The 115,343-nt window shown below is 72.1% G+C and carries 91 protein-coding genes (1 of these 91 running past the window's edge); 41 read left to right on the forward strand and 50 right to left on the reverse strand.

Annotated features, from left to right (window positions below; genetic code table 11):
* The 4 genes from Aut01nite_RS16300 to Aut01nite_RS16315 form a co-directional block, all read right to left on the reverse strand.
* The coding region (locus Aut01nite_RS16300) for a molybdopterin oxidoreductase family protein (protein WP_204037560.1) at positions 1–2,261 on the reverse strand (2,261 nt) is incomplete at its 3' end.
* A gap of 208 nt (positions 2,262–2,469) precedes the next feature.
* Positions 2,470–3,525: a cell envelope lipid trafficking protein PgfA gene (gene pgfA / locus Aut01nite_RS16305; RefSeq protein WP_043521755.1), complete on the reverse strand. Its 1,056-nt coding sequence runs from the start codon at positions 3,523–3,525 to the stop codon at positions 2,470–2,472.
* Positions 3,526–3,590: 65 nt separating this feature from the next.
* Positions 3,591–8,561 (reverse strand): alpha-(1->3)-arabinofuranosyltransferase domain-containing protein, encoded by a 4,971-nt coding sequence (locus tag Aut01nite_RS16310; protein ID WP_043521865.1) that lies wholly within the window; start codon positions 8,559–8,561, stop codon positions 3,591–3,593.
* Positions 8,558–10,294 carry a substrate-binding domain-containing protein gene (locus Aut01nite_RS16315; RefSeq protein WP_083998442.1) on the reverse strand — a complete coding sequence of 579 codons (1,737 nt, stop codon included), beginning with the start codon at positions 10,292–10,294 and terminating at the stop codon, positions 8,558–8,560. The genes Aut01nite_RS16310 and Aut01nite_RS16315 overlap by 4 nt, the downstream gene beginning before the upstream one ends.
* Before the next feature lie 104 nt (positions 10,295–10,398).
* Between Aut01nite_RS16315 and Aut01nite_RS16320 the strand changes: the two genes are divergently transcribed.
* A complete protein-coding gene (locus Aut01nite_RS16320; protein ID WP_043521754.1) occupies positions 10,399–11,583 on the forward strand; it encodes a glycosyltransferase family 4 protein in 1,185 nt (394 codons plus the stop codon).
* Positions 11,584–11,721: 138 nt separating this feature from the next.
* On the opposite strand, the gene Aut01nite_RS16325 is transcribed toward Aut01nite_RS16320, so the two are convergent.
* The 3 genes from Aut01nite_RS16325 to Aut01nite_RS16335 are packed head-to-tail and all read right to left on the reverse strand — an operon-like array spanning position 11,722 to position 16,135.
* Positions 11,722–13,518, reverse strand: coding sequence for an MmpA family trehalose lipid delivery protein (locus Aut01nite_RS16325; protein ID WP_201775415.1), 1,797 nt, complete (start codon positions 13,516–13,518; stop codon positions 11,722–11,724).
* Positions 13,518–15,380 (reverse strand): glycosyltransferase family protein, encoded by a 1,863-nt coding sequence (locus Aut01nite_RS16330; RefSeq protein ID WP_052163101.1) that lies wholly within the window; start codon positions 15,378–15,380, stop codon positions 13,518–13,520. The genes Aut01nite_RS16325 and Aut01nite_RS16330 overlap by 1 nt, the downstream gene beginning before the upstream one ends.
* The gene (locus Aut01nite_RS16335; RefSeq protein ID WP_052163100.1) at positions 15,377–16,135 is read right to left on the reverse strand and encodes an FkbM family methyltransferase; all 759 of its coding nucleotides are present in this window, start codon (positions 16,133–16,135) and stop codon (positions 15,377–15,379) included. The genes Aut01nite_RS16330 and Aut01nite_RS16335 overlap by 4 nt, the downstream gene beginning before the upstream one ends.
* A gap of 101 nt (positions 16,136–16,236) precedes the next feature.
* Between Aut01nite_RS16335 and Aut01nite_RS16340 the strand changes: the two genes are divergently transcribed.
* The 7 genes from Aut01nite_RS16340 to Aut01nite_RS16370 all read left to right on the forward strand — a co-directional run bounded on the left by Aut01nite_RS16340 (position 16,237) and on the right by Aut01nite_RS16370 (position 25,097).
* Positions 16,237–17,442, forward strand: a complete 1,206-nt coding sequence (locus tag Aut01nite_RS16340; RefSeq protein WP_043521753.1) for a nucleotide sugar dehydrogenase — start codon at positions 16,237–16,239, stop codon at positions 17,440–17,442.
* Complete coding sequence (locus tag Aut01nite_RS16345) at positions 17,439–18,227, forward strand: glycosyltransferase family 2 protein (RefSeq protein WP_052163099.1); 789 nt, start codon at positions 17,439–17,441, stop codon at positions 18,225–18,227. The genes Aut01nite_RS16340 and Aut01nite_RS16345 overlap by 4 nt, the downstream gene beginning before the upstream one ends.
* A gap of 85 nt (positions 18,228–18,312) precedes the next feature.
* Entirely contained in the window at positions 18,313–19,335 is a 1,023-nt protein-coding gene (locus Aut01nite_RS16350; RefSeq protein ID WP_043521752.1) for an NAD-dependent epimerase/dehydratase family protein, read from the forward strand.
* A complete protein-coding gene (locus Aut01nite_RS16355; protein WP_043521751.1) occupies positions 19,299–20,564 on the forward strand; it encodes a lipopolysaccharide biosynthesis protein in 1,266 nt (421 codons plus the stop codon). The genes Aut01nite_RS16350 and Aut01nite_RS16355 overlap by 37 nt, the downstream gene beginning before the upstream one ends.
* Before the next feature lie 75 nt (positions 20,565–20,639).
* Positions 20,640–22,163, forward strand: a complete 1,524-nt coding sequence (locus tag Aut01nite_RS16360) for a peroxidase family protein (protein ID WP_052163098.1) — start codon at positions 20,640–20,642, stop codon at positions 22,161–22,163.
* A gap of 297 nt (positions 22,164–22,460) precedes the next feature.
* Positions 22,461–23,660 (forward strand): AI-2E family transporter, encoded by a 1,200-nt coding sequence (locus tag Aut01nite_RS16365; protein WP_236642476.1) that lies wholly within the window; start codon positions 22,461–22,463, stop codon positions 23,658–23,660.
* Positions 23,661–24,341: 681 nt separating this feature from the next.
* Positions 24,342–25,097, forward strand: a complete 756-nt coding sequence (locus tag Aut01nite_RS16370; RefSeq protein WP_083998440.1) for a M15 family metallopeptidase — start codon at positions 24,342–24,344, stop codon at positions 25,095–25,097.
* A 32-nt stretch (positions 25,098–25,129) separates the two neighbouring features.
* Here Aut01nite_RS16370 and Aut01nite_RS16375 read toward each other — a convergent pair whose 3' ends face one another.
* Together Aut01nite_RS16375 and Aut01nite_RS16380 are read right to left on the reverse strand one after the other, a co-directional pair.
* Positions 25,130–25,378, reverse strand: a complete 249-nt coding sequence (locus Aut01nite_RS16375; protein WP_043521750.1) for a hypothetical protein — start codon at positions 25,376–25,378, stop codon at positions 25,130–25,132.
* Between the two features lie 146 nt (positions 25,379–25,524).
* Positions 25,525–26,529: a saccharopine dehydrogenase NADP-binding domain-containing protein gene (locus Aut01nite_RS16380; RefSeq protein ID WP_043521856.1), complete on the reverse strand. Its 1,005-nt coding sequence runs from the start codon at positions 26,527–26,529 to the stop codon at positions 25,525–25,527.
* Positions 26,530–26,615: 86 nt separating this feature from the next.
* Here Aut01nite_RS16380 and Aut01nite_RS16385 point away from each other — a divergent pair, with 86 nt between their 5' ends.
* A complete protein-coding gene (locus tag Aut01nite_RS16385; protein ID WP_043521749.1) occupies positions 26,616–27,554 on the forward strand; it encodes a helix-turn-helix domain-containing protein in 939 nt (312 codons plus the stop codon).
* 48 nt (positions 27,555–27,602) lie between these two features.
* Here the strand turns inward: Aut01nite_RS16385 and Aut01nite_RS16390 are convergent, their stop codons facing one another.
* The 3 genes from Aut01nite_RS16390 to Aut01nite_RS16400 are packed head-to-tail and all read right to left on the reverse strand — an operon-like array spanning position 27,603 to position 29,036.
* Positions 27,603–27,836: a hypothetical protein gene (locus Aut01nite_RS16390; RefSeq protein WP_052163096.1), complete on the reverse strand. Its 234-nt coding sequence runs from the start codon at positions 27,834–27,836 to the stop codon at positions 27,603–27,605.
* A gap of 45 nt (positions 27,837–27,881) precedes the next feature.
* A complete protein-coding gene (locus Aut01nite_RS16395; protein ID WP_052163095.1) occupies positions 27,882–28,760 on the reverse strand; it encodes a helix-turn-helix domain-containing protein in 879 nt (292 codons plus the stop codon).
* 36 nt (positions 28,761–28,796) lie between these two features.
* Complete coding sequence (locus Aut01nite_RS16400) at positions 28,797–29,036, reverse strand: hypothetical protein (protein WP_052163094.1); 240 nt, start codon at positions 29,034–29,036, stop codon at positions 28,797–28,799.
* 349 nt (positions 29,037–29,385) lie between these two features.
* Here Aut01nite_RS16400 and Aut01nite_RS16405 point away from each other — a divergent pair, with 349 nt between their 5' ends.
* Both Aut01nite_RS16405 and Aut01nite_RS16410 read left to right on the forward strand, forming a co-directional pair.
* Entirely contained in the window at positions 29,386–29,661 is a 276-nt protein-coding gene (locus tag Aut01nite_RS16405; protein WP_043521748.1) for a hypothetical protein, read from the forward strand.
* A gap of 19 nt (positions 29,662–29,680) precedes the next feature.
* Positions 29,681–29,917, forward strand: coding sequence for a hypothetical protein (locus Aut01nite_RS16410; RefSeq protein WP_043521747.1), 237 nt, complete (start codon positions 29,681–29,683; stop codon positions 29,915–29,917).
* On the opposite strand, the gene Aut01nite_RS16415 is transcribed toward Aut01nite_RS16410, so the two are convergent.
* The 4 genes from Aut01nite_RS16415 to Aut01nite_RS16430 all read right to left on the reverse strand — a co-directional run bounded on the left by Aut01nite_RS16415 (position 29,904) and on the right by Aut01nite_RS16430 (position 39,446).
* Complete coding sequence (locus Aut01nite_RS16415) at positions 29,904–35,099, reverse strand: diguanylate cyclase (protein WP_043521746.1); 5,196 nt, start codon at positions 35,097–35,099, stop codon at positions 29,904–29,906. The genes Aut01nite_RS16410 and Aut01nite_RS16415 overlap by 14 nt on opposite strands.
* Positions 35,096–37,435, reverse strand: a complete 2,340-nt coding sequence (locus tag Aut01nite_RS16420; RefSeq protein ID WP_052163093.1) for a putative bifunctional diguanylate cyclase/phosphodiesterase — start codon at positions 37,433–37,435, stop codon at positions 35,096–35,098. Before Aut01nite_RS16420 ends, Aut01nite_RS16415 begins: the two co-directional genes overlap by 4 nt.
* 72 nt (positions 37,436–37,507) lie before the next feature.
* The gene (locus tag Aut01nite_RS16425; protein WP_043521745.1) at positions 37,508–38,263 is read right to left on the reverse strand and encodes an MBL fold metallo-hydrolase; all 756 of its coding nucleotides are present in this window, start codon (positions 38,261–38,263) and stop codon (positions 37,508–37,510) included.
* Between the two features lie 49 nt (positions 38,264–38,312).
* Positions 38,313–39,446, reverse strand: a complete 1,134-nt coding sequence (locus Aut01nite_RS16430) for an MFS transporter (RefSeq protein ID WP_373871500.1) — start codon at positions 39,444–39,446, stop codon at positions 38,313–38,315.
* A gap of 166 nt (positions 39,447–39,612) precedes the next feature.
* Between Aut01nite_RS16430 and Aut01nite_RS16435 the strand changes: the two genes are divergently transcribed.
* Together Aut01nite_RS16435 and Aut01nite_RS16440 are read left to right on the forward strand one after the other, a co-directional pair.
* Entirely contained in the window at positions 39,613–40,218 is a 606-nt protein-coding gene (locus Aut01nite_RS16435; protein WP_052163092.1) for an alpha/beta fold hydrolase, read from the forward strand.
* A gap of 245 nt (positions 40,219–40,463) precedes the next feature.
* Positions 40,464–41,435 (forward strand): TerC/Alx family metal homeostasis membrane protein, encoded by a 972-nt coding sequence (locus Aut01nite_RS16440; protein WP_043521743.1) that lies wholly within the window; start codon positions 40,464–40,466, stop codon positions 41,433–41,435.
* A 4-nt stretch (positions 41,436–41,439) separates the two neighbouring features.
* Here Aut01nite_RS16440 and Aut01nite_RS16445 read toward each other — a convergent pair whose 3' ends face one another.
* A complete protein-coding gene (locus Aut01nite_RS16445) occupies positions 41,440–44,235 on the reverse strand; it encodes a hybrid sensor histidine kinase/response regulator (protein ID WP_083998437.1) in 2,796 nt (931 codons plus the stop codon).
* A 117-nt stretch (positions 44,236–44,352) separates the two neighbouring features.
* Here Aut01nite_RS16445 and Aut01nite_RS16450 point away from each other — a divergent pair, with 117 nt between their 5' ends.
* From Aut01nite_RS16450 to Aut01nite_RS16465, 4 genes are all read left to right on the forward strand, one after another.
* Complete coding sequence (locus Aut01nite_RS16450) at positions 44,353–46,380, forward strand: ATP-binding response regulator (RefSeq protein ID WP_275409697.1); 2,028 nt, start codon at positions 44,353–44,355, stop codon at positions 46,378–46,380.
* A gap of 77 nt (positions 46,381–46,457) precedes the next feature.
* Entirely contained in the window at positions 46,458–48,221 is a 1,764-nt protein-coding gene (locus Aut01nite_RS16455; protein WP_043521741.1) for a VanW family protein, read from the forward strand.
* Between the two features lie 11 nt (positions 48,222–48,232).
* Positions 48,233–49,396, forward strand: a complete 1,164-nt coding sequence (locus Aut01nite_RS16460) for a cytochrome P450 (RefSeq protein WP_201775414.1) — start codon at positions 48,233–48,235, stop codon at positions 49,394–49,396.
* A gap of 139 nt (positions 49,397–49,535) precedes the next feature.
* Positions 49,536–50,465 (forward strand): diacylglycerol/lipid kinase family protein, encoded by a 930-nt coding sequence (locus tag Aut01nite_RS16465; protein WP_043521739.1) that lies wholly within the window; start codon positions 49,536–49,538, stop codon positions 50,463–50,465.
* Here Aut01nite_RS16465 and Aut01nite_RS16470 read toward each other — a convergent pair.
* Positions 50,434–51,522, reverse strand: coding sequence for a hypothetical protein (locus Aut01nite_RS16470; RefSeq protein ID WP_052163089.1), 1,089 nt, complete (start codon positions 51,520–51,522; stop codon positions 50,434–50,436). The genes Aut01nite_RS16465 and Aut01nite_RS16470 overlap by 32 nt on opposite strands.
* 65 nt (positions 51,523–51,587) lie before the next feature.
* A complete protein-coding gene (locus tag Aut01nite_RS16475) occupies positions 51,588–52,541 on the reverse strand; it encodes a sulfite exporter TauE/SafE family protein (RefSeq protein ID WP_043521738.1) in 954 nt (317 codons plus the stop codon).
* A 124-nt stretch (positions 52,542–52,665) separates the two neighbouring features.
* Here Aut01nite_RS16475 and Aut01nite_RS16480 point away from each other — a divergent pair, with 124 nt between their 5' ends.
* The gene (locus Aut01nite_RS16480) at positions 52,666–53,049 is read left to right on the forward strand and encodes an MmcQ/YjbR family DNA-binding protein (protein WP_173476626.1); all 384 of its coding nucleotides are present in this window, start codon (positions 52,666–52,668) and stop codon (positions 53,047–53,049) included.
* A 5-nt stretch (positions 53,050–53,054) separates the two neighbouring features.
* Here Aut01nite_RS16480 and Aut01nite_RS16485 read toward each other — a convergent pair whose 3' ends face one another.
* The 3 genes from Aut01nite_RS16485 to Aut01nite_RS16495 are packed head-to-tail and all read right to left on the reverse strand — an operon-like array spanning position 53,055 to position 55,560.
* Positions 53,055–53,768, reverse strand: coding sequence for a YcnI family protein (locus Aut01nite_RS16485; RefSeq protein ID WP_043521736.1), 714 nt, complete (start codon positions 53,766–53,768; stop codon positions 53,055–53,057).
* Between the two features lie 11 nt (positions 53,769–53,779).
* Entirely contained in the window at positions 53,780–54,376 is a 597-nt protein-coding gene (locus Aut01nite_RS16490; protein WP_043521735.1) for a copper resistance CopC family protein, read from the reverse strand.
* Positions 54,373–55,560, reverse strand: coding sequence for a Dyp-type peroxidase (locus Aut01nite_RS16495; protein ID WP_043521734.1), 1,188 nt, complete (start codon positions 55,558–55,560; stop codon positions 54,373–54,375). The genes Aut01nite_RS16490 and Aut01nite_RS16495 overlap by 4 nt, the downstream gene beginning before the upstream one ends.
* A 319-nt stretch (positions 55,561–55,879) precedes the next feature.
* On the opposite strand from Aut01nite_RS16495, the gene Aut01nite_RS16500 reads away from it, so the two are divergent.
* The gene (locus tag Aut01nite_RS16500; RefSeq protein ID WP_043521733.1) at positions 55,880–57,250 is read left to right on the forward strand and encodes a PepSY-associated TM helix domain-containing protein; all 1,371 of its coding nucleotides are present in this window, start codon (positions 55,880–55,882) and stop codon (positions 57,248–57,250) included.
* 283 nt (positions 57,251–57,533) lie between these two features.
* Here Aut01nite_RS16500 and Aut01nite_RS16505 read toward each other — a convergent pair whose 3' ends face one another.
* The 8 genes from Aut01nite_RS16505 to Aut01nite_RS16540 form a co-directional block, all read right to left on the reverse strand.
* A complete protein-coding gene (locus tag Aut01nite_RS16505) occupies positions 57,534–58,367 on the reverse strand; it encodes a class I SAM-dependent methyltransferase (protein ID WP_043521731.1) in 834 nt (277 codons plus the stop codon).
* A 188-nt stretch (positions 58,368–58,555) separates the two neighbouring features.
* Positions 58,556–59,719, reverse strand: a complete 1,164-nt coding sequence (locus tag Aut01nite_RS16510) for an aminotransferase class V-fold PLP-dependent enzyme (RefSeq protein WP_236642475.1) — start codon at positions 59,717–59,719, stop codon at positions 58,556–58,558.
* Between the two features lie 2 nt (positions 59,720–59,721).
* Complete coding sequence (locus Aut01nite_RS16515; RefSeq protein ID WP_043521728.1) at positions 59,722–61,029, reverse strand: pyridoxal-phosphate dependent enzyme; 1,308 nt, start codon at positions 61,027–61,029, stop codon at positions 59,722–59,724.
* Positions 61,030–61,075: 46 nt separating this feature from the next.
* Positions 61,076–61,237 carry a hypothetical protein gene (locus Aut01nite_RS16520; RefSeq protein ID WP_173476621.1) on the reverse strand — a complete coding sequence of 54 codons (162 nt, stop codon included), beginning with the start codon at positions 61,235–61,237 and terminating at the stop codon, positions 61,076–61,078.
* Positions 61,238–61,290: 53 nt separating this feature from the next.
* Positions 61,291–62,331: a hypothetical protein gene (locus tag Aut01nite_RS16525; protein WP_043521726.1), complete on the reverse strand. Its 1,041-nt coding sequence runs from the start codon at positions 62,329–62,331 to the stop codon at positions 61,291–61,293.
* Entirely contained in the window at positions 62,328–63,050 is a 723-nt protein-coding gene (locus Aut01nite_RS16530; RefSeq protein ID WP_043521724.1) for a TIGR03943 family putative permease subunit, read from the reverse strand. Before Aut01nite_RS16530 ends, Aut01nite_RS16525 begins: the two co-directional genes overlap by 4 nt.
* A complete protein-coding gene (locus Aut01nite_RS16535; RefSeq protein ID WP_043521722.1) occupies positions 63,047–64,015 on the reverse strand; it encodes a permease in 969 nt (322 codons plus the stop codon). Before Aut01nite_RS16535 ends, Aut01nite_RS16530 begins: the two co-directional genes overlap by 4 nt.
* 16 nt (positions 64,016–64,031) lie before the next feature.
* The gene (locus Aut01nite_RS16540) at positions 64,032–64,346 is read right to left on the reverse strand and encodes an Rdx family protein (protein WP_236642474.1); all 315 of its coding nucleotides are present in this window, start codon (positions 64,344–64,346) and stop codon (positions 64,032–64,034) included.
* A 130-nt stretch (positions 64,347–64,476) separates the two neighbouring features.
* On the opposite strand from Aut01nite_RS16540, the gene Aut01nite_RS16545 reads away from it, so the two are divergent.
* The 3 genes from Aut01nite_RS16545 to Aut01nite_RS16555 all read left to right on the forward strand — a co-directional run bounded on the left by Aut01nite_RS16545 (position 64,477) and on the right by Aut01nite_RS16555 (position 67,795).
* Positions 64,477–65,304, forward strand: a complete 828-nt coding sequence (locus Aut01nite_RS16545; RefSeq protein ID WP_161790570.1) for an SGNH/GDSL hydrolase family protein — start codon at positions 64,477–64,479, stop codon at positions 65,302–65,304.
* 101 nt (positions 65,305–65,405) lie between these two features.
* On the forward strand, positions 65,406–66,221 hold the full coding sequence (locus Aut01nite_RS16550; protein WP_043521844.1) for a hypothetical protein: 816 nt from the start codon (positions 65,406–65,408) through the stop codon (positions 66,219–66,221).
* A complete protein-coding gene (locus tag Aut01nite_RS16555; protein ID WP_043521719.1) occupies positions 66,218–67,795 on the forward strand; it encodes a hypothetical protein in 1,578 nt (525 codons plus the stop codon). The genes Aut01nite_RS16550 and Aut01nite_RS16555 overlap by 4 nt, the downstream gene beginning before the upstream one ends.
* Before the next feature lie 9 nt (positions 67,796–67,804).
* On the opposite strand, the gene Aut01nite_RS16560 is transcribed toward Aut01nite_RS16555, so the two are convergent.
* The 3 genes from Aut01nite_RS16560 to Aut01nite_RS16570 form a co-directional block, all read right to left on the reverse strand.
* Positions 67,805–69,241 (reverse strand): Fic family protein, encoded by a 1,437-nt coding sequence (locus tag Aut01nite_RS16560; RefSeq protein WP_152628446.1) that lies wholly within the window; start codon positions 69,239–69,241, stop codon positions 67,805–67,807.
* Between the two features lie 81 nt (positions 69,242–69,322).
* On the reverse strand, positions 69,323–70,462 hold the full coding sequence (locus tag Aut01nite_RS16565; RefSeq protein ID WP_043521718.1) for a glycosyltransferase: 1,140 nt from the start codon (positions 70,460–70,462) through the stop codon (positions 69,323–69,325).
* Positions 70,452–71,423 (reverse strand): glycosyltransferase family 2 protein, encoded by a 972-nt coding sequence (locus Aut01nite_RS16570; protein ID WP_043521716.1) that lies wholly within the window; start codon positions 71,421–71,423, stop codon positions 70,452–70,454. The genes Aut01nite_RS16565 and Aut01nite_RS16570 overlap by 11 nt, the downstream gene beginning before the upstream one ends.
* Positions 71,424–71,679: 256 nt before the next feature.
* Between Aut01nite_RS16570 and Aut01nite_RS16575 the strand changes: the two genes are divergently transcribed.
* A complete protein-coding gene (locus Aut01nite_RS16575; protein WP_043521715.1) occupies positions 71,680–74,184 on the forward strand; it encodes an HAD-IC family P-type ATPase in 2,505 nt (834 codons plus the stop codon).
* 106 nt (positions 74,185–74,290) lie between these two features.
* Here Aut01nite_RS16575 and Aut01nite_RS16580 read toward each other — a convergent pair whose 3' ends face one another.
* From Aut01nite_RS16580 to Aut01nite_RS16595, 4 genes are all read right to left on the reverse strand, one after another.
* A complete protein-coding gene (locus Aut01nite_RS16580) occupies positions 74,291–76,963 on the reverse strand; it encodes a type 1 periplasmic-binding domain-containing protein (protein ID WP_043521713.1) in 2,673 nt (890 codons plus the stop codon).
* Positions 76,964–77,198: 235 nt separating this feature from the next.
* A complete protein-coding gene (locus tag Aut01nite_RS16585; RefSeq protein ID WP_043521710.1) occupies positions 77,199–77,750 on the reverse strand; it encodes a GNAT family N-acetyltransferase in 552 nt (183 codons plus the stop codon).
* 48 nt (positions 77,751–77,798) lie between these two features.
* Positions 77,799–78,245 carry a hypothetical protein gene (locus Aut01nite_RS16590; RefSeq protein ID WP_236642473.1) on the reverse strand — a complete coding sequence of 149 codons (447 nt, stop codon included), beginning with the start codon at positions 78,243–78,245 and terminating at the stop codon, positions 77,799–77,801.
* 9 nt (positions 78,246–78,254) lie between these two features.
* The gene (locus tag Aut01nite_RS16595; RefSeq protein WP_043521708.1) at positions 78,255–79,082 is read right to left on the reverse strand and encodes an IS5 family transposase; all 828 of its coding nucleotides are present in this window, start codon (positions 79,080–79,082) and stop codon (positions 78,255–78,257) included.
* 870 nt (positions 79,083–79,952) lie between these two features.
* Between Aut01nite_RS16595 and Aut01nite_RS16600 the strand changes: the two genes are divergently transcribed.
* A complete protein-coding gene (locus Aut01nite_RS16600; protein ID WP_043521841.1) occupies positions 79,953–80,537 on the forward strand; it encodes an RNA polymerase sigma factor in 585 nt (194 codons plus the stop codon).
* Positions 80,534–81,478 carry a hypothetical protein gene (locus tag Aut01nite_RS16605; protein WP_043521707.1) on the forward strand — a complete coding sequence of 315 codons (945 nt, stop codon included), beginning with the start codon at positions 80,534–80,536 and terminating at the stop codon, positions 81,476–81,478. The genes Aut01nite_RS16600 and Aut01nite_RS16605 overlap by 4 nt, the downstream gene beginning before the upstream one ends.
* Before the next feature lie 417 nt (positions 81,479–81,895).
* Here Aut01nite_RS16605 and Aut01nite_RS16610 read toward each other — a convergent pair whose 3' ends face one another.
* Positions 81,896–83,125: a macrolide family glycosyltransferase gene (locus Aut01nite_RS16610; RefSeq protein WP_373871498.1), complete on the reverse strand. Its 1,230-nt coding sequence runs from the start codon at positions 83,123–83,125 to the stop codon at positions 81,896–81,898.
* Between the two features lie 70 nt (positions 83,126–83,195).
* Between Aut01nite_RS16610 and Aut01nite_RS16615 the strand changes: the two genes are divergently transcribed.
* Complete coding sequence (locus tag Aut01nite_RS16615; RefSeq protein WP_043521702.1) at positions 83,196–83,765, forward strand: TetR/AcrR family transcriptional regulator; 570 nt, start codon at positions 83,196–83,198, stop codon at positions 83,763–83,765.
* Positions 83,766–83,781: 16 nt separating this feature from the next.
* On the opposite strand, the gene Aut01nite_RS16620 is transcribed toward Aut01nite_RS16615, so the two are convergent.
* On the reverse strand, positions 83,782–84,729 hold the full coding sequence (locus Aut01nite_RS16620; protein WP_043521700.1) for an NmrA/HSCARG family protein: 948 nt from the start codon (positions 84,727–84,729) through the stop codon (positions 83,782–83,784).
* Between the two features lie 451 nt (positions 84,730–85,180).
* Here Aut01nite_RS16620 and Aut01nite_RS16625 point away from each other — a divergent pair, with 451 nt between their 5' ends.
* On the forward strand, positions 85,181–85,684 hold the full coding sequence (locus tag Aut01nite_RS16625) for a hypothetical protein (RefSeq protein ID WP_043521697.1): 504 nt from the start codon (positions 85,181–85,183) through the stop codon (positions 85,682–85,684).
* A 359-nt stretch (positions 85,685–86,043) separates the two neighbouring features.
* On the opposite strand, the gene Aut01nite_RS16630 is transcribed toward Aut01nite_RS16625, so the two are convergent.
* Positions 86,044–87,504 carry an alpha-amylase family protein gene (locus Aut01nite_RS16630; RefSeq protein WP_043521696.1) on the reverse strand — a complete coding sequence of 487 codons (1,461 nt, stop codon included), beginning with the start codon at positions 87,502–87,504 and terminating at the stop codon, positions 86,044–86,046.
* A 43-nt stretch (positions 87,505–87,547) separates the two neighbouring features.
* On the reverse strand, positions 87,548–87,973 hold the full coding sequence (locus tag Aut01nite_RS16635; protein WP_043521694.1) for a cupin domain-containing protein: 426 nt from the start codon (positions 87,971–87,973) through the stop codon (positions 87,548–87,550).
* A gap of 100 nt (positions 87,974–88,073) precedes the next feature.
* On the opposite strand from Aut01nite_RS16635, the gene Aut01nite_RS16640 reads away from it, so the two are divergent.
* From Aut01nite_RS16640 to Aut01nite_RS16655, 4 genes are read left to right on the forward strand one after another with little or no spacing between them, the layout of a single operon-like run.
* Positions 88,074–89,411 (forward strand): pyridoxal phosphate-dependent aminotransferase, encoded by a 1,338-nt coding sequence (locus tag Aut01nite_RS16640; RefSeq protein WP_236642472.1) that lies wholly within the window; start codon positions 88,074–88,076, stop codon positions 89,409–89,411.
* A 36-nt stretch (positions 89,412–89,447) separates the two neighbouring features.
* Positions 89,448–91,448, forward strand: a complete 2,001-nt coding sequence (locus Aut01nite_RS16645) for a sensor histidine kinase (RefSeq protein ID WP_052163086.1) — start codon at positions 89,448–89,450, stop codon at positions 91,446–91,448.
* A 20-nt stretch (positions 91,449–91,468) separates the two neighbouring features.
* Positions 91,469–92,674, forward strand: a complete 1,206-nt coding sequence (locus Aut01nite_RS16650; protein ID WP_236642471.1) for a GAF domain-containing sensor histidine kinase — start codon at positions 91,469–91,471, stop codon at positions 92,672–92,674.
* A 16-nt stretch (positions 92,675–92,690) separates the two neighbouring features.
* Positions 92,691–93,263: a hypothetical protein gene (locus Aut01nite_RS16655; protein WP_043521692.1), complete on the forward strand. Its 573-nt coding sequence runs from the start codon at positions 92,691–92,693 to the stop codon at positions 93,261–93,263.
* Positions 93,264–93,298: 35 nt separating this feature from the next.
* Here the strand turns inward: Aut01nite_RS16655 and Aut01nite_RS16660 are convergent, their stop codons facing one another.
* Complete coding sequence (locus tag Aut01nite_RS16660) at positions 93,299–95,302, reverse strand: sensor histidine kinase (RefSeq protein WP_043521691.1); 2,004 nt, start codon at positions 95,300–95,302, stop codon at positions 93,299–93,301.
* Positions 95,303–95,490: 188 nt separating this feature from the next.
* Here Aut01nite_RS16660 and Aut01nite_RS16665 point away from each other — a divergent pair, with 188 nt between their 5' ends.
* The 8 genes from Aut01nite_RS16665 to Aut01nite_RS16700 all read left to right on the forward strand — a co-directional run bounded on the left by Aut01nite_RS16665 (position 95,491) and on the right by Aut01nite_RS16700 (position 104,550).
* The gene (locus Aut01nite_RS16665; protein WP_043521689.1) at positions 95,491–96,654 is read left to right on the forward strand and encodes a S8 family peptidase; all 1,164 of its coding nucleotides are present in this window, start codon (positions 95,491–95,493) and stop codon (positions 96,652–96,654) included.
* A 123-nt stretch (positions 96,655–96,777) separates the two neighbouring features.
* Positions 96,778–98,211: an NAD(P)/FAD-dependent oxidoreductase gene (locus Aut01nite_RS16670; RefSeq protein WP_043521688.1), complete on the forward strand. Its 1,434-nt coding sequence runs from the start codon at positions 96,778–96,780 to the stop codon at positions 98,209–98,211.
* 658 nt (positions 98,212–98,869) lie between these two features.
* Positions 98,870–99,289: a response regulator gene (locus tag Aut01nite_RS16675; RefSeq protein ID WP_083998433.1), complete on the forward strand. Its 420-nt coding sequence runs from the start codon at positions 98,870–98,872 to the stop codon at positions 99,287–99,289.
* Between the two features lie 235 nt (positions 99,290–99,524).
* Positions 99,525–100,622 (forward strand): LLM class flavin-dependent oxidoreductase, encoded by a 1,098-nt coding sequence (locus Aut01nite_RS16680; protein ID WP_043521686.1) that lies wholly within the window; start codon positions 99,525–99,527, stop codon positions 100,620–100,622.
* Positions 100,619–101,914 (forward strand): ABC transporter substrate-binding protein, encoded by a 1,296-nt coding sequence (locus Aut01nite_RS16685; RefSeq protein WP_043521685.1) that lies wholly within the window; start codon positions 100,619–100,621, stop codon positions 101,912–101,914. Before Aut01nite_RS16680 ends, Aut01nite_RS16685 begins: the two co-directional genes overlap by 4 nt.
* 2 nt (positions 101,915–101,916) lie before the next feature.
* Positions 101,917–102,792: a carbohydrate ABC transporter permease gene (locus Aut01nite_RS16690; protein ID WP_052163115.1), complete on the forward strand. Its 876-nt coding sequence runs from the start codon at positions 101,917–101,919 to the stop codon at positions 102,790–102,792.
* Positions 102,789–103,592: a carbohydrate ABC transporter permease gene (locus Aut01nite_RS16695; protein ID WP_043521684.1), complete on the forward strand. Its 804-nt coding sequence runs from the start codon at positions 102,789–102,791 to the stop codon at positions 103,590–103,592. Before Aut01nite_RS16690 ends, Aut01nite_RS16695 begins: the two co-directional genes overlap by 4 nt.
* 28 nt (positions 103,593–103,620) lie before the next feature.
* A complete protein-coding gene (locus tag Aut01nite_RS16700) occupies positions 103,621–104,550 on the forward strand; it encodes a 1-phosphofructokinase family hexose kinase (protein ID WP_236642470.1) in 930 nt (309 codons plus the stop codon).
* A gap of 94 nt (positions 104,551–104,644) precedes the next feature.
* Here the strand turns inward: Aut01nite_RS16700 and Aut01nite_RS16705 are convergent, their stop codons facing one another.
* Positions 104,645–104,863, reverse strand: coding sequence for a hypothetical protein (locus Aut01nite_RS16705; protein ID WP_152628445.1), 219 nt, complete (start codon positions 104,861–104,863; stop codon positions 104,645–104,647).
* A gap of 103 nt (positions 104,864–104,966) precedes the next feature.
* Here Aut01nite_RS16705 and Aut01nite_RS16710 point away from each other — a divergent pair, with 103 nt between their 5' ends.
* On the forward strand, positions 104,967–106,418 hold the full coding sequence (locus Aut01nite_RS16710) for a glycosyltransferase family 39 protein (RefSeq protein ID WP_043521679.1): 1,452 nt from the start codon (positions 104,967–104,969) through the stop codon (positions 106,416–106,418).
* Here Aut01nite_RS16710 and Aut01nite_RS16715 read toward each other — a convergent pair.
* The 4 genes from Aut01nite_RS16715 to Aut01nite_RS16730 form a co-directional block, all read right to left on the reverse strand.
* Positions 106,408–107,007 carry a nucleoside/nucleotide kinase family protein gene (locus tag Aut01nite_RS16715; protein WP_236642469.1) on the reverse strand — a complete coding sequence of 200 codons (600 nt, stop codon included), beginning with the start codon at positions 107,005–107,007 and terminating at the stop codon, positions 106,408–106,410. The two genes, Aut01nite_RS16710 and Aut01nite_RS16715, sit on opposite strands and share 11 nt — an antisense overlap.
* A gap of 120 nt (positions 107,008–107,127) precedes the next feature.
* Positions 107,128–107,865, reverse strand: a complete 738-nt coding sequence (locus tag Aut01nite_RS16720; protein WP_201775412.1) for an ABC transporter ATP-binding protein — start codon at positions 107,863–107,865, stop codon at positions 107,128–107,130.
* Positions 107,858–108,607 carry an ABC transporter permease gene (locus Aut01nite_RS16725; RefSeq protein ID WP_043521676.1) on the reverse strand — a complete coding sequence of 250 codons (750 nt, stop codon included), beginning with the start codon at positions 108,605–108,607 and terminating at the stop codon, positions 107,858–107,860. The genes Aut01nite_RS16720 and Aut01nite_RS16725 overlap by 8 nt, the downstream gene beginning before the upstream one ends.
* On the reverse strand, positions 108,604–109,617 hold the full coding sequence (locus Aut01nite_RS16730) for an ABC transporter substrate-binding protein (RefSeq protein WP_043521675.1): 1,014 nt from the start codon (positions 109,615–109,617) through the stop codon (positions 108,604–108,606). The genes Aut01nite_RS16725 and Aut01nite_RS16730 overlap by 4 nt, the downstream gene beginning before the upstream one ends.
* 255 nt (positions 109,618–109,872) lie before the next feature.
* On the opposite strand from Aut01nite_RS16730, the gene Aut01nite_RS16735 reads away from it, so the two are divergent.
* Complete coding sequence (locus Aut01nite_RS16735; RefSeq protein ID WP_161790569.1) at positions 109,873–110,028, forward strand: hypothetical protein; 156 nt, start codon at positions 109,873–109,875, stop codon at positions 110,026–110,028.
* Here Aut01nite_RS16735 and Aut01nite_RS16740 read toward each other — a convergent pair.
* The 3 genes from Aut01nite_RS16740 to Aut01nite_RS16750 form a co-directional block, all read right to left on the reverse strand.
* A complete protein-coding gene (locus Aut01nite_RS16740) occupies positions 110,025–112,283 on the reverse strand; it encodes an FdhF/YdeP family oxidoreductase (RefSeq protein WP_043521674.1) in 2,259 nt (752 codons plus the stop codon). The genes Aut01nite_RS16735 and Aut01nite_RS16740 overlap by 4 nt on opposite strands.
* 86 nt (positions 112,284–112,369) lie before the next feature.
* Complete coding sequence (locus tag Aut01nite_RS16745) at positions 112,370–113,572, reverse strand: DUF1444 domain-containing protein (protein ID WP_043521672.1); 1,203 nt, start codon at positions 113,570–113,572, stop codon at positions 112,370–112,372.
* A gap of 9 nt (positions 113,573–113,581) precedes the next feature.
* Positions 113,582–115,343, reverse strand: the 3' portion of a protein-coding gene (locus Aut01nite_RS16750) for an MDR family MFS transporter (RefSeq protein WP_052163084.1). Its footprint extends 236 nt past the window's final position; 1,762 of the gene's 1,998 nt are visible here — the last part of the coding sequence; the start codon falls outside the window, past its right edge; the stop codon is at positions 113,582–113,584.

Here is a 115,343-nt window from a genome sequence, read left to right on the forward strand (position 1 = left end):
CCGGGGAAAGTCCCGGCAGCAGAGGAACCGGCAGAGGGCGGGCCGGTCAGGCCGGAACCGTTGGTGGAGGAGCCGGTGACAGGGACGAGGGGCGCGGAGGAACCGGAGACGGCCGGGCCGGACGGGGCGGGGCCGACCCGGGTGAGCGACACCGCGCACACCTTGAGCTCCGGCTGGAAGGAGATCGGGTCGACGGCGTCGCTGGTGACCGCGTTGACGCTGACGTATTCGCCGAACAGGTCGTTCCAGTGGATGGGGGCGAAGCAGCCGCCCGGCAGGACCCGGTCGGTGATGACGGCGGGCAGGACGGCCCGCCCGCGCCGGGACGCGATCTCCACCAGGTCCCCGGCCGCGATCTCGTACCCTTCCGCGTCGACCGCGTTGATCTCCAGGAACGGTTTCGGGTTGAGCCGGTTCAGCTTCGCGATCTTGCCGGTCTTGGTCATGGTGTGCCATTGGTGCTGGAGGCGGCCGGTGTTGAGCACGAACGGGTAGTCGTCGTCGGGCATCTCCGCCGGGTCGGTGTGCGGCCGGGCGTGGAAGACCGCCTTCCCGCCGGGGGTGGCGAACCGGAGGCCGCCGTCGGCGGTGCGGTAGCGGATCGGGTTCCGGTCCGGGCCGCCGGGCGCGGCCGGCCATTGCACGGGGCCACGGTTCAGCCGTTCGTAGGTGACGCCGCTCAGGTCGTACCCGGTCTGCGGGTTGGCGAAGGTCTTGATCTCCTCGAGGATCTCCTCGGCGGAACCGTAGGCGAACGACGCGCCGTAACCCATCTCGGTCGCGACGCGGGCGATGATCTGCCAGTCGGGCAGCGCCTCGCCGGGCGCGGGCACCACCGGGTGGACCAGGGTCAGGTTCCGCTCCGAGTTGATCATGATGCCGTCCGCCTCGGACCACATGGCCGCGGGCAGCGCGATGTCGGCGTACGCGTTGGTCTCGGTCTCGGCGAACGCGTCCTGGGTGACGACCAGCTCGGCGGCTTCCAGGCCGGCGATGACGGTGCGCCGGTTGCCGACCGAGGCGACCGGGTTGGTGCAGATCACCCAGCAGGCCCTGATCCTCCCTGCGGCCATCTGCTCGAACATGTCGACGGTGCCCTTGCCGACCTCGGTGCGCAGGGTTCCGGCGGGCACGCCCCACGCCTTCTCGGTGAACTCGCGGTCGGCCGGAACCAGCACCGACCGCTGGCCGGGCAGTCCCGGGCCCATGTAGCCCATCTCCCGGCCGCCCATCGCGTTGGGCTGGCCGGTGAGCGAGAACGGCCCGCTCCCGGTACGGCAGATCGCGCCGGTCGCCAGGTGCAGGTTGATCAGGGCGTTGGTGTTCCAGGTGCCGTGGGTGCTCTGGTTGAGGCCCATGGTCCACAGACTGACCCAGTTCCCGGACGCACCGATCCACTCGGCCGCGGTCCGGATGTCAGCCTCCGGGATGCCGGTGAGCTCGGCGACCCGGTCCGGGGGGTAGTCGTCGAGGAACGGAGGCATCGCCTCCCAGCCCTCGGTGTTGGCCTCGATGAAGTCCTGATCGATGTGCCGAGAGGCCACGAGAAGGTGCAGCAGGCCGTTGAGCAGGGCCAGGTCGGCGCCCGGCCGGATCTGCAGGAAGAGGTCGGCCTTCTCCGCGGTGGCGGTGCGCCGCGGGTCGACGACCATCAGCTTGGCGCCGGCCTTGACCCGCTCCATCATCCGCAGGAACAGGATCGGATGGCAGTCGGCCATGTTCGACCCGATGACGAGGTACGCGTCCGCGTGATCCAGGTCGTCGTAGGAGCCGGGCGGGCCGTCGGCGCCCAGCGACAGTTTGTATCCGGTGCCCGCGCTGGCCATGCACAGCCGCGAGTTGCTCTCGATGTTGTTCGTCCCGATGAAGCCCTTGACCAGCTTGTTCGCCAGGTACTGGGCTTCCAGGGTCATCTGCCCGGAGACGTACATGGCGAACGAGTCCGGCCCGTGCTCGTCGATGATCGCGCGCAGCCGCCGGGCGGTCTCGCTGATCGCGGCGTCCACGCCGGTCCGCTCCGGAGCGGCGCCGCGGTCGGAACGGATCAGCGCGGTGTCCAGCCGTCCCGGCGCGGCGAGCAGTTCGGCGCTCGTCGCGCCCTTGGTACAGAGGCGCCCGGCGTTGGCCGGGTGTTCCCGGTCCCCGCTCGCCTTGATCACTTTGAGACGGCCGTCGCCGTGGCGCGCTACGTCGAGCACCATCCCGCAACCGACACCGCAGTAGCCGCACACGGTTCGCACCTGGGTGACATCGGCAGCCACGGGCACCCCTTCAAGCCAGACGTCATCGCAGACGGGACGTGCACCCAACCTAGGAACCGCTGGTTTCCGCATGGTCACTTGAAAGTGCGTCGCCGATTACCCCGGCGTCACGTCCCGGCGCCCGCCGTTGTGAGTGTCCGCCGACACAGAAAAGCCGCCCCACCGGGGGTTGTCCCCCGGTGACGCGGCCGTTCTGACCAGCCGGGGATCAGGACTTGTCGGCGGCGGCCGTCGCGTCGGCGGTCTCCTCGTCCTGGGCCGCGTGCCGGCCGGAGCCGGTCCACTGCGCCGGGACACCGGTGGCGGCCGTGCGGGCGTTGCCCCGGGCCACGATGATGCCGCCGACGACGGCGAGGATCAGGCCGAGGACGCCGAGGCCGATCGGGCCGTACAGGCCGACCAGGTCGAGCTTGAGAACGTTGCCGCCGACGGTGTCGACCGACTTGTTCACGGTCTCGTCGTTGTAGGCGAAGGTCGCGTCGAGGATGTCGACCGAGCGGCCGTCGGTGGAGACGAGCTGCTTCTGCTGCTGCTCCTGCACCCGCAGGAACTGGCCGGTCTTCGGCTCGACCCACACGGTACGGGTGTTGCTGTACTTCACCGAGCCTTCGGTGGCGCCCGGCAGGAGCTGGCCGAGGATCAGCTTGACCCGGTCCTCCGGCAGCACCTGGGTCTCGTTCTGCAGCGTCTGGGTGAACTGGTAGACCTCGAGACCCTGGATCTCGTCGGTCTTGACGAACTTCGCCGGCCGGGCGTCGAGGATGTCCCGGTCGAAGATCTCGTAGTCCTTCTGCTCGGTGCCGAACGGGAACTTGTAGACCTGGCCCTTGTAGGAGACCGGCTCACGCTGGCCGCCGGTGTCCAGCCACTGGTCCGCCCAGTTCACCGACGCGGCCGTCTCCCGGTCCACGGCGAACGACGTGCTGTAGGCGCTGATCAGCTCGTTGGTGTCGGTCCGCTGGACCTGCTGGCCGGCCACCCAGACCAGCGCGCTGCCGTCGAGGTCGCCCTGGAGCTTGGCGGTCGCGTCGGCGTCGGGCTGGACGGTCACCGTCGAGCGGAGCGTGGCGCTCTCGATGGTGGCCGTGCCGCCCTTGATCTGCATGAAACGGGCGTTCGGCGCCTCGGCCACCGACTGGGTCATCTCCATGTCGTACGGGATCTGCTTGGCCGTCGGGGCCACGACGAAAGCAAGGCCGCCGGCGAATACCAACGCCAAGACGCCGAAACCGAACAGCACGGTGCCGATGACGCGGGACTTCATATGTCCTCCACGAGGTGGAATCGGAATTGTGGCAGGTGAATGTATGCCAAGCTGGCAGGAGGTTACTACTGAGTCACATCCGGAAGCGAGACCCTGGACACATCTTCCTGATCGCTTGCTGAAACAGACTCGCCATCGCGCCGCAGCACCACCGTGAAATTCCACGTGAGCACCTCCCGCAGCACGGGCACCGAAGCCACCCATTGCGCCCACCAGGGGTGATACCGCGGGATGACGTCGACAACCGTGACGGAACCGGCACGGCGGGCGGCCCGGGCCCAGCGCATCATCCGGGCGGCGCTGACCGGGAAGAGCGTCTCCCGGTAGCGGTTCTTCGGCTCGTGGCCGGTCTTGCGCAGGTAACGGCGCCGCGCCCGGTCACCGCCGAGCCAGTGCCAGAAGGGCCCGGTCTCGTGCCCGCCGTGCGGCGACCACCAGGGCGTGAACGACACGAAGACGGTTCCGCCCGGCCGGGTGACCCGGACCATCTCGTCGAGCATCGCCTCCGGTTCGCTGACGTGCTCCAGCACGTTCGACGAGTAGCAGACGTCCAGCGCCCCGGTACGGATCGGCAGCGCGGTGCCGCTGCCCCGGATCATCCCGTTGACCTCGGCGCCGGCCGCCGCGAAGTCGCCGACGGCCGGGTCGAGCCCCAGGTACGTGGCCCCGGCCTTCTCGAACTCGCTCGCGAAATAGCCGGGCCCGCCGCCGACGTCCAGCACCCGGGCGCCGTCGAGGTCGGCGTACGCCTCGAGCTGGCGTACCGAGTCCTCGGCGAGCAGCGAGTAGAACCGGTCCGGGTCGCTCTGCTCGACCAGGAAGGCGCGGAACAGCCGGACCGATCGGCGCAGCGTCGCCCGGTACGGGCTGATCGGCCACTCGTCCACTGAGATCTCCTTCTCCGGCCGGCCGGACGACGGGGCCGCGACCGCCGCGACCGCGCACACGGCGGCCAGCATCGCCGACTGCACGGCGATCCCGTACGCCCACTCCTGCCCGTGCCCGAGCAGCCGCCCGCCGACCGCGACCACGACAGCGGTCACGGCGCTCGCGAAGGCGAGCCCGGGCAGCCAGTTCGGCCGGCCCTGCCGGATGATCAGGGCGGCCAGCAGCAACGCGGCGCCGGCCGCGCCGCCGAGGACGACCACCAGCACCATCAGCGGCAGGATCATCCACCAGTCCCCACCGGGGACGCGAGTGCGGAGCCTGGCCGGCGGACCGGCGGCGACCTCCCGCCGGCGAGCCGGCACGAGGGCGAGCAGGACGACCAGCAGGACACATCCGGCGCCGGCCGCGAGACCGGTACGGTACGGGTCGTCCGGCGTGAACCGCAAGATCACCGGCCCACCGTCGCCGGCCGGCAGCACGAACGCCTGCTGCCACCCGTCCACCCGGACCGGCCGCAGCTCCTGACCGTTCAGCGTCGCGGCCCATCCGGCGTTCAGGTTCTCCGGCACGACCAGCAGCGACGCGGCCCCGGCGGCGACCGTCACGGCCCGTTCGGTGGCGTCCCAGCGCTCCACGGTCACGGCCCGGTGGCTCACCGCGGGAGCGGCGTCCGTCGTGCCGTCCGGAACCAGGATCGCGGAGTCGATCAGGAACGCCGCCGACGGCACCGTCCGCAGACGCTGGTCACCCTGGGGCAGCCGGACGGACTCGCTGGCGAACACGTCGCAGACGGTCACCGCCAGCGCTCTTTTCGCCCGGACGTCGCCGAGGGTGCCCCGCACCGACGTCGGGTAGCGGACCCCGCCGATCTCGACGGCCGGGCCTCTGCCGCACGGCGCCGCCAGCGGCGTGCCGTCGGCGGCCGGTGCGAGCAGCCCGGCCAGCCCGGGCACCTGGACCTCGGCGATGCCGGCCGGGGCGGGCCAGCCGATGCCGCCGCCGCGGGTGTCCGCGGTGACCCGCTCAGCGGCCGAGACGGTGATCGCGATCCGGCTGGTGACGACGGCCGGGAACGTGACCCAGCCGTCGGCGCCGACCTGGGCGCTGGTGTTCCGCCCGCCCGCACTGATCGACACGATGGTGGGCCGGGCCGCGGCCGGGGCCTCCGGCACGACCAGCCGCACCCGGTCCACCCGGCGGTTGCCCTTCCACGCCAGGGCCAGCGTGGGCTGCGCGTCGGTGGGCTCGGCCAGCCAGGCGGTGACCGGGTCGCCGTCGACGGCGGCGTGCGCGCCGACCGTGACGTCACCGGTCAGCACCGACGACGCGGACGCGGACACCGGCCGGGACAGCGGGACGGCCGCGCCGGGCCGGGGCAGAGCGGTGAGCCTCAGGTCGTAGGCGGCGTCCACCGGGGTGGTGAAATACCTGTCGATGCCGAGCGGTTCCTCGCCCTGCCGGGTCAGGAACTGGTCGCAGCGGATCGCGGCGCCCGCCCCGGTCCCGGCCGGATAGCAGGAGCCGCGCTGCTGCACGGCCCGCTCGAACGCGTAGACCGGCGCGACGTTCGCCGCGGTGTCGGCCGGCACCCGCAGGCCGCGCTCCGCCGTGAGGCCGGGGATGCCCAGCTCACGCAGCACGACGCTGCCCTGGTAACCCTGGCGCAGGGCGAGGACGGTGATCCGGACCGAGGTGGTCAGGCCGGGCAGCGTCTCCAGGCGGTGCGGGCCGGGGGTGGCCGGCACCGGACGGTCCACGATGCCCTGGTCGGTGGTCAGCCGGACGACCGAGACCGGCGCCGAGACCCGCAGGTCGTCGACGAAGTCCACGGTCACGGCGGTGACCCGCTTGGCGGTGCCCAGCTCGACGTCGATCCACTGGCCGGCGCCCGGCTCGTACGGGTCCGAGCGCCACACCGTGGACCGGTCGCCGTCCAGGGCCGCGTACGGCAGGGCGGACGGGTCGATCGCGGCGACCGCGTCGGCGAAGCTGATGCTGCTGGACGCCTGCACGGAGCGGATGCCCTGGTATTCGGCGACGGTCTGGTGGCCGGCCGGGTCGAACGGGGTCAGGTCCGTGCGTACCCGGCCCTGCCTGGTCTTCTCGTCGGCGGTCAGGGTCTGGCTGACGTTGTCGCGGATCCGGCCGATATTGAGCTCACGGCGGCGCAGGCCGTCGGTGACGATCGGCCGGGCCGTCGACTCACCGGCGGCCAGGCCCAGGTCACCCGTCGCGTCACCGGCCAGCACGGCCGGCTGGGTTCCGTCGATCAGGCCCTGTTCCAGGACGCCGAGCAGCGACTCGGGGCCGCCACTGACCACCGGGACGTCGGCGATCGCGGTCGCCGAGACGGCCGGCACCGTGCCCGCGACCTGGAAGATCTCGATGGACGGCACGGCGACCCCGGCGTCCACCGGGCTGGGCTCCGCGCCGCCGGCGCCGACCTCGGGGCCGAACGTGACGACCCGGTCCAGGCCCGGCGACCCGGCGATGGCCCGGCGCACCACGGCGATCGGCGGCGCGCCCGAGGCGGCCCGGTCCAGGTCGTGCCGGACCAGTAGGTACTGGTAGCCGGATCGGGCCAGGAAGGCGGCCAGCGCCGGGGAGCCCTGCCCCTGCGCGAGGACCGCGTCGACCGCGTCCATCACTCGGGTGTTGCCCTCGGAGCCGAGCGGGATCTGGTTGCGCTGCGCCCACGGCGCCCCGGCCAGCGGCTGGATCGGCTCGTCGACGGTCCGGCCCCAGGTGTGCTGGGCGAACCCGGCGCCGGGCACGACCAGGGTGCGCGCCCGCGCGTCCTGGTCGGTGAGCCAGTCCGCGGCCTCCTGCCAGTACGACGGCATCGCGGTCCAGCCCGGCCCGGGACGCAGCAGCGTCATCCCGGCCGGCGCGGCCGCGATCACCAGCAGCGCCGCGACCAGCGGGCTCGCCGGGACCGGCCACGGCAGCCGGCGCAGACGCAGGGTGCGGCTGGCGGCGTACGCCAGGCCCAGCGCGATCGGCAGGCGCAGCACCGGCTCGAACTTGTGCACGTTGCGCAGCGGGGCCAGCGGCCCGTCCAGCAGCTCGCGGGCGAACGGCGCGAACGGGCTGTCCATGGTGCCGACGTAACCCATGGTCAGCAGGGTCAGACCGGTGAACATGGCGACGATCAGGAAACGCCGCTCGGGCAGGCCGCGCATCGCCAGCCCGGCCAGGCCGACGGCGGCGACCAGCGCGGTCGCCGTCATCAGCAGCGGGTTGTCGATCAGGGTCCAGCCGGCCGGCCACCACGGGTCGCCCTGCACGATGTAGCCGACCCACTGGTTGGTGCCGCGGAACGCCTGGAAGAGCGAGGTGACCGCGGTGGTCGTGCCGGAGGACTCGATGTAGTCCAGGAACGGCAGGCTGTACTCGCCGAAGAGCAGCAGCGGGACGATCCACCACAGAGTCGCCCCGACGACGCAGAGCACCCACCAGCCGATCAGCTCGGCCAACCGCCGGTCCCAGCGCCGGGTGATCAGCCACAGGCCGGGCAGGACCAGGGCCATCACGGTGGCGGCGGCGTTGATGCCGCCCATGAAGAGCACCGCCAGCGCGGACAGCGCCGCCGCCCGCCGGGCCGAGCCGATCCTGCGGAACCGCACCAGGGGCAGCATCACCCAGGGCAGGAACACCACCGGCAGCATCTCCGAGGAGAGCGGGCCGATCTCGGTGAGCATCCGGGGGGCCAGGGTGTACGCCAGCGCGCCCACGATCCGGCCGGCGTCGTTGCCGATCCGCAGCGCGCGGGCCAGCAGCAGGACCCCGAAGTAGGTGACGCAGAGCAGCACCGCGCACCACAGGCGCTGGGTGATCCACGGCGGCACGCCGAGCAGGTCGCCGGCGGCGAAGAACGGGCCCATCGGGAACAGGTAGCCGTACGCCTGCTGCTGCAGTTCGCCCGAGGTCGCCCACGGGTTCCACAGGTGCAGGGCCCGGGACATGAAGCCGATCGGGTTCTCGGCCAGGTCCAGTTTGGTGTCGAAGGTGGCCTGGCCGGGGCGCTGCACGAAGGCGAGCACGACCAGCAGCAGGGCGCCGACGATGGCGAGCGCGTGCCGGCTGGGGCCGGCGGTGGTGGCGGGCGGTGTGGTCACCCGGGTCCGCTCCCGGACGGCGGCGGTCATCGGCGGCACTCCGGGGGCAGGCAGCTGAATTCGGCGAGGGAGGTGTAGAAGATCTGCCGGATGCCGGACGGCTTGTCGGTGAGCGCGACCCGGCCGCCGGTGGCCTTGGCGATCTGGTTGAGCTCGGCCGGGTCGATCTCCGGTCCGACACCGATGAACAGGATCGGCACCGGGCGCTTCCGGTCGGCCAGTCTGCCCAGCTCACGCAGGAGGGTGGCCCGGCTGATGCCGCTGGCGTTGTCGTCGGTGCCGTCGGTCAGGATCAGCACCATGTTGATCCGGCCGGGCGTCCAGTTGCGGGTGGCGTCCCGGTACGCGGCGAGCGCGGTGTCGTAGAGGCCGGTGGTCCCGTCGGGCTCCACCTCCATCCGGCCGACCCGGCGGATGATGTCGTCGCGGCGCGGGCCGATCGGGCCGACCGGGACCACCTCGCGGTAGTCGCGCTGCCCGTCCAGGTCGGTGGAGAACTCCCACACCCCCAGCTCGGTGGTGCTGAGCAACAGCTGCACTCCGTCCTGTGCGGCCTTGATGGTGGCGGACAGCCGGGACTCGTCCGATCCGGGCACCGCGGCGGCCATCGAGCCGGAGATGTCGAAGACGGCCAGCATCCGGGCGCTGATGTGCACCCCGCCCCACGCGTTGAGCAGCGTCTCGGCGTCCTGTTCGGCGGGCAGCGGGGCGGGTGTGTAGGCGGTCTTGCGGATCCGGGTGGCGGCCGGGATGTCGGTGGGCGCGGCGCCGTCCGGCGCGCGCAGCCCGTGCCCGGTGAAGACTTCGGCGCCGTTCGTGGCGAGCAGCGCGCGCAGCAGCCCGGTGGCGTACTCGCGCTGCTCCTCCTCGGGGGTCAGCACCGCGTACGGGTAGTCGGGGCCGGGCACCGGCCGGCCCGGGTAGACCGCCACCTGCCTCCTGCCGCCGGCCGCCGCGAACAGCACCTGTTGCTCGGTGCTGACCACAGCGGTCTCGTTCTTGCCGGGGCCGACCGGGTCGGGGACCTTCTCGCCGGCGGTGGAGACGGTGTTCGGCGACAGCCTGCGCATGAGCGCCGCGGTGTACGGCGCACTGCCGCGGGCGATGTCACGGAGGCCGAGCAGGCCGGCGAAGCCGAGCGGGCTGGTCGCCGGGTCCGGCAGGGAGACCGCCACCGGCGGTTTCACCGCGCCGACCAGTTGCGGCCAGCCGGCCGCGCCGACCCGTTTCGCGGTGCCCTCGTCGAGGGCGAGTACGACCGGGGTGGTGGCCACCGAGACGCCCTCGGCGGGCACCTGGAAGGCCCCGGTCGCGCGGGCCCGGCGCAGCCAGAGCGTGGATTCGGGCAGCCACACGTCGGGCGCGACGGTGGCGTCGGCGGCCGCGTTGGGGCCGGCGCCGGCCGATGAGGAGGCCGATCTCCCCGCGGACGGCCCGGCCGACGCCGAGGCGGAGGCCGTGACGACGCCCTCCGTGGCGGTACGGGACACCACCCGCAGCACGTCCACCGATTCCCGGGCCTCGACCAGCAGGTCCAGGCAGGGGTCGCGCTGGGCGAAACGGTCGGCGGTGGTGCGGACCGCCGGGGCGATGCTCGGCGCCGCCGCGACCCGCAGGGTGGTGCGCTCCGTGCACGCCGGATCGTTACGCGTTCGATCGAGATACGTGAATCCGGACCATCCGGCGAGAACCGCGATCAGCGCCGCGCTCAACAGCGCTACCGGCCAGAACTCCGGTCTCGCGCGGAGGCTCCCATCGCTCACGCGGTTCCTCCCGTTGTTACGCGGCCGTTGCGGTTGTTCCCAGGGCTGACCTAGTGTGACGCGATCGCGAATCGTACTCGCTAGTAGGGGTGGCAGAGTAGACCATGACGGATGCCTGCGGCGGTCACGTCCTGTTCCTGAACTGGCGGGACACCAAGCACCCCGAGGGTGGGGGCTCCGAGCTCTACCTCGACCGGGTCGCCACCGAACTGGTGCGTCGCGGTTACCGCGTGACCCTGCTCTGCCAGGCCCACGGCATCGCCCCGGCGCAGGAGACCACCGCCGGCGGTGTACGCATCGTCCGCCGGGGCGGACGGCACACCGTCTACCTGATGGCCGCTCTCACCTACCTGATCGGTCTTCTCGGCATCGGGCCGTTGTCCCGCCGCCGGCTCGGCCGACCGGATGTGATCATAGACGTCGGCAACGGCATGCCGTTCCTCAGCCGACTCTACGCCCGGCGGCCGGTGATCGTGCTGGTCCACCACGTGCACCGGGAGCAGTGGCCGGTGGTGTTCGGCCCGCGGATCGCCCGGATCGGCTGGTGGATCGAGTCGGTGCTGGCCGTCCGGGTCTACCGGCGCTGTCAGTACGTCACCGTCTCCGAGTCGACCCGCGACGAGCTCACCGGCCTCGGCGTGGACCGGCACCGGATCACCGTCGTGCACAACGGGACACCCGAGGTCACCGGGCCGCCGGTGCCGCGTACCCCGCATCCGAGCCTGATGGTGCTGGGCCGGCTGGTGCCGCACAAGCGGGTGGAGTTCGCGCTGCGCGCGACCGCCCTGCTGGCCCTGGAACTGCCCACCGTCGAGCTGGTGGTGGCCGGGCAGGGCTGGTGGGACGAGCCGCTGCTGCAACTCACCGAGGACCTGGGGATCCAGGACCGGGTCCGGTTCACCGGCTTCGTCTCCGAGGAGCGCAAGCACGAACTGCTCTGCGGCTCCTGGCTGCTGCTGATGCCCTCGCTCAAGGAGGGCTGGGGCCTGACCATCGTCGAGGCGGGGGTACGGGGCACGCCCTCGGTGGCGTTCCGGTCGGCGGGCGGGGTCGCCGACGCGATGGCCGAGGGCGAGACCGGCGTGCTGGTGGAGAACGAGTACGACTTCTTCCTCCAGGTGCGCGCGCTGCTGCTGGACGCCCGGCGGCGTACCGAGATGGGCTCCGCGGCCGCCGTGCACGCCGGCCGGTTCACCTGGGAGAAGGCCGGGGAGGCGTTCGCCGGGGTGGTGCACCGGCAGCTCGCCGGGGGGATGCCGTCGGCGCCGACCGGTGAGCGGGTCCGATGAGGGCGGAGGACGAGGAACGGCCCGGCGGAGAACCGCCGGGCCGTTCCTTTTCCGCTTGCTGTCAGCGCTGACCGTAGACGGCAGTGCCCTGGGTGACGTCATCGTTGCTCACGTTGGCGACATGGTCGGCGGACGGGTTCAGGCTCCCGACCGCGGCGACGACGCCGACGATGCCGAGGAGGCCCCCGGCCAAGGTCGCGATGACGAGCGTGGCCAGTTTGGCCATGATTCTTCCTCCCCGAACTGGTGGGTGGGCGGACCGTACCACGATCTACTGCCCGGTAGCAGTAGCCGGAGAACCCCCGCGAGCACCACGAGGGCCGCAAGCAGGTGGCCGAACAGCGCCCAGGCCCGGCGGCCGTCACCGGCCACCGACGACACCGGCGGCGCTGACGGGTTGTCCCACAGTTGAAGATACTTCCCGTCGTACACCAGCCGAAGCCCCGCGAGCACCGCCACGGACGGCTCCCCGGCGCCGCGCCGCACCAGCACCCAGGGTGTTCCGGCGTCGGCCGCCGGCCGGCCCGCGGCCAGCAGCGCGCCGACCGCGGTGGCCCGCGGGCTCTCCCCGTCGACGGTCACCGTGCCGACCCGCAGGGCGTCGTTGATCAGCACCGGGGCGTCCAGGTAGCGCGGGGCCGGGTCCCGGACCACCACGTCACCGGTCCAGGAGTATCGCTGGTAGCCCTCGAACGGCAGCGACAGCACCTCGCCCGGCCGGTCCGCCACCCGCGCGGCGACCTGCTGCCAGTCGGCCGGGTAGCGCACCGGCCGCAGCTGCCCCATCGCCCCGAACGCCAGGTCCGGCAGCACCATCAGGGGCAGCAGGGCGGCGCCGGCCAGCAGGACCCGGCCGGCGGACGGTTCGAACCGGCGGGCCAGCCAGGCCGCCGCCCGTTCCGCGCCGAGAGCGAAACCCAGGGCCAGGACCAGGGCGTACGGGATCAGGAACTTCTGCCCGTCGCGAAGCAGCCCGGCGCCCGGCACCGCCACGACCGCCCACTCCAGCAGCGCCACGCCCGGGCCCACGATCCCGGCCACCGCCAGCACGAACCCGCCGACGGCCAGCGCGTAGAGCCGGGCCGCGCCGCCGGGCCAGCGGCGCCGCAGCTCGATCAGGCCGGGCACGGCGGCGGCCATCAGCAGCACGGTCACCAGTGGCGCCAGCACCGACTCCCGGCTGGCCGGCACGGTCTGGGCGTTCCAGATGCCGCCGGTGCCGGCCAGCGCCGTCCAGGCGCCGGCCCAGTTCTCCGCGCGGGCCGCGAACTGGCCGACCCCGTCCGGGTCGGAGGCGCCGCCGGCGGCGCTGGTCGACGCGGCGACCAGCCAGGGCGCGTTCAGGGCGGTGACGGCGGCCAGGGCGATCGCGGTGGCCCGCTGCCGCAGCGGCATCAGCACGACGACGGCGGCCAGGGCGATCAGGCCGCCGGTCGGGGTCAGCGCGGCCGGCGCGGCGGCGACCACCAGCCGGGCCGGCGCGCCGGGCCGCCCGGCGCGCACGTCCCGGATCGCGGCCACCATCCAGGGCAGGCAGGCGTACGCCAGCAGCAGTGCCCACTGTCCCAACAGGAGCCGTTCGGCCAGGTAGGGCGTCCAGGCGTAGGCCAGGGCCGCCACCACCTTGGGCAGCAGCCGCCGCGACGGCAGCAGCCGGGCCGCCCCGAGCGCGGCCAGGTAGACGATCGCCACCAGCGCGATCCGCTGCAGCAGCCAGCCCGGCGCGACCAGGTTGGCCACCGACACCACCGCGTCCAGCGGCACCGCCCGCGGCAGCGCGTCGGCCGGGGCGATCATCTCCCAGCTCAGCGCCTGCCGCGGCACGAAGACCATGTCGTAACGCAGCACGTACCCGGGCAGGGCCAGCGGCGCCAGCAGCACGGCCGTGACGGACGCGGCCACGGCGTGCAGGACCAGCCCGGGTCGCACGGTCATCACATCGGCTGCGGCACCAGCGCGCCGATCTCGATCTCGTCGGTGCAGAGGCCGGCCTTCGGATCGCGCAGGGTCAGCTCGACCTCGTCGCCGTCGGCCATCCGGAGCAGGAACATCGCGTTGAGGCCCTGGTGGACGTCGAACGTCACCGGCTCCCGGTCGCCGATCCGCATGGTGGCCACGGTGGCCCGGTCGCTGATGTAGCCGATCCGCACCGCGTGCCAGTAGTTGATCAGTGCGGTCTCCAGCTTGATCGTGGTCGTCTTCCCGCCGGCCACCCGGTAGCCGCAGCCGGGGATCGGCCCCGGCTTGTTCTTCACGCCCTTCACCCAGGCGGGCCGGACATGGCCGGAGTCGTCGATGACCGACAGCTTCCTGGCCTCGGTGACGAACACCGGCCCCTCGTCGCCGAGCGGGCCGAAGAACTTCGACTGCTTGTTCCACGGGTAGACCAGGCTCGGCACCACCAGCTCCGGCACCGGCTGGTCCATGAAGACCGTGCCGGGCTCCGCCGCGTTCAGCTCCCTGGTGGCGGTGGCCAGGTATTCCCGGCCCGCTTTGGACGCCCAGTCGGTGGCGAAGTCGACGCTGCTGTAGACGCTGCTGGCGATGAGCAGGACCAGGCCGACGCCGAGACCGACGACGAACTGCTGCGGATGCCGCCGGACCGGGGCGGGCACCGGGTCGGCGACCGGTTCCCCGCCGTCCGCGGCCGGGCGGCGCAGACCGGCCACCGCCACGCCGACGCAGAGCGCCGCGACCACGAAGACGTCACCGAGGTACCGCGGCACCAGACCGGCCACGCCGCTCATCTCCGAACCGAGCCGGGTGAACGCGATGAGGCCGGCCGCCAGCAGCGCGAACACGATCATCAGGCCCCAGGCCCGGCCGGCCACCGACCGGCGCAGCCAGAGGGTGAGCGCGAACAGCGCGGCGACGAGCGCCCAGGATATCCATTGTGCCTCGCGGGTGGGCGCGGCGACGGCCGGGCCGTCCGCGGCGTCCAGCCAGGACCACGGGCCGCCGGTCAGGCCGGACGCCAGCGACGAGCCGAAGAACTGCACCAGGAAGTCCCCGACCTCCATGGCGGACCGTGGCACCCGCACCGACGAGCCGGTGGCCATCGCCAGGTAGACGCCGAGGAACAGCAGCGAGATCGCGGTCAGCAGGGCCCACGCCGGCCACCAGCGCCGGATCGTGACGACGAGCGCGCGGACCGGGCCGCCGGGCGCGTACAGGAAGAGCGTGGCCAGGAAGACCAGCGGGACGATGAGCAGCGCCTTCTCGAAGAAGAGCAGACCCACCAGGACCGCCGCGGCCAGCGTGATCAGGTGCCGGCGGTCGCCGGTCTGCACGTAGCGGACCTGGGCGGCCAGCGCCACGATCATCGCGAGCTGCATCGGCAGCAGGTTCAGGCCGACCGCCCACCAGGCGCTGACCTCCAGCGTCAGCGGGTTGAACAGGAACAGCGTCAGCGGCACCAGCAGCGCCCAGCCGGCCGGCAGCATCAGCTTCAGCAGCCGGTAGAAGGCGATGCTCACGGCGAGCTGCCCGAGGATCATCAGGGCGGCGTACGGCCAGTACTCGTACCCGGTCAGCCGGTCGATCAGGTAGGTGACCAGCCGGCCGGCCGGCATGAAGTGGTTGTTGTAGAGCGTGAACAGGCCACCGAGACCGTACTCGTGGGCCTGCGAGACGATCGGGAAGTCGTCGGCGGTGAGGTAGCCGCGCGTGGTGATCGACGCCCGCCAGATCACGCTGGCCGCGATGAGCACGGCCGCGATCGCGGCGACCGGGTCCAGTCTCGGAGCGGCGCCCGCGTCCGGGGGCTGCGGCGCCGGTGTGGCGGTGCTCGTCGTCATCGGCTCTCCTCGGGCCGGAACAGCACCATGTTCACATACCGCGGGGTGGGCCGGATGACCCGTCGCACGAAGCTCTGCCCGACCCGTTCCAGCGCGCCGCGCTGGTGCTCGATCAGGTCGAAGTCGGCCAGCGGGATCCAGCGGTCGTCCGGCATGACGAACGGCCGGTAACCCCAGCCGGCGAGCAGGTCGAGCACCGGCTGAACGGGCTGGATCCGCTCCTCCAGCTCGACGATCAACTGCGGCCGGTCGCGTTTGACGGTCTGCTCGGCGCCGAGCAGGGCCGCCGTCTCGTGCCCCTCGACGTCCAGTTTCATGAAACCGACCCCGGTCAGCTCCAGGGAGTCGATGGTGACCCGGCGGACCGTCGCGGTCGGCCCGGCGCCGTGCTCGACCGAGGAGGTCCCCTCGCCGGGGCCGCCGGCCGGGAGGAACAGCTCGGCCGTGCCGGCGTGGTCGGAGGCGACCGCCTCGATCACCCGGACGTCCGGGAAGGCGGTGGCCACGCTGCGGGCCAGTTCGGGGACGGGCTCGACGGACACCACCCGCTCGGCGATCCGGCGCAGGCCACGGGTCCAGGGCCCGTACCAGGCGCCGACATCGACGGCGGTCGCGCAACGGGGGACGTACGACTTCAACCGGGCGAGCTCCGGCTCGACCCGCGGATACGCGACGCGCACCGCGGCTGCCACGGCGCTGGAGGGGAGCGCGGCGGCGATGCGGGCGCTCAGGGTGGTGGACGGCGTGCCTGCCATGGTCACGAACGATAGCCCCTTGGCTACGCATGGGTAGACCCGAGGTTTCCTCGCGAGTAACCTGCCTACACGCCGGAGCCCGGCGAGAATTGTGAGGCGAAATGACCGAGGCAGATGAGGCCTTCGGCGTGGACGTCTGCGTGGTCGGTGGGTGTGGCCGGGTCGGCCTCCCACTGGGTGTCGCACTCGCCGCGCGCGGCCTGTCCGTCGTGCTCTACGACATCGACGCCGCCGCCGTGGACCGGGTCAACTCCGGTGTCATGCCGTTCACCGAGGAGGGTGCGCAGGCGCCACTCGACGAGGCCCTCGCCGACGGCCGGCTGCGGGCCAGCACCGACCCGGCGAGCGTCGGGCGGGCGGACGCGCTGGTCGTGGTCGTCGGCACCCCCGTCGACGAGCACCTCAACCCCGACCTGGGCGCGGTGCCGCGGGCGATCGAGCGCTGTGTGGAACACCTGCACGACGGCCAGCTGATCGTGCTGCGCAGCACCGTCTACCCGGGCGTCACCGCGCTGACCGAGAAGCTGCTGAGGAGCCGCGGTCTCGACGTCGACGTGGCGTTCTGCCCGGAACGGATCGCCGAGGGCCGGGCGATGACCGAGCTCTTCACGCTCCCCCAGATCGTCGCCGCGCGTACCCCGCAAGCTCTTGATCGTGCGGAGAAACTGTTCCGCCGGCTCACCGACTCGATCGTCCGGCTCGAGCCGGAGGAGGCCGAGCTGGCGAAACTGTTCACCAATACCTGGCGCTATCTGAAGTTCGCGGCGGCCAACCAGTTCTGGATGATGGCCAACGACTTCGGCCTGGACTTCGCCCGGATCCGGCACGCGGTGTCGTTCGACTACCCGCGCGCGGCCGACCTGCCGATGCCCGGTTTCGCGGCGGGCCCGTGCCTGCTCAAGGACACCATGCAGCTGGCGGCGTTCAACCGGAACAACTTCGTGCTCGGCCACTCGGCGATGCTGATCAACGAGGGGCTGCCGTTGTACCTGGTGTCGCGGCTGGAGGACCGGTTCGACCTGAGCGAGCTGACCGTCGGCATCCTCGGGATGGCGTTCAAGGGTGGCAGCGACGATCCGCGTGACAGTCTGGCGTACAAGCTCCGCAAGATCCTGACCTTGAAGGCGCGGGAGACGCTCTGCACCGACCCGTACGTCCGTGACGACCGGTTCCTTCCGCTGGACGAGGTCCTCGAACGAGCCGATCTCCTGGTGATCGCCGCTCCGCACGCCGACTACACCGATCTCGGCACCGACAAGCCGGTCATCGACATGTGGGGCCTTACCGGGCAGGGGGTTCTGGTGTGACACCACGGGTCTCAGTGATCATCCCGGTCTACAACGAGGGACCCGAAGTGGTCCGCCACCTCCAGCGGATCCTGCGCGAGGTGCTGCTGCCGGCCGAGATACTGGTCGTGCACGACATGCCCGAGGACACCACGGTGCCGTACGTGGCGGAGCTCGCCCGCACCGATCCGCGGGTGCGCGCGGTGCTCAACACGTACGGGCGCGGCCCCGCCAACGCGATCCGGTTCGGCATCGACTCGGCGCGCGCCCCGGTCGCGGTGGTGACGATGGCCGACGGCTGCGACGATCCGCGGCAGATCGACGAGTTGGCCCGCCTGGTGGACCGCGGTGTGGTGGTCGCGGCGGCGTCCCGGTACATGCCCGGCGGGCAGCAGGTCGGCGGCCCCCGGTTCAAGCGGCTCGCGTCGCGGTGGGCCGGCAAGACGCTCAAGATGTTCGCCCGGGTCGGCACCCGCGACGCCACCAACAGCTTCAAGGCGTACGACACCGATTTCGTCCGGGAGGTCGGCATCGAGTCGAACACCGGCTTCGAGATCGGCATCGAACTGACCGCCAAGGCGACCCGGATGCGGCGGCCGGTCGCGGAGATCCCGACGATCTGGCTCGACCGCCAGCTCGGGGAGTCGCACTTCGACGTGGGCCGGTTCATGCCGAGCTACCTGCGCTGGTACTTTTTCGCGTTCGGCCGGCGCCTGTCGGACGAGTACATGGCCGCCCGGTGGGCGGCGAAGAGGCCCGAGGCCGCCGTGCCGGCGGACCGCCACAGGGAGGACACGCCGGCGTGATCGACTGCACCGAGCGGCAGCCACCGCAACCGAACGGCGAACCTCGCGGGCGAGGGCCGGGAGCGCACGCCAAGGGAGGCACAGAATGAAGGTGCTGGTCACCGGCTCCGCCGGATTCATCGGCGGATATCTGGTCTCGGAACTGCTGGGCCGCGGGCACGAGGTCGTCGGCCTCGACGACTTCTCCAAGTACGGCCCGGTGTCGCACAGCTACGACAGCCACCCGAACTACCACTTCACCGAGGGCGACGCCCGCGACGTGGAGCTGGTGACGAGGCTGCTCGACGGCTGCGACCACTTCGTGGCCGGGGCGGCGATGATCGGCGGGATCTCCTACTTCCACGCGTACGCGTACGACCTGCTCGCCACCAACGAGCGGATCATGGCGGCCTCCTGCGACGCGGCGATCCGGGCGCACCGCGACGGGACGCTGAAGAAGGTCACCTACGTGTCGTCGTCGATGGTCTTCGAGTCCACCGACCGCTGGCCCAGCAAGGAGGGCGACCAGCACGAGGTGCCGCCGCCGAAGTCCTCCTACGGCTTCCAGAAACTCGCCGTCGAGTACTACGCCCGCGCCGCCTGGGACCAGTACCGGCTGCCGTACACGATCGTCCGCCCGTTCAACTGCGTCGGCATCGGCGAGGGCCGGGCGCTCGGCTCGGCCGAGGTGCTGTCCGGCAACGTCAAGCTGGCCATGTCGCACGTCGTCCCGGACCTGGTGCAGAAGGTGCTCAAGGGCCAGGACCCGCTGCACATCCTCGGCGCCGGCGACCAGGTGCGCCACTACACCTACGGCGGTGACCTGGCCCGGGGCATCGCCACCGCGATCGAGCACGACGCGGCGCTCAACGACGACTTCAACCTGTCGACCGCCGAGTCCACCACCGTGCTCGCGCTCGCCGAGATGATCTGGCGCAAGATCAAAGGCTCCGAGACCCCGTTCTCGTACGTCAGTGACGAGCCGTTCGCGCACGATGTCGCGATGCGCGTCCCGGACGTCTCGAAGGCGCGCGACGTGCTCGGCTTCACCGCCGGCACCAGCCTCGACACCATGCTGGACGAGGTGATCCCGTGGATCAGGCAGGCGGTCGCGGAGGGACGGCTGTAACCGGGCCGGCTTCCACGGCCGGCCGGCGGGTCGGCGCCGGGGCCGCCGCGGTCGCCGTCGCCAGCGCGGTCACCAGCGCGCTCGGCTATCTGGTCCCGGTGCTCGGGGCCCGTACCCTCGAGGCCTCTGATCTCGGCGCCCTCGGCACCGTCCTGGCGATCGCCGGCATCGTCGCCGTCCCCAGCATGGGCCTGCAGATCGCCGTGGCGGTGCACCGGGTGCGGCATCCCGGCGCGTCGGCCCGCCGGGCCGGATGGCTCACCGCCGCCGCCTGCACCGTCCTGGTCGCGCTGCTCGTCCCGTTCGCCGGGCCGTCGTTGCTGGACCTGCCGCCGGCCGTGATCCCGCTGCTGGCCGTCTACACCGGCGCGATCGTGGTGGCCGGCCGCTGGCTCGGCGAACTGCAGGGTGACGAGCGGTTCCTGCGCCTGGCCGCCGGCATGGCCGTGCAGGCCGCCGGACGGTACGGCGGCCTCACCGCCGGCCTGCTGACCGGCGCCGGGCTGACCGGGTCGATGCTGATCGGCACCGCCACCGCCCTGCTCATCCCGCCCGCGCTGGCCCTGATCGCCCGGACCCCGAGCGGGGGCTCCGGCGCGCTCGGCATCACCGCCCGCCAGGTCTTCACCGCCTGCTCGGCGTCGCTGGCCATGCTCGTCGTCTCCTACGCCGACCTGCTGCTGGCCCGCACCCTGCTCAGCGACACCGGCTCCGGGGCGTACACCGTCGGCACCATCCTCACCAAGGGCGCGATGTGGGCGCCGCAGGTGGTGACCGTGCTGGTCCTGCCCCGGCTCGCGCAGGGCAGCCGACGGGCCCTGCTGCTCGCGGTCGGCCTGGTCACCGCGTCCGGCACCGCCCTGGTCACCGCGTCCGCGCTGGCCGGCGGCCTGGCGTTCCGGGTCGCCGGCGGCGAGGACTACGTCGGGCTGGGCCGGTACGCCCCGGTCTTCGCCGCCACCGGCGCCATCTACGCCCTGGTGTACGTGCTGGTCAACGCCCAGGTGGCAGCCGGCGCGAAATGGCCGTCCGCGCCGCTGTGGGTGGGTACCCTCCTGCTCGTGGTGACCGCCGGCTGGCTGGTTCCGCACACCTTCCCGGCGATCATGTGGTGCGCGTTCGGCACGGCGATGCTCGTTCTGGCGGCCACAGCGGTGCCCAACGTACGACGGCACCGCAGGTTGCGGGCTGCTCCCCCGTTGGAAGACAACGCTGCCGGGTCGTATTAATCCGTCCAGTTCTTATTTCCACCGCGGTGTCACAGGATGTCGCAATCATGGCCGCCGGCTGGCTAACTTCCCGGCATGGCTGACTCGAACATCGAACGGCGGACGCTGCTCGCCGGGACCGCTGCCGTCGCGGCGACCGTGGGGACCACCGGCGCCGCGCTGACCGGCCCGGCACACGCCGCGGCCGGCGCCCCGGGCGCCCCGGGCGCCCCCGGCGACTGGAAACACGCCGTCGCCTTGAACCGGGGCAGCGAGATCGCGGTCAAGGCCGGCCGCGACAAAGAGGGCCGCTTCGGCGTCATGTTCAAGAACACCGAGGCGTACGCGCCGCCGGAGAGCCTGCTGCGGTCACTGGCCGCACAGATGGGCGAGCCGAACACGCCGAACCCGACCGACCTCGACAACCTGCGCATCCCCGCCGGGTTCACCTTCCTCGGCCAGTTCATCGACCACGACATGACGCTGGACCGCACGCCCCTCGCCGACGCGAAGGCCGACCCGCTGGCGCTGACCAACTTCGACACCCCGTCCTTCGACCTCGGTTCGCTGTACGGCCGGGGCCCCGCCGAGGACCCCGGCCTGTACGAGGCCGACCGCACCCGGATGAAGGTGGTCCGCAACGCCGGCGGCGTCGACGACCTGCCGCGCCGCGACGACGGCAGCGCCCTGCTCGGCGACACCCGCAACGACGAGAACCTGATCGTCGCCCAACTGCACCTGGCGTTCGCCAAGTTCCACAACCGCACCCTGGCGACCGGCCTGGCGAAGAACCTGGCCGAGGCGCAACGGCTGACCCGCTGGCACTTCCAGTGGATCATCGTGCACGACTTCCTCGACAAGATCGCCGGGCCCGAGGTGGTCGGCCGTTTCCTCGACAACAAGGGCAAGGTCAAGCGGGAGTTCTACAAGCCCAAGAACCCGAACCGGCCGATGATGCCGATCGAGTACTCGGTCGCCGCCTACCGGTTCGGGCACAGCATGATCCGAGCCGGGTACCTGCTCAACACCCGCACCAACCCGCCCGCGGCCGCCGCCATCTTCGGCCAGGAAGGCGGCGACCTGCGAGGCAACCGGCCGCTGCCGGCCCGCCTCGAGATCGACTGGTGGCACTTCTTCGACGTGCCCGGAAAACCCGCCACGCCGCGCAACGCCGCCCGCCGCATCGACGGGAAACTGTCCCTGCCGCTGTTCAACATGCCCGCGACAGTGGTGAACGACGGCACCCCGTCCCTCGCCGAACGCAACCTGATCCGCGGCGTGCGGCTCGGCCTGCCCGCCGGCCAGGACGTGGCGAGAAGAATGGGCGTCACCCCGCTCAGCAACGCCCAGCTCGGCCTCCCCGACCCGGACAACGCCGGCTGGCAGGGCAAGGCGCCGCTCTGGTTCTACATCCTCAAGGAGGCGGAGCTCACGTACGCCGGGGAGCGCCTCGGGCCGGTCGGCGCCCGGATCGTCACCGAGGTCGTCCTCGGCATCCTGGAAGCCGACCGGAACAGCTACCTCAAGGTCAACCCGGGGTTCCGGCCGGTCGCGCCGATCGCCCCGGTCACCGGCCAGTTCCGTACCGGGGACTTCCTCAAGTTCGCGCTCGCTCTCTGACATCCGTGCCACCTGAGCGTGTGGAGTTCGGCCGCGCATCGCGCCCGGGCTCCACACGCTTTTCTACGGCCTTTCTACGGCCGCCTTTTTACGGCGGCACAGCGTGGGCCGCTTTTCCTACCCCGGCACAGCATGGGCCGCTTTTCCTACCCCGGCACAGCGTGGGCCGCTTTTCCTGCGCGGCACAGCGTGGCCCGGCGAGCGGACCGGGAGCGGGATCCTTAGGGTGATCGCATGGGCACGGGTCTGAATCCGAGAAAGACGCGAGGCGCGCTCCGCACATGGTCGGGCGTCTCGATGCAACTGCTCCTGGTCCTGTTGTCGACCTGGGTGACGCTGTGGCTGGTCGGCAAGGCGTGGTCGGTGGTCTGGCCGGTCGTGATCGCGCTGCTGCTCACCACCCTGACCTGGCCGCCCGCCCGGTTCCTGCGCAAGCACAAGTGGCCGCCGGCGCTCGCCGCCACCGTGGTGACCCTGCTCTTCCTGGTCGTCGCGATCGGCACCATCGTCGGCATCGCGGCTCCCGTCGGCGCCAAGTCCGGCGAGCTGGCCGACCAGGTCGTCGCCGGCATCGCCGAACTGCGCGACTGGGCCGCCGGCCCGCCCTTCAACATCACCGACGACCAGGCCAACCAGTACATCAACACCGGCGTCGACAAGCTCCAGGCCAGCGTCGGCAGCATCGCCACGGCCACCCTCAGCGGCGTCGGCTCGGTCTTCAACGGCCTGGTCAACACCATTCTGGCGCTGTTCCTGATGTTCTTCTTCCTCAAGGACGGGCCGCGGTTCCTGCCCTGGCTGAGCCGGCAACTCCCGGGCCGCCTGGCGACCGACGTCCCCGAGGTGGCGAGCCGCAGCTGGAACGCCCTCGGCTCGTTCGTCCGCTCGCAGGCCCTGGTCGGCCTGCTCGACGCCGTACTGATCGGCATCGGCCTGGCCGTCCTCGGCGTCGACCTCGCCCTGCCGCTCGCCGTGCTGACCTTCGTGACCGCCTTCGTGCCGATCGTCGGCGCCCTGTTCGCCGGGTTCGTCGCCGTCGTCATCACGTTCGTCACCAACGGCTGGACCGACGCCCTGATCGTCCTCATCATCATCATCGTGGTGCAGCAACTGGAGGGGAACGTCTTCCAGCCGATGGTCCAGAGCCGCGGCCTCGGCCTGCACGCCGGCGTCGTGCTGCTGGCCGTCACCCTGGGCAGCAGCCTGTACGGGATCGTCGGCGCCCTGCTCGCCGTCCCGGTCGCCGCCATGATCGCCGTCCTCTGGATCTACCTGCGCGAACAGCTCACCGACACCCCACCCCCCGCTCAGCCCGCGTCCGACTCGGCGTCCGAACCCTCGCCCGGCCCCGGCCCCGCGACTGCTTCCGATGCGGCCCCCGGCACCGTCCTCGGCTCTGGCACCACGCCGGGCTCCGGCACCACGCCGGGCTCCGGCACCACGCCGGGCTCCGGCACCACGCCGGGAGAGATGCCGGCTCAGCCCACTCAAGCCTGAGGGCCCCGCCGGGCCGCGCCTCCCTTTTCAACCGGCGTGGCCCGGCGGTCCTCCCCCGACCTTCAGCCCTGCAGTCCTGCACCGTCGCCCAGATCTGCAGCCCCCGTGCAGCCCGGCCCCCACCCAAATCTGCAGCACCGCAGCCCTGCCTCCCCACACACGAACCCGCCTCGCTCAGCCCTGCAGGCGCCCTCGTACAGCTCTACGCCCCCTGCACCCGCTTGGCACGACCCAGCCCACGCCTCCCTTCCCCGGCCTGACTGGGTGTAGCAGGATGAGGTGATGACTCTGGAACGGGTGGATCTGGGCGAAGCGGACTACCATCGCGGTTGACGTAACGTCTTCAACCAAGGCATGAGCTGCGGTGATGGCCGACTTTCGAGACAGCAGTGAAAACCAGTCGTGGTTCGCCGTGAACCGGGCAGTCCCGCGGTTGCTCGGCTGAAAACCTCCGGTTCGGCCGACGCGAGCCGGGATCGGCGGTCAGGGTGGATTCCTGTGAGACGAATGGCGGCGGCGTTCCTGTGTGCGCTCCTGATTCCCGCGACGGCCCAAGCAGTTCCGGCGCCGGCCCAAGCCACCCCCGCGCGAGCCCGAGTGACCCCCGCTCCGGCCCAAGCCATCCCGGCGATCCCCGCGACGGCCCAGGCCATCGCCGCGCGAGCCCCAGCGATCCCCGCGATGGCCCAAGCCATCCCCGCGTCGACCCGAGTGGCACCCGCGGCGGGTCCGGCGAAGGCAACCACGCATGTCGTACGGGCAGGGGACACGCTGTCGCAGATCGCGGTACGGCACGGGCTGCGGATCACTCAGCTACGGGACTGGAACGGGCTGGGGAAGGACGAGCCCCTGCGGATCGACGGGATGTTGCGGCTGACCGCTCCCGAGTCGCCGTTGCCCGCGTGGAAGACCCTGGTGACCAGGGTGACCACCGCCGAGGCCAACGGAAGCCCGGCGAAGCGATGCCCGGTCCCGGCCGCCGAACTGCGCCGCATCTGGGTGCGGTATCTCGGCTTCGACGGCCGCGCCCACACCGGCCACATCACCATGCGCCGAAGCCTGGTCGGCCCGGTCCAGCGGGCCTTCGCGAAGCTCTACCGCTGGCGGTTCCCCATCATGGCGATGCCACCGGCCGTGCCGCCGGACCGGACGGTGCTGACGCTCGGCTACGAGTGCCGTTTCGTGGCGGGCACCCGAACCTGGTCACAGCACTCCTACGGCCTGGCGGTCGACATCAACCCCCGGCAGAACCCGATGATCCGCGGCGACTACCTCGATCCGCCGAACAGCCGACCATGGCTGGCCCGCACCCACCACTGGGCCGGAATGATGCACGCCGACGGTGCGGTCCCCGCCTTCACCAGCGAGGGCTTCTCCTGGGGCGGCCGCTGGAAGACCCTCAAGGACTACATGCACTTCAGTACGACGGACCGCTGACGACCCGGCCGTTCGGCGCGCGCCGGAGAGCGCTACGAATCGGCTGTCGTCACGTAGGTCATGAGGAGCCGGCTTTCGCCGTGATCGCGGATCGTCATGGACCACTCGCCGATGTCGTCGAGGTCGGCGCGATCGTTCTTCATGGCCGCGAGGATCAGCGCACGCATCTTCGCTTCGTCACTGTCGAGGTCGAGGTGCGTGGTCACGGCCTCCTTACGGTTGCGGCCACGGTAGATCTCCAGGTCGTAGAGCTGTCTTCCGTCGTACGCCCGCCTGGCCACTCGCGCTCCCTCGGTCCATGGATCATCGAGAGGATACTCGGCCGCGGGAAGGCGGCGGAACGCCGAAGTCCCTTGTCGAGCGGCCGTTCCCGGCGGCGCGCGGGGCTCTCCGGTGGCAGGCGGTCGAGTGTCCGCGAAGGCACAGCTCAGCAGGGCGTAATGCGAACGCTGAGGTACGGGGACAGGGCGCGCAGGAAGTCCGGGGCGTCGAAGATCGTGCCGGCGGAGGCGACGCCGGTGGTGTGGGTGCGGCCGTCGAGGAGGCGGGTGACGGCTTCGACGGCGAGCGGGGCGCTGATCGCGTAGATGTCGTGGCCGGTGGCGGAGGCACGGCGCTGCTGACGGCCGGATCGGATCAGGACGTCGACGGTGAAGGTCTGGCCGGAGGGGACGGACGGGTCGGGCGCGGGAGTGCCTGGGGTGGCCAGGTCGGTGGCCGCCGTCGTGGTCATGTACGTGCGCACTTCGGGGATCGCGAGGTGGCTGGGGATGGTCACGACGTCGGCCATGGTGAAGTCGCCGAGGACGGTGCGGCGGCCCAGTGGCGCGGGGAAGTCCCAGTCGACGGCCGGCAGGTCGCCGTCGGGGGTGTAGTAGTCGAGGCGTCCGCCGGTGTAGCGGACTCGCCGGCCGGCCCGCCGGTCGCGGGAGACGGCGCCGGAGGCGAGGGTGCCGGCGGTCGGGTGCCAGCTGCTCAGCCCGTACGCGACATGGGCCTCGTCCGCCGTCTGCCAGTCGCGCATGGCCGCGGTGACCAGCAGGTCGCCGAGGCCGCCGAAGAAGGCCATCGCCGGGACCACCGCGACGTCCGCGGCCCGCGCCGGCTCGCTGAAGTGGGTGAACGTGTCGGTGTTCGCCTCGATCTCGGCGGCCACGTCCACGTAGGGGATCTTCGCGCGCAGGGCGGCCTCGATCACCGGTGCGGCGGTGGCGGCGAACGGGCCGGCGGCGTTGACGACCGCGTGGGCGCCGGCCAGGTCGAGCGCGCCGTCGGCGGCGGCCACCCGGTATCGCAGGTCGGCGAATTCGCGGAGCCGCGCCTCGTCCCGGCCGATCAGGAGCGGGTCGAATCCGCGGGCGAGCAGCTCCGCCACCACGAAACGGCCGGTGTGCCCGTACGCCCCGAAAACGGCGACGATCTTTTGAGTCATCTGTCGTTCCTCCTCGCTGACCATCCTTCAACGACCGCAACGACGGGGCGAGTGTCGGGAACGACAATGGCCGTACAGTTTCGGACATGACCGTGATCGCGATCGCCGCCACCGACGGGATGCTGCACTTCGAGCTCGCCCTGGCCTGCGAGATCTTCACCCGCGATCCGACCGGGCGGGCCGACCCCTGGTACGAGGTGGTGGTCTGCGGCGACGGCCCGGTGCGGGCGGGCCGGTTCGGCATCGAGCCGGACGCGGGCCTGGACCGGCTCGCCACGGCCGGCACCGTGATCGTCCCGGCGGTCGCCGACGTCGACGCCGAGGTTTCGCCCGCCCTGCTCGACGCGGTCCGCACGGCCCGGGCGGCAGGCGCCCGCGTCGTCTCGCTGTGCACCGGCGCGTTCGTGCTGGCCGAGGCCGGGGTGCTGGACGGGCTGACGGCCACCACGCACTGGGCGCACACCGATGTGCTGGCCGAGCGCTATCCGCGGGTCACGGTCGACCCGGATGTGCTCTACGTGGACAACGGCGACGTGCTGTCGTCGGCGGGCAAGGCGGCCGCGGCCGACCTGTGCCTGCACCTGATCCGCCGGGACCACGGTTCGACGGTCGCCAACGCGGTGGCCCGCCGCCTGGTGGTGCCGCCGCACCGGGCCGGCGGGCAGGCGCAGTTCGTCACCACCCCGGTGCCGCAACGCGAGGACCATCCGCTCGCCGCGCTGTTCCCCTGGGTGATGGCGCGGCTGGACCGGCCGCTGACCGTGGAGGATCTGGCCCGACGGGCGAACATGAGCTCCCGCAACCTGGCCCGGCATTTCCGGGCGGTGACCGGGATGACCCCGTTGCAGTGGCTGTCCACGCAGCGCATCCGGCGGGCGCAGGAGCTGCTGGAGAACACCGGCGACAGCATCGACGCGGTCGCCGTCGCGGCCGGCATGGGCACCGCCGCGACGCTGCGGCGGCACTTCCACCGGGCCGTGGGGGTGCCGCCGGAGGCGTACCGGCGCTCCTTCCGCGCCTCGTAGGGGCCAGCCCGGGGAGATCCGCGCTCGCAGGGGGCCGGCCCGGGGAGATCAGGTGTCCTGTTCCCGGAGCAGGCGGGCCGCTTCGAGGAGCAGGTCGCGGGGGATCGCCACGAGCCGTTCGCCGTCGCCGAGGGTGACCCCGTCGACGTGTGTGTCGACGACGTGTCCCTGTACGAGGACGGTGTCGGGCCCGCTCCGGTAGACGGCCGGGCAGGTCCCCGTGCCGCAGAGGCTGACCACCGGTCGCACGATCGGTACGGCGGCCTTCTCGTGGTTCGTCATAACCTCACGGTAGGAACGCCGGTGACACCCGACAAGCAGGGCGATTTATCGGGCCGGCAGCATCATCTGCACGTAATCGGCCAGGTGACGGCTCAGGATCTCCTCGATATCGGACACGGCGACCCGTTCCAGGGTGTCGAAGGCACGCCGGTAGGTGCGCACCGTCTCCCGTCCTTTCGACATCACCGTGGTGTTGAGCAGGTCGGCGCTGACGAGCCGGTTGTCGGCGACGTAGAAGCCGTGCAACGGCGCCATCGGCAGGGTCGCGTCGTCCGGCACGATCAGGATGTGCACGTTGTCCAGCGCGTTCAGATCACGGAGGCGCTGGATCTGCGCGATCATGTCAGCGGGCCCGCACACCCGGTTGCGCAGCACCTGCTCGCTGATCAGGAAGCGGAACTCCCGGCCGGGCTCCATCAGAAGCTCGCTGCGTTTGATGCGGGCGGTGACGGCCTCGGAGACGGTGACCGCCGAGGCGGAGAGCCGGGCGTCCTCCAGCCCCTCGGTCAGGCCGGTCATCACGGCCCACGCGTAACCGCTGGTCTGGAGCAGGCCGGGCACCACCGCCGGCTGGAAGATCCGCAGCTCCCTGGCGGCCGCCTCGATCCGGTTGATCTCGCTCTGGATGGTGGCGAGGCCGGGCTGGGCCCAGATCCAGTCGGTGACCCGGTTGTCGGCGTGTTCGGCGAGCTCCACCAGTCGCTCCACCTCGGCGGGGGGCAGGCCGAGCTCCCCGGCGATCATCCGCACGTCGCCGGGCTCGGCGGCGACCACGCCGGTCTCCAGGCGGGAGATCTTGGCCTGGCTCATGCCGACCCGATCGCCGAGGGCCTGGCCGCTCAGCCCCTGCCGTCGGCGGCACCGCGCCAGAATCTGTCCGATCGTCTCGACGGGCTGGTCGGCCGGTTCGGGCGAGTCAGACACCGCACTCGCCCCCCTCCGTCTCGTCAGGAATTCATCTTATTCAGTACTCCGCATGGCCGCCTCGAGCAGTTCCATCGGAATCTCCACGAGTTGCTCACCGGCTGGCACGTCGATGTCGACGCTGTCCGAGGCGACGGTGTAACCCTGCACCACCAGGGTGTTGCGGTCGGTCCGGTAGACGGTCGGGCAACTGCCGGGACCGCAGACCGTGGTGACGAGGGTCAGCTTGGGGGCGTCGGTGCCGCTGCCCGGAACGCCCTGATTGTCAGAATTCACAAGCAGAAGATTACGTCCGTTGTCAAGGCCCGGCAGGCTTGTCGAATATTCGGCTTCGCGACTCACCTAACCACAACCCCGCTGGTAAGCAAGGGTTGACGCGGGCCACTTTGTTCACCCAGTGACACCGTGACGGGGACCGAGCCTATACATCGGATCACCTGATCGGAAGTCCACATTCACTCTGTGGCATGACGATTGCGATCAATCGCATAGAAGTGCATATTCGTTCTCAAGGGTCACGGGCTGTCATCTCCCTCCAGCGTTGGATCACGGACGGTGATCACTCACGACCCCGTCGGTGCATATGCGCGGTGATCCCGCGCGGACACCAGGATCGGAGGCTGTCATGTCCTTCCTTCTCACCTCCCTCTCCGTGGCCCGGGAAGCGGCGCCGCGGGACCCGGCGCCCTGGGATGCGATCGGCACGTCCCTGCTGTCGCAGCCCCTGCTCTACCTGGCGCTCGCCGGGGTCTGCCTCGTCGTCGTCCTGCGCTTGCTGAAGCGGGCGATGTCCCCGATCGGGGCTCTCATCCAGGCCGTGGCGGCCGCGGCGACGGTCGCCTTCGCTGCCATGATCGCCCTCGCGATGCTCGTCGCGGCCGCCGTCGCGACGATGCGATGAGCGGCGAGGAGGTACCGAGATGCCCGGTCATCTGGTGCTGATCGCGCTCGGGGCGCTCGCGGTGATCGTGCTGACCGAGATCGTCGCGGCCGCGCTGCCGGTGGTCATCGTGATCACGGTGGTTCCGCCGGAGGAGCGGGAGGCGCTCGCCCGGCTGCTGGCCGCGTGCGACAGTTCCCGGCGGCTCCGGCTGTGGCCGGCACTGCGGCTGGCCGTACGGGAACGCCGTAGGCAGCTCACGACTAGTCGATCATGACACGGTTCCGGCCGGACTCCTTCGCGCGGTAGAGCGCATGGTCGGCCCGGGCCAGCAGCTCGTCCAGGCTGGTGTCACCGGGGGCGAGCTGCGTCAGGCCGACGCTGATGGTCACCGGGATCGGGCCGGCCGCGCTCGGGACCGGCTCGGCGCAGACCGCCCGGCGGATCCGTTCGGCCAGTTCGGCGGCGTGCCCATCGTGGTCGGGCAGCACGGCGGCGAACTCCTCGCCGCCGTAACGGCCGAGCACGTCGGAGTGACGCAGGCAGCCCCGGATCCGGGCGGCGACGGTACGGATCACCTCGTCCCCCACCCCGTGCCCGTACGTGTCGTTGATCGACTTGAACTTGTCGATGTCCAGCATCACGGCCGCGAGCTGGCGCCCGTTGCGCGCGGCCGCCTGGACCAACGCGCCGGAGATGGCGTAGAAGTGCCGCCGGTTGTGCTGCCCGGTCAGCTCGTCGGTGGTGGCCAGCTCCTGTACCCGGCTGAACAGGCGGGCGTTCTCGTACGCCGCCATGCCCTGGGTGGCGAGCGCCGCCGCGACCTGACGGCTGGTGTCGTCGAGCCCGCTGCCGCCGACCAGCACGGCGCCGGCCGGGCCGTCGCGTCCGGTCAGGGGCACGGCCAGCGCCACCGGGGCGCCGGCGAGCATCCGTTCCCGTACCCCCGCGGTCTCCGCCGGATCCAGCAACTCGGGCGCCTCGCCCAGGGTCAGCTGCAGGGTCGCGCCGACCGCCTCCGGCGGCGCCGAACCGACCACCGACAGCACCTCGCCGTCCCGGCTGATCAGGCAGCCGGCCGAGGCGCCGAGCTGCGTCTGGAGCGTGCCGGACAGCTGCCGCAGCAGGCGGTCCGGCTCCAGGATCGCGCTGAGCTCGGCGAGGCTGGCCCGCAGCATCTCGGCGAGCGCCTGCTGTTTGCGCGCCGCCTCGACGGCCGAGTGCAGCTGGGCGGCCCGGGCGGTCTCCAGGGACAGTGCGACGTGGCTGCTGACCGCGGTGAGCACGGCGACGTCCTCGTCGGTGAAGATGCCGCGGGCGAGCCGGCTGTCCAGGTAGACGACCGCGACGAGACGGCCCTTGAACTGGACCGGGGCGATCAGGATGCTGCGCAGGCCGTGCACGACGGCGCTGCGGGAACCGAGGGCGGCGCCCTGCTCGGTGCCGGTGACCACCAGCGGTTCGCCGGTCTCGGCGACCCGGCGGACCAGGCTGGCGCCGTACTCGCCGGTTTCCGCGAGGTCGCCGGAGACGTCCCGGCCGGAGTACCGGACGGGTTCGCCGAACTCGTCGAGCAGGAAGAAGATGGCCCGTTCGGCGCCGAGGATGCGCAACATCTCGTCGAGGGCGACGCTGGCCAGCTGCTGCGGGTCGAGGATGGTCGCGGCGGCCGCGCCGACCTGCTGCAACGCGTCCAGGTGCCGGTTGCGGCCGGAGGCCGGGCGGCGTTCGGCGACGGTCCGGCGGTGCGTCCCGGCACCCTCGTCCACCCCGAATTCGGTACGGGTCTGCCGCCGCCGCTGCTCCCACCCGTGGAACGTGGTCATCCCGAGCGCGAACCGGGCCTGCCGGTCGGCCTCGTTGGTCATGCCCATCGCCCGCATGGCCCGCGCCCGGATCCGAAACACCTCGTACTGGATGAACGGCGCGTCGACCTGCCGCAGCCGCCGTTCGGCCTCGTCGGCGAGCTTGACGCAGCGCTGCGGCTCCCCGGCGGCCAGGTGCAGTGACGCCTTGGTGGTCAGGTGGACGCAGCGCAGCAGCGGGGTGCCGCCGACCCGGCCGAGGTCGCGGATCGCGTCACGGGCCACCGCGAGCCGGGCCGGGCGGTCGGCGTCGGCGGCGTACCGGAACTGGATGAGCCGGGCGTGCGCCCGGTACACGTACAGCCACCGGTGCTGCGGCATCAGCTCGCCGCGGCGCAGCCCGAGCGCGAAGAACTCGTCGAGCACCTCCTCCAGTTGCGGGCCGACCTCGCCCTGTTCGAGGAGGACGCAGGCGGCGGCGGTGAGGCTGTTGGCCCGCTGCACCCGGGTGCCGGTGCCGGGCGGGAACGCCTCACGCAGCCGTTTGAGGGCGGCGGCCGCCTCGCCGAACCGGCTCTGCCCGGCGGGGACCATCACGCTGAGCATGCCCAGCGAGGTGCCGAACGCGAGCGCGGGGTCGGCGAGGTGGCTGACGCCGCGCTCGTACTCGCGGGCCGCCTCGTCGACGTACCCCCGCAGCAGGTAACGCAGGCCCAGGGTGGCGTACCCGGGGATGAGCTGCGCCGGGACGTACCACCGGGCGTTGCGGGTGGTGGTCCTCTCCCACACGCTGCCGTCGTCGGCGCCACTCATCAGCAGCGCGCAGCCACGCATCCACTCGACGTAGGCGCCCAGGCCGGGATCGCCCAGCCCCGCGGCGACGGCGGCGGCCCGCTGCAGGCAGCGGTCGCTGGTACCGCGCAATCTGATCACCGCGGTGACGTACCCGATCAGGCTGTACACCCGGACGTACTCGGCGCAGGGACCGAGACGGTTCACCGCGTAGAGGGCCCGCAACGCCAGGATGCCCGCCTCCTTCAGGTGCAGGCCGACCCCGGCGGCATAGCCGCCCGCGTCGAGGACGGCGGCGAGCGCGGCGAGCGTCTCCCGGTTGCCGCCGCGTGCGGTTCCGAAGCCGATTCCGGTACGCCGTACGAGCCCACCCGCCAGCGCGATGAACAGCGTCGTGATCAGCGCGAACACGCCCCCCGGCAGCGGCCGGCGCAGCTCCGACAGCGCGTTGCGGGTGGCCTCCAGGGCCTTGTCGTCGGCCCATACCGTGTGGTGCCGCTCGATGCGGGTGGTGAGCAGCCGGGCCCGGGTCACCCGGTCCGGCTCACCGGCCAGCGCCCGGTCGAGCAACGCATCGGCCTCGTCCAGCCGCCCGGCCCGCAGCAGGGCCTGGGCCAGCACGTGCAGCAGTTCGGTGGCCGGCGCCGGATCCCCGGCGACGGCGTCGGTCAGGTAGTCGATGGCCTCGGCGGGCGCCTGGTCGGCGAGGGCCCGGCGGCCGGCCGTGGCGGCGCTGCGCCGGCGGTCGGCGGGGGACGCGGCGTCCCCGGCCTGGCGCAGGTGACGGGCGACCGCGTACGCGTGCCCCTCGTCCCGCAGGTCCTCCGGCAGTCGTTCCAGCGCTCGGGCCATGTCGGCGTGCATCCGCCGCAGCCGGTCCTCGCCGAGCCGTTCCAGCAGCACGTCGCGCAGCTGGGGGTGGACGAACGCGTACCAGCCGCCGGGCCGGGGCTCCAGCACGTGCCGGTCCGCCGCCGCCGCGAGCGAGTCGAGCACCGGGTCGGCCCCGTTCGGGTGTGCCGCGTCCGGCCGCGATACGCACCCGAACTCGACACGCGAGATCTCGCCGAACGCGAGCAGCGTCTCCGGGCGGAACCGGATGCCGGCCACCGCGGCCGCGGTCAGGCAGTCGAGGGTGGCCTCGGACAGTCCGGTGAGCCGGGTGGCGATCATGTCCCGGACGTCCGCGACCGGCGGCAGCGCGTCGGCGCCGGCGATGTCCAGGCGCCAGGTGCCCCAGAACGGGCTGAGCAGTCCGGCGTCCAGCAGCCGCAGCAGGTGGCTGACCACGGCCAGCGGCGTCCCGTCGGTCCGCGCGGTCACGTGCCGTACCAGCTCGACGGTCACCTCGGCGCCGGGCAGCCGGGAGGCGATCACGTCGGCGACCGACGGCGCGGGCAGCGGGGCGCAGGTCACCTCGAGGACGCCGGGCCCGTCCAGTCCGGCGGCCGGGTCCGGCGTGCCGTCCGGCGCGGTGAGCAGCACCAGCACCGGCAGCCCGGACAGTTCGGCGGAAAGCTTCTCCAGCAGTTGCCGGGTGCCGGAGTCGAGATGCTGGGCGTCGTCGACGACCAGCAGCAGCCCGCCGGAGCGGGTGGCCATCTCGCCGATGAACGCGGTGCCCGCCCCGAGGACGTGCTCGTCACCGCCGGAGGCCGGCTCGCCGGCGACCGGCAGCACATCCCCGAACAGGCGGGCGAGCAGCCCGGCGCCGGCCACCGCGGTCGCCTCGGCGACCTGCTCCTCGACGATCGCGCGCTGCCGCGGCGGCAGCCGGCGCAGCCCGGCCCGCCAGGAGGCGGCCCCTTCCCGGACCACGGCCAGCGGGGACGCCTCGTCCGGGCGGCCGGTCGCCCACAGCACCGGCAGCCCGGCCGCCGACGCCTCGGCCGCCACCTCGGCGGCGAGCCGGGTCCGGCCGGAGCCGGCCGCACCCCGGATCACCGCGATGCCCCCCTGCCCGGCCCGGGCCCGTTCCCAGCGGCGGGAGAGCCGTTCCGCCTCGGCGGCGCGCCCGCGCAGCGGCCAGCCGGAGACGGCGGGCTGCTCGGCCGCCGCGCCGCCGGGGCAGCCGCGCAGGTCGGCCAGGAGCGCGACGGCGTCCGGGTAGCGGTCGTCGGGGTCCTTGGCGAGCAGCCGGGACACCACCGCGGACAGCGCCGGGTCGATGCCGGGCCGCAGCTGCGCCAGATCCGGGACCGGCGCGGCCAGGTGCAGGCGCAGCAGCTCACCGACGTCGTCGGCCTCGAACGGCAGCCGGCCGGTGAGGCATTCGAAGAGCACCACGCCGAGCGAGTAGAGGTCGGACCGGCCGTCGACCGGGCGTTTGAGCATGCCGGACTGCTCCGGCGACGAGTAGAGGAAGGTGCCGACCGCCTCGTCGGCGTCACCGCGCTCGTCGCCGAGCTGGGCCAGGCCGAAGTCGATCAGGGTGGCCGGCTGGTCCGGGCCGACCATGATGTTGCTCGGTTTGACGTCCCGGTGCACCAGGCCGAGCCGGTGCGCGGCGGCCAGGCCGCGGGCCAGCCGAGCGGCCATCGCGACCACCCGTTCCTCGGCCATCAACCCGCCGCCGAGCTGGTCGGCGAGCGAGCCGCCGCTCAGGTGGTCGAGCACCAGGGCGGGCGTCCCGTCGAGGTCGCCGACCGCGTGCACCCGGACCACGCCGGGATCGTCGATGCAGGCCAGCAGCGCCGCCTCGCGGTGGAGCTCGGTGCGGATCCGCGGGTACTCGCTCGCGGCGGCGAGCGGCCGTTTCACCGCGTACCAGCGGTCGCCACGGCGGGCCCGGTGCACCATCGTGAACGCGCCACGGCCGAGCTCGTCGACCAGTTCGATACCGGTCAGCCCTGTTTCCGTCACTTGCCACTCATTCCGCGTCCGGCGTCACTGTTCTGTTCGGCCGGAGCCGGGCACACCTGAACGGTGACGGCGTCGGCGAGCAACATGGTCAGGTCGGCTGCCGGGATCGGCCGGGCGAAGTGGTACCCCTGGCCCCGCTGGCAGCCCAGGGCGCGCAGCAGGTCGGCGTGGTAGCCGGTCTCCACCCCCTCGGCGACGGTGGTCAGGCCGAGCCCGGCGGCCAGGTCGACGATCGCCCGGACCAGGGCGGCCTGCCGGGTGTCGGTGTCGTCGGCGGGCATGAACGACCGGTCGATCTTCAGCACGTCGATCGGCAGGTCGCGCAGGTAGGCAAGCGACGAGTAGCCGGTGCCGAAGTCGTCGACGGCGACCCGGACGCCCTCGGCCCGCAGCGCGCCCAGGTGCTGCAGCGCCTGCTGCGCGGGCGCCCCGGAGCGCACCAGCACGCCCTCGGTGATCTCCAGGGTGAGGGCGGTGGCGGGCAAGCCGCTGTCCCGCAGCGCGGCCAGGGCCTTCGCGGTGAACTGCGGGTCGACGAGCTGGCGCGGGGAGACGTTGACGGTGACCGTGGTGCCCCACCGCCGGTGCCAGGCGGCCGCGTCGGCGCAGGCCCGCCGCAGTACCCACTCGCCGAGCGCGACGATCAGGCCGCTGTCCTCGGCGGCCGGGATGAACCGGTCCGGCCCGATCGGCGGCTGTCCCGGTGGCAGCCAGCGCACCAGCGCCTCGACCGCCACCGGCCGGGCGTCGTCGAGGGCCACGATGGGCTGGTAGTGCACGGCGAACTCGTCGGCGGCGACGGCCGCGCGCAGCCGCTCCAGCAGGCGGATCCGGTCGGCCTGCTCCCGGCGCATCGCCACGTCGAAGACGGCGGCCCGGTCCTTGCCGGACGCCTTGGCCGCGTACAGGGCCAGGTCGGCGTCGCTGAGCACCTGGACCGGGTCGGCCAGCCGGTCGTAGACCCGGATCCCGGCACTCGCGGTCACGTGCAGCGACTGCCCGCCGGCCGGCACCGGCTCACGCAGCGCGGACAGCAGCAGCTCGCCGCGGGCCGCCGCCTCGACCGGCCCGGCGCCGGCCAGCAGCAGCGCGAACTCGTCGCCACCGAGCCGGGCCACCGTCCCGCCGTCGCCGGCCAGGTCGCTCAGCCGCCGCCCGACCGCGAGCAGCAGGGCGTCACCGGTCGGGTGGCCGAGGCGCTCGTTGACGTCCTTGAAGCCGTCCAGGTCGATCAGGATCAGCGCGCCGTCGCCGCCCGCCACCCGGCGCTGCAGCTCGCCGCGGTTCGGCAGGCCGGTGAGCGCGTCGTGCCGGGCCTGGTGGCTCAGCTCGCGCTGCAGCCCGTCCTGCTCGTCGAGGGCGTCGCACAGGCGAGCCGCACGCCGGTCGGCCAGCTCGCTGGTGTGGGTGAGCCGGAGGACCAGCAGCAGCGCGGTGAGCGCGGTCGCGCCGATCGGCACGGCCAGGTCGATCCGGTCCAGCCCGCGGCTGGGGTCCTCGGTGGCCAGCAGGTACGCGGTGGCGGCCGGGCCGATCATGACGAGGACGACGTTGGCGGCCACCGACGTCCAGGTCCGGGCCGGGCCGTTCGCCGGGGCGCCGGTTCCGGCCGCGTCCGGATGCCGGGCGGCGGCCCCGATCAGCAGGAACACCAGCACCCAGCCGGTGGCGCTCCAGCCCGGCCCGGACCAGGAGCCGCCGGCGGCGACCGAGAGGAAGCAGATCACGTCGGCGACGGTGAGCACCACGGCCGCGCCGAGCAGCGCCAGGTCCGACCGGCTCAGCCGGCTCCGGACGGCGATCATGCGGGTGGCGGCGGCGAGGACCAGCAGGTCGGCGGCGGGGTACGCGAGGACGCCGGCCGCGCCCTGCCACCGCCCGGCGTCGTGCACGAACGGGCCGTAGAGCAGCACCCAGATCAGCACGATGCCGGTGCAGAGCACCACGCCGGCCTCGGTGAGCCCGGCCCAGCGCGCGCCCCGGGTGTCCGGCAGGGCCAGCAGCCCGGCCGCGAGCAGCGGGTACATGGCCAGGTAGACGACGTCGACGAGGGTCAGCGCGTCCGGCACCGGCAGCCCGGCGGCCAGCCCGGCGCCCCAGACCGCGTTCGCGCACGCGGAGCAGATCATGGCGGCGCCGAGCGGCCACCAGGCCCAGCGCCGGGCCCGCGGGTACCGGCGCAGCCCGCCCCGGACCGCGGCCAGCGCGGCCAGGGCGACGACGACGTACGCGGCCTGCCGTGCCGCGTCGCCGAGCAGCGGCGCCAGCAGCGCGAGCAGCACGCCCGCGAGCAGCAGCGCCCGGCCGCCACGTTTCCGGTCCCCCGTCGACTCCACTCGACCACCATCGCCCGGCCCGGGTGCGGACCGGTTGCCGGACCGGATCGCGCGGGTGTCAGAACCGGGTCCTCACAGCGAGGCCGCGAGTTTCTGCAGGGCTTCCTTCGCGCCGGTGGTGAGCGGGTCGCCGTGGCCGGGCAGGATCGCCGTGACGTCCAGGGCGGCCATCCTCTTCACCGAGGCGGCGGCCTTGCCCTGGTCGGACGTGTACTCCGGGGCCGAGCCCTGCAGGCCGTCCAGGTTGCGCAGCGCGTCCCCGGCCACCAGCACACCGGTCGCCGGCTCGAAGATCGACACGTGGCCCAGGGTGTGCCCGGGCGTCCCGACGATCTGGAGGCCGAAGACCTCGTCGCCGTCCTTGACCGCCCGCAGCTTCCTGCCGCCCGGCTCGCCGATCGCGGTGACGTCGTCGGTCCCGGCGTACAGCGTGGCGCCGACCAGCGGCGCGATCTCCGCGAGGCCGCCGGCGTGGTCCTGGTGCTGGTGGGTGAGGATCACGTGCTTGACCGCGGCCCAGCCGAGACCGGCGGTTCTCAGCACGTCCTCGACCGAGGTCGCCGAGCCGGCGGTGCCGGTGTCGACGACCGCCACCTCGCCGCCGCGGATCAGCAGGTAGACGGAGACGAACGACAGGTCGACGCGCCGCCAGTCGCCGGTCACCGTGGCGCCGGTCGCGGACGGCGTCGCGCCGGCCGAGGGAGCGGTGCTCCCGGCCGGCGCCGGATCGGCCTTCGTGCAGCCGGTGAGGGTGTTGAGGACGGTCACGCCGAGGACGCCGGAACCCGCGGTGAGCAGCAGTCTGCGATGGAGCCTCAGGTCGCTCATCACCCATCCCTACCGCACCGCGGCCGGTTTCGCTGCCCGGCATGGGCGATCAGCGCATCCGGAGGGTCACCGTCAGCAGGATCGCGGAGGCGGCCTGCGCGACGGCGAAGACCACGGCGAGCAGGGCCGTCGACTGTTCGTAGAGGGCGCCGGCGAGGACGCCGCCGGCGAGCGCGGCGACACCCTGGACAGCGGCGAAGACGCCGTAGGCGGTGGCCCGGCGGGGCGCCGCGACCAGATCGGCGACCAGCGCCTTGACGGTGGAGTCCTGCACCCCGACGGCGGCGCCCCAGAGCATCGTGCCGGCGACGATCGCGGCGGTGCCGCCGGAGAGGGCGAGCGCGGGGGTGGCGGCGGCGAGGACCGGCAGCGCGTAGAGGACGCGGGCGCCCCAGCGGTCGTAGAGGTGGCCGCTGGCCAGGGCGGCGAGCCCGCCCGCGGCCATCGCGGCGGCGTACAGCACCGGCACGGCGGCGATCGGGATCCGGCCGGTCTCGGCGGCGTGGTAGGAGATCAGCCCGAAGGTGAGCAGCCCGCCGGTGGCGAGCCCGGCGGACACCGCGAACCAGTGGAAACGCCGTGGCAGCCGGCCGGTGTCCGGCACACCCCGGTCCTGCGGTGACGGAGCCGGGAACCGCCGCCGGATCCACACCAGCAGGATCATCGCGGCGGCGCCGGGGATCGCCAGCAGCGCGAGCGCCGGCCCCGGCTCGGTGAAGACCACGATCAGCGCCGCGACCAGCAGCGGCCCGGCGAACGCGCCGATCTGGTCGAGGGCCTTGTGGACGGCGAACCCGCGGCCCCGGCCGACCGCTCCGGCGGCTTCGGCGAGCAGTGCCGACTTGGCCGGGGAGCGGATCGCCTTGCCGATCCGCTCGGTGACGATCAGGACGGCGGCGACGGCCAGCCCGGCGCCGCCGAGCAGCGGGGTGACGGCCAGCAGCGGCACGCAGATCGCGGTCAGGCCGTACCCGGCGATGGTGAGCGACCAGTACCGGGCGGTGCGGTCGGCGAGCGGGCCGGACACCAGGCGCAGCAGCAGCGCGGCCGCCTCGCCGGCTCCGGTGACCAGGCCGACCACCAGCGCGGACGCGCCCAGACCGGCGAGCAGCGGACCGGTGATCGAGCGGGCGCCCTCGTAGACCATGTCGGCGGCGAGACTCACCAGCCCGAATCCGAGGATCGCCCGCCACGGCCCGAGCGCCGGGGCGTTGGTCAGGGCAGGAGAGGGACTTCGCACGTCCCTATACGTATCACGATCATCGAGAGATCAATTTCGGGCAATGTTTGGATTCCGCGGGGCATCCGGCGCATGTTTGGTGTCCCCCCGAACCAGGAAGTCCATCGCCGTGCATCCTCAACCCCCGCGCCGCACCACCCACGCCCACGGAACCCCGAAGAACCTGTTGGTCTACGACCGCTGGGGCCGGTTCGGCCGCCCGGTCGTCCTGCTGCACGGCCTGTTCTACGACCGCACCATCTGGTGGCCGGTCGCGGCCGAGCTCGGTGACGCGTGCAGTGTCGTCGCCGTCGATCTCCCCGGCCACGGCCAGTCCGCGGCCCGGGGCGACAACGATCTGGAAGCGCTGGCCCGCGACCTCGCCGTGCTGGTCCGCAACCTGGAACTGCACCGGGCGCCGGTGCTCGTCGGACAGGGCGAGGGAGCGCTGCTCGCGGACGCGTTCGCCGGCTCCTACGCGACCCGGGCGGTGCTGACCTTCGACGAGCCGGCGGCGCCGCCGGAGAGCCCGGAACAGCATCGGGCGATCGCTGACCTGGCCGGTGTGCCGGGGCCGTACCGGCAGTTCACCGAGGCCCGGTTCGACCGGAGCGTGCTCTCGTCGTACCGCTGCTGGTACGGCAGTCGCACACAGCCGCGAGCGGGCAAGCGGCCCTGTCTCCCGCATCTGCGGGCCCCCGCGCGTTTCGCGGCGACCCTCCGGAACCTGATCTGACGCCGGTGCGGGCTGCTCACCCGCCACGTCCCTCCGGCGGTCACGGCGCGTCATCCGGCATGCCGAAATCGGTGGTGAAGCGTGGTTCCGCGGCCTGCTCCTGTCTATGCTGGCCCGCGAGGGGAGTACCTCCGCGAGAGCGTGGCGGTCACCACGGGCACGACGGAAGTGCCCTCGTGCGTTCGCCCGGTGATCCACACGGGTGAGGGAGACCTCGGACGATGACTCGTGTCCGAGGGGGCCCCATGCTCGATCTGCCGTCCATCGCTTCCCCGCGGCTCTGGGCGATATCCATCGCCGTGCTGCTGGTTCTGCTGGCCGTCGACTTCGTGATCACCCGCCGCCCGCACGCGGTGGCGATGCGCGAGGCGGTCGGCTGGTCACTGTTCTATCTGGCGCTCCCGGGCGCGTTCGGGCTGGTGCTCTGGCAGGTGTACGGGCAGCGGCCCGCGATGGAGTTCCTGACCGGCTACATCGTCGAGAAGTCGCTCTCGGTCGACAACCTGTTCGTGTTCATGCTGCTGCTCGCGGCGTTCGCGGTGCCGCCGGAGCTGGCCCAGCGAGTGCTGCTCTACGGCATCGCGGGCGCGCTGGTGCTGCGGGCGATCTTCATCGCGGCCGGCGCGGTGGTGCTGCAGAGCGGGACGTGGGCGTTCCTGCTGTTCGGCGCGATCCTGCTGCTGACCGCGGTGAAGGTGTTCCGGGAGGCGCTGCGGCGCGAGGAGTACCAGGTCGACATCGATCGGATGCGCAGCGTACGGCTGATGCGCCGGCTGATGCCGGTGAGCAACAGCTACGACGGCGGGAAGCTGACCGTGCGGCTGGACGGCCGCCGTACGCTGACCCCGCTCGCACTGGTGGTGACCGCCGTCTTCATGACCGACCTGGTGTTCGCGGTCGATTCGGTGCCGGCCGTCTACGGTGTCACCGAGGACCCGTACCTGGTGTTCGCAACGAACGCGTTCGCCCTGCTCGGCCTGCGTGCGCTGTACTTCGTGCTGCACAACGTCCTGGACAAGCTGCGGCACCTCAACTTCGGGCTGGCGCTGATCCTGGCGTTCATCGGGGTGAAGCTGGTACTGCACTGGGCGCACAAGGTCTGGGCGGGCGTGCCGGACATCCCGATCGCGGCGTCGCTGGCCGTCATCGGTCTCACCCTGGCCACCGTGACCGCCACCAGCCTGTACGCCGACCGCCGGGAGCGGGTCGGCGCCTGAGCCGCTACGACGCCTCGGCTCCCGCCGGGCGGGAGCGGCGGATCCGGTCGGCGGCGTCCCGTACCTCCATGATCGCCGGGCGGGCGGCGGTGTACGCGGCGACGGCCGCGTCCAGGTCGCCGGCCCGGGCGGCGCTCTCGATCGTGGCGCAGGCGGAGGTCGCGGCGCTCGCCCCGAGGTTGGCCAGCACGCCCATCAGCTGATGCGACTCGGTGCGCAGCAGGTCCGTGTCGTCGAAGGCGAGGGCCTGCTGCATCCGGTCCAGGTGTTCCGGGATCTTCGCGGACAGGGTGGCGAGCAGGCCGGCCAGCGCCCCCGCGGTGGCCGCCGGGTCGGGGCCGCGCAGCTGGTGGAGCCGCCGTTCGATCTCCGCCACCACTCCCGGGGCCGGCTCCTCCGCCTTCTCCGGCGGGGCCGCCCAGCGTTCCAGCACCCGGGCCACGTCGGCCGGGATGAGCGGCTTGGCCAGGTGCTCGTCCATCCCGGCGTCCAGGCAGCGGGCCCGGTCCTCGGCCAGGGCGCTGGCGGTCAGCGCGATGATCGGCACGTGCCGCCCCGGGCGCTCGCGGCGGCGGATCTCGGCGGTGGCCGCGTATCCGTCCATCTCCGGCATCAGGCAGTCCATGAATATGGCCGCATAGTCCCGCCGGCCGGCGTACTCGACCGCCTCCCGCCCGTTGACCGCCACGTCGGCGCTGTAGCCGAGGTTCGCGAGGAGGCCCAGCGCGACCGTACGGTTGATCTCGTTGTCCTCCACCAGCAGCAGATGACCGCGCCGGGTCGCCCGCGGGGTGTCCGGCGCGGTTCCCGGCGACGGGCCGACGAGCACCCCGACCAGGGCGTCGTACAGCTGCGACTGCCGCAGCGGCTTGGCGAAGGCGGCCGACACCCAGGTCAGGTCCGGCTCGCTGGGCAGGTGGTGCGGATCGTCGGCGAGCAGGATGGTCCGGGGTTCCGGGCAGTCCGGCGGGGTCAGCCCGAGCGTCTCCCCCGGCGCCGCGTGCATGTCCACGATCAGCAGGTCGATCGGCCGTCCGGTGGCGGCGGCGTCGCGCATCACATCGACCGCGCCGGCCGTGTCCGGCACCCCGATCGCGTCCATCGACCATTGACCGAGCTGCTCGGCCAGGACCGTACGGTCGTCGTCGTTGCGGTCCACCACCAGCACCCGCAGCCCGTCGAGGGAGTGCCGCTCGGACAGGTCGGAATCCTCCCGCGCGGCGCGCAGCGTCACCGTGAACCAGAACGTGCTGCCCTCGCCCGGGACGCTGTCCACCCCGATCCGGCCGCCCATCACCTCGACCAGGTCGCGGCTGATCGCCAGGCCCAGCCCGGTCCCGCCGAACCGCCGGGTGGTCCCGGCGTCGGCCTGGATGAACGCCTCGAACAACCGCTCCCGCTGGTGCTCGTCGATGCCGATGCCGGTGTCGTGCACCTCGAACCGGACCGGCACCGCGCCCGGTTCGCAGGCCGACTCGGCGTCCGGGCTCGCGGTCACCGTGACCCGCCCGTGCGGAGTGAACTTGACCGCGTTGCCGACCAGGTTGAGCAGCACCTGGCGCAGCTTGGCCGGGTCGCCGCCGAGGACGGCCGGCAGGCGCGGATCGCAGAGCGCGGTGACCGTCAGCCGGTCGTGCGTGCCCGGCGGGGCGACCAGCGCCACCACCTCGTCGAGCAGCTTGCGGAGCTGGAAGTTCGCCTCCTCCAGCAGCACCTTCCCGGCCTCCAGCTTGGAGAAGTCGAGGATGTCGTTGATCACCGCGAGCAGCGCGGACCCGGCGGCGCTGATCCCCTCGACGTAGCGCCGCTGCCGTTCGTCGAGCCGGGTGCCGAGCAGCAGGCCGGTCAGCCCGATCACGCCGTTCATCGGGGTGCGGATCTCGTGGCTCATCGAGGCGAGGAACTGCGACTTCAGCCGGGCCGTCTCGAGCGCCTGGTCCCGGGCCTCGGCGAGGGCCTGCTCGGTCTGCAACCGGGCGGTGATGTCCCGGACGAAGCCGTGGAAGTGCGGGGCGCCGCCGTGCCGGATCCGCCACATGGTCAGCTCGACCGGGATCTCGTGGCCGTCGCGGTGCGTCGCGGCCATCTCGGTGGGCCGGTCCAGCAGCCATTCCAGGCGGCCGTCGAGCAGCCGGCGCAGCGCGGGCCGGTACGCCTCCGGCAGCACCGTGCCGGCCACCTCGCGACCCAGGATCTCGGCGCGTTCCCAGCCGAAGACCTGCTCGGCCTGCCGGTTCCACTCGGTGATCACCCCGGCGCCGTCCATGGTGAAGAACGGGTCGCTGGCCGCCTGCATGATCATCTCGAGTTGTTCGCGCTCGGCGCGGCGGCGCTGGTCGGCCTGGACCCGGGAGGTGATGTCGTGCGCGACGGTGGCGGTGCCGGCCACGGTGCCGTCGGTGTCGCGCATCGGGGCCATGCTGAGCGACACCTCGATCTCGGCGCCGTCCTTGCGTTTGCGGCGGGTCTCGTACCGGGTCGGGGCCTGGCCGCGGCGCACCCGGGCGAGGAGCTCCCGCTCCTCACCGAGACGGTCGGCCGGCAGCAGGCGGCTGACGTCGTGCCCGACCATCTCCTCGGCGGTGTAGCCGTACAGTCGCTCGGCTCCGGGGTTCCAGCTCTTGATCGTGCCGTTCGGGGTCTTGCTGACGATGGCGTCCTGGGAGGCCTCGACGATCGCGGCGAGCCGGGCGTTCTCCAGGGCGACCTTGCTGACGTCCCGGCGGGCCCGGCGGGACACCACCACCGCGGTGATCCCGGCGGCCACCCCGGTCAACAGCGACAATCCCCGTCCCAGCACCGCGCGGCCCCTCCATCAATCCGAATCCGATTCAGCATCAACGTACATGCGACCTTTATCTGCTTTAGCCTTAATGCGGACATAGCACCCACCGACTCGCCTCAAGGAGCCGATGCCGTGGCGACAGTGATGGTCGTCGACGACGTCGCCGCCAACCGGGACATCGTGCGCATGCTGCTCGGCTTCCGGGGCCACGACGTGATCGAGGCGCACGACGGGGCCGACGCGCTCCGCCTCGCCCACACCCACCACCCCGACGTGGTGGTCTCCGACGTCCTGATGCCCGGCATCGACGGCCTGGAACTGGTCCACCGGCTGCGCGCGGACCCGGACCGGGAGGCCGCCCAGGCCCCGGTGATCTTCTACACCGCCAACTACCTGGAGCCGGAGACCCGGCCGATCGCCGAGGCCTGCGGGGTCAGCCAGGTGGTGCTGCGCTCCCAGGACCCGGACGCCCTGCTCGACGCGATCGACACCGCGCTGGCCGGCGGGCCGGTCGACGTCGGGGTCACCGCCGACGCCGACTTCGCCCAGGCGCACCTGCACGCGGTCAACGCCAAGCTGATCGAGAAGGTCCGGGCGCTGCACGACACCGAACGCCGGTTCGAGGCGATGGCCGTCGCCTCACCGGTCGGCATCGGGATCATCGACCGGGACGGGCACGCCGACTACGTCAACGCGCGGCTCGCCGAGATCACCCAGGTGCCGGTGGACCGGCTCGTCGGCCGGGGCTGGCTGGACTGCCTCGGCGCGGCCGACCGCGAACCCGCGCTGAACCTGCTGCGCGGCACCGGCGAGGACACCGAGCTGCGCTTCACCCACCGGATCACCCGGCTCGACGGGACCGCCCGGTCGCTGCGCATCCACCTGCGGCAGACGCGCGACGATGACGACGGCCTGACCGGCGCGGTCCTCATGATCGACGACGTGTCCGACGTGACGATGGCCGAGCAGCGGCTGCACGAGGAGACCCGGCGCCGCCAGGACGAGGCCCGCCACCGCGACGCGGAACGCCTCGACAGCCTGCGGCGGATGGCCGGCGGCACCGCGCACGACTTCAACAACATCCTCGGCGCCATCCTCGGATACACCAACCTGGCCATCGAGACGATCAACGACGGGCGCGAGGACGGCACCGTGCCGGCCGAGGCCGCGGAGTCGCTGCTCGGCGACCTGGCCCAGGTGATCAAGGGCGGCGAGCGGGCCAAGACGCTCACCCAGCAACTGCTCGCCTTCGGCCGCAAGGAGGTCAACAAGCCGGTCGAACTGGACCTGAACACGCTCCTGCGGGATCGGGCCGGCTCGCTGGCCGCCGCCGCCGGGCCGCGCACCGAACTGGTCCTCGACCTGGCCGCCGACCTGCCCAAGGTGAAGGCCGACCCGGACCAGCTCTCCCAGGTGCTGCACAACGCGGTCCGCAACAGCGCCGACGCGATGCCGGACGGCGGCACCGTCACGATCAGCACGTCGGCCCCCGGCGACCGGGTCGCCACCACGATCCGGGACTCCGGCACCGGCATGCCGCCGGACGTGCTGGCCCGCGTCTTCGAGCCGTTCTTCAGCACCAAGTCGACCACCGGCACGGTCGGGCTCGGTCTGTCCACCGCGCACGGCATCGTCAGCCAGGCCGGCGGCCAGCTCACCCTGGAGTCCGAGGTGGGCCGGGGCACCACGGTCACCGTCACGCTCCCGGCCGTGGCCGGCAGCGCGCCGCCCGCCCCGCCGCCGCCCCGGCCGCAGCCGTCCGGGACCGGGCGCGGTGGCGGCGAGACCCTGCTGCTGGTCGACGACGAGGACGCCGTGCTCCAGGTCACCGCGCGGATGCTGTCCGGCGCCGGGTACCGGGTGCTGACCGCGTCCGGCGCCGCCGAGGCGCTGGCCCTGCTGGAACGCAACGGCGGCGAGGTGGCCGCGCTGGTCACCGACGTGGTGATGCCCGGCATGGACGGCCGTCAACTGGCCCGGATCGCGGCCGGGCGGCGACCGGACCTGTGCGTGGTGTTCGTCTCCGGGTTCGCCGAGTCGCTCTTCGACGAGCACGGCAACAACCTCGAACCGGGCTCCACCATCCTGGCCAAGCCGTTCGACCGGGAGAAACTGGTCAGCACGGTCCGGACCGCGCTGTGTGCCAGGCAACGAGCGTGACCCACTGACTGTCCGACGGGAACCTGTGATCGACTAGCATCCTTGGCTCGCCGCCCCCCACTCCCCCAGGAGGCCCGGTGACCACCGCCAGTGACCGCCAGCCGACCGTACGGCTGCCGCAGCAGGCCACACCCACCCACGATCGGCTCCCGCCGGGCGCCGCGGCCCCGGCGCCCCCGGCCGCGCCGAAACGCCGCCGGCTGCTCGTCACCGGCCTGACCGTCCTGGCGCTCGCCGCCGGAGCCGGCGCCGCCGCCGTCTGGACGCTGCACGGCGACATCCCGCGCGGCGTCACCGTGCTCGGCGTCGACCTGGGTGGCAGGAGCCGGGCCGGGGCCTCCGCCGCGCTGCACACCCACCTCGCCAGCGACCCCGCGGTGACCGCGCCGGTCCAGCTCACCGTCGAGGGCCGGGGCGCCCGGCTGCGGCCCGCCGACATCGGCCTGACCGTCGACGTGGACGCGACGGTCGACGCCGCGAGCCGGGGCCGCCCGTCGCTGTTCGGCACCCGTGCCGTGGCCCCGATCGTCACCGTCGACGCGGCCCTGCTCGACGCGGCGCTGCGCCAGGCCGTCGGAACGGTCGGCACCTCGATGCGGGCGCCCGCCGTCACGTTCACCGGGCTCACCCCGAAAGCGGTCCATCCGCGGGCCGGCCGGGGCCTCGACCCGCGGACGTCGGCCCAGGCGCTGAAAGCCGGCTGGCTGTCCGGGACGGCGGTGACCGTTCCGCTGGCCGAGCTGCGGCCGGCGACCACCGCCGCCGAGGTCGACGAGCTGGTCGAGACGGTCGCCCGGCCCGCGGTCGCCGCGCCGGTCACGGTCACCTCCGAGCGCGGCACGCTGACCATCCCGCCGGCCGCGATCGCGAAGAGCCTGCTGCTGACCGGGGACGCGAGCGGGCGGATCGTCCCGCGGTTCGATCCGGCGCGACTGCGGGCGGCGCTCGGCCCGCAACTGAAGAGGATCGAGGTGCCGGCGAAGGACGCGTCGTTCGCCTTCGCCGGCGGGAAGCCGACGATCGTCGCCGGGGCCGAGGGCCGGGCTCTGGATCTCGCCGGTCTGGCGCCGCGGCTCCTGGAGACGGTCACGAGCACGTCCGGGCGTACCGTCGCGGGGTCCCTCACCACCGCCGCACCCGCCACCGATGCGGCCGACCTGCAGAGGCTGGGGATCACCGAGAAGGTCTCGACCTTCACCACGAAGTTCCCGGGCGGGCTGTCGTCGCCGCGCAGCCAGAACATCATCCAGGCCGCCGAGCAGGTCCGCGGCGCGCTGGTGCTGCCCGGGAAGACGTTCTCGCTGAACAAGCACACCGGGGAACGCGGGTACCGGCAGGGCTACAAGGACGCGCCGGTGATCGTCGGCGGGCACCTGCAGCCGGGCGTCGGCGGCGGGGTCTCGCAGTTCACCACGACGCTGTTCAACGCGACGTACTACGCGGGCCTCAAGGACGTCGAGCACAAGCCGCACTCGTTCTATTTCGACCGTTACCCGGCGGTCATCGAGTCCACGATCTTCTGGCCGGACCTGGACTTCAAGTTCCAGAACGATTCGCCGTACGGGGTACTGATCGACACCGCTCACACCAGCGAGACGATCACCGTGTCGGTCTGGAGCACCAAGGTGTGGGACAAGGTGTCCACCGAGTGGAGCGACCGGCGCAACGTCACGTCCCCGCCGACGATCACCAAACCGGACGGGCCGTCCTGCATCGCCACCGGCGGCCTGCCCGGCTTCACCCAGGACGCGTGGCGGCTGTTCCACAAGGGTGGCAAGGTCGTCAAGCGGGAGAAGTTCACCTGGAAGTACGACCCGGAGCCCCGCTTCATCTGCTCGTGAGGAGACCGCCGGTGGATTTCTCCGATCCCGGGTTCCTGGCGGATCCGTACCCGGAACTGGCGCGGCTGCGCCAACGGGCCGCCGTGAGCTTCGACCCGGGCAGCGGGCGATGGCTGGCGGCGAGTCATGCGGCGGTGGGCGCGGTGCTGCGGGACCGGCGGCTGGGGCGGTTCTGGCGGGACCGGGAGCCGGCCGAGGTCTATGCGGCGTTCAATCTGCTGCACCGGGAGCAGATGATGGAGAACGAGCCGCCGGTGCACACGCGGCTGCGGTCGCTGGTGGCGAAGGCGTTCGGGCGCGGGCATGTGGAACGGCTCGGTACGGCGGTCGCGGCGGAGGCGGCGGCGCTGCTGGCGGCGGCGGGTGACGAGTTCGATGTGCTGGCGGACTTCGCCGAGCCGCTCGCGGTGACCGTGATCGCGGAACTGCTGGGGGTTCCGCGGGCCGACCGGCACCGGTTGCGGCCGTGGTCGGCGGCGATCGTGCGGATGTACGAGATGACCCGCACGCCGGAGATCGAGGCCGCCGCGCTGGCGGCCTGCGGGGAGTTCGCCGGCTACCTGCGGGACCTGGCGGAGGTACGGGTCGCCGAGCCGGGCGAGGATCTGATCAGTCATCTCGTGGCGGTTCGCGACGGCTCCGACCGGCTCAGTGGCGACGAACTGGTGGCGTCGGCGATCCTGCTGCTCAACGCGGGTCACGAGGCGTCGGTGAACGGGCTCGGCAACGGTGTCGTCGCGTTGCTGCGGCATCCGGGTGAGCTGGCCCGGGTGCGGGCGGACCGGGCGCTGATCCCGGCGGCGGTGGAGGAGATGCTGCGGTACGACTCGCCGTCGCAGTTGTTCGTCCGCACGGCGGCGGCCGATGTGGAGATCGAGGGTGTGACCGTGCCGGCCGGAGCGGAGGTCGCGACGCTGCTCGGGGCGGCCAACCGGGATCCGGCGGTGTTCGCCGATCCGGACGGGTTCGACGCCGGGCGGGATCCGAACCCGCATCTGAGCTTCGGGGCGGGTCTGCACTTCTGCCTCGGCGCTCCGCTGGCCCGCGTCGAGTTGCGGACGGCTCTGGCGGCGCTGCTGGACCGAGCGCCGCGGCTCGCTCTGGCCGCCGAGCCGGTGCGCGGGCCCGGGTTCGTGCTGCGCGGCTTCGACAGCGTCCGGGTCAGCGTGCGCTGACCCGGACCGCCGGGTGGGCGTGCGCTGCCGGGTCGGCGTGCGCTGCCGGGTCGGCGTGCGCTGCCGGGTCGGCGTGCGACGGCGGTGGCCGGGGTGTGCGGGTCGACGATCCGTGATCTCCGGCAGATAGGGTCGTCCGGTGCGGACGAAGCAGGAGCTGACCGATGACATCCGGCGTGAGCGGCGGGCGGCTCTCGTCGTCAACGCGCGGTCGCGGCGTGGCCGGCAACTGTATGCGGACGCGCACGCCCGCCTGGTCGGCGCCGGGTTCCAACTGCTCGGCGCCTATGCCGTGGACCGGCCCGGCGAGCTGGAGAATTCGCTGAGGGCGGCGCTCGCCACCGGACCGGACCTGCTGGTCGCGGGCGGCGGCGACGGCACGATCAGCACCGCGGGGCGGATGCTGGCGCACCGCGACGTCGCGCTCGGGCTGCTGCCGCTGGGGACGACGAACAATTTCGCGCGTACGGTCGGGATCCGGCCCGGCCTCGACGAGGCGATCGCGACGCTGACCGACGGCAAGGTCATCGACGTGGACCTGGGCATCGCCGGGGACGTGCCGTTCACCAACCACGTCGGCATCGGCCTGTCCGCCGAGATCATGATCAACGTGCCGAGCCGGCTGAAGCGGGTCGTCGGCCGGATCGCCTACCCGCTCACCGCGCTGGGTCTGCTGGCCCGGCACCGGCCGCTGCGGGCCACGATCCGCGCCGGCGGGCGGGAGATCGTCTTCACCACGCATCAGGTCTACGTCGCCAACGGCGGGTTCCACGCCGGCCGGCCGATCACCGCCGACGCGCACGCCGACGACCGGCTGCTGGTCGCCTATCCGGTGGGCGGCGCGCCGAAGCTGGAGCTGATCCGCGAGACCGCCCGCAACGCGCTCACCGGCCACCGTCGCACGCTGCGGGAGCAGCCGTTCCTGGCGGTCGGCGAGATCTGGCTGGAGACCGACCGCCCGGCGCACGTCGAGGTCGACGGCGAGCCGTGCGGGGCGACCCCGCTGCGGCTCGCCGTCGACCCGAACGCTCTGCGGATCATGGCTCCGCCCGGTTCTCCCGACCACTGATCCGGGCCAGCCAGCCGGCCGCCTCGGTCTCCGGCAGGATCCGGTCCAGGGTGATCTCCGGGTACATCAGCGGGTAGACCCGGCCGGTGTTCCACGACCGGGCGTAGGACGGCACGTCCAGCACGACGACCCGGTGCCCGTCGACGACCGGGACGTCGGCGGGCCGGCCCTCGCCCCAGACCCGATCGCCGTCGGCGCCCCACATCTCGAACTGCCCGCGCACCCCGCCGGCCGGTTGCAGCTCCGGGCCGTCGGTGGCGGCGGCGATCCACGCCGGCTGCGGGCGGTCGCCGGCGATCAGGCCCTGTGCCGGGTCGCCGATCAGCGTCGCGGCGAGCAGGGTGTGCAGCTGGAAGTTGTCGCCGACCCCGCTGACGGTGAGCCGGTAGGCGCGCCCGCTCGGCCGGTGGATCACCAGGAACGCCTCGTCGTCGATCACCTGGAGCAGCCCGTACATCCACGTCGCCGCGTCGGCGTGGTCCTCCATCGCGGCGGTTGCGGCGGCCAGCCGTTCCCGGCCGCGGACGGCCTGCCGGACCCGTTTCTGCTGCAACGGCAGCAGCAGGCTGGGGATCCAGTCGTCCACGGTGAAGTACGACTCGGTGATCCGGATGCTCTCGTCGCGCTCGATCCCGGCCTGTGCCGCGGCCCGGGTGACCCGCTCGATCAGCACGTCCGCGGCGGCCTGGCTGTCCGGCGCCTCGAACTCGCCGCCGTCCTTCTCGGCCAGCGCCGGGAACCGGGCCCCGAGCTCGAGGCCGTCGGTGACCCGCTCGACCAGCACGTCCAGCAGCACGAACGGATCGGCGCCGGCCTCGACCAGACCGGCCGCGACCTGGGCCAGCGCGGTGCCGTTGCCGAGCGGCACCCGCTCCAGGGCCGGCCGCAGGCGGCGGGCGCCCTCGGTCAACTCGTCCGGGCCGGCCGACTCGATCGAGCGGCCGATGCCATGGAAGGCCGCCGCCGCGGTCTTCTCGTCCCGGGCGAGGACCCCCCGCGCCAGATCGCCGCAGAGGTCCGGCAACGCCGCCGATGTGCGCTCACGCTTCCACCACATCGGCGCATCGTACGGATGCCCGGGGTTCGGTGGAACCCCGGGCGTCGGCCGCCGGTCGTCGCGGGTCAGACGTTGGCGGTCGCCTTGTCCTTGTCGTCCGGGACGTCGCCGGTCGCGGCGGCCTCCGCCTCGGCGATGATGCGCTGGTCGTCGGCGATGTTCTTGCGGTACTGCAGCACCGAGTAGACGATCGCGGCGGCCCAGGCGGCGTAGATGACGCCGTAGAACGCGTAGCGCACCCCGTCCGGGGCGTCGATCCAGTCGCTGCGGAGCAGGGAGCGGGTGTTGGTCAGGACGATCACACCGCCGACCGCGGCGCCGAGCACCCGCGGCGGGATGTGCCGGACCAGCCAGGCGGCGATCGGCGCGGCGATGACACCACCGAGGAGCAGGGCCAGCGCCCAGCCGTAGTCGATGTTCTCGCTGCCGATGCCCAGGATGAACCCGAGGCTGGCGGCGATGGCGACCAGGAACTCGCTGGTGTCGATGGAACCGATCGTCTTGCGGGGTTCGAGCCGGCCGCTGGCCAGGATCGCCGGGGTGCCGACCGGGCCCCAGCCACCGCCGCCGGTGGCGTCGACGAAACCGCCGACCAGGCCGAGCGGGGCGAGGAAGCGCTTGCGCAGCGGCTTGCCGAGCTGGCCCTTGGGCAGGCCCTGGAAGGTGAAGCGGATGAGGACGTAGAGGCCGAGGGTCAGCAGGATGATCGCCATCAGCGGCGCCGCGACCTCGGTCGAGATGTTGGAGAGGACCGTCGCCCCGGCGAAGGCGCCGATCGCGCCCGGCACGCCGATCTTGAGGACGACCTTCCAGTCGACGTTGCCGAACCGCCAGTGCGCGATGCCGGAGACCAGGGTGGTGCCGATCTCGGCCAGGTGGACGGTCGCCGAGGCCGCCGCCGGGTTGGTGCCGATCGCGAGGAGCAGGGTGGTCGAGGTCACGCCGTAGGCCATGCCCAGGCTGCCGTCGACCAACTGCGCGCCGAGCCCGACGAGAGCCAGGAGAAGTAGTTTCCGCATGTGACGACCGCCAGGACTGGAGGGGATTTCCTATTTCTTGGATCGGAGAATAGAAGCCTAGCTAGCCAGTAGGCAAGGCATCGATTGACACAGGCGGCTGCGGACATGTTGCAGAATGACCACCGTGAGTGACGCTGACGACGTACGCCGGCTGGCCCTGGCCCTGCCGCACGTCGAGGAGATCGACAGTGACGGCTTCGACTTCCGGGTCGGCGGAAGGGGATTCGCCTGGTCATATCCGGAACGTCTACCCGGAAAGGCACGGGTGATACGTACGGATGTGGCTGTTCTGTTCGTCGGCGACGAGGCGGAGAAGCAGGCGCTGCTCCTCGGCGAGCCGGACTTGTTCTTCACCACACCCGGCTACAACGGGTTGCCGCTGGTCATGGTGCGGCTGGCCCGGGTACCACCCGATCGGCTGAGAGAGCTGCTCACCGACGCCTGGCGGATGCGGGCCCCGGACGAGCTCGAGGCCGACCTTCCGGCCGACCTCGAGGACGTGGGCTGAGCGGATCAGGGACGCGGGGCGGTGGCGGCCTTGCGGTAGGCGAGCAGGCCCAGGACCAGACCGGCCAGACCGGCGATCAGGCCCGCAATGCCCCAGGCAGCGCCGCTGTCGCCGCTCTCCTCCGTCGAGTCCGGGGCGGTGGGCGGCGCGGCGGCGGCGGAGGCCGCCGCCGCGGCGTCCGCCGTGGTCAGCTTGAGCACCGGCGCCGGGCTCTCCGGCTCGGTTCCGTCGGTGGTCGGCTCGTCGATCCAGCGGACGATGGTGCCGTCCGAGTACGTCTGCAGCGCCTTGAAGACCATCTGGTCCCGCTGCGGCAGCGGGCCGAGCGACACGTCGAACTCCTGGAACGTGCCCGGCTTGATCTCCGACCCGGCCGCGGCGGTCCAGGTGATCTTCGTGACCGCCTCGGTGATCTCGCTGTCGTGCACCTTGACCGGGGTCGGCAGCTTCGACTTCTCGGTGGCCGCCGTCCAGCCCGCCACCGGCTTGAGCGACACCGACCCGACCGGCGCGTCGATCGGCAGGTTGATCTCCAGCTTGGTGGTGGACGCGGTGTCGCTCTCGTTGGGCACCCGGAAGGCGACCTTGGTGTACCCGCCCTGGGTCGCCGAGCCCGGGCTCACCGTCACGTGCGCGGACGCCGGACCGGCCAGGCCGGCCACGAACGCGGCCGCGACGGCGGCGACGGTAGCGGCGCGGCGCAGTGCTGTCTGCTTCATCAAGGGACCTCTCATGCCTTGCGGCGACGGATGTACAGGAAGGCGGCACCGGCGGCGAGAGCCACCACGATGCCGACGACGAAGCCGACGATCGTCGAGCCGGTGTCGTCCGGCTTCGCCCGGTTCCCGGCGACGGCCGTGATCTCCGGGCCGGCGGACGGGGCCTGCGACGACGGCGCCGGGGACGGCGCCAGGGACTCCGGGGCCTCCGGGTCGTCGACCACCGGGCCCCGGCCCAGCGCGGGGGCCGGGTCGTCGACGGTGAACTCGTAGGAGCCCTTCACGGTGTGACCGTCGGTGGAGACGACCTGGTAGGCGACCGTGTAGACCCCGTTGGCCAGGGGCGTCTGGACGGTCACGACACCTGTCGCGCCGTCCACCTTCGGCGCGGAGACGCCCATCGTCGCCTTGGCGGCGCCACTGACCGTGATCGTGGTGTACTTCGGGTCCAGCTTCTGCAGGAACCGCAGCTTCACCTCCCGCGGCGATTCCTTCAGCGTGGCGTTCTTGGCCGGGCTGGCCTCGGCGAGCGCGTTGTGCGCCCACGCCGGCGCACCGGGCACCAGGACCAGGAGCACTGCGGCGAGAGCGAGCAGGGTACGGGTCACCCCAGCACCCGCTCGCCGATCCAGCCGTCCTGAGCGCAGCCGGGTGGGATGGCGAAGACCGAGGATCCGATCGGTGTGGTCCATTCGTTCAACAGGTCCTTCTCGGCGAGCCGCCGTTGGATGGGGAGATATTGCCGTTCGATGTCAGCTTGGTACGACGCGAAGATGAGCCCGCTGTCGGGTCGCCCCTGCGCGTCCGGCGCCTCGTCGTAGTTGTACGGCCGCCGCAGGATCTTGAACCGGGGATCGGTCATCCGGGCCCGCGTGACGTGCGCGAAGTCCGGCATCAGCGGCAGTCCGGTGTCGTCGAGTTTCGCGAAGTCCGGCTCGTCGAACTCGGCCGTCCCGCTCAGCGGCGCCCCGGACGTCATCCGGCGGCCGACCGCGTTCTCCTTGTCGCTCACACTGAGCAGATCCCAGGTCTCGATCTCGGCCCGGATCCGGCGGACCACCAGCGTGGTGCCGCCGTCCGGGTTCCACACCGCGGTCTCCATCGCGGCGTCCCGCGGGTTGGCGGTGCCGTCGAGCTGGCCGAGCACGTTGCGCTGGGTGAACCCGGCCGGATGCACGCCGGGACTGCGCCGGAAACCCCGCTGCACCCAGCGGACTCCCCCGAACGGGCGGGCGTCCTTGATCAGCATGCGCTGGGCGTGCGTGACCGTCAGCGGGTCGTCGGCACAGATCTGCAGCAGCAGGTCGCCGCCGCACCAGCGGTCCTGCAACCGGTCGACGGTGAACGCGGGCAGGTCGGCGACCGGGGACGGCAGGCCGGCGGCCCGGTACAGGCCGGGGCCGAACCCGAACGTCACGGTCAGGGCGGCCGGGTGCACGGCCAGCTCGGCCTCGGTGTCGCCGAGCGCCGGCTCGCCCCGGGTGAGGCGGGCCGCGTCGTCGGTGAGCAGGCGCATCATCCGGCCCAGGGCCTTGCGGTCGGTGCCCCTGGCCAGGGTGAACGACACGAAGGCGGCGTGCGCGGGCGGCTCGGTGGTGACACCGGCCTGCCGCGGGCCGTGGAACGCGACGGTGGCCGTACCGATGCCGGGGCCGGAGACCGCAACCGGCGCGGACGCCGCGCCGGCGCGCCCACCGGAAGCCCCGCCGGCGGAGCAGCCGGCCACCGCGGCCGCCGTGCCGAGGCCGGCCACCGCGCCGCCGGCGAGGACGATCCGCCGGGAGACCGTCACGAGACAGCTCCCGCCGGGCCGCAGCCGGCGGGACGGGCACGGGCGACCGCCGTGCCGGCAGGAGCGGTACGGGTCAGCATTCCTCTTCCTCGAGCTCGGTGAACGCCCGTTAGTCGCCGCCCGGCCGCCCCGGGTTCCCGCGGATCGCGATATCGCTTCCCGCGACCGGACCATCACGGAAAGTCACTGAGGGTTCACGGGGAACTCCACGCCCGGTTCCGGCGACCAATGGGCGACGCCGCCAGGGCCCGGGTCGCGTCGACTGCCAACCCATGGATGCCGGCGCAACCGCGCCGCCGACACCTGACGAGGACAGCCGATGGCCGTGACGACCCTCCCCGCGACGCCGGAGACCAGAGAGACCCGCCGCCCCTCCGCCGTCGGCGCTCTCCTGCTGCGGCTGCACTTCTACGCCGGGGTGCTGGTCGCCCCGTTCCTGGTGGTGGCCGCGCTGACCGGCCTGCTCTACACGGTCACGCCCCAGCTCGACGGCCTGCTCTACGGCGACCGGCTGACCGCCGCCACCACCGGCGGCGCCACGATCCCCCTCGAGGCGCAGATCGCGGCGGCCCGCGCCGCGCACCCGGACGGGACGATCGCCGCGGTCCAGCCGGCCGTCGGCGACGAGACGACCCGGGTGGTGTTCGCCCAGCCGGACCTCGGCGAGAACCAGCACACCGTCTACGTCGACCCGCACACCGGAACGGTCCAGGGGCAGCTGACCACCTGGTTCGGCTCCACCCCGGTCACCACCTGGCTCGACGACCTGCACCGCAACCTGCACCTCGGCGACCTGGGCCGGCACTACTCGGAACTGGCCGCGAGCTGGCTGTGGGTGCTCACCCTCGGCGGCATCGTGCTGTGGTGGCGGCGCCGGCGCAGCGTCCGCGGGATGCTCACCGCCGACCTCACCGCCCGGCAAGGCGTCCGGCGGACCCGCGGCTGGCACGCAGCGACCGGCCTGTGGATGAGCGCCGGCCTGCTGATCCTGTCGGCGACCGGCCTGACCTGGTCGGCTTACGCCGGCGCGAACTTCTCCGCCGCCCTGGACGTCCTCGACGCCCGCCGGCCCACCCTGGAGGTGCCCGGCGCCACCCCGTCCGCCGGCGGCCACCACGGCGCCGGCGCCGCATCACCCGCCGCCGTCGACCTCGCACAAGCCGACACCGTCCTCACCGTGGCCCGGGACAACGGCCTCACCGGCCCGGTCGAACTCACCGTCCCGGAGGCCGGCGGCGCCACCTGGACCGTCGCCGGCATCGACAACACCTGGCCGGTCCGCCTGGACCGGATCGCCGTCGACCCGGCCACCTCGACGGTCGTCGCCCGCAGCGACTTCGCCGACTGGCCGGTCCTGGCCCAGCTCTCCAAACTGGGCGTACAGGCCCACATGGGCATCCTCTTCGGCATCGCCAACCAGATCCTGCTCGCGCTCCTGGCGATCGGCCTGCTGTGCGTGATCCTGTGGGGTTACCGCATGTGGTGGCAGCGCCGGCCGACCCGCGCGGGCCGTCGCGCCGCCGTCGGCACGGCGCCCGCCCGCGGCGCCTGGCTCGGCCTGCCCGCCTGGGCCGTCGTCGCCGGTGTCCCGGTGGTCTTCGCGATCGGCTGGGCCCTCCCCCTCCTCGGCATCCCCCTGGCCGCGTTCCTCCTGGTGGACGCCCTGCTCAGCCTCCGCAGAACCGCCTGACACCGCAACGGCGGCCGCCTCGCTCCTCTTACACCATGCCTTGGTACGGGCCACGCAACGTCCCGTGCCTCGCGGCGGCCACGGCAGGCTTCCCCTCCCGACCGTCCCCCGACCGCGGGCCATGCATGCCCGTCCCGGTCAACCCCAACCGGCCCTCACTGCTGTCTCAACCGCCTCGAGACGACAGTGAGAACCAGCCGGACAGAACCGCAACCGACCCGGAATTGCTCGGGCGGCGTCGACCCCTCCTCCCGTACGCCGGGAGCCGCCCCGCCGTCGGCGATCAGTGGGCGGCGAAGGCCGCATGGCGGCCGGACCGCCAGAGCAGGCCGGTCTCCTGGAAACCGGCGGCTCTGGCGGCGTCGGCGTGCCAGGCCGGACCGGCGGTGAACTCGGCCGGCGGACGGTCGCGGAAGATGTCGGCGCGGGCCGCCAGCAGATCCTGGAGACTCGGATCGTCGGCGAGTTCGGCCCACCACCGTGACCAGGCGAGCCCGGCCCTGCCCGGCACGAATTCATCCTCGTCCGGCACGAAACCAGCAGCGGCCGGGACGAGCCCGGCGGCGTCCGGGACGGACCCGCTGGCGGCCGGCGTGAGCACGGTTCGGGGCGGTGCGGGGTCGAGGGCGCGCATCACGGTGGGCAGGCCGTCGTCGGGCATGACGTCGGCGACGACGAGCAGGCCGCCGGGAGCGAGGACCCGCCGGACGCCCGCGTAGAGCGACCAGACCGACTCCGGCGCCAGGTAGTGGACCGTCATGACGGCGACGACCAGATCGAACCCGGTTCCGGTGCGGGCCGGCCAGCCCGGGTCGGCGAGGTCGGTGGGCAGTACGGTCACCGAGGCGGGAAGACCGTCGCGGGCCAGGGCGAGCAGCACCGGGTCGATGTCGGCGAGGACGATCCGGGCGCCGGGCCAGCGGGCGGCCATCCGCCCAGCGAACAGGCCGGGGCCGCCACCGAGGTCGAGGACGCGGCGGGGCGGTCCGCTCAGGCGTTCGGCCGTGTCGAGCACCGCCTGTTCCAGGGTGGGCAGGCCGGGCACGAACCCCGCCATCAGCGAGTCCCAGCCGGCCCGCCGGGCGGCCACGCCGACGGTTTCGAGTGCGGTGGACATGGCGGTGGCCCCCAGAGAACGAAACGGAAAGAAACGACAATCGTTTCTAACCGCTCCGAGCGCTCCACGGTCCCGTTTCCGCGATCACCTCCGGCGCGGGGAGGTGACCGCGGATGACGGCCGAACTCCACACGCCGGAGGCCGCGGGCCCGTGTGGATGACGGCTGGGCTCCGCACGGGGGAAGGGGTCAGTGGTCGAGGCGGGAGAGGGCTTCGAGCAGGCGATCGACCTCTTCGGGGGTGTTGTAGACGTGCAGGCTCACCCGTACCGATGCGGTCTTCTCGCCCTGGGCGCCCTGGCAGTGATCGTCGGCGCGCACCAGCAGGCCGTCGCTGGCCAGGATGAAGCCGAGGTCGTTGGAGCCGATCGAGTGGTGCCGGAAGGTCACTATCCCGTGACGCTGCTGGACCATCGAGTCGGCGGTGAGGCTGCGCTGGCAGCCGAGGACCTCGTAGGCGGGCATCTTGCTGAGCCCTTCGGTGAGGCGGACGCCGAGGGCCTGGTTCCACCGGGCGATCCGGTCGAGGCCGGCCGCGTCCAGCCAGTCCATCGCGGCGGCCAGGCTGATGATGCCGCTGGTGTTGGGGGAGCCGATCCAGCCGGCCGGCCGGTAGGCGGGACCGCGCCGGTTGCGGGCCCAGATCGCCCCGGTGCCGGGCAGGGCCATCGCCTTGTGGCCGGAGAAGACCACGAAGTCGACGTCGAGCTCGGCGACCGAGATCGGGATGTGGCCGAAGCTCTGTGCGGCGTCCAGGCAGATCGGCACGCCGGGGGCGATGGCGCGGAGCCGGTGCACGTTCATGTCGCTGCCGTAGACGTGATGCACGTGGGTGGCCGCGATCATCCTGGTCCGCGGGCTGACGGTGAGGCGGCGGTGGTCGTAGTCGTGGGCGGCGTCGTACGGGATGGCCCGCACCGAGATCCCCGCCATGGTGGCCGCCTCCACCCACGGCATGCTGTTGGCGTTGTGGTCGGCGAACGGGACCAGGATCTCGTCGCCGTCGCGGAGCTGGGGCAGCAGCCAGTCCCGGGCGACGGCCCGCAGTCCTTCGGTGGCGCCGCTGACGAACTGCACGGTGGATTCCGCCGGCGCCGGGTCGCCGAGAAAGCGGCGCAGCCGGTCCCGGGCCTGTTCGATGCGGGCCGTGGTGCGGTTGGCCCACGGGTAGGTGCCGCGGGCCGCGTTGGCGTTCCCCGTGGTCAGGTAGGTGATCACGGCGTCCAGCACGGCCTGCGGCTTCTGCGAGGTGGCGGCGCTGTCCAGGTAGGCGACGTCGGGGTTGGCCGCGATCATCGGGAACTGTGCGCGGAGCCCGCGCTGCCAGCCGGCGAGATCGTCGAGGGCGGTCACGGTCAGTCCCGGACCAGGTCGAGGCCGGCGTCGCGCCAGGCGATGATGCCGCCGGCCAGCGAGCGGGCGTCCGGGTGGCCCATCCGGGTGAGCAGGGCGGCGTACGCGGCGGAGCGTTCACCGACCGGGCAGACCAGCAGGACCGGCCGGCGGGGGCTGAACGGCAGGCCGGCGTGGAGCAGGTCGGCGAACACCTCGTCGGCGATGTTGATCGAGCCGTCGATGTGCAGGGCCTGGTAGGCGTACGGGTTGCGAAGGTCCACGACCAGGGCGCCCGGGACGAAGGACGGCGCGTCGGCCACGGGAATCACCGGAGCGGCCGAGATGTCGGACTCGGCGAGGCTCGCGACGGAATGCGGCCGGGGCGGGCGGCCGAACAGGGCGGGACGGCGATCGCGCAGGTAGCTGAGATAGCTCTCGACGCGGTCGCAGACGATGAAGACGGCGGTGCGGCGGGGGCCTTCGTCGACCGTACGAAGGAAATCGATCGCACCCTGCAGCGCGCCGCCCCCGGTGGGTCCCGCCAGGATGCCGCACCGGCGGACCAGGGTGAGCAGCCCGTCGATGGCCTGGTCCGCGCTGACCTCGGCGATGGTGTCGTAGACGTCGGGTTCGAAGAGCCCGACCTGGTGCACCTCGTCGATGGTGCGGATGCCGGGGATGAAGTCGCTCTTGGCGGCGACCAGCCCGACCACGTGGGTGTCCGGGTTCTGCTGGCGCAGCGCGCGGGCCACCCCGGTGGACGATCCGGCGGTGCCGACGCAGGCGATGAACCAGTCCGGGGCGTTGCCGTCGAGGTCCTTGACGATCTCCGCGCCGGTGCCGGTGAAGTGGGCTTCCACGTTGCGCTCGTTGAAGTACTGGTCGGTGTGCGTCCAGCCGCCGCCGTCGGCGTTGAGCCGCTGGTACATCCGGGTGAGCGGGTCCTCGATGTCGCTCGGGTCGAGGCATTCGGACTGGCCGGGCAGTTCGTCGATCTCGGCGCCGAGCAGCAGCAGGAGGTCCTTGATCTCAGGGACCCTCATCCGGTTGGTGACGCTCTTGAACCGCAGCCCGTGCATCCCGGCGATCAGGGCGAGGGCTTTGGCGGTGTTGCCGCTGGACAGTTCCACGACGGTGTCGCCGCGTTCCACCGCGCCGGGCAGCAGCGGCCGCACCATGTTCCAGGCGGCGCGGTCCTTCACCGACCCGAACGGGTTGAGCAGTTCCAGCTTGGCGTAGAGGTCGATGGTGCGCAGGCCGTGCACGTCCGGGTCGATGCGGACCAGTGGCGTGTTGCCGATGGCGTCGGTGATGTCGTCGTACCTCATGGCGGCTCCGGGGGCGGGTGGATGGGCCAGTAGACGTCGCGGGCGTTCATGGCCGCAGCCCGCGGGCCCGGCAGCCGTCCAGGGCGTCCAGGCAGCCCTCCAGGGCGGCCGCCTTCTCCGGCGGGGAGACGGTGTCCACGTGGTAGGCGACCCGGCGCTCGAGCAGGGCCGCGGTGAGCGGCCCGGTCCTCGGCGTCAGGAAGAGCACTCCCCCAACGTATCCGCCGTCACGACTCTCCGCAAAGGAGTGAACACCGTGAGTCAGATGGTCCGCAGGTCAAGCGTGTGCCAGACGGGCGCCTCCTGGCCGCCGGTGGACCACCAGAGCACACCGTCCTTGGTGGCGGCCATGTCGGCGGCGACCGCGACCGGCACGCTGCGCCGGTTCTCCAGGTCGTGGACGAGCAGGGCGGCGGTGCCGGTGAGGTCGGCGTTCGGGCCGGGCACCGACAGGATCTCGAACCGGCCCAGTACGGCCACGTCGTTCACCGCGGCCTGGGTGTCCGGGCCGGCCACCCGGCGGCGGTCCGAACCGTCCGGCCGCATCAGGTCGATCCGGGCCAGCCCGGCGCTGGTCGCCACCATCACCCGGCACCAGGACGGGTCGCACATCGCCCATTCCGCGCCGGAGAACGGGATCTGCAGCTCCTTGCCGTTCTCCAGGTTGCGCATGTGGACGGCGCCGGTCTGGCCGCCGGTGTCGTCGGTGAGCCACGGCCACGCCGACAGCGCCCACCGGCCGGTCTCCTCCCGCACGGTGACCGCGCCGCCGGTGAGGGCCACCGACCGGATCTGCGTCGTCCGGTCGCCGTCACCGGCCGTCCAGTACACCCGGCCGCCGGCCACCACCAGGTCGTGCTGGTTGCCGTAGAACAGCGTGTTGCCGGTGTCCGCGGTGAGCCGTCGGGGCTTGCCGCCGGCCTGGTGGGCCGCCCAGATCTCGACCGGCCCGTCCCCGGTCTGTTCGGTCCAGATCAGCTCGTCGCCGGCCGCGGTGACCACCTCGAAGCGGGGCTCGCCGGTCACCGGCAGGCGGCGCAGCTCGCGCACGATCCCGGACTTCTCGATCAGCAGCTGGATCTCGTCACCGTCGGTGAAGGTGCCGACGGCGGTGGTGGCGTCCAGGAAGTACAGCGGGTCGACCGTCAGGTTCGGCAGGTCGGCGCGCTGCGCGGCGGGCCACAGCTGCTCGGCGGTGAGCGCGGCCGGGGCGGCCTGCGGCGCGGCGGGGATGGTGCCGCCCAGCAGCGCGCCGGCCGCGACCAGGGCCACCGCCAGGGGGATCCAGCGGGCGCGGGTCACTCGTACTGCTGCTTCGGTGGGGTGGCCGGTTGCCACTGCTCGACCTCCAGGTACGCGATGTCGGCCTGGTTGACCGTGTCCTTGCCGCGCTGAGCGGTGTATTTACCGGTGACCTGCACCCACGTCCCGGACGGCACGTCGATGACCGGGCCGCCGGTCAGGCCCACCTTGATCGGGCGGCCGTCGGCGGCGCAGCAGCTCACCACGATCCGGGCCAGTTGCACCCCCTCGGGTGACGTGTTGACGAACCCGATCAGCTGCAGGCGGCGCCCGGCGAGGCTGCGGCCCTCGTCGTAGATCGCCCGGGAGGCGTAGTCGAGCAGCCCGATCGGCGCCGGGTCGGCCGCGGGCAGCGGCGGATAGTCGGAGCTGCCGCTGACCTGGACCGTGCCGGACTGCCCGGCGGTGAACGAGCCGAGGGCGGGCGGGGCCACCAGCAGCAGGCCGAGCACCGGGAGGATGAGCAGCCAGCCCACGCGCGGCTCGTGATGCGCGTGGCCGTGGTCGTGCTCGTCCGCCGAGGAGGCTCCGGCGGAGGGGGCGGCGCGGTACTCGTACCACAGGGTCATGATCGCGGCCAGGACCAGCGCCGCGCCCGCAGCGATGAGGAAGGGCCGCAGGCCCTCTTTGACGTATCGCAGATAGAGGTCGCTCAGCGACGCCTTGAGGATCGCCCCGCCGAACAGGAAGAGGACGACCGCCTGCGCCTGCCGGTTCACAGCAGCACCAGCCCGGCGCCGGTCGCGGCGACGATCGCCAGCACGAACGTGGCCGGCGCGAACCGGGCGGTGAAGCGGCGGCCGAACACCCCGGCCTGCATCGAGATCAGCTTCAGGTCGACCATCGGCCCGACCACCAGGAACACCAGCCGGGAGGTGAGCGAGAACTGCGACAGCGACGCGGCGACGAAGGCGTCGGCCTCGCTGCAGATCGACAGGAGCACGGCGAGGACCGCCAGCGCCAGCACCGACAGCACCGGCTGCGCGGCGAGCGTCTGGAGCCACGCCTCCGGCACGATCACGTTGATCGTCGCGGCGGCCGCGGCACCCACCACCAGGAACCCGCCCGCGTGCACCACGTCGTGCCGGCACGCCGACCAGAACGCCCGGCCCTTCGACGCGCCGTCCAGGTCCGGCCGGTGCGGCAGCTTGATCCACTCAGTCCTGCCCAGGCGCAGCCACAGCCAGCCCATCACCATCGCGACGGCCAGGCTGGCCAGGCCGCGGGCCAGCACCATCTCCGGATCGTCGGGAAAGGCGACGGCGGTCGCGGTCAGCACGATCGGGTTGATCGCGGGCGCGGCGAGCAGGAACGCCAGCGCGGCGGCGGGAGTGACGCCGCGGCGGATCAGGGACCCCGCGATCGGTACGGCGCCGCACTCGCACCCGGGCAGGACGACCCCCGCCACACTGGCCGCCGGAACGGCGAGCGCCGGGTGCCGGGGCAGCGCCTTGGCCCAGAACGACCGGGGCACGAAGACCGCGATCACCGCCGACAGCAGCACCCCGAAGACCAGGAACGGGACCGCCTGCACCAGCACCGACACGAAGACCGTGGTCCAGGTCTGCAGGCGCTCGCCGCCGATCACCCCGGAGATCCGGTCCCGGAGGATCACCAGGGCCACCAGGAGGACCGCGAGGACCTCTACCTCGATGGACCGTTTTCGTTCCGCTGTCTCGACCACCGGTGGAATGTACCTTTCACGGTTGATCTCGCTTGTCCGAGTGAGCGTTCGAGTGACGGTCGGAGTGGCCCAGGCTGCGTTCCGGGGCGATCCGGTCCCGCACCAGCCGCTTGAGGTGCGCCAGGTCGGGGAAACCGCCCTCGGCCTTGCGCGACCACAGCGTCTCGCCGCCCAGCCGCACCTCGAAGACGCCGCCGATCCCCGGCACCAGCGCCACCTCGCCGAGCTCGGTGGTGAACGTGGTGAGCAACTCCTGAGCGGTCCACGCCGCCCGCATCAGCCAGCGGCACTGCGTGCAGTACTCGATCTCCAAACGTGGTTCTCGTGTCACAGCACAGCAGTATGCCGGAGTCCGGCGATCAGGCATGATTCCGGAAGATCAGTCCCGGCCGGCTGTCAGTGTCGTCTCAGCGCCGCTGTGACGGCACCGGCAGCCGGCCGGAATGTTGAATGGAGTGGCATTGAAGCGACGTTTGACCGCGGCCGTCGCCGTGGCGCTGGCCGCCGCGCTGAGCGCCTGTTCCGGCGACTCGGGCGAGAAGAGCGCCACCGGGGCGGTGCCGGCGACCGACTTCGTCGCGCTGGGTGACTCGTACGCCGCCGGGGTCGGCGCCGGGAACTACGGCGACGACAAGAACTGCATGCAGAGCAAGGACGGCGGCTACCCGCAGCTGTTCGTGAAGGCGCGCACCGCCGCCACGTTCGGCAAGGTCACCGATGTCTCCTGCGGCGGTGCGGTGATCAACGATGTGCGGTACGAGCAGCTGTCCGCCCTCAGCGACACCACGGGCTGGGTGACCCTGACCGTCGGCGGCAACGACGTCGGCTGGTCCACCACCGTCCAGCAGTGCCTGCTCGGCACCGACGCCACCTGCAAGGCCTCGGTGGAGCAGGCGGCGGCCAAGGCGCAGAGCACCCTGCCGGCCGCGCTCGACGACCTGTACACGGCGATCCGTGGCAAGGCGCCGAACGCGAAGGTGTTCGTGCTCGGGTACCCGCACCTGGTGGCCGAGCCGGGCAAGTCCGGCGTGTCCTGCGAGTCGCTGACCGACCCGCGGCGGGAGGCGCTGAACAAGGGCGCCGACTCCCTCGTCGAGATCATCAAGGCTCGGGTCGCCGCGCAGCAGGGCTTCACGTTCGTCGACGTGCGCCCGGCCTTCGAGGGGCACGGCGCGTGCACCGCCGATCCGTGGGTCAACGGGTTCACCGGCAACCTGGCCGAGGCGTTCCACCCGAACCCGGAGGGCTACCAGGCGTACCTCAAGGAACTGCTGGCCGTCGCCTCCTGAGGAGTCCCGGAGGGTGGCCTGGCGGCTGATCCACCCCGGCTCGCCACCCTCCGCTCATAGCGTGTTCGTATGACGTACGCCTCGCCGCGATGGGATGGGCCGTGCACCACGCGAACCACTACTACGGACACTCGTACGTGCTCGCCCGGTACTGCGGGTTCGACTCCGAACTGCCGCTGATCCGCGGCTACCTGCAGCACGGGTGGAACATCGGCGACGGGATGGCGCCCGACCACGAGTTCGTGCCGGGGATCCCGTCGTTCGTCTGGAGCGAACGGACCCGGCGGCGGGCCTGGTCGATGGGGCGGCGGCAGGTGTACGTGACCGGGGCGCCGTGGGCGTACCTGGTGGCGATGGACCCGCCGGCGCCGGAGGGCCGGGACGGGACCATCTACTACCCGTTCCACGGCTGGGAGGGCCAGCACGTCCAGGGCGACCACGACCGTCTGATCGACGAGATCCGCGACACCGAGGACGGGCCGGTCACCGTCTGCCTGTACTGGCAGGAGTACCGGACGCCGGCGGTGCGCCGCCGCTACCAGGAGGCCGGGTTCCGGGTGATCTGCCACGGCTACCGGGGTGGATGGTGGAAGGATCTGGACCCCGACTTCCTGGTACGGCAATACGCCGAGCAGCGCCGGCACCGCCGGGTCGCGTCGAACCGGCTGTGCAGCGCGGTCTTCTACGGGGTGCTGGCCGGCTGCGAGCCGGCCGTCTACGGCGACCCGATGCAACTCGACGGCGAACGCGACCTGTTCGGCGGGCGCTCCCGGATCCGCGGCCAGTGGGCCGCCCTGCACGGCGCCTCCGTCGACCTGGACACGGCCCGCGCCGTCACCGCCGACGAGCTCGGCGCCGACCGGCTCCTCTCCCCCGCCGAACTCCGTCACCTCTTCCACTGGCAGGCCGCGGCATGACCACCGACTCCCTCGACTCCGCCGGCGCGATGCCGCACTGGTCCGACCCGGATCCGGTGCGCGGGGCGGTCCTGCGCGACCTGCTCACCGGGGCGGGCGGCGACGTCCTGATCGTGGGGCCGCACGATCCGGCGCTCATCGACGCGGTCGCGGGCCGGGAGGTGACCGTGCTGGTGCGCGGGGCGCCGGACGCGCGGGCGCTGGCGGACCGCTACGCGGACCGGCCGGGTGTGCGGATCCGGTGCGGCAGCCTGGACGCGGTGGCGACGGGTGCGGCGTACGACACGGTGGTCGCTCTGGACGGTGTGGACCGTACCGGCTCCACCGAGTCCGCCGACCTGTCCTGGTCCGCCGCCGTCGCCCGCCTGCTCGCCGTCCTGCGCCCCGGCGGCCGGCTGCTGCTCACCGTCCGCAACCCGCTCGGCGTGGACCGCCTGCACACCGCCGCCACCCCCGACGACGCCGACTGGGCGGCCCCCGACGACCCGACCCGGCCGGCCGGACCGGAACCGCTGCGCGCCCACCTGCGCGACGCCGGCCTCACGGTGGCCCGGGACTACGCGGCGTACCCCGGTCCACGGGAACCCACCGCGCTGCTGAGCGAGACCGCCCTCACCGACCCGGACCTGCACGGCGTCCTCACCGCCGTCCTACGCCGCACCGGCCCGCCACCCGGCCCGCTGCTGGCCGATCCGCGCCCGCTCGCCGCCGACCTGCTCCGGCACCGCCTCGCCACCGCCCTGGCTCCCGCCTGGATCGTCGTCGCCACCCGCCCCACGGCTCTTCCGCCGGCCGAGGCGCTGCCCGAAACCCCGCCCGAGGCGCTGCCGGACACGCCGGCCGAGGCGCTGCCGGACACGCCGGCCGAGGCGCTGCCCGCGGCGCCCGCCGGCACGCTGTCCACGGCACTGCCCGACACGCTGCCCGAGGCGCTGTTCGCCGGGGGCCGGCTGCGGCGAACCGCTCACGGCTGGTCGTGGGATCCGTCCGGTGCCCCGGTCGCGGCCGGTCGCTGCCTGCACGACGCCCTGCTCGCCGCCGCCCGCAACGCCGACCAGCCGGAACTGCGCCGCCTCCTCACCGCCTGGCAGGCCGGCCCGTGCGCCACCATCGGCGCCGACGAGATCGTCCTCTCCGCCGACGGCGGCCTGCACCCGCTGCCCGCCCCCACCCGCCGCCCCGGCGGCCGCACCGAGGTGCTGCAGCGCCTGGCCGCCGCGCTGCACCAGGAGGGCGTCGCCCACCTGTGGCCGTTCGAGGGGACCACCGAGCTGCTGGCCGCCCTGTCCGGCATCGACCTCGCCCCGTTCCCGGAACCGCCCGCCGTCCCGGAGACCTTGCGCGAGCTTCGCGACGCGCACGACCGGCTCGCGCAGCGGCTGAGCGAGGCCCGAGCCCAACTGGCCTGGTACGAGCAGCGCACCGCGACCCTGCACCGCGACCTGGCTCGCGCCCACCGCATCATCGCGGTCCTCAAGGGCACCACCCCGGGCCGGGCCGCCAAGGCCGTCCTGGACGGCGCCCGCTCCGGCAAGCGCCTGGCCCGCGCGGCGATCCGCCGCCTGCGTCCCTGACCGGTCCCGTCACCCGCCGGCCGCCGCGCGCCGGCGGGTCTGCTCGATGAGCACGGCCACGAAACCGGCGAGCCCTTCGGCGCCGCGCGGGCCGGTCGCCGCCCAGCGGGTCATCAGCAGCGGCGCGGCCCGGTCCAGCACCACCCCTTCGCGGGCGAGCACGAAGTACAGCGCGAGCGCCGCCGAGCGGGCGTTGCCGTCGGCGAACGGGTGGAAGTGCAGGACGTCGAGGTACACCCGGGCGGCCCGGGACGGCAGCGGCACGGCCGGGTCGGTGGCCTCGGCGAGACAGTCCTCGAACTCCCGCGGCAGGTCGTCGCGGTACGGGTACCGCTCCCCTCCGTCCCGCGCCCAGGCGTCGGTGGTGCGGAACGGCGCGACGGCCACGGCGAGCACCTTCCGCTGCCATGTCGCGAGGCGCGCGAACGTGAGGGTCCCGCCCTCGGCCGCCTCCGCGTACACCAGGTCCAGCGCGGCCAGGGCCCGGGCAGCACCGTGCCGGTGCCGGGCGAGGTGCTCGCCGATGCCGTCGCGGGTCGTGCGCGCCGGCCCGGTGACATGCTCGGTCGCGTCCGCCCACCGGGCCGCCCGCCGCACGTCCCGCCAGGTGGCGAGGGCGTCGGGGGCCACCGGCGGCCGGACCCGCGGCGCCCGCGCGGCGGTGGGCATCTCGGTGCTGCGCCGGCTCGGCCAGTCCTGCGGCCAGGTGTCGGGCCAGGCGTCGTCCGCCGGCGGTGTGACGCCGGTGAGGGTGGCCGCCAGGGCCTCGGCGGCATCGCCCACCTCCACCCCCAGCGGGGAGATCGAACTGTAGAACCGCCCGCTGATCGCGTCGTCGATGAGCGCGTCGTGGTCCTCGCCCGGCACCTCGGCGACGGTGAGGAACCACTTCAGGGCCTGGGCGCAGATCGGGTACCAGTACTCGTCCGCGCCGGACCGGGCCGCGACCGTCGCGACCAGGGACGCGGTCGTGGCCTCCCAGGCGAGGAAGGCCGCGCGGGGTTCGGTGGGCAGCGGCAGGTGCCAGGTGAAGATCCCGGCCAGCTCCTCCAGGAAGGCCCGCCAGTCCAGCAACGCCCCGGCGACCGCGGCGAGCGTCTCCTCCGGCGTCGTGATCGAGTGCCGGGCGCCGTCCCAGCGCAGGACCAGCACGCCGTCATCGGTGCGCCCGGCCATCTGCGCGTTCCAGCCGCCGGCCCAGGAGCCGTAGTGCTCGACGAGCGCGACGGTCATCGCCCGCTGCCAGTTCCAGCGCGCGTCCTCCGCGGCGTGGTCGAAGACGCGGCCGGGTTCGTACCGGTAAGGCGCCGGCACGCCGCCGGCCGGGGCCACCGCCCGCACCACGTCCCGCACGGCGCCCGGGTCGAACGGGTGCCGGTCGGGGTCGACGTCCGCCCAGGTCAGGGTGTCGATCCGCAGTCGCGGATCATGAGGATCGATCGTCATCGCCGGCCATCGTGCCACGGCCCGGCCAGGGCGAGGGTCAGCGGCGGCGGGCGGCGGCCCGGCCCGGCCAGGGTGCGGGGGTCAGCGGCGGCGGGCGGCGGCGAGGACGGTCGATGCGGCCTCGTCGTAGAGATCTTCCAGGCGGCTGGTCTGGGTGTGCAGGTCGAAGCCGGCGGCGATGTGGTCGCGGGCGTGCGTGCCGAAGCGGCGGCGCAGATCGGCGTCGCCGAGCAGGCGGGTGAAGGCGGCGGCCAGGGCGGCCGGGTCGGCCTCCGGGACGAGCAGGCCGGTACGCCCGTCGAGGACCGCTTCCGGGATGCCGCTGTGGTGGGTGGCGACCACCGGCAGGCCCAGCGCGCCGGCCTCCAGGATGGTGGTGGGCAGGCCCTCGGTGTCGCCGTCGGGGGCGGTCTTCGACGGGGCGGCGAGCATCCGCGACTCGGCGAGGTGCCGCTGGACGGACTCGGGTGGCTGGCTGCCGACGAAGGTGGCGTCGACGCCCAGGCGCTCGGCCCGGTCGCGCATCGCGGGCAGCAGCGGGCCGTCGCCGATCAGCAGCGCGCGCGGGCGCGGCGAGTCCAGCCGGGCCAGGGCGGTGAGCAGGTCGTCGACGCCCTTCTTGGCGACGAACCGGCCGACGAAGGCGATGTCCCAGCGTTTCGCGACCATCGGGATCGCGGCGGGCACCGGGACGCCGGTGTAGTGCACCCGGACCTTGGCCGGGTCGGCGCCCCACCGCTCGGCGTGGCCCCGGATCACCTCGGAGACCGCGATGACCAGGGTGGCGCGGGCGAAGACGCCGCGCAGGTTGCGGCGGTAGCGGATGCCGTGCAGTCCGGGACTCTGCGGCTGACGGGTCACGTCGTGGCCGTGCACGGTGACGATCAGGGGCACGCCGAGCTGCTGCGCGGTGCGGCTGACCAGCCAGCCGTCGCCGCCGAAGTGGGCGTGCACCAGCTCCGGCCGGGTCTCGGCGAGCACGCCGCGGAGCCGGGGGCTGGCGCCGGACAGCCGCAGCCGCAGGAACTCCCGGCGGCCGGCGGGCCCGTCCGGGAAGGTGATCACGTCGTCCGGTCGGGCCAGCGCCGAATCCACCCGGGTGGCCCCGACATAGGTCGGCGACCAGCGGCTCAGCGCGTCGCCCTGGGCCCGGATGAACGTCTCCGACCCGAGCAGCAGGGCGCTGCGCCAGATGGCGACCCGCCGGCGATCAGGCGACATCGACCGGCTCGCGGGCTTCGGTGGTGGTGGAGCGGCGGCCGACGACCAGGTCCCGCAGACGGTGCCGCAGGGCCGGCGGCAGCGCCCAGATCTGCAGGTGGGTGAGGTAGTCGAGGGTGCCGGGCCGGCCGTTGCGGCGGGCCTCGGCGAGCAGTTCCCGGAAGTGGCGGCGCTGCCGGGACGGGGCCGCCATGGAGCTGAGCACGCTGAGGGCGAAGGCCGCGTACGCCCGCGGGGTGAACAGGTGGCGGCTGCCGCGGAGCCACTCCAGCTGCTCCTCGTACGGGTTCTGCAGGCTGATCCGCTCCCGGTCCTCGTCCTGGTGCCAGAGCACCAGCGGCTCCGGGGCGTAGATCAGTTCCACGTCGTCCTCCCGGATCACCCGCAGGGCCCAGTCCAGCTCCTGCTGGCGGCGCAGGTCCTCGGTGAACGGTATCCGGCGCAGCAGTTCGGTGGGCGCCAGGATGGTGGAGGTCTGGATGAACCCGTCGCCGTAGAAGAGGCCGCGCCGGACGGTGAAGTACTCGCTGAGCGGCTCGCCCGGGCCGGGCAGCCGGCGCGGCATGATCGAGTCGGCGCGCGGGGTCCGGTTGATCAGGCGGCTGGCGACGACCGGCAGGCGGGCGGCGGATGCGGCGGCGAGGCCGAGTTGCACCGCGATCTTCTCGGGCAGCCATTCGTCGTCGTCGTCGAGCAGGGCGGTGTACCGGCCCCGGGCCGCGCGGGCGCCGACGTTGCGGGCGTGCGGGGCACGGCCGCGTTCCGGCAGGACGATCACCCGCAGCCGGGGGTCGCCGATGCCGGCCAGGGTTCGCGCGGTGTCCTCGTCCGGCCCGTCGACCACGACGACCACCTCGAGATCGCGGTGGGTCTGGGCGAGGGCGCTGCCGACCGCGCGGGCCGCCAGGTGCGGGCGGTTGCACGTCGGGATGACGACGCTGACATCCGGTTCAGCAGACATGTCGACTCGCTTACGCAGGAAGGGGAACCGCGGCGCAGCCGGGCGCGGTCGAGTCGACGCTAGGGGCGCCGGACGGCGGAACAGTTAATTGCGGGCAGCGAGCGGCGAGCAACATCGTGACGCTTGGTGCACGGAAAACAAACATACGGTGGCCGGCCTGTCCGCCGGGATGAAATCCACACGTCCTTTTGACGCTTATTGCCGGGATGGCGTGCCTTCTGGACGTTTAGGGTGATCATCGGGGGCTACGAAGCGGATGGAACAGGTGATGCTCGCGCCGGCCGGTGGACTGACCACGGCGGAGGCGGAGGCACGGCGCCGGCGGGGCGAGTCGAACACCGCCGTGCAGGGCGGCACCCGCGGCTACGCGGAGATCCTGCGGACCAACGTCTTCTCCTTCTACAACCTGATCCTGTTCGTCATCGGCGGGGCGCTGCTGGCGCTGGGCCGCTACAGCGACGCCCTGATCAGCGTCGGCCTCGGCCTGATCAACGCGGTGATCAACGCGAGTCAGGAGATCCGGGCCAAGCACAAACTGGACCGGCTGCAACTGCTCGACCGGACCGGGGTACTGGCGATCCGGGACGGCCGGGAGATCGAGATCGCCCCGGACCGAGTGGTCCGCGGAGATGTGCTGCGGATCCGGCCCGGCGACCAGATCGTGGTGGACGGCCCGCTGCTGGACGGCGGCCGGCTGGAGGCCGACGAGTCGCTGCTGACCGGCGAGTCCGACCCGGTGGTCAAACATCCCGGCGACGATCTGCGGTCCGGCAGCCTGTGCGTGGCCGGGGACGGCCACCAGGAGGCCCGCGACGTCGGGGCCGGCAGTTACGCCGGCCGGCTCACCGCCGAGGCCCGGCGCAGCACCACCGACAAGACGCCGCTGCAACGCCGCATCGAGTTGATCGTGCGCCTGGTGATGGCGCTGACGGCCCTGATGAGCGGCTGCATCCTGGCGCAGGCGGCCCTCGAGGGCTTCAGCGTGCTGCGGGTCGTGCAGATCACCGCGGTGCTGTCCGGGCTCGTACCCTATGGCCTGTTCTTCCTGATCGCCCTCGCCTACACCGCCGGGGCCGTCCGGATCGCCCGGCACGGCGCGCTGGTGCAGCAGGTCAACGCGGTCGAGTCGGTCAGCAACGTGGACGTGGTCTGCACCGACAAGACCGGCACGCTGACCACCGGGCAGCTCGGCCTGGAGGAGATCGTGCCGCTGGGCGAGCACGAGTACAGCGAGGCGGCCGAGGCCCTCGGCGGGGTCGCGCACAACTGCGCCAGCCCCAACCTGACCGCGATGGCGATCCTCGGCGCGCTCAGCGGGCCGGTCTGGGAGGTACGCGACGAGGTGCCGTTCTCGTCGTCGCTGCGCTGGTCCGGAGTGGTCACCACGGACGGCACGTGGGTGCTGGGCGCCCCGGACGCGCTCGCCGCCCGGCTGCGGCAGCCGCTGCCGGCCGGCGAGGTGGCCGAACGGGCCGGCCGAGGGCTGCGGGTGCTGCTGCTGGCCCGCGCCGACGAGGGGCTGCGCGACGCGGCGGGACGGCCGGACCTGCCGATGCTGGAGCCGGTGGCGCTGGCCGTGCTCGCCGACGAACTGCGCCCGGAGGTCGTCGAGACGGTGGCCCGGCTGCACGCCGACGGGGTGCAGATCAAGGTGCTGTCCGGCGACGATCCGCGGACCGTCGCCGCGATCGCCGCCCGGGCCGGGATCGCCGCCGCCGAGCCGGTCCCGGGCGCCGCCCTGGACGGCCTCGACGATCCCGCGCTGGACGAGATCGTCGCCCGGACCAGCGTCTTCGGCCGGGTCGCGCCGGAACACAAGGAACGGATCGTGCGCTCGCTGCGCCGCCGGGGCCGCTACGTCGCGATGATCGGCGACGGGGTCAACGACGCCCGTGCCCTCAAGCAGGCGCACGTCGGCGTGGCGATGCGCTCGGGCAGCGCGGTGACCCGCGACGTCGCCGACATCGTGCTCGTCGACGACAGTTTCGCGGCGCTGCCGCCGGCGCAGCACGAGGGCCGGAAGATCATCAACGGGATCGGCGTGTCCCTCTACGTCTTCCTGGCCCGGGTGGCCAGCCAGGGCCTGGTGATCCTGGCGGTCACCATGCTGGGGCTGTCGTTCCCGTACTCGCCGACGCAGGTCGGGCTGACCATGTTCACCGTCGGCATCCCCACCGTGTTCCTCACCATGTGGGCCAAGCCGACCCCGCCGGACCCGCACATGCTGCGCAACCTGGTGCGGTTCGTGACGCCGGCCGCCGTGGTCACCGCCACCTTCGGCACCGCGATCTACACGATCCTCTACTCGATGATCAAGCACGGGTTCAGCTCCGGCCGCACCCCGGAACGGATCATCCACGAGTTCGAGCGGTCGACCGGCCTCACCTACGCCGTCGACGCCGACTTCACCGAGGCCGCCGCGACGATCCTGGCGCAGACCGGCCTGTCGACGTTCTTCTGCTTCGCGTCGTTCCTGCTGATCAACTTCCTGCAGCCGTACTCGCGGGTGTTCGGCGCCTGGACCCGGCGGACCGGCGACCGGCGGCCCGTCTGGCTCGTCGCCGGCCTGTGCCTGACCTTCAGCGCGGTGCTGAACGTGCCGTTCCTCTGGGAGTACTTCGGCCTGATGAAACCGTCGAAACCGGTGTTCTTCGTGGTGCTGCCCGCGCTGATCCTCTGGTACCTGTCGCTGACGGTGATGTTCCGGCTGCGCCTGTTCGACCGCCTGCTCGGCCTCGACTTCGCCGACGAGAAGGACTGAAGAGCTTTTCCTCAGGTACGGGGTACGCGTGCCGACTGTCGTCCCCGTGCCGGCCGGCTGCCCTGGGGGGTCTCGGCAGCCGGCCGGGCCTCCTGCCGTGCCGGGGTCAGGACGCCGAGTCGGCCGGGCAACCCGGTTCGGGGTCCCGCTCGGCGGCCGGGATCGTCCCGCAGTACATCTCCAGCTGCGAGACGCCCTTCTCGTCGACACGCATCACCAGCATCGCCTTGTTCGCCGGCAGCTGCGGGCTGGTCCCGCCGCGGGAGAAGTCGATGATCCCGGTGACCCCGGACACCTGCGCGTCCTCGCCGGTCAGGCCGTTGAGCCCCTGAAGCAGCGCCTGCGGCGTGACCCGCCCCTCGAGGGTGGAGAGCGCGCTGACCCGGACCGCGGCCAGCCACAGCGTGGTCATCGCGTCCCAGCCGAACATCGCCCGCGACGCCTGCCCGCTCTCGCACACGTCGCCGTAACCCGCGGCGCGGTAGGCCCCGAAGAACCGGACCCGGCCCTCGACGGTGGCGCAGTCGGCGCCGAAGACCCGGCTGCTGGCCGGGGCCATGTAGTACAACGGCAGGCCGGGATAGCCGCTCAGACCGCCGAACAGCGCGAACTCGGTGGTCGCGTCACCGGCCAGGATGTCCGGATAGCGGTCCGGGCAGGCGGTCGCCATGCCCTGCAGGAAGCGGCCGAAGTCGTCCGGCCGCCCGGCGAAGAACACCAGATATCCCGGCCGGCCCGGGCAGGCGTCCTGGCCGAGCAGGGTCACGTCGGAGCCCTCGGTCCCCGGCAGCGTCCGGTACGGCGTGATCGCGGCCGTGGCGATGCCCCGTTTCCCGAACTCCTGCGCCACGTCCTCGGCCAGATTGCGGCTGTAGAGGTCGGCCGGATCGCCGGCGTAGTAGACCGTCGCCTCGGTCGCCTTGCGCACCTTCTGCGCATAGAAGGCGGCGACCTCGGCCTCCCGCCGGTTGTCCGGCCCGACCTGGTGATAGGAGACCACCTTGGTGGTCAGGCTGTCCGCCGACAGCAGCGTGCCCAGCGTGGGGATGCCCGCCGCGTCGAGCTCCCGCATCGCCTCCTCGGTCCCGGCCCGGCTGATCCCCAGACCGGCCACCGCCACGATGCCGAGCCGGGGCGCCACCCCGGCGATCAGGCGGGCCGCCTGCCCGCCGTGGTCCATCTGGTCGCCCCCGTTGGCCAGCAGCAACCGCACCGGCACCGTCGAGTTGACCGTCTCCCGCTGGGCCGAGGCCAGCCCGCGCAACTCCTCCAGAGCCGCCTGGTAACCGCCCAGCGTGGTGTTGGTGAGCGTGCTCAGAAAGACCACGGTGACGTGCCCGGGCCGCTCCAGCACTCGCGCGTTGGTGTCCGCGATGTCCGCCTCCACCCGCTGCAACTGCCCGGCCACTGCCGGGTCCACGCCGGGCGCGTCGTCGAAGAAGCGGTACCGGCCGCCGGAGAGCCCGACGCACTGGCTCCCGGTGCTCGCGAACGGCTCCCGGTGCAGGGTGCTCACCGTGCCCGGCCACCAGTACGCCTCGCACCGGTTGTGGTTGTACCAGGGCACCACCGCCAGGACCGCCACCAGCAGCGCCGGCAGCGCGAGGGCCATCCACGGCGCCCGCCTGCGGGGCAACCCGAACTCCTCGATGTCGTCCAGGCCGTCGGTCTCCTCCGGGGCCGCCGGCAGCCGCAGCGACATCTCGGGCGTCCACGGGCTGTCCCCGCCGTGATCCCGGTACGGCGCCTTCCACTTCCGGTACGCCGCCTGGGTGTCGCGCGCGGTGTACGGATGCCCCTCCGCCGTGCCGCGCCGGTTCGTGACCACGAGCAGCAGCTCCGAACGTGGTCGTGGACGGGTCCACCCGTGCCGTTCCGGCAAGCGGTTGAGCAACCGGATCAGCCGCGGCGCGGTCGTCGCACGGTCGTCGAGTAGCGCCACCGGATAGCCGGTCCGCCACCGGCCGCGGCCGAACAGACGGTCGCGCCGGTAGGCGGTCCGCAGGTCCTGCATGAACGCGTCGGCGAGCAGCTCCTCGGCCCGCGCCCGGCCGGCCTCGTCGTCGAAGTCACCCTCGGCGAACCGCACGGCCAGCTCGTAGAAGCTGTTCGTCGCGGCGATCTCGTGCCGGGCGAACCAGCGGGGCGGGCGCCAGGTGGCCCGCATCATCGCCAGACCGGCCAGTGGCACGGTGTGCGCCGTCAGCCGCACCCACCACGGGAAGTCGCCGATCGCCTCGGCCAGGCCGTCGACGAAGTTGCCGGTGCCCAGCCGTTGCCGCAGATGCCAGGTCAGCTGCCCGGCCAGATGCCGGCGTTTCTCCGCCTCGGTCCACTCCTGGTCCGCGGCCGGCGGCGTCACCACCGGCCGGGGGTCGGCGACGGCCGGTTTCTGCGCGTTCCGGAATCGCGTCAGGTGCAGCAGCCACAGGGCGAGGCCGTAGTGCGGGAAGCTCAGCCGCCGGCCGACCGGGCTGCTCTTGGACAGGTCCTTGACCAGGATGTCGAGCAGGTCCTCGACGGACGGCGGATCGTTCTTGGGCCACGGCGGGGCGGCCAGCGCCACCGGGGCGCTCCGCGCGGTGCGCAGCCAGACCCGGATCGCCGGCAACGGGTCCGGGCTTTCGTCGGAGGTCCGGACCAGCTGCAGCACGGGCAGAATCTCCTCGCGGCCCCACCGCCAGGGCCGCCGCACCCGCTTCCCGATCAGTCTCAGCACGTTGCGCCAGCCCGCGAACCGCAGGCCCGCGGGATCCTCGATGGAAAATTTCCGGCTCACTGGCTCGCCCCTCTCCCCCGGCAAGGCGGCAGATCCTCCATTGTGCTCGGATCACGCCGATCCGTGAAGATCCGGTCACCCGCCGTCGGCGGCCTCACCCGGCGGCGGAGACACGTCCAGGTTCTTCCGTCTGGTTGTCACGGTTGTCTCGGCGGCTCCGAGACAGCCGCGAGAGCCAGCCGGAAGTCCACGTCGACGGAACGTCGATCCCTGGCGGGCACAGAGGCACGTCCGATCAGCCGGGGTGCCGCATCACCCAGATCGGCAGCGGCTCGCCGACCTCGGCCACCACCTCCCACCCGGACCGGCGGTAGATCTCGACGTTGACCGCGGTGCTGGTCTCCAGCACCGCCGGCAGCCGGTCCGCGGCGGCCCGGCGCAATCCGGCCGCCATCACGGCCCGGCCCAGGCGGCGCCCGGCGGCCGCGGGATGGGTGCCGAGCACGCCCAGGTACCAGTACGGCTCGTCCGGCAGCGCCGCGTGCACCGCCTCGTCGTACGCCTTCACCCGCGCCCGGGCCTCCGCCGGGACGTCCAGCTCACCCGCCGGGGTGCCGCCGCCCGGCGGTTCCCAGATCGCCGTGGACATCCCGCCGGCCACCGTCCAGACGGTGCCCCGGCCGACCCGCTTGTCGAAGAGGTGCCCGAAGAAGGCCGCCGCCTGCTCCGGATAGTCCTCGTCGGCCGGGAAGAGGAACCGCAGCACCGGGTCCGCGGCGAACGCCGCCACCAGCGAGTCGACGACACGGGGACGGTCAGCGGCGGAGGCCACCATGATCTCGGTCATCCTAGGAGGCTAGCTATCTCACCGCCCCGGCTGGTTCTCCGGGCTGCCTCAAGGCCATTGAGACAGCCCTGAGAGGACGTTCCGGGAGGTTAGGTCCGTTTCTGGATCAGGGCGACGATTCCGGGCTGTTCCTCTGTCACGATCTCGCGATTGACCAGGCGTTTCAGCTTGGCTCGGGTTCCTTCGACGTGTTTCGGTAGTGGTTCGATGTCCAGGGCGAGGCAGACGTCCTTGGCGCATGCCGCCGGTCGCGGCGCTCAGGATCGCGAGGATCTGCTGGTAGCCGGAACTGACGATGGTGGGGTCGTCGGCGGTGAACTCGGTCGCGGCGAGGTGTTGCAGCATGGTACGGGTGGTCGCAAGATCGGCCAGTTCCCGGTCGATACGGGTGAGCTCGGTCGAGAGCAGGGCGATCTGCTCGCGCAGGCGTCCGGCGGTCGTTGCTGCGGTGGTCTCGCGTTCGCCGATGAGGGTGAGGATCGTGTCGAGGTGCACCGGCGGCCCTTACGTGTTGCGCCAGGTCGGGGCGGTGGTGCCGGTCAGCCGGTGGACCATGCCGGCCATCGACGCCCACAAGGTTCGTGACACCGAGGATTCGGGGCGGCTCTCGTATTCGCGGGCCAGGCGGCGGTGCAGCATGAGGGTGCCGTAGACCTGCTCGACGATCCACCGTTTCTTGACCGGCACGAACCCCGGCTGGGTGTCGGTGCGTTTGACGACTTCGACGTCGATGCCCAGCACGGCGCCGTGCACGCCGACGTCCTGCTTGAACCCGGCGTCGACCCAGGCCACGGTCACCGTCGGGGTATGTGCCGCGACCTTGTCCAACAGTTTGATGCCGATCGCGTTGTCGGTGACCGACGCAGCGGTCACCACCGCGATGATCAGGCCGAGGGCGTCCACGGCCAGCCCGCGTTTGCGGCCCGGAACCTTCTTGCCGGCGTCCTTGCCGGTGGTGGCCGCGGGAACATGGTTCGCGGCCCGGATCGACTGGGTGTCCACCGCGACCGCGGTCGGATCCTCACGGCGGCCGGCGCTCTCCCTCGCCTGGCAGCGCAGCAGGTCATGGATTACCTGGTCGGTGCCGTCGTCACGCCACCACGCGAAGTAGTAGTAGGTGGTGGACTTCTGCGGCAGGTCGTGCGGCAGATATGCCCACTGACAGCCGGTGCGGGTCTGGTAGAGGATCGCGTTCACGATCTCCCGCAGATCATGGTCACCAGTGCGGCCGGCTACCGAAACGCGCTTGGCCCGCCAGGCTTCCAGGAACGGGCCGAGCAACGCCCACTGCGCATCGGTCACGTCGCTGGGGTACGGCTTTCGATCACCCATGACCGGGCCAACGCGCAGCTACCACCCCGGTCGTGACCGGGATTCATCTTTCACGCCATCGAGTGATCACTATCTACAGCGAACCCGCAGAATGTTCTCCAAACGGACCCAACGCATAGATCAACCTGAAGGATGTCGAACCTCCTCTCCGACCACCACGCGGTCCAAGTGCGGCCACGTACCCAAATCAGGCACCGTTCCAGTTACACGCGGCCTAGACATCGACTGACCTACATGCAATTTGATCATTTAACAACATCCATACAGGAGCCAGGAGCAGACCGATAACGGGATGCCCCACCACCGCTTCAGCAGCCGGAATCAACAGCCTGGCAACGCGACTGAAGGCTGCAAAGTTAGCAACTAAAATGGGCTCCTTATGGAGCGCTTTCTCTGCACGGTCGGCGGCCCTTCAGGAAAACTCTGAGGGGCCGCCGAAACGCGTGGCAAGACGATGGACCCCCTAATACAGGACGTCATTCCTGGGGTTGCAGACATGCTCACCGCTGCCAGTATTGATCCGGTCCGTCAGCTGGCCGAACCGGCCTTTGGTTGCCGGACTAGTACGCGCCGACGTTCCCCAACCATGCCTGCCTTCTCAGGTTGAGGATGGCCGTAGTCATCCTCAGTACATTGCTTCGCCGCTGCCGGACGATCATGGGGTTCGCATGCGTTCCGATGGTAGATGCGCTTGAAGCATCGCCGAGACCGGTGGCGGACGCCGGACCGGGCCGTCCCGGACCTCTGGTGGCCGTTGCCGTTGTCGGCCGAGCGGCGTGAACCGGCCAGCGTCGAGATGGCGAGACATCACAACATTGCTCACGTGACTGGAGGACCGAGTATGGCTTCAACGAGACGGCGTCGCCGGTGATGCTGAACATGGGCCAACGCGAATCCGACTCTGCCGTAATCGAGGCGTCAGGCCGCGACCCGGAGATGTTCGGACTCATCTATGATCGGTACGCGGCGATGCTGTACCGGTTTGCCTTCCGGCGCCTTGGCGCGGAGGCGGCCGAGGACGTGGTGGCGGAGACTTTCCTGGCAGCATTCCGGCGGCGGGCCAGTTACGACATCGACCGCGCCGACGCCCGGCCCTGGCTATTCGGGATCCTGGTCAAGGAGATCAGCCGGCACCACCGTATCGAGGACGCGCGATTGCGCGCGGCCGCCGCTTTGAGGGCTCCGCGGAACGACGAGGGCCTGGCCGACCGGGTAGCGGAAGTGGTCAGCGCAGGCGCCGCCGGCGGTGTGCTGGCGGCGGCCTTGGCTGAGCTGAAGGGCCGCGACCGCGACGTGCTGCTGCTGATCGCGTGGAGCGATCTCAGCTACGACGAAACCGCAACCGCCCTCGGCATCGCGATCGGGACCGTGCGCTCCCGGCTGAACCGTGCTCGCCGCCAGATCCGTGAGGCGTTGGGCAGTACTGACCCGACCCGCATGACGGAGGAATCATGACCGACGAACTGCACCTGCTCGACCGGCTCGGCACCCAGCTCGATCCGCCGGACGGCCCGTCCGCGGCGTTGCGCTCCCGCGTCATGGCGGAGTTCGTGGCCGACGGCACGCTGCCGCATGCGACAACTCCGCTGCCGCGTCGAGGCGCCCTTGCTAGCTGGATGCGTCAGCTGCGTTCGCCGGAATCCACGACCCGGTCCTGGTGGCTGCTGCCAGGGCTGGCAGCAGCCGTAGCGGCGGTTTTGGCCGGGCCCTTCATCGTGGGCCTCTGGCCGGAAGGTGGGCCGCGGACCGGTCCGGCACCGGATTCCGCACCTGCGACCTTCGCGCCCGGCGCCACCGCGGCACGCGCGGTGGACACGTCCGTCTTCGGCAAGGCCGGCTCCGATCGCTCCGATTACATGGTGTTCAAAAGCCCGGAGACTCTGGCGGCGGACAAGAACGTCACGGCGGTATTCGCCGGACAGGTCGTGGGATTTACTCAGGGACGGGCGCTATCCGGTGATGGATTAGAACAAAAGCACGTCGTCATGAAAGTCTCGGTAAGTAAGGCCATCAAAGGGCCGGACGGCGATGGAGGCTTCGCGTACGTCGAAATGCCCCAGCCGATCTGCGCCCGCAACGTCCCGTGTTCAACCGTTGCAGACTTCAACAAGGCTGTCCCCACCGGCACGAAGGTCATGGTTTTCGGAGAGGACGCCACAGAGGTGGCGCCTGCCGGCGGACGGTTCTCCAACAACCAGGCAGGCCGGCCGGCCGACGCCCGCCTCATCCAGCCGACTCCCCAGGGCCTGCTCTTTGAGAGCGCAACTGCCGAAGGCTCGACCATCGTGGGCGCCTATGAGAAGGTCGAAGATATGCCAATCGGATGGCACAAAGATCTTCCAGCCGGAATCAACGGCCTGGCAACGCGACTGAAGGCGGCTCAGATTGACAACTGATACAGCCGTGAACTGATCTGAGCGGCCACTGGCCCGCAACGCAGACAAGTGCGTGCTCAATCCTAGTGGCGTCAAACCCGAAGGGGCTCTCGCCAGTCTGTGACCTGCGAGAGCCCCTTCGCTTTCGGTCTGACAGGATTCGAACTTAGAGGCCGGTTACAAATGGCTAAAGCCGTTCCATGAACGCACTATTACCGTGCCCTGCCCGCATACATCCCGCCATGACCAGGGCAAAGACGGCGCAGGGGCCGCCACGGTTGGGCCGGTAGGTCGCTCGGTTGATGGTGGATGAGCCCTCCGCCGGTTCGGCGCTCTCCGCCGACAGGGCGCCTGAGCAGCAAGCCTGCGTCACCTTGGAAAAGTGAAACGTACCCGAGCGTCCCGAATCGCCCTCTGAGAACCAGCCGGGGTGTTCGCTCAGGCGGTGAGCAGTTCGGCTTCGACGAGGTCGGCGGCCCGGTCGGCGCCACCGGCCTCCCGGGCCTGACGTCGCAGCTCGGCGCTGCGGGCGAGAACCACCGGATCGCCGGTCAGCTCGAGCAGCGCGGATCGGAGCTCGGCGGCCGTCACGGTGGCGCCGTCGACGACCCGGGCGACACCGAGTGCGGCCAACTGCTCCGCGTTCGCGAACTGGTCGGCGGCCTGCGGGACGGCGATCATCGGGGTCCCGCAGTAGAGACCCTCACTGCTGCCGCCCATGCCCGCGTGGGTGACGAAGGCGTCGGCCTGCTCCAGGACGGCGAGCTGCGGCACCCAGGAACGCACCTCGACACCGTCCGGCACCTCGCCCAGCTCGGCCGGGTCGACGTGCTTGCCGATCTGCAGGACGGTGTGCCAGCCGGGCAGGTCACCGAAGGCGGCGATCGCGCGCCGGTAGAACTCCGGCTGCCTGGTGAACTCGGAACCGAGCGAGACCAGCAGAACCTTCTCCGCGCCGGCCGGGCGGGCCCAGGAGCCCTGATGGGAACGGTCGCCGAGGACCGGGCCGACGAAGCTGTAGACCGAGCGGTCCACCCGGTCCGCGTTCGGCTGGAGGGCCTCCGGCGGCAGGACCAGGCCGCGTACGGGACGGCCCTGGAACGCCATGCTGTCGGTGACCGAGGAGCCCTCCGTGGTCAGCCACTCGGTGAACCGCCGGTAGTAGCCGGCGCCGCGCGGGTCGGCCCGCATCGCCTCGACGACCGGCGCCATCTCCTCCTCGTAGCCTTCCCAGGCCACGAACGTCGACGACAACTGGACGGCCCGAATGCCCCACTGCTCGCCGAGGAGCCGGGCCGGGGCACCCGCGATGTCGTACAGGAAGAGGTCCGGCTTGTCGTCCCGGTAGGCGGCCCGTAGCTGCGGCAGCATCGCGATCGCGTCGTCGAGGAAGAAGGTGAGCTGCTCGATCGGATCCTCGGTGCCGGCGCCGCCGTCGGCGGGGAGCTTCGACTCGTACGGCTTCAGCTCCGCGCCGGCGCCCTCGACGACATCGGCGAACCGGGCGTCGTTGGCGTAGGTGACCCGGTGACCGCGCCGGACGAGGGTGCGCACGATCTCCAGGCTCGGATTGACGTGCCCGTGGAACGGGATGCTGACGACGGCGATATGCGCCATGGGTTCTCTCCTCATGCGGCTTGCAACAAGACGAGACGTTGCGTCTCGCATGGAACACAGCCTCACACGTCGTCTCGCCGCCGTCAAGACGAGACGTTGCGTCTCGTTATAGAATTTCGGCGTGACGCCCCGACGCAACGAGAACTCCCGCCGCGCGATCCTCACCGCCGCGCTGGAGCTGCTGACCGAGACCGGCTACACCGCCGTGACCATCGAGGCCATCGCCGCCCGCGCCGGCGTCGGCAAACAGACCATCTACCGCTGGTGGCGCGGCAAGGGCGCGGTGATCCTGGACGCCCTCACCGACGGCCTGCCCGATGTGATCGAACTGCCCGACAGCGGCGACCTGCGCACCGACCTGCGCGAGGTCCTCCGGGCCACGGTCGCCGAGTTCGCCGACCCGCGGATGTCCGCCACCACCCGAGCCCTCACCATCGAGACCCTCGCCGACGACGACCTGGCCGCCCAGGTCCGCGACCGCCTGCTGCGCCCCCAGCTCGACGCCGTCCGCGCCCGCCTCGCCTCCGCCCGCGACGCCGGCCAGGTCCGCCCCGACGCCCCCTTGGACCAGGTCGTCGAGTTGCTGTTCGGGCCGCTCTACCACCGCTGGCTGCTGCGCAACGGCCCGCTCACCGACACCTACGCCGACGGCATCGTCGACCTGACCCTGGCCGCCGTCACCCCGCGTTGACCCGCGCCACGGGTCGTCATGCGGTGGGAATGGTGTGACCGTTCGCGGCCAGCCACTCGTCGAAGGTCTGCAGCCCCGGGTTGAGCCGGCGGACCTCGGCGAGGTCGCGGACGCCGGTGAAGTAGTCCGCGAACTCGGTGTAGTACTGCAGCATGTTGCCCGCCTCGTCGGCGCCGGGGAAGCCCAGACCACGGTAGGCGTCGTGGCTGAGCGGACGGTAGACGACCGGCTCCCCGACGGCCCGGCTCAGGCCGGCCGCGATCTGCTCGCCGGTCAGGTGCTCGCCGGCGATGTGGACGGTGCGGCCCACATACTCGTCACCGGCGCGGAAGATGCCGTACGCGGTCCGGCCGATGTCGGCGACCGCGATCCCGGCGAGCCTGCTGCCGCCCATCGGCAGGCTCAGCGTGAGCACGCCGTCCGCATCCCGGGTGGCGCCCCAGCCGTTGGCGAGGTTCTCCCAGTAGAAGGTGGTCCGCAGGAACGTGGTCGGCACCCCGGCCGCCCGGAACAGCCCGTCCGCCTCGGCCTTGGCGTCGAAGTGCGGAACCTTGTACCTGCCCTGGAGGGTCGGCATCCGGTCGTCGTCCACCGGGATGTGGTCGCGGGTGTCCTCCAGGGTGGACCAGATCACGTGCCTCAGGCCGGTCCGTTTCGCGGCGCCCGCCAGGTCGGCGGCCTCCTCGAGCTCCCTCTCCGCGGACATGTGCGCCCAGAAGTCGGTCACCAGGAAGGCGCCGTACGCTCCGGTGAACGCCCGTTCCAGGCTCCCGGCGTCGTAGTTGTCGGCCTGCACCACCTCGGCGCCGAGCTTCACCAGCTCCTGCGCGCGGGGCGAGGTGGTATCCCGGGTCAGGGCCCGGACCGCGTACTCACCCGAGGGGTCGGCAAGGATCGCCTCGACCAGTCCGCCACCCTGGGAACCGGTGGCGCCGACAACCGCGATGATCTTCTGCTGGCTCATTCCGATCACTCTCTCCGTTACCGGTGAGGGGCTCTCTGTGCCTCTCCTGACCCGCTCAACCTGAGCAAGGAATCGATGATTCCCGATGGAACGAGACGGCGGTCACGCCGCACCGCGACCCCGCCGGCGGTGGCCGCGTCCCCGTCCCGCGTGCGCAACGGGCAGGGCTCGGCGCGCCGCTCCAGCGCCAGCCGCCCCGGCACGCCGCCGCCGTCCCGCGGCGCCCAGCGCAGGTCGACGCCCGGCGGCACCCGGAAGTCCTGCCGGTCGTCCGGTGGCCAGGTACTGCGCGTACCACAGGCCGTCGGCAGCTTCAGCGCGTCCTGGCCGGGCCGGGGCAGGAACAGCCGAAACCTAGGCTTCTCGGCCGGTCCAGGGGCGGGCGCGGCGCCCGCCTCCGCACTGACGACCATCCGGGGCGGGGCTGCGGGCGACTGCCATCATGATTCCTGTGAATCTCCAGAGCACGGCGCACCGGATCGCATGGGGCCTGATCCTGCTCGTTCTGTGCCTCCTCGGCGTCGAGTCCTACGGCGGCTTGCTGGAATGGAGGTTCCAGATCAACGCGGTACCGGTCGAGGCACGCGTCGACCGGGCGTCCGTCGCCCCGGACTGGACCGTGGCCTTCCCGTGGAACGGTGAGCTGCACACCGCCTACACCGAACGGCTGTCCGGATCGCCGCTGGAAGGCGACCGGATCCCGATCCTGGTCGACCCGAACGACCCGGCGATCGTGGCGTCCCCGGGAATGACCCTCGACGACTGGTCGGACCTGCCCGATCTCATCGCCGTGTGCGTGGTCTTCGTGCTGATCGCCGTCCTCATCCTCTGGCGGGTCCGCCTCCCCGCCGTGCCGCCGGCCCCGCCGCTCCCGCGCCCCCGCGGCACAGCGAACCGCTTCCGCCACCCCGGCGGCCGCCGCCCCGCCCGCCGCCGCCAGACCCGCCGCCACTGACGGCGTCTCACCGCTCTGCCGCACCGCCGCCTGTCACGGTCAGCCGGATCGCCGGCCATACGTGCGGCCCGTCGAACGGACCGGGAACCGGGCTCGACGCCTACCGACGGCCGCAACAGCCGGCCGTACCCGCGGACTGCCGGACCGACCGGGAACCGGCCTCGACGACGGCCGGCGACCGGGGTGACCGTCACCGGCGCATTCGGCCCGGTGGGCGCGGGTCGGCGGTGACCACCGCCTGCCTCGCGTGGACCGTCACGGGACGTGGGGTCCGGCGGGGGCGGCTCACGGCGTACCGGGAAAGGGTCGGGGAAACGAGCGGCGAGGGAGCCGCGGCAGCCACCGTGCGCAGCGGCGGATCAGGCGGGCTCGACGGCGAGGACGTGGGCGGCCCACGGCGGAAGGTCGACGAAGAGGCCCTCGCGGGAGAGCTCGTCGCCGTCGCGGTCGAAGACGCGGCCGTCGAGGAGGTCGGTGAGCTCCCAGGAGCGGGTGGCCAGACCGGGCCAGGGCAGCCGGACGCGGGCCTGGGCGGGCCGGTCGCCGAAGTTGACGACGATCAGGTGACGGGTGGCGGCGTCGTGCCAGGACCAGGCCAGGACGTGTCGGTGGGTGGGGTTGTCGGGCCAGCCGGCGGAGTCGAGCAGCCGCCATTCGCCGTGCCGGACCCGGGACGCGACGGTGAGCAGCCGGCGGTGGAAGGAGCGCAGGTCGGGGTCGGCCGGCTCGTCGGGGTAGCGGCCTAGGAAGACCGGCAGGTGGGTGCGGCGGCCGTCGAACTGGCCGTCGTGCCAGAGGGTGCCGCCGGGCAGGGTGGCGACGGCGACCGCGGCGGCACGGCCGCGACCGCCGGGGATCGCCACGGCGGCGCGCGGCTCGTCGTGGTTCTCGATGAAGCGCAGCAGCCGGTCCTGGTAGCCGCGGTCGGCGAGCAGGTGCCCGCGGACCGCGGCGGCGTCCTCATGGGCGAGACGGTCGTAGAGGCGCTTGTCGTAGCAGAGGTCGAAGCCCTGCTCCTGCAACATCCACTCGGTGTCCCAATAGGCCTCGGCGATCAGGATCAGATCGGGATGGACGGCCCGGACCCGCTGGATGATCGACGGCCAGAACTCCTCGGCGGGAACCGGCCCGGCCCGGTGGCCCCACGTCCCGGCGAAGATGTCGTTGGTGAGCAGCATCGCCATGTCGACGCGGACGCCGTCGCACTGCTCGCCGATCCCGGTCAGCAGGTCGACGGTGGCGGCGCGCAGACCCGGGTCGAACGCGTTGAGCTGGGCGACGTCCGGCCACGGCGGGAAGTACGGGTCGCGGCCGAAGGCGAGGATCCGGCCGTCCGCCGCGAACCAGGCCAACGGGTCGGCGGCCAGGTCGTCCGGGGTGCCCTGGATGAACCAGTTCGGGTTCTCCACGGTCGCCGGATGGTCCGGGGCCACGTGGTTGGGCACGTAGTCGAGGATCAGTTTCAGGCCCCGCCGGCGCAGCTCGGCCCGGGCCGCGGCCAGGCCGTCCGGGCCACCGAGCCGGTCGTCGGCCCGGTAGCGCCGGACACAGTAGGGCGAGCCGACCACGTCGTCGGCGGCGAGGTCCGGCAGGGCGGCCCGGAAGGCGCGCTGGAGCAGCTCGTTCTCCCGGGCGACGGCCAGGCCGGCGGGGCTTCGCTCCCAGACGCCCATCAGCCAGACCGCGTCCACGCCGGGGGCGGCGATCTCGTCCCACACCTCGGCGGGGACGTCGGCCAGGGTGACCGGCCGCCCGTACCGCCGGGTCAGCCCGGCCAGCCACGGCCAGGTGCCGATCTCGTAGATCACCGGCGCGGTCATGCTCGCCCCCTTCGCTCCTGCCCCACCTTTTCATGATCGGCCGTCAGGCGCACCCGGGGTCGGGGGTGTCGGTGGAGAGCGGCAGCCCCTTCGGGGTGGCGTAGACGACGTCCAGGATCAGCGGGGTACGGGACCGGTTCTCCCCCCGGTGGGCGTGCGGCTCCTCGGGCTGCTCCATCAGGCTCTCCCCCGCGGCGTAGCGGCGCACCGTGACGCAGTCGGCCATCCGGTGGGTGAGGGTGCCCTGCCGCACGTTGGCGAAGACCAGCCCGGGATGCCGGTGCCAGCCGGTGTCGCCGCCGGGCGCGATGGTGATCTCCCGCATCACGTAGCCGGTGTCCTCGACCGTCCACTGCCACACGACCCGGGTCGTCACCCCGTGCCCCGGCGTGGCGTGCGCCGGACTCGCCGTCATCACCGCGCCGAACACCACCGTGCCGGCCAGTCCCACCCTGATCAGTCCGCGCATCCTCGTCCCCCTGTCGTGACAGCCACCTCAGGAGAGAACGAACTAGTTGATCAATCGTGGCGGGGCGGATCCTTTCCTGTGGATTAAGCATCGACGGATCGTGAACGATCCGCGTGCCGGCCCCGTATCGACTGGCGGCAACGTCACCGAAGAGGTTCGGGAGGACACCGTGGCACGGACCGGTATCGATACGTCGATCCTGCACAAGGGCTCGCACAGCGCGTCCTACTTCGACGTGGCCCGGGCCGCGGGCGAGGGTGTCGAGATCGTCGACTTCTGCATCCCGTGCAACCCGTACTTCCCGACACCGGAGATGTTCGACGAGCTCGCCCGGGACCTGAAGAGCATCCTCAAGTACTACCCCAGCGACTCGTCGGCGATCACCAAGAAACTGGCCGCCGTGCTCGGCCTGCACCCGCAGACGGTGGCGATGGCGAACGGCTCGACCGAGCTGATCACCTGGATCGACCACCTGCTGATCAAGGAGAGCGTGGCGATCCCGATCCCGACGTTCGGGCGCTGGACCGACCAGCCGATGGAGACCGGCAAGCGGGTCGACATGTTCCCGTTGCAGGAACGCGACGGCTTCCGGCTCGACCTGGAGGAGTACGTCCGGTTCATCCGCGAGCGCAAGTCCCGGGTCGCGGTGGTCTGCAACGTCAACAACCCGGACGGGCACTACATACCGCGGCGTGACGTGATCCGTTTCCTGGACGCCCTCAGCGACCTGGACCTGGTCGTCGTCGACGAGTCGTTCATCGACTTCTCCGACGCCGAACGGTACCCGTCGGTCGGCCCGGACGCGGTGATCCGGCCGAACGCGGTGGTGCTGAAGAGCCTCGGCAAGAACTTCGGCCTGCACGGCATCCGGTTCGGCTACATGCTGGCGAACCCGGCGATCGCCGGGAAGATCGCCCGGATGCTGCCCAAGTGGAACCTGAACTCCCTCGCGGAGAAGGTCGTCCACATGATCTCCGACCACGAGATGGAGTACGAGGAGAGCCTGCGCCTGCTCAGCCGGGACCGCCGCTCGATGGGCCGGGAGCTGCAGCGCGTCCAGGGCCTGACGGTGTTCCCCTCGCAGGGCAACTTCTTCCTGGTGAAGCTGCCGAACGAGTGGTCCGGCACGGCGCTGCGCGACTACCTGGTGGCCAACCACGGCATCATGACCCGGGAATGCGGCAACAAGCTCGGCATGACCAGCCAGTTCATGCGGCTCGTGGTGCGCCCGGCCGCCGACGTGGACCGTCTCGTCGACGGGATGATGGATTACGCGCAACGGTTCCACAGCCGGTCCGTGTACGACTCCGACCCCCTGGAGAGCAGCCGCTCCCGGTGGGCCGACCCCACCTACGAGGACCAGCCCGACAACCTCATCCCGTACCCGAGCCACCGTGCCGGGGCCGACTACACGGCCCGCCGCGCCGCCGTGAGCTGACGCTCAGTCCGGCCCGCCGCCCGCCGATAAGTGGGGGTGACGTACGGCAGGTCGCTGGCACGCACGGGTGGGTTCGCCCTGGCGTACCTCCTGGCTGTCCTGGCCGGCCGCCTCACCGTGCTGGACGGCCGCAACATGAGCCTGGTCTGGCCCGCGGCGGGTGTCGCCGCGGTCTGGTTCTGCGCCCAGCGGAGATCCCGCGCCCGCTGGGCGGACGTCGCCGCACTCGCCGTGATCACGATGGTGGTGAACACGGCGACCGGCGCGACGCCGGCGATGGCGGCGATCTTCGTCGCCGCCAACCTGGCCCAGGTGTGGACCTTCCTGCGCCTGCTCGACACGTGGCGCCCCCGGCTCTGGGACGACGGGCTGCACCGATCCCGTGACCTGTGGGCGCTGCTCGGCGCCGCGTTCGGCGCGACGGTCGCCGGCGCCGCCGTCGGCCCCACCGGGATGTGGCTGATCACCGGGCACTACTCGTGGCCGTCCACGTTCGTCTGGCTGGCCCGCAACACCGCCGGTGTGCTGCTGATCGGCGCGGTCGCGCTCTGCGCCGGGCAGATCGCCGCCTGGTTCCGGCAGGGCCGTCCGCTCCGCCGCCACCGGGCCGCCGAGTGCATCGCCCTGATCGTCTGCTCGGCGACCGTCTACCTGGGCACCTTCGCCTACAGCCGGGGCCTGCCGATCGCGTTCACCCTGCTCGCCGCCACGATCTGGGCGGGCGCCCGGTTCCCCACCCCGTTCGTGGTGGTGCACGACCTGGCCGTGGGCACCGTCTCGGTGCTGTTCACCCTGAGCGGGCACGGGCCGTTCGCCGCGATCGACGACGCCACCACCCGCGCCTTCGTCGGCCAGCTGTTCGTCGTCATGGTGGCGGTGGTCGGGCTGACCCTGGCGCTGGGCCGCAACGAACGCGACAGCCTGCTCACCGAACTGGCCGCGGAGAAGGCGCAGCTGGCCCGGGAGCGCGAGCAGGCCTCCCAGCGCGCCGACCTCCTCCAGACGATCATCGACTCGACCTTCGACGGCCTGCTCCTGCTGGATCCCGACCGGCGGGTGCTGCTGCGCAACCCGGCCGCCACCCAGCTGCTCGGCGAGTTCACCGGCCTCGACGGCCTGCTGCGCAACACCGACGGCACCCCGTTCGTGCTGGACCTGACCGGCGCGGACCTCCCGGAGACCGACGTCCTGGTCAGCGGCACCGGCCGCGTCCTCAGCCTGCGCGCCGCCGAACTGCCCGACCCGGACGGCGCGCGGAGCTCCGTCGTCCTGTTCCACGACGTCACCGCGGAACGCCGGCGCCGCGACGAGCTGACCGGTTTCGCCGGGGTGGTGGCGCACGACCTGCTCAGCCCGCTCACCGCGATCACCGGCTGGGCCGAGGTCGCGGCCGCGGCCGTCGACATGACACCCGCCCATCCGGCCGTCGACCGGGCCCGCGACGGCCTGGCCCGGGTGAGCCGGTCGGCCGAGCGGATGCGGTCGCTGATCGACGGGCTGCTCGATTACACCACCGCCCGGGACGGGGAGGTCGCCACCGAGACGGTGGACCTCGGCGCGATGGTCGCCGAGGTGACGGTGGCCCGGCTGGACGCGGCGATCGCCGGTGGCCTCCCGCCGCCCCGGTTCACCGTGGGCGGCCTGCCCCGGGTCCGGGCCGACCCGGTGCTGATGCGGCAGCTGCTGGACAACCTGATCGGCAACGCGATCAAGTACACCGCCCCCGGGGTGACGCCGTCGCTGACCATCACCGCGACCAACGTGGACCGGATGGCGCACGTCTGCGTCGCCGACAACGGTATCGGCATCCCGGCCGGTCAGCACGACCAGATCTTCGGCAACTTCCACCGGGCACACGCCACCCAGGGGTACGCCGGAACCGGTCTCGGCCTGGGCATCTGCAAACGGATCGTGGAACGGCACGGCGGAACGATCACCGCGGCGGACAACCCGGGCGGTGGCTCGCGATTCCTGTTCACGGTCCCGCTGGACGCGCGCGACCACGAGCCCGCCCGCGATTCCGCTCAGCTCCACTGACCCGCCGCCGATGAGCATTCGTGGAGCGCGAACGCCGGGACGCCGACGAGCAGGCCAGGCTGGAGGCCCTGCGGTCCTACCAGGTGCTCGACCGGGCCCGCCCGCCCGTCCTGGACGATCTGACCCGGCTCGCCGCCTCGATGTTCGACACCCCGATGGCCGCGATCTCACTCGTCGACCGGGACCGGCAGTGGTTCGCCGGCAGGCACGGGCTGGCCGACGAGCAGACCCCGCTCGACGTCTCGTTCTGCAGGCACGTCGTCCCGGACGGGAAGCCGCTGATCGTCCCGGACGCGACCCGTGACAGCCGGTTCGCCGGGCTCTCCAACGTCACCGGGGCGCCGAACATCAGGTTCTACGCCGGCGCGCCGATCGTCGACGAGGACGGGCACACCCTCGGCGCCATGTGCGTGATCGACGACCGGCCGCGCGACATCGACGAACGCCAGGTGCGCAACCTGGTCACCTTCGCCGGGCAGGCGTCCACCCACCTGGCGGCGATCCGGAACCGGCTGCGGATGGCCGACCTCGGCGACGAGCTGGCGCGTGCCTCGCAGCGGGAGGACGACCTGGTCGCGTCGATCACCCACGAGCTGCGTACACCGGTCGCGTCGATCCAGGGCTACCTGGAGATCCTCGGTGATCAGGGTGCGGATCTGGCCCCGTACCGGCGGCTGATCGAACCGATCCGGCGCAACGGGGAACGCCTGGTCAGCATGGTCGATCATCTGCTGGCCGGCACCCGGCCGGACGAGGCCCCGCTGCCCGACCCGGTCGGCACGGTCGCGCTGGACACCGTGGTCGACGCCGCCGTGCACACCTGCCGGCCGCTGATCGCGCTGCGCTCCGAGACGGTCCGGATGCACCGCGACGGTGCCGTGCAGGTCCGCGCCGACCTGGCCCGGCTGGCCGACGCCATCGCGCAGCTGCTGCGCAACGCGCTGCTTTTCACCCCGTCGGACCGTCCGATCACGATCGGCACCGGGAGCCGGCCGCAGCCGCACGTCACGATCACCGATACCGGGATCGGCATCCCGGACGACGAGCTGCCGTACGTCTTCGACCGTTTCTATCGCGGCCGGTACGCCCGTGAACAGGCAGTTCCCGGGGTGGGTCTGGGTCTGACGATCGCTCGCAACATCATCCAGGCGCACCACGGCACGGTCACCGTGTCACCGGCGCCCACCGGTACCGTCGCCCGCGTGACACTGCCCGCCTGCGCCTAGGTCTTAGGCTAGACGGATGGCTCAGCCCGGGGGCATGCACGTCGACGCCATCGTGTCCGTGATCCTGCGGCGGCTGGCCGAGCAGCACCGGATCGTCCCGGAGTACATCGTCCGCGACGCCGTCGACGCCGCGCTGCGCCGCCGCCTCCCGGACGCGCGTGTCGTCCCGGCCGACGTGGCCGAGGAGCTGATCAGCGGGTTCTGCGACGGGATCGCGACCGCCGAGGACGACTCGGCGACCATGCCGGCGGTGCTCAGCGGCGATGAGACCGGGCGGCTGATGACCGCGCTCGGGCTGGCCGTGCACGTGGCCGCGTTCAACCTGGACCGGGACCGGCTGCACGTGGCGCAGATCCTCAACGGGGCGGCCGCGGCGCTGGTGGCGCTGGGCTCCGGGGCGCGGGCGGCGCACGCCGACGGGACCTCGGCGGTGCTGCTGTCACCGGCCACGCTGCGGACCGTGCGGACCACCGTGCTCGGGGTCCTGCAGGGCCTCCAGGATCGCGGCTGGCAGGCCCGGCACCTCGATCAGGACGCCACCACCACGCTGTTCGGCGGCGTCCTGGACATGCTCGGCGCCGTGCCCTGAGCACCCGCGTGCGCCCTCGAGACGCCGATCAGCGGTCAGCGGGCCGGGGTGAGCGCGCGGGCGTACGCGGACCGCCCGGCCGGGAGGGTGAACGACATCCGGGTGCCCTGGCCGTACGGATTGGCCATCGCCTCGATCGTCCCGCCGTGCCGTTCCACGATCCGCTTGCAGATCGCCAGTTCCAGGCCGGTGGCGCTGCTGCCCTTGTCGCGGTGGAAGTTGGTGAAGATCTCGTGCCGGGTCCCGGGCGGCAGGCCGATGCCGTTGTCGAGGATGTCGATGCGCAGCAGCCCGTTCGGCGCCGGCTGGCAGGAGATCGCCACGTACGGGCCCACCTCGGGAGCGACCGTCCGCAGCGAGTTGTCGATCAGGTTCTCCAGCAGCTGCCGCAGCAGCACCGGGTCCGCCTCGACCGGGTCGAGCCGGCCCACCTCGAAGTACGGCGGCGCCGTACCGATGCTGTCGGCCAGGTCGAGACGGCTGTTGACGATGTCGCCGACGAGAAGCGCCAGGTTGACCGTGGTGGGCATCATCTTGCCGTCGCGAGCCGCGGTGTAGGCGAGCAGCCCGTTGAGGAACGTCCGCATCCGGGCGGCGGCCCGCTGGATCCGGGTGACCCGCTCGGCCGGCTGGTACCCGGCCAGCTCCTGCTCCAGGACCTCGGCCCAGCCCTCGATCGTGGTCAGCGGATTGAGCAGGTTGTGCGCCACCCGCCCGGAGAAGGACATCAGCTCCTCGCGGTGCCGCCGGTCGGCGGTGACGTCGTGGAACACCACCACCACGTGGTACGGGCCGGCGCCGAGCGACAGCCGGGCGGTGTTGAACCGGACGATCCGGCCCTCCGGCACGGCCCCGTTGCGCACCAGCACGTCCATCGGCTCGGCCTCCTCCCCGGCGAGCACGCGGACGTGCGGCAGTTCGGCGTCGGTGAGCGGGGTGCCGTCCGGGCGGAAGAAGCCGTGATCGCTGCCGAGCGGCACCGTGCCGGACACCGTGTTCGCCGCGCCGAGCAGCCGCCCGGCGGCCGGGTTGCGCAGCACCAGACGGCCGGTGTGGTCGAGGATCGCCAGGCCCTCGGTCATCGAGTTGACCACCGTGGTCATCATCGTCGCCTTGTCGGTGGCCTCCTGCTCGGAGGCCCGTAGGCGCTCGATCAGGGCGTCACGTTCGGCGCAGGTGAGCGCGAGGGTCAGCCCGACCAGCCCGACGATCCCGGCGAAGAACTGGATGAGCAGGCCGCGGACATCCTCGTCGGCGACCGTCGCGTACGGCCCGATCCCGGCCCGGGTGCACAGGCCCGCCACGGTGGTGAACACCGCGGAGTGGGCGAGCACCACCGCGGCCGGCATCCGGATGGCGCCCCACACGGTCAGCGCGATCAGCACGAACCCGATCGGCAGTTCCTCCTGGTAGCCGAAGACGTACCAGTAGGCGGCCGCCGAGGCTCCGAAGATCAGCACGCATTCCGACCAGCGGGCCCGGCTCACCGCCCGGATCTCCCGGCCGCGGTCGCGGAACAGCGGGATCACGCGCCGCAGGGCCACCCCGAAGATCAGGATGGCGACGACGTCGCGGGCCAGCCGGGTGACCGCTTCGACCGGCGTCCACTCCCGGCCGAGACCGGCCAGGGCCCACAGCAGGGTGCCGGTCGCCGCGCTGAGCGCCGCGCAGAGCAGCGCACGCCACAGTTCGCCCAGCCGGGACAGCGGCGGGCCGTCCTGGTCGCCGGCCCAGGGCAGCCAGCGGCCGGACGCGAACGCGAAGACCAGCGCCCCGCCCGTCGCCGCGACGGACTCGGCGAGCACGGTCTCCCACCCGGCGCCGTGCAGGAACATCCCGGCCGCGGTGAGGAGACCGACGGCGGCCGCCTCGGGCAGGCGCCATCGGCTCATCACCAGCCAGACCGCCGCGACGCCGGCGGCCGGCCAGAGCATCGGCAGGTCCGAGTGGCCCAGGGTGGTACCGGCCCCGGCCAGCACGGCCAGCAGATACAGCATCGCGAAGCCGAGAACGGGCGGTACGGCCATCGGAAGTCTCATCGGGTCGCCTCGTATCGGGATGTGGCCCTTTCCTCCCTCCTGTCGGCAACCGCGCCGAAACCCTGAGCCGGAGATATATACATTTCGATATATAGGCGGGGGCGGCCGTCCCGCTTACGCTCGCCTGAAGCTGCCGAGTGACGAGCATCTATCCTATGCTCCGCCGGCAGGCGCGAGAGAGGAAGATCATGGCGATTCGACGACCCGGCCGGATTCTCGCCGCCGGACTGTTCGCACTGGCCACGGCGGTCGTGGCGGGCGGAACCCCGGCCACCGCCGCCCCGGCGACCGGCACCGTCCGGCTGGCCGGCAGCGCCGACGCTATCCCCGGCAGCTACATCGTGGTCCTCAAGGACGGGGCGACCGCCGAGGTCGGCAAGTCCTACGGAGCGACCGTCAAGCGCGGCTTCGGCAAGGCCCTCAACGGGTTCGAGGCCGGCATGACCGAGTACCAGGCCAGGCGCCTGGCCGCCGACAAGAACGTGGCGTACGTCGAGCAGAACCGAGTGATCTCGCTGACCGCCACGCAGACCAACGCGACCTGGGGCATCGACCGCATCGACCAGCGGGCCCGGCCGTTGAGCACCACCTACACCTACCCGGTGACCGCCTCCAACGTCACCGCCTACATCATCGACACCGGCATCCTCTACAGCCACAGCCAGTTCGGCGGCCGGGCGACCCCCGGATACGACGCCGTCGGCAGCGGCGCGGTCGACTGCAACGGCCACGGCACCCACGTCGCCGGCACGGTCGGCGGATCCACGTACGGCGTGGCGAAGGCCGTCAGACTGGTCGGCGTCCGGGTGCTCAACTGCTCCGGCTCCGGCACCACCGCCGGGGTCATCGCGGGCGTCAACTGGGTCACCCAGAACGCCGTGAAGCCGGCGGTCGCCAACATGAGCCTCGGCGGCGGCGCCAGCAGCACCATCGACACCGCGGTACGCAACTCCATCGCGTCCGGTGTCACCTACGCGGTCGCGGCCGGCAACTCCAACGCGAACGCCTGCAACGCCTCGCCCGCCCGCGTGCCCACCGCGCTCACGGTCGGATCCACCACCAGCACCGACGCCCGGTCCAGCTTCTCCAACTACGGCACCTGCCTGGACATCTTCGCGCCCGGCTCGTCGATCACCTCGGCGTGGTACACCAGCAGCGGCGCCACCAACACCATCAGCGGCACCTCGATGGCGGCCCCGCACGTCGCCGGCGCGGCCGCCCTGGTCCTGTCCCGGAACACCGGCTACACCCCGGCGCAGGTGGCCAGCGCACTGACCACCAACGCCACCACCGGAGTGGTGACCAGCCCCGGCACCGGCTCCCCGAACCGCCTGCTCTTCGTGGTCCAGTAAGCCGCGACGACACGGCTCCGCCTTTCGTGACAGCGATGATCAGTGATGATCATCGCTGTCACGCGAGGACTTCCAGCCCCCGCAGAAGGGTTCTACTGGAGGTAGCGAGGAGCGTGATCTCTCATGATCGAGCAAGGACAGGCACGGCACCGGGTGGTCGTGGTCGGGGCGGGTTTCGGTGGCAAGTACGCCGCCCGAGCGCTACGCAAGGCCCCCGCCGACGTGACCGTGATCAACGGAACCAACCACCACGTCTTCGAACCGCTCATCTACCAGGTCGCCACCGGTGTCCTGTCACCCGGTGAGGTCGCCACCCCGGTGCGGGAGCTGTTCCGCGGGCAGCGCAACACCGAGGTGCTGCTCGGCTGGGTCACCGACGTGGACGCCGAGAACCGCACGGTCACCGCCACCGCGCCCGGCGGCCTTCCGTACCAGGTGCCCTACGACACCCTGATCGTGGCCGCCGGCACCGCCCAGTCGTACTTCGGCAACGACCGGTTCGCCGCGTACGCCCCCAGCCTCAAGAGCATCGACGACGCCGTGGAACTGCGCTCGAAGATTCTCACCGCCTTCGAGATGGCCGAACTGGCCACCGACCCGGCCGAGCAGGAGCGCCTGCTCACCTTCGCGATCGTCGGCGCCGGCCCCACCGGCGTGGAACTGGCCGGCCAGATCGCCGAGATCGCGCACCGCACGCTCCCCGGCGAGTACCGCCGCATCGACCCGGCGCGGGCCAGGATCGTCCTGATCGACGCCGCCGACCGGATCCTGCCGGCCTTCGCCCCGGGCTCGTCCGCGTCCGCCGCCGCCCGCCTCCGCCGGCTCGGCGTCGAGATCCGGGTGAACACCACGGTCACCGACGTCGACGCCACCGGTGTCACGGTCGACGGCGGCGAGCGCATCGCGACGATGGTGAAGGTGTGGAGCGCCGGCGTCGCGGCCGGCCCGCTCGCCGCACGCCTGGCCGCCGCGACCGGCGCGGAGACCGACCGCTCCGGGCGCATCAAGGTCGAGCCGGACCTCACCGTCCCCGGCCACCCGGAGATCTTCGTGGTCGGCGACCTGATGAGCCTCGACCGGCTGCCCGGCGTCGCGCAGGTCTCCATCCAGGGCGGCGGCTACGTGGGCCGGCTGATCCGGCGCCGCCTCACCGGCAGGCCCGCCGGCAAGCCGTTCCACTACTTCGACAAGGGCAACATCGCCACGGTCTCCCGCTTCTCCGCGGTCGCCGACCTGCGCGGCCTGCGCCTGACCGGACTCGCCGGCTGGCTGCTCTGGCTCGGCGTGCACTGGGCCTACCTGCCGAAAGGCCGCAACCGGGCCAGTTCGCTGATCCGCTGGGCCGCCGCGTTCCTGGGCCGCTCCCGCCCGGAACGTGCCGTCACCGCCCGCCAGGCCGGCCTCGCCGCCCCCACCCCGGAGCCGGTCACCGCCCGTCCGGCCGGCCCCGCCACGCCCACCCCGAAGCCCGTCACCGCCCGTCAGGCCGGCCCCGCCACGCCCACCCCGGTCGCCCCGGAGCCCGCCACCGCGCAGCAGGTGCCCCAGCTCAGCTGACCGCTTGCGGTTCTTTCCGACCCCTCCGCGGTACGGGCCACGCCGCCCCCGCCGGAACCCCGCCGTCCCGTGACCACCGCGCGAGGTCCGCGGTGGTCACGGCCGCAACGCGGCCGCCGGGCCGAGGCGGTGGTTCCGGCTGGTTGTCACGGCTGTCTCGGCTGCGCTGAGACAGCCGTCCGTGTCCTTGCGACGCCCGTGCCGTGTGTGAAAGTCGGCCGCTGGGCCGGTTGACATAACGCATTCATTCAAGGCGTGAGCTGCGGTGACGGCCGACTTTCGAGTCAGCAGTGACAACCAGCCGGGGGCGAGCGTGACCGGGCGGCCGGCCCGCACCATCGGGCCTGGGGTGACCGCGACCAGGCGCCTCACCCCGGCGGCCGCGTTGCGGCCGTCAGCGTCGCGGACCTCGCGCGGACGCTGACGGGACGGCCGGGCTCTGGCGAGGGACGAGGCACGGCGTACCGGATACGGGGTGGGAAAGACAGCGGATCGGGACGCGCGGCAGTGGCGGTGAGTGACGCCTCGCCGGGCGGGGTGTCCACGGTTCGGCAACCGGGATGCAACCCGGGTTTCCCTGGCGGCCGGCTGAGGCGGGCCGATTGCTCCGGTCAACCTCGCGGCGCAACGCCGCCCCGCCAGAGAACCGGAGAAACCCATGACGGCCCTGATGGACATCACCCCCGTTCTCCCGCACACCGGCACCGGCCCCACCGTGCTCGTGGTCGACGACGACGAGACCGTGCGTGACCTGGTCACCTTCAAGTTGCAGATGGCCGGGTTCCGGACGATCACCGCGGCGGACGGCTGTACCGCGCTGACCCTGGTCGCCGAGTCGCGGCCCGATCTGGTGGTGCTCGACATCGCGATGCCGGGCATGGACGGGCTGAGCGTCTGCTACCGGATGCACGCGGACCCGGCGACCGCCGCGATCCCGGTGATCATGCTGAGCGGCATGGCCACCGACACCGACATCGATCTGGCGTTCGTCTCCGGCGCCGAGGAGTACCTGTCGAAACCGGTGAACCCGGGTGAGCTGGTGCGGCGGGTGAGCTGGCTGCTGCCGCCGCGGCACTGAGGCGTGCGGGAGGGCCGCTCGGCGACGCCCGGCAGGGCGGAGGCGGGCGGCCCTCACCGCGCCGACAGCGGCTCACCGCATCGACAGCGGCTCACCGCGCCGGCAGCGGCGGGAGCCGATGCGACACGGAGCGCCGGCACCGGTTCGATCATCGGACGGCCACGATGTGAGAACGTGCACATATTCTAGTTCACCTCCTTGATCGATAGGACTTGCGGCACTTAAGCTCCACGCCATGCCCGTGGTCCTGCATTGGTTCCTGCCCACGACCGGCGACAGCCGATCCATCGTGGGCGTCGACGATCGTGGTGGCCGCAGCACGCACACCGACGGTGCGGCGCTGCGCGAACCCGACATCGATTACCTCGCCGACGTCGCCCGTGCCGCCGAGCGCAACGGCTTCACCGGGGTCCTCACCCCGACCGGCACCTGGTGCGAGGACGCCTGGCTGACCACCGCGGCGATCGCCCGCGAGACCAGCACGCTGAAGTTCCTGGTGGCGTTCCGCCCCGGCTCGCTGTCGCCGACCCTGGCCGCGCAGATGGCCGCCACCTTCCAGCGGATCTCCCGCGGCCGGCTGATGCTCAACATCGTCACCGGCAGCGACTCCGCCGAGCAGCAGCGCTTCGGCGACTGGCTGGACAAGGATCAGCGATACGCACGGACCGGCGAGTTCCTCCGCGTCCTGCGCGGCGCCTGGACCGGCCCGTTCGACTTCGAGGGCGAGCACTTTCACGTGGCCGGGGCGTTCGCGCCACGCCGCTTCGACGCCCCACCGATCTACTTCGGTGGCTCGTCCGGGCCCGCGCTGGACGTCGCGGCCGAGCACGCCGAGGTCTACCTGACCTGGGGCGAGCCGCCCGCCGCTGTCGCGGAGAAGGTCGCCGCCCTGCGGGAGCGCGGCTTCCAGGGCCGCTTCGGCATCCGGATGCACGTGATCACCCGGGACACCGCGAAGCAGGCGTGGGCGGAAGCCGACGCGCTGCTCGACGCCCTCACCCCGGAGCAGATCGCGAAGGCACAGTCCTCGCTGCGGCAGGCCGACTCGGTCGGCCAGCAGCGCATGCTCGCCCTGCACGGCGGAACCCGAGACGGTCTCGAGATCTACCCGAATCTCTGGGCCGGTGTCGGCCTGGTCCGTCCCGGCGCCGGGACGGCACTGGTCGGCAGCCACACCGAGGTCGCCGACCGGATCGCCGAGTACCACGACCTCGGCATCGATGAATTTCTTCTCTCCGGATATCCACACCTCGAAGAGGCGTACCACGCCGGAGAGGGCCTGATGCCCGAGCTCCGGCGTCGTGGCCTCCTGTCAGGAGCCTTGTCGAAATGACCGTTCTCAACCGCCGTGACCTGCTGCGCCTCGCCGCCGGAGCGGGAGCCGCCTCGTTCCTGGCCGCCTGCGCGGGGCCCGGCGATTCGTCCAGCGACACCGGGGCCACCAGCGGCAGCGGCAGCGGCCTGTCCGGGCCGAAGGAGGGCGACATCTCGTTCGCCCACTGGCGGGCCGAGGACAAGGAGGTCTTCGAGCAGATCATCGGCGAGTTCGCCAAGGCCACCCCGAAGATCACGGTCCGGCAGGACATCTCGCCGTCCAACGACTACCAGAGCACCGCGTTGCAGAAGCTGCGCGGCGGCTCGATCGGTGACGCGTTCACCGCGTTCCGGGGCGCGCAGTTCCTCGCCATCGCCGAGGCCGGTGTCTCCACCGACCTGACCGGGCAGGCGCTGCTGCAGAAGTACGAGACCTCGCTGATCACCGCGGGCGCCACCGGCGGCAAGCAGTACGGGGTGCCGTACCAGCTGGTGTTCAACACTCCCCTGGCCAACACCGACCTGATCAGCAAGGCCGGTCTCAACGAGGCGCCGAAGGACTGGCAGGGCTTCCTCGCGCTGGCCGACAAGCTGAAGAGCCAGGGCGTCGCCCCGATCGCGTGGCCGGGCGGCGACGCCGCGAACGCCGGTCAGCTCCTCAACGTCCTGGTCGTCAACAACGCGCCGACCGACGACGCCCTCGGCAAGATCGAGACCGGCGAGCACAAGGTCACCGACGACTGGTTCCTCACCGTGCTCAAGCAGTACGCCGAGCTGCGCCCGTACTTCCAGACCGGTTTCACCGGGACCGGCAGCGACGCCGCGCTCGCGCTGTTCGCCCAGGGCAAGGCCGCGCTGCTGGCCACCGGCTCGTTCCAGGTCTCGGGGGTGCGCAAGCTCGGCGCCACGTTCCCGATCGACCTGCTCGCGCCGATCACCACGACCGCGGACAAGGCCCGGTACGAGGGTGTCCACAACGCCACCTTCATCCTGGGCGTGAACGCCAAGTCGTCGAAGCAGGGCGCCGCGCTGGCCTGGCTGGAGCGGCTGTCCGACCCGGCCGTCGCCGGTGTCTACGCCAACGGCACCGCCCAGCACGTCACGGTCAAGGGTGTCGAGTACACCAACCCCGACCTCAAGGCGCTCGCGCCGTGGCTCACCCGGAAGACCGCCCTGGCCCCGCGTTTCCAGTTCACCGACCTGGACATCCGCGGCGCCGTGGAGAACGCCACCGTCCAGGTGGCCGGCGGCAAGAGCCCGGAGCAGGCGGCCGAGGAGGCCCAGAAGGTCATCGACCAGAAGAAGAAGTAGTGGTGAGATCTCCCCGGCGGTCGGCGGCGCTGCTGCTGTTCGCGGTTCCGGCGCTGGCCCTGTACGGCGGGTTCTTCCTGCTTCCCGCCGTACAGGGTCTCCGGTACGCGACCACGGACTGGGACGGTTACAGCCCCACCTTCGACGAGGTGGGCCTGTCGAACCTGACCGAGGTGGTGTCCGACGACGACCTGTTCCGCAACGCGCTCACCAACAACCTGAAGTTCCTGCTGGTCGTGGTGGCCGGCCAGACCCTGCTGGCGCTGCTGCTGGCGGTGCTGCTGGCCGCCCGCAGCCGGTCCTCGACGGTGCTGCGGGCGCTGTTCTTCCTGCCGACCGTGCTGTCCTCGGTGTCGGTGGCGTTCATCTGGAAGTTCGTCTACGACCCGAACTTCGGGCCGGCCAACACGCTGCTCGGCGCGGTGGGACTGGATTCGCTGAAAGCGTCGTACCTCGGTGACGACGGCGCCGCGATCTTCTGGGTGGCGGTCGCCCAGATCTGGTTCCACGCCGGGCAGATGATGGTCGTCTACATCGCCGGGATCAACCAGATCCCGGAGGAGCTGTACGACGCGGCCAAGACCGACGGGGCCGGGAAGTGGCAGCAGTTCCGGCACGTCACCTGGCCGATGGTGGCGCCCGCGACGACGCTGGTGATCGCGTACACCACGCTCCAGTCGTTCAAGGCGTTCGACCTGATCCTGGGCCTGGCCGGGAACCCGCCGCGGTCCGGCCTGGACGTGCTCGCCACCCGGATCTACAGCACGTTCGCGAACTCGCAGCTCGGGTACGCCGCCGCCGAGTCGATCGTCTTCATGGTCGCGATCGCCCTGGTCACCTGGCTGCAGAACCGGGCCGGAAAGGTGGCGCACGGATGATCAGAAGAGCCGTACTCGGTGTCTACGCCCTGTTGATCATCGTGCCGCTGGTGGTGATCGCCGGCGGCAGCCTGAAGACGACCCGGGACCTGTTCGCCGACCCGTTCGGGCTTCCCACGAACCCGACGCTCGCCAACTACAGCACCGTGCTCACCGACCAGAACCTGCTGCTGGTGGTCCGCAACAGCGTCACCGTCGTCGCCGTCTCGGTGCCGGTCACCCTGCTGCTCGGCAGCCTCGTCGCGTTCGCGGTGGCCCGGCTGCCGCGGTGGCCGTCCCGGCTGCTGTTCGGGGTGTTCGCGCTCGGCCTGGCGGTGCCCGCCCAGGCGATCATGATCCCGCAGTACGTGCAGTTCGAACGGCTCGGCCTGCGCGACAGCCTGACCGGCCTGATCCTGGTCAACATCGTGGTGACGCTGCCGGTGGCGGTGTTCATCCTGGCCGGGTTCATGCGCACGCTGCCCGGCGAGCTGTACGAGGCGGCCGAGATCGACGGGGCCGGGCCGTGGGCGAGCTTCTGGCGGATCGCGGTGCCGGTGTCGCTGCCCAGCCTGGCCGCCACCGCGATCTTCCTGGTCGTGATGCACTGGAACGATCTGCTCTACCCGCTGCTGTTCATCGACGATCCGGGGAAACGGACCCTGCCCCTGGCCCTCCTCGACTTCCAGGGCGAATACCTCACCGAATACCCGCTGCTGTTCACCGGTGTGGTGGTGGCGTCGTTGCCGATGGTGCTGGCGTACGCGTTCCTGCAGCGCCACTTCGTCGCCGGCATCACCGCGGGGGCCGTCAAGGGTTGAGCCCCTGACCAGCGGGTATGCGCCCGTCATGCCTTCGGTCATGGTCTTCGCGCCGGCGCCTCAGCTCACCGTCACCGTCGAGCGGCAGGGCGGCGGCACCCCCGAAATGCACGTCCACCCCGGCGGGCAGGGCGTCTGGCAGGCCCGGATGTGCGCCGGGCTGGGCGCCGACGTCACCCTCTGCGCGGCGGCGGGCGGCGAGATCGGCGAGGTCCTCACCGCGCTGCTGCGGCACGAGGACATCGAGGTGCGCACGGTCCGCCGGGACGCCGGCAGCGGCTGGTACGTGCACGACCGCCGGGACGGGTCCCGCGACACCGTCGCCGAGTTCCCCGGGGACCCGCTCGGCCGGCACGACCTGGACGAGCTGTACAGCACCGCCCTGGCCGAGGGCCTGCGCGCCGACGTCAGCATCCTGTCCGGCCCGGCCGCGCCGGAGATGGTGCCGGCCGAGGTCTACCGGCGTCTCGCCGCCGACCTGGGTACCCACGGCGGCACGGTGGTCGCCGACCTGTCCGGCGACCACCTGACCGGGGTGCTGGCCGGGGGTGTCGCTTTCCTCAAGGTGAGCCACGAGGAGCTGCTGGACGCCGGCCGGGCCGACGGCGACGGCGACGACGCTCTGGTCGAGGCCGCCCGCACCCTGCACGACGAGGGCGCCGGGTCGGTGCTGATCAGCCGCGCCGACCGGCCCGGGATCGCGCTGCTCGACGGCGAGCCGCTGCTGGTGGAACTGCCGTCGCTGCAGGTGGTGGACCATCGCGGGGCCGGTGACTCGATGACCGCGGGGGTCGCGACGGTTCTGGCCGGCGGCGGCGATCTGCGGGAGGCGGTGTGCACCGGGACGGCCGCGGGCGCGCTGAACGTCACCCGGCACGGGCTCGGCACCGGCCGCCGGGAGGCCATCGTGGAACTCGCCCACCGGGTGCGACTGCGTAGTGTGAGCTCCGGACCCTGAACCTCTGCACGGCCCGCGAAGCGTGGCGGAGTTCACGGCGTGTACGGCCCGAACGCCGTGCACCCGGAACCCGGCACGCCTAGGCTGGGCCGATTCACCGCCCGCCGCCGGAGATCATCATCAGCGCCAGCATCGAAGACACCGATATCGACAACGAGGACGTCAGCGCCGAGGAAACGGCCGCCGGCCCCGCCGACGAGGACGTCAGCGCCGAGGAGACGACCGACGGCCTCGCCGAGGAGGACGTCAGCGCCCCCACCGACGAGGACGTCAGCGCCGAGGAGACGGCCGGCGAGCCCGTCGACGAGGACATCGACCTCACGCTGGAGGCTCCCCGGCCGCCGGAGCCCGCCGCCACCCGCTGGGAGCGCCTCCGGGACCGGATCTGGTCCATCCCCGTCGAGCAGGTGTGGGCGATGGTCCGGGCCGTCCTGGTCACGGTTCCGGCGTTCGCGGTGCCCGGCGTGACGGCCGCGGTGCTCGCCGGATGGGCGCTGGACCGGCCCGCGTTCTGGGCCGACGAGCTGGCCACCCGCGGCGCGATCGCGCTGGACTGGGACCAGCTGTGGCAGCTGTCCGAGTCGGTGGACGCGGTGCTCACGCCGTACTACGTGGTTCTCAAGTTCCTCACCGGGGGCGCCGGCGACGCGGTGGCCCTGCGCCTGCCGTCCCTGATCGCGGTCGTCGCCACCACCCTGGTCGTCGTCGCGCTGGGCCGCCGGGCCGGCGGCGAGACCACCGGGCTGCTGTCCGGCCTGCTGTTCGCCGTGCTTCCGGTCAGTTCGCGCTACGCGCAGGAGGCCCGGCCGTACGCGTTCGTCATGCTCTTCGCCGCCCTCTCCCTGCTGGCTCTGCTCCTGCTGCTGGACCGGCCGACCCTCTGGCGGGCCGTCGGGTACGCCGCCGCGGTCGCCGTCACCGGCCTGTTCCATCCGCTCAGCGCGCTGCTCATGCTGGCCGGCCACGCCGTCATCGGCTGGCGCCGGTGGAAGCTGTGGACGATCGCCGCCGCCGTGGGCAGCCTCACCGCGATCGTCATCAGCGTGCGCGCGGCCGGGCAGGCGGCCCAGGTCTCCTGGATCGACACGGTCGACACCGACACCGTGCGCAGGCTGCCGGAACAGCTGTTCGTCTCCGGTATCGCCGGCGGTCTGGTCCTCGGTCTCGCCGTGGCCGGTCTGCGCCGTGACCGGGTGACGATGGCCCTGGCCGGCGCCGGACTGCTCCCGCCGGCCCTGCTGCTGATCGCCGGCACCGTCGCGCCCGTCTGGGTGGCCCGTTACGCGCTGGTGGCCGTACCCGCGCTGGTGGTCCTCGCCGTCCGCACCGCGGCCCGGACCGGCCGGATCAAGGCGGCGCTGGTGGTGGCGCTGACCGCGTTCCTGGCCTACCCCGCGCAGCTGGACATCCGCCAACCGGACGGGCACTGGCAGGACTCGTCCCGGATCGCCGACGTGATTCTCCCGTACCAGCTGGACGGCGACGTGGTCGTCTTCCCGGACAACCATCCCAGTATCGGGTGGGCGGCCCGGGACATCTACGAGACGTACGTGCCGATGCCGCGGCCGCCGGACGTGCTGGCCATCGCCCCGCAACGCGCCGACGGCCACTTCCTGGCCCGCGAGTGCGACGACGTGGCCGCCTGTCTCGGCGCCCCGCCCCGCATCTGGATCGTCCGCGCCGACACCGCCATCGATCCGCTGCAGGACATGTCCCCGGCCAAGCAGGTGCTGATCCACACCGGTTACCGGGTCAAGTACCGCTGGAACTACCGCCAGCTCAGCGTCATCCTGATGGAGCAGCGCCCACCGAAGACCCCCGCCCGGCCCACGGTCAAGGCCCCGGTCAAACCAGCGGTCAGGCGGTGAGCGCGCCGTTGTCGATGATCAGGTCCGCGGTCTCGCGGACCTGATCGGAGGCGTAGAAGGCGTCCTCCTGACGGGCCCAGCGGGACCAGTGCGGGGCGTAGGTCTGCCCGTCCCGGTCGAGCGCGCGCCGCTTGCGCTCCGGCGTGGGGCATTCGATCCAGACGACCCCGGCGAGGTACGGCCGGAGCACCCGCCCGCCGGACCCCACCCCCTCGACGACCACCCGGTCGCTGTCCGGCACCCGATGTTCGCCGGTGTACTCCCCGGCCGCCCAGTCCCAGCGCCGCCACACGGCGGGACGCCCCGCCGCGAGCGGGACCAGCACCCAGTCGTGCAGCACCCGCACCCCGTCGCGCAGCCCGTCCCACCCCGGGTAGAGATCGTCCATGTGCAGGACCGGCGCACCGAGCCGCTCCCCCACCGCCCGCGCGATCGTCGTCTTCCCCGCACCGGACCGCCCCTCGACCGCGATCACCCGCGGGCGGGCCCCCGGTCGCGGCAGACCCTCCGCCCACGCCACGATCCGCTCGGCGGCCGTCCCGGCCTCCGCACTCGTCCCTCCCGGCGCTCGCGGTTCCGTAGCCGTCACTTCCGCCATCCCCGGCCCGTACCCGTCACTTCCGCCACTCCCGGCCCATACCCATCAGTTCCGCCGGGCTGTCGGTCCACGGGTGGAGGTACCCGAGCGTCACAGGGACGTGGGTGCGGGTCATCGGGGGGCGCCTGTCAGCAGATCGGTGAGACGGCGGCGCAGCTTGACGAATGCGGGGTCGTCGACGACGTCGTCGCGGCGGGGGCGGTCGAAGGGGACGGTGACCTTCTCCAGGATGGTGGCGGGGCGCCGGGAGAAGACGTAGACGGTGTCGGAGAGGAGCAGGGCCTCCTCGATGTTGTGGGTGACGAAGAGGACGGCGCGGCGGTTCGCCTCCCAGATGTCCAGCAGCCAGCGGTGCATCTCGAGGCGGGTCATCGCGTCGAGGGCGCTGAACGGTTCGTCGAGGCACAGCAGCGGCTGGTCGGAGAGCAGCGCACGGAGGAACGCGACGCGCTGTTGCATGCCGCCGGAGAGCTGATGGGGATAGGACCTGGCGAACCCGTCCAGCCCGACCCTGGCAAGCCACTCCCGCGCCTGCATCCGGTCCGCTTTGCCCCGGATTTCTTGGCTCAGTACGACATTGGCCTCGATAGTGCGCCACGGCATGAGGGCCGGCTGCTGCGGCATGTAGCCGATCATCCCTCGGCGGGCCTTCACGCCATTGACGGAGATCTCGCCTTTTGCGGGGGTGAGCAGGCCGCCGATCAGGTGGAAGAGGGTGCTCTTGCCGCTTCCCGAGGGGCCGACGATCGAAACGAACTCCCCCGCTGCCACGGTCAGCGAGATGTCCGAGATGACGGGCAGATCGCCGAAGGAATGGCTGAGATCACGAACGGACAGAGCCTCAGTCACCACGACGCCCCTTGACGGTCAGCTTCTCCAGCAGGACGACCAGGCCGAAGATCACCAGCGCCAGGACGATCACGATCCCGATCGCGACGAACATCCGGTCCGCCCGGAACGCCGACTTCTGGATCATCATGTACTGCCCGATCCCCTTCTCGGCGCCGAGCCACTCGGAGACGATCGCGCCGAACACGCTGTACGTCGCCGCGATCTTCAGCCCGGAGAACATCGTCGGCAGCGCGTGCGGCCACTGCAGCTTGGTGAACAACTGCCGCCGGTTCGCCCCGCTCATCAGCAGGTAGTCGGCGATCAGCGGGTCGCTGCGGCGCAGCCCGTCCAGGGTGGCCACCGCCACCGGGAAGAAGCAGACCAGGATGATCACCACGATCTTCGGGGCCAGCCCGAAGCCGAGCCAGACCACGAGCAGTGGCGCGATCGCGATCACCGGCACGTTCTGGCTGATCACCAGCAGCGGGTAGACGGCGGCGCGGACCACCGGGATCAGGTGCAGCAGAACGGCGACGAGGAGCCCGGTGGCCACGCCGGCGCCGAACCCGTACACCGTCAGCTCCGCCGTGGCCAGAGTGTGGTCGGTGAGCGCCTCGCGCTGCAGCAGCCCGGCCTCCCCGATGTCGGCGGGGCTGGGCAGCAGCCAGGTGTCGACGCCGGAGACGCTGGTGTAGAGCTGCCACCCGGCGATCAGCAGGATCAGCGTGATCGCCGGGGGCAGGACGCGCTTGAGGGTCACGCCGAGGGCAGGAAGTCGTTGGTGTACGCCTTCGTGCCGTCCACCTTCGTGGTGATGACCTTCTGGTCGTACAGCCAGTCGGAGAACCCGGTCCAGATCTCGGCCTTCTGCTCACCCCAGCGGGCGGCGTCGTCCTGGTACTTCGGGCTGAGCCACTCCTGGCTCTTGCGCACGAGCTCGGCGTTCAGGTCGGGAGCGGCCTTGAGCAGGAGGTCCGCGGACTCGGCGTGGTTCTTCGCGGCGTACACGTACCCCTCGGAGACCGCCGCGGTGAACCTCTTGACGAGGTCGGCGTCGCCGGAGATCCGCTTCTCGTTGGTGATCAGGATCGGGGTGTAGAAGTCGAGCGCCTTGTCGTAGTCCTTGACGTACTGGATGTTGACCGGCTCACCGCGCAGCTCGGCCTCGATGCCGGTCCACCCGTAGTAGATCCACTGGAAGTCGATCCCCTTCTTGGTGGCGGCGAAGAAGTCGGCGTCGCCGACGTTGACCGTCTTGACCGCTGCCGCGTCGCCGCCGTCGGCCGCCACGATGGTCTTGAGCAGCGGCGCCTCGATCGGGCCGCCCCAGCCGCCGTACGTCTTCCCCGCGTACTGCGCCGGCCGGGTCAGGTTGCGGTCCTTGGGCGAGGCGAAGCCGGAGGTGTTGTGCTGGACGACCGCGGCGATCGAGACCAGCGGCGCGCCCTCGGCCCGGGCCTGGGTGAGCGACTCCTGCGCGCTGATCGCGAACGGGATCTTGTCGGCGGCGACCAGCGCGGCGGGGTCGGCGTCGCCCGGCTGGACGATCTCCACCTCCAGGCCGCGGGCGGCGAAGAAGCCCTTGGCCTGGGCCACGTAGAGGCCGGTGTGGTTGGTGTTGGGCGTCCAGTCGAGGGCGACCTGGATCTTCGTCAGCCCGGCCGCGCTCTTCTCCTCGGCGCCGCTGTCGCCGCAGGCCGCGGTGGCCAGGGCGAGAGAGGCGGCGGCGAGAGAGGCGAGGGCGCGGCGCCGGGTGATCGCGATATGCATTCGGAGGAACTTTCGGTCGATTCTTCGGTGTTTCCGGCAACGTACGCTCAGCGGTCACCGCTCACCAGGGAGGGGTGACCGGCATTACTCAGTGGCCCTACCTCTCATACTGAATCAGTAGGAAAAGCTGCCCGGCTCGTACCGCCGGTGGCGCCCGATCGCGGTTCATCCGTTTCGTGAGCGACCGGCCTCACCCGGCCGCCACACTGCGGTAGCCGAATCCACAGGTCAGCCACAGGATTCCCGGCCAGGCTCATGCTCCCTCCCGTCCCCTCTCATGCCCAGGAGCCCCGGCGTGAATCCGTCATCCCGGCCTGGTTCCGGATGCGGCCCACCGGGATGCCGGACGAGCTGCTGTGGGCGGTCGGGGTCTCGTACACCGGCAGCCGTGCGAACCCGCCGGTGAACTAACGCCGTTCCAGGCGGACCTGCACCCACTTGGAGGTGGGGGTTCCGCTCTCCTCGGCCTGCGAGTCGAGCGGGACCAGCGGGTTCGTCTCCGGGTAGTAGGCGGCGACGCAGCCCTTCGGGGTGTCGTAGGCGACCAGCCGGAACCGGTCGGCCCGCCGCTCGACCCCGTCGGTCCACTCGGAGACCAGGTCGACCACGTCGCCGTCGGCGAACCCGAGCTCGTCCAGGTCGGCGGCGTTGATGAAGACCACCCGCCGCCCCTGGCTGATCCCCCGGTACCGGTCGTCGAGGCCGTAGACGGTGGTGTTGAACTGGTCGTGGCTGCGCAGCGTCTGCAACACGAGCCGGCCCGGCGGCACCGTCATCACCTCGAGCGGGCTGACCGTGAAGACGGCCCGGCCCTCCCGGGTGGGGAAGGTCCGGGAGTCGCGCGGCGGGTGCGGCATGGTGAACCCGCCGGCCCGGATCTTCGCGGCGTAGTCGTCGCAGCCCGGCACCACCCGCCCGATCCGGTCCCGGATCGTCTCGTAGTCCCCGGCGAACTCCGCCCACGGGATCCCGTACCGGTCGCCGAGCGCCGCCCCGGCGATGCCGCAGACGATGTCGACCTCGGAGCGCAGCAGCGGCCCGGCCGGGTCGGAGCGGCCGCGGGAGGCGTGCACCGCCGACATCGAGTCCTCCACGGTGACCCGCTGCACCCGGCCGCCGGTCAGGTCCTGCTCGGTGCGCCCGAGGGTCGGCAGGATCAGCGCGGTCCGCCCCGCCTCGACGTGGCTGCGGTTGAGCTTGGTGGAGATCTGCACGGTCAGCGCCGCGTTCCGCATCGCGGCGGCGGTCACCTCGGTGTCGGACATCGCGCCGACGAAGTTGCCGCCGAGCGCGACGAACACCTTCGCCCGCCCGTCACGGAACGCCTTGACCGTGTCGACCGCGTCGTGGCCGTGCTCGCGCGGCGGCTCGAACCCGAACTCGTCGCGCAGCCGGTCCAGGAAGGCCGCCGGTGGCTTCTCCCAGATGCCCATGCTCCGGTCGCCCTGCACGTTGGAGTGCCCGCGGACCGGGCACAGTCCCGCGCCGGGTTTGCCGATCATGCCCTGGAGCAGGGCGACGTTGACGAACTCCTTGATCGTGGCGACCGCGTTGCGGTGCTGGGTGATGCCCATCGCCCAGCAGTGCACGATCCGTTTCGACGAGGCCAGCATGTCCGCGGCCGCCTCGATCTCGGCCCAGGTCAGCCCGGTCGCGGCGAGCACCTGATCGCGGTCGATCCGGTCGACGTGCGCGGCCCACGCCTCGAAGCCGACCGTCGACGAGGCGATGAACTCGCGGTCGGCCACGTCCCGGGCCAGCAGCAGGTGGCCGATCGCCTGCCAGAGGGCCAGGTCGCCGTTGGAGCGGATGCGCAGCAGCCGGTCGGCCAGCGCGGTGCCCTTACCGGCCAGGCCGCGCGCCTTCTGCGGGTTGTCGAAGCGGATCAGCCCGGCCTCCGGCAGCGGGTTGATCGCCAGGATCTTCGCGCCGTCCCGCTTGGCGATCTCCAGCGCGGTCAGCATCCGGGGGTGGTTGGTGCCCGGGTTCTGCCCGCTGACCACGATCAGGTCGGCCTGGTGCAGGTCGTCGAGGGTGACCGAGCCCTTGCCGATGCCGATGGTGCGCATCAGGGCGGTGCCGGTCGACTCGTGGCACATGTTCGAGCAGTCCGGGAGGTTGTTGGTGCCGAACGCGCGGGCCAGCAGCTGGTAGACGAACGCGGCCTCGTTGCTGGCCCGCCCGGAGGTGTAGAAGGCCGCCTCGTCCGGGCTGTCCAGGCTCGCCAGAGCGGCACCGACCAGGTCGAACGCCTCCTCCCAGGAGATCGGCTCGTAGTGCGTGCCGCCGTCGCGCCGAACCATCGGGTGGGTGAGCCGGCCCTGCTTCTCCAGCCAGTGGTCGGTGCGCCCGGCGAGGTCGGCGATCGCATGCTCCGCGAAGAACGCGGGCCCGACGGTGTCCCGCTGACCCTCCCAGGCGACCGCCTTCGCCCCGTTCTCGCAGAACTCGGCGGTGTGCCGCCGGCCGGCCGGATCCGGCCAGGCGCAGCTCATGCAGTCGACGCCGTCGTGCTGGTTCAGGGTGCGCAGGTTGCGCACGGTCTTGCGCACACCCATCTTCTGTACGGCGTTGGCGAGGCTCAGCCGCACCGCCTCGAGCCCGGCCGCGTGATCCGCCGGCGGTCCCACCCGCAGACCGGCGTCCTCGTCGTCGAAGGCTGGCATCGGCCCCTCCCCAGGATCGGTGTTCGCCTGCAGTGTCCCCCGCCCACGGTCCACCCTTGCCCGCGGGATCGGCAAGCGATGGAGGCTCAGTCGAGGCTGCGCCGCCGGAGCTCGGCCAGCACCCCGGCGTCCGGCCACGACTCGACCCGGTAACGGGGCGGGGCGAGCAGCGGCTCCGGGCGCAGGCCGGCCTCCTCCTCGGCGACGTGCCACGGCACCCGGAATTCGACGCCGGTTCCGGGGCGGGCGAAGGCGACCGAGTCGGCCCGGGGCAGCAGGCTGCTCACGCCGTCGGTCCAGGTGGCGACGGTCTCGGCCGGGCCGCCGCCGGGTGGCTCGATGGCGACCAGGTTGCCGACGTGCACGTCGACGCCGGCCTTCGTGTACTGCTCGGCGAGCCAGTCGGTCTGGTTGGCGTACTCGGTGAGGGCCAGGACGGCGGCGGCCCGCCGCGCCGCCAGGTGCTCGGGGTGGCCGGGCGGCGGCGTGTACGGCACGGCCCGCCCGTCCGGGCCGGCCACGTACCCGACCGGTGACAGGTAGCGCACCGCCTCGGTGAAGACCTGCTCCACCGCGGCGTACAGCCGGTCGCCGCCACGCTCCGGCAGCGGGGTCAGCAGCAGCGTGTTGTTGTCCGGGGCGAACGCCAGCACCGGGCCGCCCATCCGCTCGCCCACCTCGGCCAGCCAGCCGGGCGCCAGCAGCAGCGAGGTGAAGTAGCCGTCGCCGTCGTCGAGCATGCTGACCATCGGCCCGTCCCGCCACGGCCGTTCCAGGTTGGCGCGGGCGATCGCGGCCAGATTGTCCCGGGCCACCGCGAACACCTCGTCGGCCGGGACGCCCCACTCCTCGATGCGGTCGGGCAGCACGTACGCCATCGCCTCCGGGGTGTCGATGACGATCAGCTCCCGCAGGAACGGCATGGCGGGGCGGGACAGCGGCGGCCGCATCCCGGCCGGGCCGGCCACCCCGAACGTCACCGGGCGCAGGACGGGGCGCAGTTTGGCGCGTACCGTCTCCCAGTCGTCCTCGGGCATCGGCGCCATCAGCCGGATCAGTTTCTCCAGCCGGGCCCGGCGCTCCGCCGGGGAGGCGTCCGCCGTCTCCCGGTAGACGTTGGAGAGGTAGAGGTGGGCGGGGCCGTCCGCGCCGGCCCGATGGATCGCGATGGCGAACTCGTCGGGCCGGTAGTCGGCACGCTCCACGCCGGGGGTGCGCCGGGCCACCTTGAGTGCGAGCTGCGCGAAACGCCGGCGCGGAGAACCGCCGAACCTGTCCAGCAAACCCATTGGTGGACCCTAGCGGGTCATGCCCCCCGGTGCGGACAGCTCTTCGTCCACCAGGCGCCCGGCGATGTTCCCGAGAGCCTGGTCGAGAAGGGCGCGATCGCCCGGATCGGACATGGTGATGTCGTTGAGATGCGCGTCCAGCCACTGGTGCCACGCCGATTTCACCCGTTCGAACTGCTCCTCGCCGGCCGGGGTGAGGTGGACGGTCTGGCCGTCGCGGCCGGCGTACCCGGCTTCGCACAACGCGGTGAAGGCCGGTTCGATGACCTCCGGCGGCATCCGGTGCTGCCGGGCGATGACCGGCAGCTCGGCCCGCCCGCGCGCGATGGTGTGCAGGTGGGTCTGGCCCATCGCCCACGCCTGCGCCGGGTCGAGGTCGGTGCCGGACCGGGACAGCACCCGGTCGAGGACCTCCCGGTCGTGGCCGGACCGACGCATGGTGTCGCTGATCTGCCGTTCGAGGCGGGTCAGCCGGTCGTCGGGAACCGGCGCGGAGAAGCCCTCGCCGACGTCGGTGGCGGCGGCCCGGGCGCTGTCACGCAGCGGAAGCTCCTTGAGGAACCAGGCGATCAGGAAGCCGAGCACGGCGACCGGGACGACCCAGCGGAAGACGTAGGTGACGGCGTCGGCGTACGCCTCGATGATCGGTGCGGCCTGCGCGGCGGTCAGCCGGTGCAGGGCGGACGGGTCGGCCGCCGCCGCCGCCGGTACCCCGGAGGTGGTCAGGGCCGTACCCAGCCCCTCCTCGATCCGGCTGCTGTAGAGGGTGCCGAAGATCGCGGTGCCGAAGGACGAGCCGAGGGTACGGAAGAACGTCACGCCCGAGGTCGCGGTGCCGAGGTCGGCGTACGGCACGGTGTTCTGCACGACGATCGTGAGGACCTGCATCGACAGCCCGATCCCGGCGCCGATCACGAACATGTACAGCGACTGCAGCCCGGCGCTGGTGCCGGGCCCGATGGTGGACATCAGGTACAACCCGGCGGCCAGGACCGCGCTGCCGGCCACCGGGAACATCTTGTACCGCCCGGTCCGGCTGACCACGGTGCCGGAGAACATCGAGGTGACGAAGAGCCCGGCGACCATCGGCAGGGTGCGCACTCCGGAGGCGGTGGCCGTGACGCCGTCCACGTACTGGAGATAGGTCGGCAGGAAGGTCATCGCGCCGAGCATCGCGAACCCGACGATGAAGCTGAGCGTGGAGCAGACCGTGAAGACCGAGTTCTGGAACAGGCGCATCGGCAGCATCGGTTCCGCGGCCCGCCGTTCGACGAGCACGAACGCCACGAATCCGAGGATCGATCCGGCGAACAGCCCGATGATCATCGGTGAGGTCCACGCGTACTCGCCGCCACCCCATTCCAGGGCCAGGATCATGCTGGTGGAGGCCGCGGCGATCAGGCCGATCCCGGCGTAGTCGATGACCGGCCGGGCCGCCGACCGGATCGACGGGATCGCCGTGGCGGCCATGCCGATCACCACGGCCGCGATGGGCACGTTGATGTAGAACGCCCAGCGCCAGCTCAGATGGTCGGTGAACAGGCCGCCGACGGTGGGCCCGACCACGGTGGTGATGCCGAAGACGGCGCCGAGCGCGCCCTGGTAGCGGCCGCGGTCCTTGAGCGGGATGACGTCGGCGATCAGCGCCATCGCGGTGACCATCAGGCCGCCGCCGCCGATCCCCTGCAACGCCCGGGAGCCGACGAGCATCGCCATGTCGTGCGCGACGCCGCACAGCGCCGAGCCCGCCACGAAGACCACCGCGCTGATC

This window comes from Actinoplanes utahensis (genome assembly GCF_016862455.1).
In the GTDB taxonomy this organism is placed as follows: Bacteria; Actinomycetota; Actinomycetes; order Mycobacteriales; family Micromonosporaceae; genus Actinoplanes; species Actinoplanes utahensis.

Bases quoted from the DNA above. Each gene is read 5' to 3' on its own strand.
- pgfA (WP_043521755.1), bottom strand. From the start codon at position 3,525: ATGAAGTCCCGCGTCATCGGCACCGTGCTGTTCGGTTTCGGCGTCTTG.
- Aut01nite_RS16310 (WP_043521865.1), bottom strand. From the start codon at position 8,561: ATGACCGCCGCCGTCCGGGAGCGGACCCGGGTGACCACACCGCCCGCC.
- Aut01nite_RS16320 (WP_043521754.1), top strand. From the start codon at position 10,399: ATGACGGATGCCTGCGGCGGTCACGTCCTGTTCCTGAACTGGCGGGAC.
- Aut01nite_RS16325 (WP_201775415.1), bottom strand. From the start codon at position 13,518: ATGACCGTGCGACCCGGGCTGGTCCTGCACGCCGTGGCCGCGTCCGTC.
- Aut01nite_RS16330 (WP_052163101.1), bottom strand. From the start codon at position 15,380: ATGACGACGAGCACCGCCACACCGGCGCCGCAGCCCCCGGACGCGGGC.
- Aut01nite_RS16335 (WP_052163100.1), bottom strand. From the start codon at position 16,135: ATGGCAGGCACGCCGTCCACCACCCTGAGCGCCCGCATCGCCGCCGCG.
- Aut01nite_RS16340 (WP_043521753.1), top strand. From the start codon at position 16,237: ATGACCGAGGCAGATGAGGCCTTCGGCGTGGACGTCTGCGTGGTCGGT.
- Aut01nite_RS16350 (WP_043521752.1), top strand. From the start codon at position 18,313: ATGAAGGTGCTGGTCACCGGCTCCGCCGGATTCATCGGCGGATATCTG.
- Aut01nite_RS16360 (WP_052163098.1), top strand. From the start codon at position 20,640: ATGGCTGACTCGAACATCGAACGGCGGACGCTGCTCGCCGGGACCGCT.
- Aut01nite_RS16365 (WP_236642476.1), top strand. From the start codon at position 22,461: ATGCAACTGCTCCTGGTCCTGTTGTCGACCTGGGTGACGCTGTGGCTG.
- Aut01nite_RS16370 (WP_083998440.1), top strand. From the start codon at position 24,342: ATGGCCCAAGCCATCCCCGCGTCGACCCGAGTGGCACCCGCGGCGGGT.
- Aut01nite_RS16380 (WP_043521856.1), bottom strand. From the start codon at position 26,529: ATGACTCAAAAGATCGTCGCCGTTTTCGGGGCGTACGGGCACACCGGC.
- Aut01nite_RS16385 (WP_043521749.1), top strand. From the start codon at position 26,616: ATGACCGTGATCGCGATCGCCGCCACCGACGGGATGCTGCACTTCGAG.
- Aut01nite_RS16390 (WP_052163096.1), bottom strand. From the start codon at position 27,836: ATGACGAACCACGAGAAGGCCGCCGTACCGATCGTGCGACCGGTGGTC.
- Aut01nite_RS16405 (WP_043521748.1), top strand. From the start codon at position 29,386: ATGTCCTTCCTTCTCACCTCCCTCTCCGTGGCCCGGGAAGCGGCGCCG.
- Aut01nite_RS16410 (WP_043521747.1), top strand. From the start codon at position 29,681: ATGCCCGGTCATCTGGTGCTGATCGCGCTCGGGGCGCTCGCGGTGATC.
- Aut01nite_RS16425 (WP_043521745.1), bottom strand. From the start codon at position 38,263: ATGAGCGACCTGAGGCTCCATCGCAGACTGCTGCTCACCGCGGGTTCC.
- Aut01nite_RS16440 (WP_043521743.1), top strand. From the start codon at position 40,464: ATGCTCGATCTGCCGTCCATCGCTTCCCCGCGGCTCTGGGCGATATCC.
- Aut01nite_RS16470 (WP_052163089.1), bottom strand. From the start codon at position 51,522: ATGTGGTGGAAGCGTGAGCGCACATCGGCGGCGTTGCCGGACCTCTGC.
- Aut01nite_RS16475 (WP_043521738.1), bottom strand. From the start codon at position 52,541: ATGCGGAAACTACTTCTCCTGGCTCTCGTCGGGCTCGGCGCGCAGTTG.
- Aut01nite_RS16485 (WP_043521736.1), bottom strand. From the start codon at position 53,768: ATGAAGCAGACAGCACTGCGCCGCGCCGCTACCGTCGCCGCCGTCGCG.
- Aut01nite_RS16500 (WP_043521733.1), top strand. From the start codon at position 55,880: ATGGCCGTGACGACCCTCCCCGCGACGCCGGAGACCAGAGAGACCCGC.
- Aut01nite_RS16505 (WP_043521731.1), bottom strand. From the start codon at position 58,367: ATGTCCACCGCACTCGAAACCGTCGGCGTGGCCGCCCGGCGGGCCGGC.
- Aut01nite_RS16515 (WP_043521728.1), bottom strand. From the start codon at position 61,029: ATGAGGTACGACGACATCACCGACGCCATCGGCAACACGCCACTGGTC.
- Aut01nite_RS16555 (WP_043521719.1), top strand. From the start codon at position 66,218: ATGACCACCGACTCCCTCGACTCCGCCGGCGCGATGCCGCACTGGTCC.
- Aut01nite_RS16560 (WP_152628446.1), bottom strand. From the start codon at position 69,241: ATGACGATCGATCCTCATGATCCGCGACTGCGGATCGACACCCTGACC.
- Aut01nite_RS16565 (WP_043521718.1), bottom strand. From the start codon at position 70,462: ATGTCGCCTGATCGCCGGCGGGTCGCCATCTGGCGCAGCGCCCTGCTG.
- Aut01nite_RS16570 (WP_043521716.1), bottom strand. From the start codon at position 71,423: ATGTCTGCTGAACCGGATGTCAGCGTCGTCATCCCGACGTGCAACCGC.
- Aut01nite_RS16575 (WP_043521715.1), top strand. From the start codon at position 71,680: ATGGAACAGGTGATGCTCGCGCCGGCCGGTGGACTGACCACGGCGGAG.
- Aut01nite_RS16585 (WP_043521710.1), bottom strand. From the start codon at position 77,750: ATGACCGAGATCATGGTGGCCTCCGCCGCTGACCGTCCCCGTGTCGTC.
- Aut01nite_RS16595 (WP_043521708.1), bottom strand. From the start codon at position 79,082: ATGGGTGATCGAAAGCCGTACCCCAGCGACGTGACCGATGCGCAGTGG.
- Aut01nite_RS16600 (WP_043521841.1), top strand. From the start codon at position 79,953: ATGCTGAACATGGGCCAACGCGAATCCGACTCTGCCGTAATCGAGGCG.
- Aut01nite_RS16605 (WP_043521707.1), top strand. From the start codon at position 80,534: ATGACCGACGAACTGCACCTGCTCGACCGGCTCGGCACCCAGCTCGAT.
- Aut01nite_RS16610 (WP_373871498.1), bottom strand. From the start codon at position 83,125: ATGCGAGACGCAACGTCTCGTCTTGTTGCAAGCCGCATGAGGAGAGAA.
- Aut01nite_RS16620 (WP_043521700.1), bottom strand. From the start codon at position 84,729: ATGAGCCAGCAGAAGATCATCGCGGTTGTCGGCGCCACCGGTTCCCAG.
- Aut01nite_RS16630 (WP_043521696.1), bottom strand. From the start codon at position 87,504: ATGACCGCGCCGGTGATCTACGAGATCGGCACCTGGCCGTGGCTGGCC.
- Aut01nite_RS16635 (WP_043521694.1), bottom strand. From the start codon at position 87,973: ATGCGCGGACTGATCAGGGTGGGACTGGCCGGCACGGTGGTGTTCGGC.
- Aut01nite_RS16655 (WP_043521692.1), top strand. From the start codon at position 92,691: ATGGCTCAGCCCGGGGGCATGCACGTCGACGCCATCGTGTCCGTGATC.
- Aut01nite_RS16660 (WP_043521691.1), bottom strand. From the start codon at position 95,302: ATGAGACTTCCGATGGCCGTACCGCCCGTTCTCGGCTTCGCGATGCTG.
- Aut01nite_RS16665 (WP_043521689.1), top strand. From the start codon at position 95,491: ATGGCGATTCGACGACCCGGCCGGATTCTCGCCGCCGGACTGTTCGCA.
- Aut01nite_RS16670 (WP_043521688.1), top strand. From the start codon at position 96,778: ATGATCGAGCAAGGACAGGCACGGCACCGGGTGGTCGTGGTCGGGGCG.
- Aut01nite_RS16675 (WP_083998433.1), top strand. From the start codon at position 98,870: ATGACGGCCCTGATGGACATCACCCCCGTTCTCCCGCACACCGGCACC.
- Aut01nite_RS16680 (WP_043521686.1), top strand. From the start codon at position 99,525: ATGCCCGTGGTCCTGCATTGGTTCCTGCCCACGACCGGCGACAGCCGA.
- Aut01nite_RS16685 (WP_043521685.1), top strand. From the start codon at position 100,619: ATGACCGTTCTCAACCGCCGTGACCTGCTGCGCCTCGCCGCCGGAGCG.
- Aut01nite_RS16695 (WP_043521684.1), top strand. From the start codon at position 102,789: ATGATCAGAAGAGCCGTACTCGGTGTCTACGCCCTGTTGATCATCGTG.
- Aut01nite_RS16700 (WP_236642470.1), top strand. From the start codon at position 103,621: ATGCCTTCGGTCATGGTCTTCGCGCCGGCGCCTCAGCTCACCGTCACC.
- Aut01nite_RS16705 (WP_152628445.1), bottom strand. From the start codon at position 104,863: ATGTCCTCGTCGACGGGCTCGCCGGCCGTCTCCTCGGCGCTGACGTCC.
- Aut01nite_RS16710 (WP_043521679.1), top strand. From the start codon at position 104,967: ATGGTCCGGGCCGTCCTGGTCACGGTTCCGGCGTTCGCGGTGCCCGGC.
- Aut01nite_RS16730 (WP_043521675.1), bottom strand. From the start codon at position 109,617: ATGCATATCGCGATCACCCGGCGCCGCGCCCTCGCCTCTCTCGCCGCC.
- Aut01nite_RS16735 (WP_161790569.1), top strand. From the start codon at position 109,873: ATGCTCCCTCCCGTCCCCTCTCATGCCCAGGAGCCCCGGCGTGAATCC.
- Aut01nite_RS16740 (WP_043521674.1), bottom strand. From the start codon at position 112,283: ATGCCAGCCTTCGACGACGAGGACGCCGGTCTGCGGGTGGGACCGCCG.
- Aut01nite_RS16745 (WP_043521672.1), bottom strand. From the start codon at position 113,572: ATGGGTTTGCTGGACAGGTTCGGCGGTTCTCCGCGCCGGCGTTTCGCG.